Source organism: Amycolatopsis sp. NPDC059235 (assembly GCF_042754125.1).
GTDB classification, from domain to species: Bacteria; Actinomycetota; Actinomycetes; order Mycobacteriales; family Pseudonocardiaceae; genus Amycolatopsis; species Amycolatopsis albidoflava.
This window is the reverse complement of record NZ_JBHZAG010000005.1, coordinates 57,278-171,919: the sequence shown is the minus strand read 5'-3', so window position 1 is coordinate 171,919 and position 114,642 is coordinate 57,278. Positions and strand designations below refer to the sequence as shown.

Below are 114,642 nucleotides of genomic sequence, written 5' to 3'. Positions count from 1 at the left end.
GTCGCTTCGACGCCCACGGCCTCGTCGAGCAGGGCTTCCTTCACGTCGGCGACAAGCCGCGACGTGTCGTTGTTCGCGAAAAACTCCGTGTCGACGCCGAACGCCTGCGTGATCCGCAGCAGCACCGGCACGGTCAGCGGGCGCGAGTTGTGCTCGATCTGATTGAGGTAACTGGGTGAGATCTCGAGCACACGGGCGAGATCCGCCTGGCTCATCGACCGGCTTTCGCGCAGATGCCGCAGCCGCGCCCCGGCGAAAGTTTTGTCCATGAGTGCTCCGTCCGGCCGGAAGGTTTCCGGGCCTGAACGATTACGTGAACGATCAAGCCCGCGAATTTTCGCTGCGGTTGCGAACGGCAGATTCGCAACCTTTGCAACATGCTAGGCAATCTTCGCAGAAATTGGCAAATTGGAGCCGTAGACCGAGTTTTCCCGCTCGTGTCAGGGTCGTGACCAGGCAAGGCGAGCAATCGCAAACTTCGCAACACGGGAGAGTCCGATGACCGAGCAGGCCAATCAGCTCGAGCAGGCGGCGGCCGAGCTGGCCGAGCAGTGGAAGACCGACCCCCGCTGGGCGGGTGTCCAGCGGACCTACTCCGCCGCCGACGTGGTGAAGCTTCGCGGTTCGGTCGTCGAAGAGCACACCCTCGCCCGCCGCGGCGCGGAGAAGCTGTGGGAGCTGCTGCACAGCGAGGACTACGTCCACGCGCTGGGCGCGCTCACCGGCAACCAGGCCGTGCAGCAGGTGCGCGCCGGCCTGAAGGCCATCTACCTGTCCGGCTGGCAGGTCGCCGCCGACGCCAACCTCGCCGGCCAGACCTACCCGGACCAGAGCCTCTACCCGGCCAACTCGGTCCCGGCCGTCGTCCGCCGCATCAACAACGCGCTGGGCCGCGCCGACCAGATCAACTGGGCCGAGGGCAACGGCGACATCGACTGGTTCGCCCCGATCGTCGCCGACGCCGAGGCGGGCTTCGGCGGTCCGCTGAACGCGTTCGAGCTGATGAAGGGCATGATCGCGGCCGGAGCCGCGGGCGTGCACTGGGAAGACCAGCTCGCTTCCGAGAAGAAGTGCGGCCACCTCGGCGGCAAGGTCCTCATCCCGACCAAGCAGCACGAGCGCACCCTGAACGCCGCCCGGCTCGCCGCCGACGTGCTGAACGTGCCGTCCCTGGTCGTCGCCCGCACCGACGCGCAGGCCGCGACCCTGCTGACCAGCGATGTCGACGAGCGCGACCGCAAGTACCTCACCGGCGGCCGTACCTCCGAGGGCTTCTACGAGGTCAACAACGGCATCGAGCCGTGCATCGACCGAGGCCTGGCCTACGCGCAGTACGCCGACCTGCTGTGGATGGAGACCTCCACGCCGGACCTCGAGGTCGCCCGCAAGTACGCCGAGGCGATCAAGGCGCAGTACCCGGACCAGATGCTGGCCTACAACTGCTCGCCGTCGTTCAACTGGAAGAAGCACCTCGACGACGACACCATCGCGCGGTTCCAGCGCGAACTCGGCGCCATGGGCTACAAGTTCCAGTTCATCACGCTGGCCGGCTTCCACGCGCTGAACTACTCGATGTTCGACCTGGCGCACGGCTACGCCCGCGAAGGCATGAGCGCCTACGTCGACCTGCAGGAGCGCGAGTTCGCTTCGGAGGAGCGCGGCTACACCGCGACGAAGCACCAGCGCGAGGTCGGCACCGGCTGGTTCGACCTGGTGTCCACCGCGCTGAACCCGGAGAGCTCGACCACCGCGCTCAAGGGTTCGACCGAAGAAGACCAGTTCCACTGACGCACCCCGCGGGCCGGCGATTCCGGTCGCCGGCCCGCCCCTTCCCTTTCCCCCTTCGCGGAGGTACGAGATGGCTGACACGTTGAACACCCGCATCGAGGTCACCGGGCCCGCCGATGGCCGCTTCGCCGAGATCCTCACCCCGGCAGCACTGGACTTCGTAGCCAAACTCGACAACACCTTCGCCGGACGCCGCCGCGAACTCCTCGACGAGCGCCGCCGCCGTCGCGAGCGTCTGCAGTCGGGGGAGGAGCAGCTGGACTTCCTGCCCGAGACGCGGTCCATCCGGGCGGACGAGAGCTGGCACATCGCCCCCACCGCACCTGGTCTCGAAGACCGGCGGGTGGAGATCACTGGCCCGACCGATCGGAAGATGACGGTCAACGCGCTCAACTCCGGGGCGAAGGTGTGGCTGGCGGACTTCGAGGACGCGACCTCGCCGACCTGGCACAACGTTGTCGACGGCCAGCTCAACCTGTTCGACGCCATCCGCCGCAACATCGACTTCACCACCGAGGCGGGCAAGCGCTACACGATCGGCGACGACCCGGCGACGATCGTCGCCCGTCCCCGCGGCTGGCACCTGGTCGAGAAGCACATCCGCATCGACGGCCGCCCGGTTTCGGCGAGCCTCGTGGACTTCGGCCTGTACTTCTTCCACAACGCCCGGCAGCTCCTGGCGCGCGGCAGCGGCCCGTACTTCTACCTGCCGAAGCTGGAAAGCCACCAGGAAGCGCGGCTGTGGAACGACGTGTTCCTGCTGGCGCAGAAGGAACTCGGCATCCCGCGCGGCACGATCCGCGCGACCGTGCTGATCGAGACGATCACCGCGGCCTTCGAGATGGACGAGATCCTCTATGAACTGCGCGAGCACGCGGCGGGTCTGAACGCCGGTCGCTGGGACTACATCTTCAGCGTCATCAAGAACTTCTCCGCGCACGGTGCCGACTTCGTGCTGCCGGACCGCGCCCAGGTGACGATGACGGTCCCCTTCATGCGTGCCTACACCGAACTGCTCGTCAGCACCTGCCACCGTCGCGGAGCGCACGCGATCGGCGGGATGGCGGCCTTCATCCCGAGCAAGGACCCGGTCACCAACGAGAACGCGCTCGAGAAGGTCCGCCAGGACAAGGAACGCGAGGCAGGCGACGGCTTCGACGGCTCGTGGGTCGCGCACCCCGGCCTGGTCCCGGTGTGCCGCGAGGTCTTCGACCGCGTGCTCGGCGGCTGGCCGAACCAGCTCGGCAAGCTGCGCGAAGACGTCACGGTCGACGCTTCGGACCTGCTCGACGTCGCGAGCGCCGGCGGCGAGGTCACTGAAGCGGGTGTGCGAGCGAACATCAACGTCGCCCTCCGCTACATCGACTCTTGGCTGCGCGGCACCGGTGCGGCGGCGATCCACAACCTCATGGAGGACGCCGCGACGGCCGAAATCGCGCGGTGCCAGGTGTGGCAGTGGATCCGCAACGGCACGAAGCTCGAGGACGGCACGGCGCTGACCCACGAGCTGGCCGGCGAATTCCTGGACGACGAACTGGCGAAGGTCCGCGCGGACCTCGGCCAGTCCGCCCGCCTCGACGACGCCCGCGCGATCTTCACCGAAACCGCTCTCGGCGAGAAGCTGCCGAGCTTCCTCACGACGGTCGCTTACGCCCGCTACCTGACCGAGCGGTGACAAGCTCCGGTCGCCAGTGACCTGACCACCGGCGACCGGTTACCCCGCACCGCATTTTGGGATGGTGCTGGGAACGGGTCCGGTGGCGGAGGCTCCCCGCCACCGGACCCGGGTCTTTCCGGACCCGCGCCCTTTCGCCGCTGATTGGCGAGGGCGCGGGTTTTCGGTTTCGGGGAGTCTTCTTGCGGTCTGGGGTCGGGTCTTCGCTTCGAGGCCTGTCTTGTGTTTTCGTTCCGGGGGCGTTCGCTGTCAGCTCGTTCCGCTCCGTCTGACGTGGCCCAGCCGAGTGGTCGCATGCGGACCATTGCTCGATTTAGGAACTAGCAGGCGGAGGTAATCGCTCGCTCGCGGGTGCTGCTGGTCCCGCCCGCGTTCCTCCCTGTTCATGCTGCTCAGCTCGGACGCTTCAGAATCGGATCCACGTTGCCGCAGTAGCTCGGCAACGGATCCTGCAACGGCAGCAGGACTCTGTTGCCGACGGTCCTCGTCCGGCCCGCCCGACCGTCGCATCCGGCTCACACGATCCACTCGCACTATCCACTCGCGCTATCCAGTTCGGACGTGCCCAGCCGCCCGATCCAGCCGCCCGATCCAGCCGCCCAATCCATCCGCCCAATCCATCCGGCCGGGCCCGCCCCATCGAACAGCCGCGTTCCGCGAGGATCTTTGCCGAGCCGACCGTCCGATTCGCTCCACCGGTGTCCGAGCCTCGACCGCCAAGCCACACGCGCTCCAGCCGGACGATCCGACCGAAAGCCCGACACCTCGCCCCGACCGACCCGCGATCCGAACGGTGCGCGCAGAACCCCTCTGCCCCCGGCCCCAGCCGCCCGAACTGCCGTTGCCGCTCGGTGGCGAATACCTGGTCAACGCCACTTTCCGAGCAATCATCGCCCCGCCGTCCACCGCAGCTCGTTCCATCGGCAGCAACTCCGGCGTCTCTCCGTCCACCTGCCGAGCACCCCTTGCCTATTTGATTAGACATACATATATTGCACATGTAACTACCTGGGGGAGCGTCGCCGGCGAGGGTGCCGGGCAGCTTCCGATCTCACTCTCACCCGGAGAAACCATGCACTGGCTCTACCTCGGCATCGCTGTCTTCTTCGAGATCGCCTTCGCGCTCGGAGCCAACGCGACCGACGGGTTCACCAAGCTGTGGCCGTCGGTGTTCACGCTGGTCATGGCGGCCGGCGGCATCTTCTTCCTCAGCCGCGCCTTGCTGACCATGGACGTCGGCGTCGGCTACGCGATCTGGACCGGTCTCGGCTCGGTCGGCATCGTGCTGCTGGGCGCGCTGATCTTCAAAGAGAAGCTCAACTGGCGCAAGCTCATCGGCTTCGGCCTGGTGGTCTGCGGCATCATCGGCCTTCAGCTGACCGGTGCCTGACCCTCTTCGTCCTGCCCTCGAAAGGATTTCCGCTGTGTCCGTTCAGCCAGAAGCAGCACCAGTCATCGCACCGGAAAAGACGCAGACCGCTCGCCGGGCGTGGGGCATTCTCCTCTTCGCCGGGGTCTGCGAAATCGCGTTCGCCGTCAGCACGGACGGCAGCCGCGGCTTCACCAACCTGCCGTGGTCGATCGCCACCGTGATCACCGCCGCCGCAACGATTTTCACCCTCAGCCTGGCGTTGCGCACCATCGACGTCGGCGTCGGCTACGCGGTCTGGACCGGCATCGGCGCGAGCGGAGCCGCGATCTTCGGCGCGATCATCTTCGGCGAAAGCCTGGGACCGCTGCGCATTCTGTTCCTCGCCGTGATCATCGCCGGAGTCATCTGCCTCAAACTCGCCGGCGGCTCAACCGATCCGGCGAAAACCGGCGACTGACCGTATCCAGCCCGGCGTCGAACTGACTTTCGCCAGCCGACACTGAATCTGCCGAGATCTGGCCGCAGGCAGCGTGATCGCCACTACGCTGCACCGGCGCGGCACCACTGTTTTCGACGAACCTGGAGGCCGGTCGAATGCCCACAGCGACCGTCAACGACCGTCCGATCTTCTTCGCCGACACCGGGGGAGACGGACCGGCTTTGTTGCTGGGGCACGGCTACTTCCTGGACCACTCAACCTTCTCGCCGCAAGCAGCGATGCTCGCGCCGGAGCAGCGAGTGATCACCTGGGACGCCCGCGGCCACGGGCAAACCCCGGACGACGACCCCGGCACGTCATACACCTATTGGGACCAGGCCGAGGACGCGCTCGGCCTGCTGAACCACCTGGGCATCGAACGCGCCGTCGTAGGCGGGTTGTCGCAAGGCGGCTTCACCGCGCTACGGATTGCCTTGCTGGCACCCGAACGTGTCGCGGGGCTGGTGCTGTGGGACACCGAAGCAACACCGTGCGATCCAGCCGACAAAGCTGCCTACGACGGCATGTTCGCCGCCTTGCGCGAATACGGACCAATTGATGACTTGATCATACCCCTCTCGACACAACTGCTCGGAGAATCAGACCTGCGTGACGAGTTGCGCGCACGATGGCGCGCCGCACCCGCGCTGCCGCTGGGCCCGGCCGCGCACTGCCTGCTGGAGCGAGACGACGTTTCGGGCCGCCTGAACGAGATCACCTGCCCGACGTTGCTGATGTGGGGCGAGCAGGACGTTTCCCTCCCACGCGACCGCATGGACCTGCTGAGCGAACGCCTCCCCAGCGCCGGCGACGTGCAGGTCATCCGCGGCGCGGCCCACACGCCGACCTTGACTCATCCAGAGCAGGTCAACCCGTTGCTGAAACAGTTCCTGCGGACGCAAGCCTGACCAGTTCCGCCCAAACAATCCAGGCCGGACTAACCCAAGCAATCCAGGCCGGACTAAAACTGCGCAGCCCGACGATTCGTCCAGGCTTCCTGCTCGACCAGAGTGCCTAGCTCCAGCCCAACACGGCGAACCTCGACGGTCGCCCGAGGGCGTGAGGCTCGACGAGCACTCAATTGCATGCACGCACATGTGCTATACAAGAGGTCTCGGCACCGCTTCTCGATGCTGGGCAAGGTTTTGCCGGAGAGGTCGTTCCCGTGGTCACCACACCTTCCCCTGGACGCAAGTCGGCAGGGGCGAAACTCACCACCCTCGGCGCGATGTGGCCCCGCATGATGGCGCTTCGCAGTCGCGTCGACCACGAGGTCGAGCAAGCCTTGCAACGGCAGTTGCACTTGGGCTTCTCGGAATTCGTCGCCCTGATGTCGCTGGCCGACCGCCCCGACGGCGAGCTCCGCATGCAGGAACTGGCTGACGCGACGTCGCTCAACCAGAGCTCCGCGACCCGCCTCGTAGGCCGCCTTGAGCGTACCGGCCTCACCGAACGACGTCTCTGCGAATACGACCGCCGCGGCGTCTACACCGGAATCACCGACGCCGGACGTGCCACCTTGCGCAAAGCCGTCCCGGTCTACGAAACCGCACTGGCGAGCGCTTTCGACCGAGTGGCGGCGGACCCCGATTACCGAGACCTGATCGCCGCCGTCGACCCCCGCTGACAAGTGCCCTGACCAGGCATTCGCCACTGAACGGCGAATCTCGCGAACCCCGTCGGCCAGCGCGCGCTACACCTCGAACGCGTTGCCAGTCGCGATCTTCGGCCGCCCCAATTCCACCGGCTCGCCGACACGCGCCCGCCGGTAGACCTCGACGGTCGCCTCCGCGATCCGCCCCCAATCGAAGTCAGCGCCGAGTCGAGCCTGCGCCGCCCGCGCACGTCGGGTCGCGGCCGGAACGTCGCTCAGGACAGTCGCCACGGACGAGGCGAGCCCGGCGACGTCGCCCGGCGCGAAAGCCAGACCGGTCTCCCCGTCGATGACAACCTCGCCGAGCCCGCCGGCGGTCGAAGCCACCAGCGGCGCCTTCGCAGCCGCGGCCTCCAGCGCGACGATCCCGAACGGCTCGTACCGGCTCGGCAACACAACCGCATCGGCCGCGGCCAGGAGAGCGCGCAGGTCGCGGTCGGAGAGATGGCCGACGAAATCCACCGACCGGCGAATCCGCAGCTTTCGAGCCTGAGCGACAAGCTCGTCGTGATGTCGCCCTTTTCCGGCGACAACCACTCGCGTCCCCGGGAACTGACGGCGGATCCGGGGCAACGCGGCCAGCAGGTCTTGCACGCCCTTTTCCCACTCCAGCCGGCCGAAGAACAGCAGGAACGGAGCACCGTCCGGACTGTGCCGCGCCCGCATCTTCGCGACTTCGCCGGACGACACGCGCCAGCTGCGTCCCTCGATGCCGTTGTGGATCACCGCGACGTCGGCCGGGTCGATCTCGAAGAGGTGCGCGACCTCCTTGCGCATGGCCTGCGAACAGGTGATCACCGCGTCGGCGCGATTGGCCAGCCACCATTCGACCGAATGCACCTGCTGGTTGAGCGGATGCGACAGCCAACCCGAATGCCGGCCCGCTTCGGTCGCGTGGATCGTCCCGACGAGCGGCACCCGAGCCGCCTCGGCGACAGCGATCGCCGGATGGGTGACCAGCCAGTCGTGGGCGTGGACGACGTCGGGTTGCCACGTGCGGAGCAAATCCTGCGCCGCCCGGATCATGGCGTGGCCCATGGCGAGCGTCCACGCGACGAGGTCCCGCTCGAAGGTCAGGTGCATCGGATCTTCGGCCACGCGGACGACCCGGACCCCCTCGATGACCCGATCGCTGCGCGGATGCGTCGACGCGTCGGTGCCCGCGGTGTGCCGGCAGAGCACGACTACCTCGTGGCCCTGCTGCGCGAGATGTCGCGCCAGCGCGTGAACGTGCCGGGCTAGCCCGCCGATGACCACCGGCGGGTACTCCCAGGACAACATCAGCACGCGCATGGCCCGAGGTTACTCGCCAGTCGCTTACCCTGGGGCGGCCGCCCGAAGGACCGCCGGAACGCCTCTCCGGCGCCTGGCCGAAAAGTGTCTGGGAGCGGAAGAATCCGCTGGCCAGAGCGTTTCGCCAAAAAACGGCAACAGCTCCACCTGGTTCGGCCCGCCGACCCGTGAAGACAGCATCCGCGCAGCTCAGCACTGCTATCCCGGCCCAGCAGCGACTGTCAGACTGATTGCGCGAGTTCCGGCGGCCGTCACCTGTCGAGATTGCCAGCTTCGCCCGATGCAGCCGCCCGCGCTCCCGGCGCTGAAGTCGGCTTGCGAGCGGCTGACCAGCTGTTAGCCACTGAGCGGCGAAACGGTCGTCGACACCTGCTCCGCTACATCACCGCAGGAGGTCCCACCGAAGACCAGCCATCAGTCGCCGACCGTCAGCAACCGACATTGACCCATCGAGCAGGATCGGTTCACCGGCTGTCCGAGCAGCCCTCAAGCCATCCCGCGGATCGCGATTCTCTGCCACCATGATCGGTGATGACTCCGACAGAGCCCGAATGGCAGCGCGCGGATCCGCCGCTGACCACACCGTGGACCGACCGAGTCGACCCGGCCGCGGTGTTGCCCGAGTACCCGCGCCCCCAGCTCCGCCGGCCGGAATGGCTGAGCCTCAACGGCATCTGGGAGTACGCAGGATGGCCTGCTTCGCCCGAGGCACCGCGACCCGTCGGCTACAGCGAGCGCATCCTGGTTCCCTTCGCGCCGGAATCGGCGCTCTCCGGAATCGGCCGACGCGACGAAGTGCTGTGGTACCGGCGGTTGTTCGAGATCCCAGAAAGCTGGAGCGGGCAGCGGGTGTTGCTGCATTTCGGTGCAGTCGACCAGAAAGCCGAAGTACGGGTCAACAACCAGACGGTGGTCACCCATGAGGGCGGGTACACGTCGTTCTCAGCGGACATCACGAACGCGCTCCGTGAATCGGGCCCGCAGGAAATCACCGTTCGCGCAGAGGACCGTACGGATATCGAGCCGTACCCGATCGGCAAGCAGCGCAACGAACCTGGCGGTATCTGCTACACGCCGACGTCAGGAATTTGGCAGACTGTGTGGGTCGAGCCGGTGCCGAACGAGCGCATTTCCGGCCTCGACGTCGCCTCGGACCTGTCTGGCGTGTCGGTGTTCCCGCAGGTCACTGGCGGTACTCAAGTGGAGTTGATCGTTTCGCCGCAAAACGGCGACGAGGCAGCGCGCGTTCGCGGCACCGCCGGCGCGCGGCTGCGGGCCAACCTCCCAGAACCCCATCTGTGGTCTCCGGACGATCCGTTTCTCTACGACATCACCGTCCGGCTTCTGGATGCGCACGGTGATGTCCTGGACGAGGTCGCCAGCTATTGCGGCCTGCGAACGGCAGAGATCGTCCCGGATGTCGACGGACAGCCACGGATCGCGTTGAACGGTCGGATCACCTTCCTCCACGGTCCACTCGACCAGGGCTACTGGCCGGACGGCGGTTACACGGCTCCGACCGACGAGGCGCTCAGGTTCGATCTCGAGAAGACGAAGGAACTCGGGTTCAACCTGGTCCGCAAGCACGTCAAGGTCGAGCCCGCGCGCTGGTACTACTGGGCGGACCGGCTGGGCCTGGCTGTCTGGCAGGACATGCCGTCGCTCGTCGTGTCGTTCGCGGGCCCGCCCGGGCACGCGCCGGATCCGTTGCCCGAAGGACAGCAGCGATTCGAGGTCGAGCTGCGCGAAATGATCGCCCAGCTGCGCAGTATCACGTCGATCGTCGCCTGGGTGCCGTTCAACGAAGGCTGGGGAGAATTCGATACTGCCCGGATAGCCGCGCTCGTGAAGGAACTCGACCCCACCCGGCTGGTGATCGCCAACAGCGGCGTGAACTGCTGCTTCTCCCGCCCGGACACTGGCGCCGGTGACATCTACGACGATCACACCTACGTCGGGCCGGGGGAGCCGCACGAGGGGGACCATCGCGCACTGGTGGACGGCGAATACGGCGGCCTGGGCTTAGTCCTCGAAGACCACGTCTGGCCAGGCCCGCCAAACGCCTACGAAATGACGACCGATTCGGCGCACCTCACTCGCCGGTACGCGGAGGTCAGCGAACGCCTCGAAGGGTTGGTTTCCGAGCTGGGGTTGTCCGCCGCGATCTACACTCAAACCACTGATGTAGAGAACGAAGTGAACGGCCTCCTCACCTACGACCGCCGAGTGCAGAAGCTCGACTTCGCGGACGCCTCGCACCACAACCGAGCGGTGATCGCACGCGGTTCGTACCCCGAGGTGAAGACCGCCGCCGAACTAGCCGACGAGGTTCAGGACAGCCGTTGACCTGCGATTCGCCACTGAGCGGCAACGCCAGGTCTGCCCTCCCGCACAGGGTTGCGGCCTGGGGACGAACCCAGCTGACTTGCGATTCGCCGCCCAGTGGCGACGAGCTGGTCAACGGCGCTTCGACGCCTGCGCGGTGCCGTCCAACCCGGAGGTACTGCTTCGCCTCGCCGCTCAACGACGAAAGCGGCGAAAGCGGCGCGGCGGCCGGTGGCGTCGAATTTGCCCGCCAACGGCGACGGCAGCTGAGGCGGCCGGTGTCGCGGAGCCGACGCCGCCGCGAGTGGGATCGTCAGCTCATAGCATCCCGCGTCGTTGGTCGGCCGTAGCCGGTGAGAAGCGATAACGCTGTAAGGGAGCAGAGGCGAGGTACACCTGGCTTTTCGCCGCTGAACGGCCATGGCGCGAATCAACCGCCAGCGGTATCCCAACCGGAATCCAGCGGACTCCGCTTTGGCCGCCAGTTGCCGAAAAACGGCAAATGCTCTCCGGCCGCGATAAACGCAGGCCGGAGAGCCGGGCCGAAAACTCAAGCAGGCAAAGCCGCTTCGATCGCCGCGACGATCGTCTCGTCTTCGGGCTCCGTGCGCGGACGGAAGCGACCGAGAACCTCTCCGTCCGGGCTGATCAGGAACTTCTCGAAGTTCCACTGCACATCGCCCGCTTCGCCGTCCGCGTCGGGAGCTTCCGTGATGCTCGCGTAGAGCGGGTGCCGGTCTTCGCCGTTGACGTCGACCTTCTCGAACAACGGGAACGACACTCCGTACGTGGTGGAGCAGAACGTCTGGATTTCCTCCGCGGTGCCCGGCTCCTGGCCGGCGAACTGGTTGCACGGGAACCCGACAACCGAGAAACCCTTGTCGCTGTAGCGTTCCTGCAGGCGTTCCAAACCGGTGTACTGCGGCGTCAACCCGCACTTCGACGCCACGTTCACCACAAGCAGCGTCTTGCCGGCCAGCGGTCCGCCGAGAGTGGCGTCGTCGCCGGACAGGGTCTTGAGCGGCAGGTCGCGGATTCCCATGTAATTCCCTTCGATCGTCACGCGGAAGGACGGCGCAGGGCGCGCGCGTCCAGATGTCCGAACGGGCCGTCGGCCCGGCGGTATTCCTCGGCCAGGGCGAGCGCGCGGGCACGATCTCCGCTGCGGAGCAACCCTGCCAGGGCATCGAATCGTTCGGTGTGCACGCGGGCGCGCCGGCGGGCGTAGTCTGCGGCGGAGTCTTTGGTGACCATGAACGCCCAGTCGCTGGACAGCGCCATCATCGCCTCGGCGACGGCCTGATCGGCAACGACGTCACGAGTGGTCCCATCCTGCTTGTCGACCAAGTCGAGCAGCCGGGTCTGCAGCGCGGTGTTGTCCTGCACCATGTCCGCGACCTGTTCGCCGTCCCAGACTCGCCAGTCCTTGCCCGAACCCCACGAAGACGCGGGCAGCTGGACGGGCTCGCCCAGGTGGCCAGCCTCGAGCGCGCCGCGCAGTGTGGTCACGCGGACGCCTGCCTCGGGCAGTGCCCGCAGGATCCCTTCGAGCCAGGCAGGGCCTTCGTGCCACCAATGCCCGAAGAGTTCCGTGTCGTATGCGGCAACTACCAGCGATTCGCGGCCGTTTTGCTCGCGGAGGGATCGCAGGCGCGCGACGACTGTTTCGACGAAATCCTTGACGTGCGAACCTAAAACGTCCGCGGCGAGAGTCGGGTCGTAGGGGGCTTTGTCCTGCGGCTCCACGGTTTTCCCGGTGACACGCGACGCCTTCAGCCCGACTTCGTGTGCCCAGGTGTGAAAATCCCGGTACGCGGCATGGCCCGGATAGCCGGCTTTCGGCGACCAAACCCGGTACGTGACCTCGAGATCGCGGCCGAAGCAGACGACGTCGGAGTCACCGACGGGATGCGCTGACGAAGTGTCACCATGGAGTGAAGGACCGTCGACAAGGAAGCGTCGAACACCGGCGTCGTGATAATCTTGTTCCATTCCCGGTGCATAACCACATTCAGGTGCCCAAATACCCTCTTGTGCGCGGCCAATGCGCAGCGCGGTGTCCTCTAGTCCAGCCTGGAGGGCGAACCGTCGCACCCGCTGATCCAGCAACGGCTGGAACGGATGCGTCAGCGGTCCGCCGAGCAGCTCGACCGTGTCACTGTCCACAAGCGACCGCAGGATCGGCGAGAAACCGTGTCGCCAGCGCGTTTCCAGCTCCTCGGTGGCGTGCATCGCGGCCTGGTGCTCGGCGGCGGCGAGGTCGCGCAGCAACGGATCGCCGTGCCAGAGCGTCGATGCGTGCTGCGTGCGCAATTGCCAGTGGCCGACCCAGTCGTGGCAGGCGCGGATGGCGTACGGATCGTCAAGCTGCGCGGCGAGGACTGGCGTCATGCCGAGCGTCAAGACGTCGCGTCGCCCCTCAGCGGCGAAACGGCGCAGCAGGTCGACGACCGGCAGGTACGAATGGGTCCACGCCTGGTACAGCCATTCCTCCCCGACCGGCCAGCTGCCATGGTGCGGCAGCCACGGCAGGTGGCTGTGCAGGACGAGGCAGAACGTGCCTTCGGGCGCGGGATTCCGGGCGCTCACGGGCGCACCGCCACGGCCACCAGGTCGAGGCTCGCGTCGAGGTCGTCGTTGTGCACCGCGAAGTCGTTGGCCCGAATCGCCGCGACGTCCGCGAGGAGGTCGGCGGGCCAGATGGCCTGGCCGGGAAGGGAGCCCATGACGACGTCCAGCTGGGCGTCGATGATGGAGCCGCCGTAGCGGGTTTCGGTGGTGCGCAGGGTTTCCGCATGGTGCAGCCCGTTCAGCGCGGCGACGGTGAACCCGGCCGCGCGCAGCAGTCCGTCCAATTCGGACGGTGCCAGTTCGCGCGTGTGGAACGGGTTGAGCGGGGTGTCGCTGTCCGGCGTGAAGGTGAGCCGGTTCGGGGTGGTGACCAGCAGTTTCCCGCCCGGGCGCAGGACGCGGAAGCATTCGGCGAGAAAAGCGTCCTGGTCCCAGAGATGCTCGATCACCTGGAAGTTCGCCACCACGTCGACGGCACCGTCGCGCAGCGGGAGGTACGCCAGGTTCGCCCGTGCGACGGCGACGTCCGGATACCGGCGCGCGACATGCTCGGTGGTCGGCACGTCGTAGTCCAGCGCGAGCACTCGACGGGCGTGCTGGGCGATAAGCCCGGCGCCGTAGCCCTCGCCGCAGCCGGCTTCGAGCACCGTCGCGTCGGCGCAGTGGGGGAGCAGGGCGAGGTAGGCGGCTTCATGGCGGCGGAACCAGTAGTTTTCCTCGGGGATGCCGGGGACGGTCCGTTCGCCGGTGAGGTGCAGTGCCTCAGCCCGGGTGGCTGCGTTGGTCACCTGCGCGACCCTAGCGCCTGTCACGTTTCGCGCAGCCGTCTCGTTCCAGCCGTATGCAACGGACGATCACGCGCATCCTCCTGGTCCTGCTCGGTCTCTACACACTGGTGCAGGGGCTGTGGCCGCTGCTCGACCCGATGGGGTTTTACCAGGACTTTCCCGGTTTCCGGCACGGCTGGGTCTCCATGGACGGGCCCTACAACGAGCACTTCATCATCGATTTCGGCGGACTCAGCCTGGCGCTCGGCGCGATGCTGGTCGGCGCCGCAGTGATGGGCACCACAACGGTCGCGCGGCTGGTCGCGGTCGCGGCGTTGCTGTTCGCCGTGCCGCACCTCGTCTACCACGCGGGTCACGTCGGGCACTATCCGCAGCTCGACCAGGTGCTCATCATCGGCGGGCTCGCGGTGACGGTCCTGCTGCCGCTCGTGGTGCTTGTCGTCCCCGGGCGGCGAATCGAGGTCAGTTCGACGGCGACACCGTGATGCTGAGCGCACCCGGGCCGACGTGAGCTCCTATCACGGTGCTCGCGTCGCCCACCACGATCTCGCCCGCGCCGGGCACTCGCTCCCGCAGCTTTCGGACGACTTCGCTCTCGTCCGAGCCGAATCGGGTCACCGCGAGGTCCACCGGTTGGTCGCCGGCGGCCTTCGCGGCCAGGTCGACGAGCCGGTTCATCGCTCGTTTAGTGCCGGGAACACGGGCGAGCGGGCTCACTTCTCCATTGCGGACGGTGAGCAGCGGCTTGATCGCGAACGCACTTCCGAGCATCGACTGGGCGGCACCGATCCGGCCCGATCGCCGCAAGTACTCAAGAGTGTCCACGTAGATCAGTTCGGTCGAGTTGCGCACTCGCCGTTCCGCGGCGTCCAGGACCCGCTCGAGCTGTCCGCCGGCCCCGGCGACGCGGGCGGCGGACACCGCTGCGTAGCCGAGACTCATGCTGGCCGTCCCGCTGTCGAGGATGTGCACCGGAATCCGGACCTGCTGGGCGGCTTCGCGGGCGGCCTCGACGGTCTGCGAAAGCCGTCCGGAGATGTGCAGGCTCACGATGGCGGACGCGCCGGCGGAGGCCGCGTCCTGGTAGGTCCAGAAAAACGCGCCGGGATCGGGCGGCGAGGTCGTGACCGCCGCGCCGGATTTCATGGTCTGGATGAGCTCGCTCCGGTCGAAGCGGTGCTCGTCGTCCGTCTGGTCTCCGACGTGCAGCTGGACCTGGACGACACTGATTCGCCACTGAGCGGCGAGCTGCTCGGGCAGGCACGAGGTCGAGTCGGTGACTACGGCGATGTGCGCGGACATGGTGCCGGAGCGTAACCCCTAACGGCCTACTGCGAGTAAGTGACCGTTGCTCCGATCGGGCGAGTGGCTCGCTGGACGGGCTAACCGGTCAACTACCGGGACGATGGTCCCAATAGATTGCTCATCCAGGTGAATGCCGTCACCTCGAGGGGTCCGGCCGCGGAATTGCCCCTAATCTACCGCTCAGTAGAGCACTGTCCCGCGGCCGAGAGCCGGCCCCAACCGGGAGGTCGAAGAAGACCCATGACGAACATCGTTGTCCTGGTCAAGCAGGTACCGGACACCTACTCGGAGCGGAAGCTCTCCGGTTCCGACAACACCCTTGACCGCGAATCCGCCGACGCCGTGCTCGACGAGATCAACGAGAAGGCCGTCGAAGAGGCCCTCAAGATCAAGGAAGCCGGCGAGGGCGAGGTCACCGTGATCTCGGTCGGCCCGGACCGCGCCACCGACGCGATCCGCAAGGCGCTCTCCATGGGCGCCGACAAGGCCATCCACGTCTCCGACGAGGCGCTGCACGGCTCCGACGCGATCGCCACCGCGAAGGTCATCGCCGCCGCTGTCGGCAAGGTCGAGGGTTACGACCTGATCCTGGCCGGCAACGAGGCGTCCGACGGCCGCGGCGCCGCCGTGCCCGCGATCCTGGCCGAGCTGCTCGGCGTGCCGCAGCTGACCTACGTGCGCCAGCTGACCGTCGAGGGTTCCGCCGTGAAGGCCGACCGCGAGACGGAAGACGGCATCACCCACCTCGAGGCGAATCTGCCGGCGCTGGTGAGCGTGAGCGAGAAGATCAACGAGCCGCGCTACCCGTCGTTCAAGGGCATCATGGCCGCGAAGAAGAAGCCGGTCGAGACGCTGACCATCGCCGACCTCGGCATCGACGCGGGCGAGGTCGGTCTCGGCAACGCGTGGTCGACGGTCGTCGAGGCCTCGCCGAAGCCGCCGCGCACCGCGGGCGAGAAGGTCGAGGACGAGGGCGACGGCGGCTCGAAGGTCGCTGAGTACCTGGTCGCGCAGAAGCTCATCTGAGACACGGTTTCGAGGAGGATTCCGGAAAATGGCTGAAGTACTCGTCCTCGTCGACCACGTCGACGGTGATGTCAAGAAGGTCACGCTCGAGCTGCTGACCGCTGCGCGCGCCCTCGGCGAGCCCTCCGCCGTCGTGGTGGGCCCGACCGGCACCGCGGCGAAGGCCAAGGAAGCGCTCGCCGGCCACGGCGCGGCGAAGGTATACGTCGCCGAGGGCGACGACGCTGCCGGTTACCTGGTGACCCCGAAGGTCGACGTGCTCGCGAAGCTCGCCGAGCAGGTCTCGCCGGCCGCGGTGCTCGTCGCCGCCAGCGCCGAGGGCAAAGAGGTGGCCGCGCGGGTCGCGCTGCGACTGGGCTCCGGTCTGCTCTACGACGCGGTCGGTGTCAACGCCGACGGCACTGTGGACCAGTCCATCTTCGGTGGCGCGTTCTCCGTGAAGGCCAAGGCTGCCAAGGGTGCGCCGGTCGTGTCGGTGCGTCCGGGCGCGGTCGAGGCGGAAGCCGCCGATGGCGCGGCTGCCGAGGAGACCGTCGAGATTCCGGCGCAGGACCCGGCGAAGGCCGCCAAGATCACCGGCATCGAGCCGGTCGTCGGCGGCGACCGTCCGGAGCTGACCGAGGCGTCGATCGTCGTGTCCGGTGGCCGCGGCGTCGGCTCTGCGGAGAAGTTCGACGTCGTCGAGAAGCTGGCCGACTCGCTCGGCGCGGCTGTCGGAGCGTCCCGTGCCGCTGTCGACTCCGGCTACTACCCGGCGCAGTTCCAGGTCGGCCAGACCGGCAAGACGGTGTCGCCCCAGCTGTACATCGCGCTCGGCATCTCCGGGGCGATCCAGCACCGCGCCGGCATGCAGACGTCGAAGACGATCATCGCGGTCAACAAGGACGCCGAGGCTCCGATCTTCGAGATCGCCGACTTCGGCGTGGTGGGCGACCTGTTCAACGTCGCGCCGCAGCTGACCGAGGCTGTCGACAAGCGCAAGGGCTGACGTTTTCTTTCGCCCGGAAGGCCGTCGCGTGCTCGCCACGCGGCGGCCTTCCGCGTTCTCCGGAACCTTCTCGTCTGTCTGAGAGGAACCTGAGAACCCGCAATTAACTCAACGTGCACTGACCGGTCATCGATTGGCACTCTCCGAGGCCGCTTACCGGCAGGTACACCTTGACCATGACGTCGTCACAGCTCCTCGTCAGTACTGATCAGGCGGGTGCCGACCTTCCCGCAGGCGCGCCGCGGTATTCGCTTCTGGTCGCCAACGGGAACGATGAAGTGCTCGCCGCACAGAAACTGCGATACCGGGTTTTCGCCGAGGAGATGGGGGCGGAACTGCATTCCCCGGAGCCCGGCCGGGATGTCGACTACTTCGACGAATTCTGCGACCACCTCGTGGTCCGCGACGACAACACCGGCGAGATCGTCGGCTGCTACCGCATGCTTCCGCCGGACCGCGCCGCGCAGGCCGGAAAGCTTTACTCCGACAGCGAATTCGACCTGACGACGCTCGCCGCGCTGCGGCCGTCCCTGGTCGAGACCGGACGGTCCTGCGTCCATCCTGACCACCGCAGCGGTGCCGTCGTGAGCCTGGTGTGGGCCGGGATCGCGCGCTACATGCTCCTTTCCGGGCACCGTTATCTCGCGGGTTGCGCTTCGGTCCAGCTGAACGATGGCGGCAGTTATGCGGCAGGCGTCTGGGATGTCTTGCGCACCAAACACCACGCTGACGACTCGTTGCGCGTCTCGCCGTTGCACCCGTGGGACCCGGACGCAATCGCGCGTCCTGACCGGGCCGTGCTTCCGCCGCTGATCAAGGGTTACGTGCGGCTCGGCGCCAAAGTGTGCGGCCCGCCGGCCCTCGACGCCGACTTCGGGGTCGCGGACTTCTTCGTCCTTCTTGATCTGCAGCAGGTCGACGAGCGGTACTTGAAGTTCTTCCTCGGAGCGCAAGGATGAGTCACGCTTGGATGCCGACGTCGCCTTGCGGTGACGGTTGCCTCACCGAAGGCGCGCCGACTGTTGCCTTCCCTTGGCGAATTTTGCGCTTCACCGCAGCGATTTCCGTGGTCTTCACGGCGTTGCTGGTCGCGCCGGCGTTGCTGGTGATTCGCGGCCGGAGCCGGGAACGCTTGCTGCGCCGGATTTTCCGCGCGGTGCTGAGGGCGTTCGGGGTGCGGATGTCTGTCGTGGGCGGTGCGGACTTCCTCGCCGCTCCGGCCGGCCGCGGCGCGCTCGTGGTGAACAACCATATCTCGTGGCTGGACATCATCGCCATCAACGCTCTGCGTCCGATGCGCGCGCTCGCGAAGATCGAAATCGGCTCCTGGCCGATCCTCGGCACCCTCGTGCGTCGCGGCGGAAGTATTTTCCTGGACCGCAACCGTTTGCGCACCTTGCCGGGCACCATGTCCGAACTGGCCGACAGCCTTCGCTCCGGCGCGCTTGTGAACGTCACCCCCGAGGGCACCACCTGGTGCGGCCTGGCCTCCGGCCGCTTCACGACGGCCACCTTCCAAGCCGCGATCGACGGCGGTGTCCCGGTCCGGCCGATCGCCCTTCGCTACCGCCTCGCCGACGGCCGCGAAACCAGCCAGCCGGCGTTCATCGGGCCGGAGTCGCTCATCGCCTCCCTGCGCCGGGTCGCCGCGCTGCGCGGCCTGGTCCTGGAAGTGCATGTTTGCCCGGAGATCGCTCCCGGCCGCGCCGAGGACCGCCGTTCGCTGGCTGCTCTTGCCGAAGCCTCTGTCCACTCGGCCCTCGGCACCGTCCGCATCCCGCCACAGCGTCGCCGGGTCCTGGTCGGCCGTCGCGCGCCCTCCCAGCCGGTTGTGCACTGACGAACACCCTGGTCACGGTGCCGCGGAGGGGTTTTGCCGTTTTTTGGCGACGCCCCTCCGCAACTCTCCGACCCCTGCATGCTGGTCTCTCCACCGGCCACAGTCAGCCCATTCGCCACCCAATGGCAACAGCCACCTAGCTCACCTCGCCGCTGGACGGCTACGACTGCCCGTCCCACCGCCGGTGCCCGCGGCCCGCCATCCGTTGCCGCCGAATGGCGACGAATCGCTCGCGTCGGCGCACCTGGTCTCCGCGCTCCGCGTCTATCGCCGTTGAGCGGCGACAGTCGCTTGCTTCGGCGCGGCCCGCCCGTCGAGTTCAGTCTTTCGCCACTAGGCGGCAACGGCTGCTCGCCGCGGTTGGCGCAAGTCGCCGACACTAACGATCACCTGCAGGTGCGCCATCGTCGATCCTAGCCGACAATCGTGGTCAGGAAACGGCAATAGTCAGCTTCCCGCCTGGGTGCCCATTCCGGCTCTCCTCCTGTGCGGCTGCGGCTTCCTCTAACGGAAAAGTCTTCCCCTGCGCAATCCGCAGTCCATTGTGTACATACCCGAGGATCTCGTTCAGTACCTCCGGCGTCTGCCCGTCCTGGCCTCCGGACGAGAAAAGCAGGCCGAGTTCGAACGCCGCTCCATCTGCGATGGTGACGACGCGATCCTTCGACCCTCGCATCTCGACCGATTCTGGCAAAACGCCATGCCCGGACGCGTCGAACACCGCGTCCACCGGACGGTCCGCCACTTCACGGACCCTCTCCAGCCACCCGTCGCCGTAACGCACCGGAATCGCGCCCAGCGCTTTCACCTCATCGAGATTGCGCTGTCCAGCCGTTCCGATCACCGTCGCGCCCAACGCGACCGCGATCTGTGTCGCGAACCGGCCGACAGCGCCACTCGCTCCGTGGACAACCAACAGTTCGCCGGCTTTGACATCCAGCAGACGCAACACGCGCAACGCGGTTTCGCCAGCAACCGGCAACGCCGCGGCGTCGTCCCAGGAGAGGCCAGCCGGCTTGCGAACGATCGCTCCGCCGAGCGCGAACTCCGCGTACCCACCGGTTGCCGACCAGCCGAACACCTCGTCTCCGATGCCGAATTCAGCGCCGTCCCCCACCGCGTCGACTACACCCGCGATCTCCAGCCCCGGTATCCGCGGGCCTTCAAGCGCCGCGCCGCCGGCCATCGCCCCAGAACGAATCTTCCAATCGATCGGGTTGATCCCCGCGCGCCGGACGGCGACCCGGACCTGCCCCGGACCGGGCTCCGGCGTCGGGACATCCTTCAGTTGCAGCACTTCGGGCCCGCCGTACTCGGCGAATGTGATGGCTCGCATCTCGGTTCGCACTCTCCTTCGGTCGCCGTACGTCCTACTTAAAGCCAACCAGCATCCGGCGCATTCCGAACCGCACGCTCGATTCGCCGGTAAACGGCAACACCCCCGCCCTGTCGCGCTCGCTCACCTTCGCCTGTCCCGGAGTCGTGACGCAGACAATGCCCAACGGTGGCGCCCAAGAAGCCTGATTCATCGGTCTAGGGGACCAGTACAACGTCAGCAGCTACCCGGCGTCATCGACTTCCTGCGCCGAACGCCCCTCGACTGCCCGGACGCGGCATGCGCAGGGATCCCGCAGGTCCGGCTTCCCCAGCTTGAACCGCGAAACCCCACCTCCTGACGCTTCGAATCCCCTCCCGCCGCGATGTGCCCCACCACGCACCCCGAAAGGCCGGCGGACAGCTTGACCTCCAGAGCGCTGGAGGTTGCAAGCTCACGATCATGAGCCAGACCGTCGGAGTACAGCCCCGAAAAAGCGTCCTTTGGAGTCGCGAACACCGTCTTGTCACCGTCGGCCTGCTGCTTGTGGTCACGCTGGTGGCCTTCGAAAACATGGGCGTCGCCACTGCGATGCCGACGCTGGTCGCCGAACTGAACGGGTTCGCCCTCTACTCCTGGCCGTTCACCACCTTCTTGGTAGCCAGCGTCGTCGCCACCGTTTTGTCCGGACGGCTAGGCGACCGCAGGGGACCAGCGCCAGCTCTCCTGGTGGGGCCGGTGCTATTCGCCGCAGGACTAGCCGTCGCAGGCGTCGCCACCACGATGCCGACGCTGCTAGTCGGCCGTGCGCTGCAGGGCTTCGGCTCGGGATTTCTACTGGTGTCCGTCTCGCTGTTGATCGCCCTGACGTTCACCGACCGCGAACGCCCCATCATCTATGCCGCCAATGCTGCGGCTTGGGTCCTCCCTGCGATGATCGGCCCGTCCGTTGCCGGTTTGGTGACTGTGACCGTCGGCTGGCGATGGGTCTTCCTCGGCCTGCTACCGCTGGTCGGGATCGGAGTTGTCCTCCTTTACAAGATCACCCGCGGTTTGCCCGCCCATGTGCCCCTCCCAGCCGGACGTCGTGCAGGCGTCATCTCCGCTGTTGTAGCTGCGCTCGGAGTCGCCGCCCTGAGCTGGGCCGCGCAACACCCATCGCCTGCCGCGCTTGCCTATGGAGCCGTAGGTCTTGTCGCGCTAGCTGTCGCTCTGCGCAAACTCCTGCCCGCCGGAACTATGACCTCTCGTCCCGGATTGCCAACGGTGGTCGCCTCTCGCGCCCTGCTCGCTGGCGCGTATGCGGGCATGGAGGCGTATCTCCCGCTGACCATGACCGCTGTCCACGGCTATAGCCCCGCTCTCGCCGGCCTGCCGCTGACCATCACCGCGCTTGGCTGGTCCGCCGCGTCGGCACTCCAAGGCCGGTTCCTCGACTGGTCGCGAGAGGCATCGCTGCGCACCGGCTTCGTGCTCGTCGCTGTGGGTCTGGTCGGCTTCGGGTTTGTCGCCCAACCGTGGTTCCCCGCCTGGGTGGCCTTCGCTGTCTGCGCAGTCGGCGGAGCAGGGATGGGAATCGCGATGCCCGCCGTCTCGGTCCTTCTGTTGCGCTACTCGCCGGAAGGCGAGCGGGGGTTCAACACCTCCGCAATGCAGCTGGCCGACTGGGTTGGATCAGCGCTGCTCATTGGCCTCGGCGGGGTGCTCCTGGCCGCCGTCGCCTCCGCCGCGCAGCCTTCTGCCGCGATGGGACTGCTCAGTGTCGCCCTCGTCCTGCTCGCTCTGCTCGGCATCCGACTCACGAGCAGGTGGCCGAAACAGGTGTGACGTGCCACTCTGCGGCCTGGGGCGAGCTTCGTCACAGGCCGCATCGGTCTACCCTGATAGGGCGATGACCTATCTCGACCACGCGGCAACCACTCCGATGCTGCCCGAAGCCATTGCGGCGATGACTGAGGCTTTGTCCACCGTGGGCAACGCCTCCGCGCTGCATTCTTCGGGACGGCGTGCTCGGCGAGCCGTCGAGGAAGCACGCGAAGTGATCGCCGCCGCTTTGGGCGCGCGACCGTCGGAGGTCATCTTCACCGGCGGCGGTACGGAGAGTGACAACCTCGCGGTCAAGGGCATCTTCTGGGCCCGCAGCGGGGAGGACTCGGCTCGGCGTCGCATCCTGTGCAGCACGGTCGAGCATCACGCGGTCCTCGACACGGTCGAGTGGCTGGAGCAGCACGCCGGTGCCGAGATCACCTGGCTGGAAGTAGACGACCACGGCCGGGTATCGCCGGAAACGCTCCGCGCCGCGATTGATTCGGCCCCTGAGACGGTTGCCCTCGCGACGGTGATGTGGGCGAACAACGAGGTCGGCACCGTCAATCCGGTCGCCGCTCTCGCTGAGGTCTGCAACGAACACGCGATCCCCCTGCACACCGATGCCGTCCAGGCGGTCGGTGCAGTTCCCGTCGACTTCACCGCATCCGGCGCGGCCGCGCTCACACTGACCGGCCACAAGCTCGGCGGCCCGTACGGTGTCGGCGCGCTTCTCCTCGACCGTGACACCTCGTGTGTCCCCGTTCTCCACGGCGGTGGCCAGGAACGCAGCGTTCGCTCAGGCACTCTCGACGTTCCGGCGATCGCTGGCTTCGCCGCTGCGGTGCAAGCGGCGATCAGCGGTCGCGCGGAGTACGCCACCCGGGTCGAGAAGCTGCGTGACGAGCTCGTCGCCGGGGTCCTGCGCGAAGTCCCGGACGCGATTCTCAACGGCCGCGACGGTGAGCGTTTGCCGAGCCACGCTCACTTCACTTTCCCCGGCTGTGCGGGCGACAGCCTGCTGATGCTCTTGGACGCCAAGGGCATCGAGTGCTCCACCGGTTCGGCGTGCACCGCCGGTGTCGCGCAACCAAGTCACGTTCTCCTGGCAATGGGGGCAGACGCAGCCGCAGCCCGCGGCTCGCTTCGATTTTCGCTTGGCCACACGTCGACGCTGGAGGACGTGCATACCCTGGCCCGCGAGATCGGTGGCGTCGTCACCCGCGCCCGACAGGCCGGTCTCGCCGGCATGCGCAAGCAAACGCAGAAGCAAGAGGTGTAACCAATGCGGGTATTGGCCGCAATGAGCGGAGGAGTCGACTCGGCCGTCGCCGCTGCGCGTGCAGTCGACGCCGGCCACGACGTCGTCGGAGTGCACCTGGCGCTTTCGGCTCAACCTGGCACGCTGCGGACTGGTTCCCGCGGCTGCTGCACCATCGAAGACTCCCATGACGCCCGCCGGGCCGCGGACATCCTCGGTATCCCGTTCTACATCTGGGATTTCGCCGAGCGCTTCACCGAAGAGGTCGTTGAGACATTCGTCGGCGAGTACGCGGCAGGCCGCACGCCGAATCCTTGCGTGACTTGCAACGAGAAGATCAAGTTCGAAGCGCTGCTTGAGAAGGCGCTCGCTCTTGGCTTCGACGCTGTTGCGACCGGCCACTATGCGCGGCTGGCGACCGTCGACGGCGAGCTGGAACTTCGCCGGAGCGCGGACGAAGGCAAGGACCAGTCGTACGTGCTGGCTTCACTGCAGCCAGACCAGCTTCGCCATGCGATGTTTCCGCTGGGCGACTCCTGGAAGTCGGACGTGCGGGCTGAGGCGGAGCAGCGTGGGCTTTCCGTGGCACGGAAGCCAGACAGCCATGACATTTGCTTCATCCCGGACGGCGACACCAAGAACTTCTTGGAGAAGCGGCTCGGCGAGCGTCCCGGCGAACTGGTCGATGCGGAGACGGGTGCGGTGCTCGGGCGTCACACTGGCGTGCACGGATTCACCGTGGGCCAGCGGAAGGGTCTCGGTATCGACGCGCCGGCCGCTGATGGGCGACCTCGTTATGTCCTTTCGCTCGAACCTGTTTCGGGCACGGTAAAGGTCGGGTCGTCGGCAGACCTCGATGTCCAAGCCATCGACGCGGACCGGGCGATCTGGCCGAGTGGACGAACTTTGGACGGACCGACTGAATGCACCGTCCAGGTTCGCGCACATGGCGGCATCGCCGAAGCGGTCGCCGAAGTGGGTGAAGACGGGCAGGTCGCGATCCAGCTGCGCGAGCCGTTGCGTGGGGTGGCACCGGGCCAGGTCGTTGTCCTTTATCGGCGAGACGACCAGGCCGGCGACCTCGTCCTCGGGAGCGCCAAGATCTCTGGCACGCACTGACCTCCTTATGCGCCTAGGCGTTCCTCTCCAGGCTGTTCTGGCGTGAGCTGGGGATCGTGCAGCGGCGGAGGCGCGCTTTCAGCTTTCTCGCCGGTCGGTGTCGTGATGATGAGCTTTCCGTCCTGCAGGACCTCGTAGGTCCAGTCGGCACGATTCTTAAGACGGCGGTGCCGTAGGCAGTAGCTCAACGTCGAGTCTGCGTCCGCGGAATCTGGCCCTGTTGGTTCCGTCAAGCAGTTCTGCGCGGGCCGCGGGCAGCCGGGCTGTCGGCATTCACGGTCGCGGACCCGCACGAACTCGTCCACATCGATGCTCGGCCGATACCGGAACTTGCCGACTTCGATCACTTGTCCGGTCAGCGGGTCAGTGATGACTCGGCGGACGACCGTGTCGGGGCCGGTTGCGATGTGGCGCGCGAGTTCGGCCGGGATGTGACCGTGGCTGGCCAGCTCAGCGGGATTGTCGTTGAGCCCCAGGTAGGTCTGCAGATCGACATAGAGATACACCTCGGTCTGCTCGGGAACGCCGCCCTTGCCGCTAAGTAAGAGATCGATCGCGACGTCAGCACGCAGTTGGTCGAGGGTTCGCTTCTCGTCGCCCGTCTTGAGCGATCGAGCGATCTTGTCGACGCGGAGGTAGGCCGCTGTCGCTTTGTCGGTCGAGGCGTTGTCGACCGAGATCCGCGAGATGCCTTCGCTCTGGTGCTGCAGGATGACGCGCCGCTCGGCTTTCCGCCGAGCCAGTCGGTCCATTGCACCGTCCGGGTCGATTTTCGTTGCGGCGTAAGCGGTTGCCTTGCGGACCTGGGTCGGGTTCTTGTCCTCTAGCCGGTGTTCAAGCAGGTAGTCGACCATTCGTGCGTGGCGGTCGGACAGCTGGCTCGTGCCGTCGGTGACCTTCATGGCGCGATAGAGGTCGAACTTGCCCTCATCCATCAGCCGGAACGTTCGAGGCAGACGCTGGGCCAGCGCTTCGGCGGCGGCGATCATCGCTCCGGCTCGGGTATCGGTGATGTGCAAGGCAAGCGCGAACTCGCACGCCAGCTCATGCGGGTCTGATCTTCGTCTTCGCATGCCTGCCATGCAATGCAGCTGCAGGGCCTGCAAGCGGGCGATCTGGCGGTTCGCGTCCTTCACCGCTGCCATCAACTGATCTGTCTGCAGGCGATTGAAGAGGTCGAGGTTCGCGTGCATGGTGCGAAGCAGGAAGGCGAGGTCTGCGGTTTCGGTGGTCTTGTTGGCCTGATCGGCGTGGTTCGCCGGTGTAGTCGACTGGCTCATGATCGTCACGATACGCATCTATTCGGGCACAGTCAGCTAAATTGTGCGAAGGGACCCATCGTGCAATCGCTTGGCTTTTGCGTGACAACTCTGGCACGGTGAAAGTCGGGTGATCGCGCGAGCATGGCTAGAGCTGTGCAGAGGAGGTGATCAGAGATGCAGCTTGAAACCGGTGTGACTCGCGACGAAGCCCAATCTTTCGTAGAAGCGGTGCGCTGCCGTCCTCGTTGTGTCGGAGGTGAGCTGGACTAGGTTGCAGCCACGTCGCCGCGATTCGTCGATAGCCCACTCGACGAGTTGCGCGCCCAAGCCTGAGCTGCGGTGGTCGCGGTGTACGCGTACAGCTTCGATTTGTCCGCGAAAGGCCCCGCGTCGTGCGAGGCCGGGGATGATCGTGAGCTGAAGTGTGGCTATCGGTCGGTCATTTGATGTTGCGACGACCAGCAGCTGATTTGGGTCTGCAGCAATGGCTTTGAACGCTCGCAGGTAGGGCTCAAGGTCGGTTGGCGAGTCGCGGGTTGCTCCGAGTTGGTCGTCCGCAAGCATCTGGACGATGGCTTCGACGTCCTCGGAGCGAGCTCGTCTCACAGTGATAGGAGGCACGGAGGATCAGTATTCCACTGGGCGGGTGATGGACGGCTGTCCGCTACGTGGTCTTGTAGCGGCGAATGCCATCGACGTCTTTGGCTGCGAGCTTGTTCTGCGAGACCAGGAGATCCAGGTGCGCGCCAGTCTCGAGGACGGCGAGCATTTGATTGAAGGCGTCCATTTCGGACAGTTTGCGGCCACGGCGGGTCCAGCCGAGGCGGTTGGCAGCTTCAAAAGCGGTCGTGGCCCCGGCTTCGATTTGAGCGGCCATCGTTTCGAGGCGTTGCCGGTGATGTTCGAGAAGCTCGTCGATCCGGGCATGCACGCTGTCGGTGACTGGCCCATGAGCCGGCAGCATGCGCCGGTCCGGCATGCCGCGAACCAAGCGGAGGGAGTCGAGATAGTCGTTCAGCGGCAACTCGGCCGGAACCGGCTGGAATCCGATCGACGGAGTGATGTGCGGGAGCACGTGGTCGCCGGTGAACAAGAGATTGGCCGCGCCGTCTACGAAAACCACATGCCCGTTGGTGTGTCCTGGGGTATGGACCACGTCGAATTCGCGGTCGGGCAGCACTGCGCGCCGGCCGGGCGTCAGCCATTCGTCCGGGTCTTCCCAAAGATTCGCCTCGGTGTGGCGAGGTTCCGAACCGAACAGCTTGCTGAGTGCGGTGATGACCTCTTGTCCGTCGCTGAGGCGGAGGAGGTCGAGTTGGGCTTGCATGGGGAACTGGTTCGGGTTTGCGCTCGCGTCGAGCGAAGGCTGTTCGAGCTTGCCGAGGGCGATCCGGTTGCCGAACTCGCGCCGAAGCGCGACTGCCTGCGTGTAGTGGTCACGGTGGACGTGGGTGATGAGGAACTCTCGAACATCGCCGAGTTCGGCATCGATAGCCTTGAGTGCGTCGGCCAATAACCGGCGAGATTCGGTGAGTGCCCAACCCGAGTCGACGAGTACGAGATTCGTGCCATCGGTGACGGCGTAGACGTTGACCGCCCGCAAGGCGTCGTTCGGCAGCGGCAAGGGGATCCGGTAGACGCCGGCGGCCACTTCGTAGACCCCGGGATCCGCCCAGTTCGAGTTACTGCCTTCGGGCAACGGCTCCACGGCGACCTCCGTCCAGGCGGGACCTCGGCGTCCCGGACTTTCCTTACATTGGGCCGTATTCCGGTCGCTGTCCACCTGGCGGCGCTGAGACACCGGTCACGTGGTCAGCTGGGTTGCGCGGTGAGTGCGATGTCGATGGTCAACGTTGTCGCGACGAGCATGCTGGCCAGGGGCTCCGGAACCTGCAGCGGGATCTCTACGAGACAGGCGTTGCCGCTGATCGGCGAAAGCTCGGGTGACGGGTGTCCGACGTGGGCGACTTCGGTGCCGGCCGGGTCCTCGACGGTGACCTCCCACCGTCGCCGGCCACGGGCGACGACTTTGGCGATTGCTTTGCCTTCGGCACGCAGGGTGAAACGGACGCCGTCTGCTTTGGCTGGGATGATTTCGCCGATCGGCGTCCCGTCCGCGCGGGTGACCACGAAGCGGGCCAGCGGGTCCTTCGTCGGTTTCTCGACCTTGAGGACAGTGCTCTGGTTCGCGTCGCGGACCTCGAACCTGCGACTGACGTACTGATCAGATTTCCACAGGAGCTGAATCAATTTGCGCAGGAAACTGGGGGTGGTGACAGCAACTCCGCCAATGTGGAGGCCCTGGCGGTCGAACACGCCGTACTCCTCGCCGGCGGCAGTCGGCTTTGCCTCCCGGCTGACGTAAAGGACCGGCTCCGTGAAGAGAGTCCGCTCAAAGGAGCGGCTTGACGCCCGGCGGTACGGTGCTCCGGGCATAGTTCCCCGCCGCGGCTCCCGGGCGGATGCGTCACCGGGTGTTTTGCCGGGCGGTGGCGGGGCGGGGCTGGTCATGACGATCCAGACTAACGCGGTGACCGCGAATTCGGTGCAGGCAAAGGGATATGCGGCGAATGTCCGGCTATTGCCGCGCGGTCGGGTGAAGCTTGTCCCGAGGGGCGGTGCGGACCGCGGGCGTCCGTTCCGCGACAATCCGGCCTGTGAGTGAACGACCTTGGCCCGCGGGCGCGGCGACGGGAATCGGGTCCATGCCGGGAACCGATCCCGTCGAGGCCGCTGCTGTCGTGTTCGGCGAGCTTCCCGGCTTCCCGTATGTGCCCGAGTTGCCGGCTCGCGGCGTCGGCGCCGACCTGCTCGGCCGGACCGCGGCGTTGCTCGTAGACCTCGCCGTCGAGGTCATGCCCAGCGGTTACCGCGTCGCCGGGCGGCCGGGTCACGACCATCGGCGTGGGCGTGACCTGCTCCAGTGGGACCTCGACGCCGTCCAAGCCGCCCGCGAGAACGCTGGTGCGCCATCAGTCCTCAAGACACAGATCGCCGGACCCTGGACGCTAGGCGCGGGGATCGAGCTCGCCCGCGGACATCGGGTGCTCACTGACCGCGGGGCGTTGCGGGACTTCACCTCGTCGCTGCTCGACGGGCTTTCCCAGCACGTCGCGGAGCTGACCGCGAGGACCGGCGCGCCGGTGGTCGTGCAGCTCGACGAGCCGTCGCTGCCTGCTGTTCTCGCCGGAAAACTGGCTACTCCGTCGGGATACGGCAACGTGCCCGCAGTGCCTGAACCCGAGGTTCGGGAGCTGCTGGCGACGACGATCGAAAGGATCGGAGCGATGACTGGGCAGCCGGTGGTCGTCCACTGCTGCGCTCCGCGTCCGCCGATCGCGCTCTTCCGCGCCGCGGGTGCTGGGGCTGTCGCGTTCGACGTCAGCATGCTCGCCGGGGCGACCGCCGCGCTTCTGGACGAGATCGGCGAGGCTTGGGACAGCGGTATTTCGTTCTTCCTGGGCCTCGTGCCGGCCACGGACCCGGTGACGGCTCCGGGGTTGAAGGAAGTCGCGTCGCCGGCGCTCAGGCTCGTGGACCGGCTGGGTTTCAACCGTTCGATCCTGGCTGAGCGCGCTGTTCCGACGCCTGCGTGCGGTCTGGCCGGTGCCACGAACGAGTGGATGCGCCGTGCGCTCGCTCTTAGCCGCGACCTGGGCAAAGGTTTCGTGGAGCCGCCCGAAAACTGGTGATTTCGCGGACGCGCCGCTGCCGTGACGCGTACCGTGGCTGGTGAAGAGAAACAACCGGGGGAAATTCCGAATCATGCGTTTGTTCCGTCGCCGCCGCTCGGAAGCCGACACCGAAGCCGCGCCGCCAGATCCCCGTACGCCGTGGCCTGAGCAGCAGGTGCCGTCCGACGCTGGTGCCGCGGCGGCCGCGTTCTGGGAAGGGTGGTACGACCTCCTGCCCGAGGTCAGTGCCGCACTGGGCGAGGGCGAGCCGCATCGCGTCGAGCACGATCTGTGCGTGCTGGTCGAGACGCTGCACCCTCGGCTGCACTTCTCGCTGGAGCGCGGCCGGATGGCGATCTACGCGCTGGTCGTCAGCGGGCAGGAAGACCCGGAGCTGCGTCCGTACACCGATGCGTGGAAAGCGGCCGGACCGCCCGACGACGCGATCTGGGAGTACCACGATTCGGTGCCTCCGGTCCCGGATCCGACCGAGGTGACGGTGAACCTGGGCGAGCATCGCATCTCGCTCGCTGACGTCCGGGTTGTCGCGCAGGTGGACGACGGCGTGGTTGACGTCGCAGTGCATCACCCCGCGTTCGCTGACCTGGACGAGGCTTCGCGCACCACGATGACGTTCCTGCCGCTCGACGCGACGCTGGGCGAGCGTTTGGCCGCCGAGAGGCTGCGCCGGGTCGAGACCGCCGAGGCCGCGCCGGAAGGCACGATCGATCTTCTGGAGTTCCGGGAGCTGGTCCGCGGGCTGACGGAGCAACCGGACGAAAGTGTCGGTGCCTCCGGCTAGGCTCACCACCCGTGAGCAGCACCGACCTTCCCCAAGACCAGGTGGCCGTGGAGGCCGCCCAGGACGTGACCGACGTGCCGGCCGACGTGCGCGAGCGGCACGGCGCGCTTGCCGAGGAGATCCGCGGCCATCAGTTCCGGTACTACGTGCTGGATTCGCCGATCGTCTCCGACGGCCAGTTCGACGCGCTCCTCGGCGACCTCCAGGAGATCGAGGACGAGTATCCGGCGCTGGTCACGCCTGATTCGCCGACCCAGAACGTCGGCGGCACGTTCTCCACCGAGTTCACCGCGCACGACCACCTCGAGCGCATGCTGAGCCTGGACAACGTGTTCGACACCGACGAGTTCCTCGCCTGGGTCGAGCGTGTCGAGAAGGAAATCGGGTCCACGGAATACCTGGCCGAGCTGAAGATCGACGGCCTGGCCATCAATCTGCTCTACGAAAACGGCAAGCTCACCCGGGGGCTTACCCGCGGCGACGGGCGGACGGGCGAGGACGTCACGCTCAACATCCGCACCCTCGACCAGGTACCGGACGAGCTCACCGGCACCGACGAGTTCCCCGTGCCGAAGCTCGTCGAGGTGCGCGGCGAGGTCTACTTTCGCGTCGAGGACTTCCTTGAACTCAACGCGAAAATGGTCGAGGCGGGCAAACTGCCGTACGCGAACCCGCGCAATACGGCTGCCGGGTCGCTGCGGCAGAAGGATCCGAAGATCACGAGGGAGCGCCGGCTCCGGCTGATCTGTCACGGTCTCGGCAAGCGGGACGGCTTCGAGCCGGTTACGCAGTCGCATGCCTACGACGCATTGGCGGCCTGGGGGTTGCCGGTGTCGCCGCACACGCGAGTGCTGCGGACCAGCAAGGAACTCACCGATCACATCGCCTATTGGGGTGAACATCGGCACGACGCCGAGCACGAGATCGACGGCGTGGTGATCAAGGTCGACCAGGTCGCGTTGCAGCGCCGACTTGGCACTACGTCGCGTGCGCCACGGTGGGCGATCGCTTACAAGTACCCGCCGGAAGAAGCGATCACGACGCTGCTCGACATCCAGGTCGGCGTGGGGCGTACGGGTCGGGTCACTCCGTTCGCCGTCACCGAGCCGGTCAAGGTCGCGGGCTCGACGGTCGCGCGCGCGACGCTGCACAACCAGGAAGAGGTCAAGCGCAAGGGTGTGCTGATCGGCGACCGGATCGTGATCCGCAAGGCCGGCGACGTGATTCCCGAGGTGCTCGGTCCCGTCGTCGACGCGCGGACCGGTGACGAGCGTGAATTCGTGATGCCGACCGAATGCCCGGAATGCGGCACGGAACTCGCCTACCAAAAGGAAGGCGACAAGGACATCCGGTGTCCGAATACCCGGTTCTGTCCCGCGCAGCTGAGGGAACGGCTGTTCCATCTCGCTGGGCGCGGTGCGTTCGACATCGAGGTGCTCGGGTACGAGGCGGCTGTCGCGTTGCTTGACGCGAGGGTGGTCGCCGACGAGGGCGACGTGTTCGACCTCAGCGAGGAATCGCTCGCCGAGGTGGAGTTGTTCCGTACCAAGGCAGGCGACCTGTCGGCGAACGCGCGGAAGCTCCTGATAAACCTCGATTCGGCAAAGGACCGTCCGCTGTGGAAGGTGATTGTCGCGCTGTCGATCCGGCATGTCGGGCCGACCGCGGCGCAGGCCCTCGCACGGGAATTCGGTTCGCTGCAACGGATTGAAGACGCAAGCGAGGAGGAACTCGCGGACGTCGACGGTGTCGGCCCGACCATCGCGCACGCGGTGCAGGAATGGTTCGAGGTCGGCTGGCACCGGGAAATCGTCGAAAAATGGCGACGGTCCGGGGTTCGGATGGAGGAGGAGCGCGACGAGTCCATCCCTCGGAATCTCGAGGGCCTGTCGATCGTGGTGACCGGTTCGCTTGACGGGTTTTCCCGTGATGAGGCGAAAGAGGTCATCATGGCGCGCGGCGGCAAGGCTGCGGGATCGGTGTCGAAGAAGACGGCGTTCGTCGTGGTGGGCGACGCGCCGGGGTCGAAGTACGAGAAGGCTGTGCAGTTGAAGGTGCCGGTGCTGGACGAGAACGGGTTCCGCGCGTTGCTGGAGCGCGGTCCGGAGGCGGCTGCGGAACTGGCGCTCGACACTGGTGCGGACGAGGAAGCTGAGGGCGGCGATGAGTGACGTGGAGATCCGCCCGGCGCGGCGCGAAGAGTTCGATGCGCTCGGCGAGGTGACCGTCGAGGCTTACCGGATCGAGGGGTTCTTCGATACAGATGCCGCGTACGAGGCGAAGCTTCGGGACGTCTCGGGGCGGGCGCAGCACGCCGAGTTGCTGGTCGCGGTCGATCCGGACGGGCAGGTCGTGGGGTCGGTCGCGATTGTCCAGCCGGGGAGCGAACTGTCCGAGATTTCCCAGCCGGGGGAGTTGGAGTTCCGCATGCTGGCGGTCTCGTCGGCGGCGCGCGGTCGAGGGGTCGGGGAGGCGCTCACCCAGGCGGTGCTGGCCCGTGGCCGAGAACTCGGGGTCGACCGGGTGGTGCTGAGCAGCCTCGACGTCATGCGGAAGGCGCACCGGCTCTACGAACGAATCGGGTTCCGGCGATTGCCGGGGCGGGACTGGCATCCGCATCCGGGGGTCAACCTGATCGCGTACGAATACGGCTTCTGAGGTCCCATTCTTGCAGGTCAGAGGCTTTTGCCGTTTTTTGGCGAAAGCGTTGGGCGGGGTTCACCGGTGGTATTCGCCGTTGAGTGGCGACGGTTTGGCGGACCTCGCCCCAGTCTCTCGCCTAGTGCTGTCGAGTGGGTGGCGCGCCTGGCTGTGAGCGTTGGTCCGGCTCGGTCGGTCTCGGCCGTCGCTGGTGGACGGCAGTGTTGCGCGTCTGATTAGCGAGCTTCAACCGGCTATGGGTTGTAACGTGTAGATGTCTGGCTTCGACTCAAGCTGTCACGCGTGAAGTACCGACTCGTATCGAGGAAGCGTGATCATGGCGAAGTTCGTTCAAGCCGCTGTTCCGGTCGTTGGCGTTGCGGCGTTTCTTGCCGTCGCGTGTAACGCAGCACCGCAACCAGGTGGCACTTCAACGACGACGGTCACGGCGGCGACCGTGACCGCGACGGCAACCGAGCCCGCGACGGCGACCGTGAGCGCGCCGTTTAGTGCCGCGCAGCCGGCGACGATCAAAGTCCCTGACGTGTCCGGCATGAATCATCAGGACGCGCAGGACGCCATGCAGGCTGCCGGGCTGTACAACTTGAGAGAGGTCGATTCGTCCGGGAAGAAGCGGATGATGATCATCGACCGGAACTGGTGCCAGACCGGGCAGGATCCCAAGCCCGGTGCTGTGGTTTCCGCTGGCACGGTCGTCACGCTCTATGCCGACAAGTGCTGATTGCCGCCGTCTGGCACGCCCGAGGACCCGTTGCTGGACAGGTTCCCCTTCTCGGGGGAGATTGTCCGCACTTGATGACAGCGGATCGCGAGTAAACCCGCATGCGATGAACTGCCTCGCGTTGCTTCCGGAGACGGCCTGAACAGGCGGGTGCCAGGGTCCGAAACGTCCGGCCAAACGCGTCCAGTTCAGCTGCCCGAACCATTTAGGACAGCCGACCCAGCGCTTGGATCAGCCGTCCAGAACCACCGCGACGATCCCGGCGAAGTGCGCCAGCCGAGCGACCTCCGCGGCACGGAAGTTAGGCCCGCCAGGCCGCGCGACGAGCATCGCCTTTCCCGGCTTGCCGAGCGGAGTAGCGGCCAGCTCGGTGCCGAGTTCCTTCCACGTCTCCGGAACCCAGGAGTCCTCGCCGTCCAGGACAGTCGCGCGCTCCAGCGGCAGCCAAGGCAAGTCCGTGAACGGGTTCTCCGGCGCCGCGCTCGACGAAGCCAGGCGTCGCGGTCCCGATTCCGCGTGCTCGACGATTACCGCCCACCCGGCCCGGATGATCTTCGGCACACCTTCGGCGAGCAAGTCCAGACCGGCTTTCGGCTGGGCGGCGATCTCCTCGACCAGCTCCAGTTCGCGATGCGTGTCGAGAATGCCCGCGTACGGCCGCACCGCGTCGACCTCGACGCCTTCCACGCTCTCGGCCGCGGTGATCAGCGCGTCCGGGAGCCGGCCCGACGGGAGTTCGACCACCAGGTCGTCGATCGCGAGCCCGCCGCCGCGTTCCACCACGTCCACGCTCAGGATGTCGGCCCCGACTGTGCCGAGCGCGGTCGCGACCGCGCCGAGCGTGCCGGGGGAGTCCGGTAGCTGGACCCGGATCAGGAACGACACCACGCGCCCCTCTCGCCTCAGGCGTCCCAGCCCTGTCGTGGGACGCGCTTGCCGGGCGCCGATTGTGACAGACCGGGTACCCGCGGGGGCCCGCTGTCCGGCAAGCGGGACGCCCTGCCCGGCGCCCGCGGCCCGATAACCCGGTCGAACCGTCCGACGCCGTCACCATAGACTTGCAGCTTCCGAGAGCACCCGCACAGCACACCCCGGGAGTCACCCGCGTGCCCAACATTTCCCGAGACGAGGTCGCACACCTCGCCAGGCTGGCCAGGCTGGCCGTGACCGACGACGAGCTGGACGTTTTCGCCGGCCAGCTCGACCAGATCCTCGACTCGGTGGCGAAGGTCAGCGAAGTCGCCGCGGAGGACGTCCCGCCGACCTCGCACGCCGTGCCGCTGACGAACGTCTTCCGCGAGGACACCGTCCGGCCCAGCCTCGAGCAGCAGGACGCGCTGGCCGCCGCGCCGGCCGCCGAGGACGGCCGGTTCCGGGTGCCGCGGATCCTGGGAGAAGAACAGTGAGCGAACTCGTCAAGCTGACCGCCGCCGAGCTGGCGGCGAAGATCCACACGCGTGAGGTGTCCGCGGTCGAGGTCGCGCAGGCGCACCTGGACCGCATCGCCGCGGTGGACGACCACGTGCACGCGTTCCTGCACGTCGACACCGAAGGCGCGCTCGGCGCGGCCAAGGCTGTCGACGAGCAGTTGGCCGCGGGGGATCAGCCGGCATCGCCGCTGGCGGGCGTCCCGCTGGCGCTGAAGGACGTGCTGACCACGAAGGGCGTGCCGACGACCTGCGGGTCCCGCACGCTCGAGGGCTGGCTGCCGCCGTACGACGCGACTGTCACGCGCAAGCTGCGCGAAGCCGGCGTCGTGATCCTCGGCAAGACGAACATGGACGAGTTCGCGATGGGCTCGTCCACGGAGAACTCGGCGTACGGTCCGACGCACAACCCGTGGGACCACGCGCGCATCCCGGGCGGTTCGGGCGGTGGCTCCTCGGCGGCGATTTCGGCGTTCGAGGCGGCTCTCGCGATCGGTACGGACACTGGCGGCTCGATCCGTCAGCCCGGCTCTGTCACGGGCACTGTGGGCGTGAAGCCGACGTACGGCGGAGTGTCGCGCTACGGGCTCGTGGCGTTCTCGTCTTCGCTCGACCAGGCTGGCCCGTGCGCGCGTACGGTGCTTGACGCCGCGCTGTTGCACGAAGCGATCGCTGGCTACGACCCGATGGACTCGACGTCCATCAACGCGCCGGTGCCGCCGGTTGTCGCTGCGGCGCGCGAAGGCGCGAAGGGCGACCTGACCGGCGTACGCGTCGGCGTCGTGAAGGAGTTCGGCGGCGACGGTTACCAGCCGGGCGTGCTGCGGTCGTTCGAGGCAGCTGTGGAGCAGCTTCGCGCTCTCGGTGCCGAAGTGGTCGAGGTGTCGTGCCCGCACTTCACGTACGCGCTGCCTGCGTACTACCTGATCGCGCCGAGCGAAGCGTCGTCGAACCTCGCGCGTTTCGACGCGATGCGGTACGGCCTGCGCGTCTCGGACGACGGCGAGCACAGTGCCGAAGAAGTCATGTCGCTGACGCGCGAAAAGGGCTTCGGCGCTGAAGTGAAGCGACGCATCATGCTCGGCACGTACGCGCTTTCGTCCGGCTACTACGACGCGTACTACGGCTCCGCGCAGAAGGTGCGCACGCTCATCACGCGCGACTTCACGCAGGCTTTCGAGAAGGTCGACGTGCTCGTGTCGCCGACAACGCCGACCACGGCGTTTAAGCTCGGCGAGCGCGTGGACGACCCGATGGCGATGTACCTCGCCGACCTGTGCACCATCCCGTCGAACCTCGCGGGCAACGCCGCCATGAGCGTCCCGAGCGGACTGTCGGACGAGGACGGGATGCCGGTCGGCCTGCAGATCATGGCCCCGGCGCTCGCCGACGACCGGCTGTACCGCGTCGGCGCCGCGTACGAGGCCGCGCGCGACGCCGCTGCCGGCGGCTCGCTCGTGCACCAGGCTCCGGAGTTGGGAGGAACGAAGTGACTGCCGTGGCCGAGTTGATGGACTACGCCGAGGTCCTCGAGCGGTTCGACCCCGTGCTCGGGCTCGAAGTCCACGTTGAGCTCAGCACGAACACCAAGATGTTCTGCGGCTGCGTCAACGAGTTCGGCGGCGAGCCGAACACCAAGACGTGTCCGACCTGCCTCGGCCTGCCCGGTTCGCTGCCCGCGGTGAACGGCAAGGCGGTCGAGGGCGCGATCCGGATCGGTCTCGCGCTCAACTGCGAGATCGCGGAGTGGTGCCGGTTCGCCCGGAAGAACTACTTCTATCCGGACATGCCGAAGAACTTCCAGACCTCGCAGTACGACGAGCCGATCGCGTTCAACGGCTACCTCGACGTGACGCTGGACGACGGCGAGGTCGTGCGCGTCGAGATCGAGCGCGCGCACATGGAGGAGGACACCGGCAAGTCGCTGCACATCGGCGGCGCTACCGGCCGGATCCACGGTGCCGAGCACTCGCTGCTCGACTACAACCGCGCTGGCGTGCCGCTGATCGAGATCGTCACCAAGCCGATCACCGGCACCGGTGAGCGGGCGCCCGAGGTGGCGCGCGCGTACGTCACCGCGCTGCGCGACCTGCTGCGGGCGCTCGACGTGTCCGACGTCCGCATGGACCAGGGCTCGCTGCGCTGCGACGCGAACGTGTCGCTGATGGCCAAGGACGCCACGGAGTTCGGCACGCGCACGGAGACGAAGAACGTCAACTCGCTGCGCAGCGTCGAGCGCGCGGTGCGGTACGAGATGACGCGCCAGGCGGCGATTCTCGCCGAGGGCGGGTCGATCCGGCAGGAGACGCGGCACTTCCAGGAGGCCGACGGCACCACGTCGTCCGGGCGCGCCAAGGAAACCGCGGAGGACTACCGATACTTCCCGGAGCCCGACCTCGTGCCGATCGCGCCGTCGCGCGAATGGGTCGAGGAACTGCGCGCGACGCTGCCGGAGATGCCGTGGGAGCGACGCAAGCGGATCCAGGACGAGTGGAAGCTCTCCGACGAAGCGCTGCGCGACCTGCTGAATGTCGGTGCCGTAGACCTCGTCGCGGCGACGGTCGAGGCCGGTGCGAAGCCGGACGAGGCGCGCGGCTGGTGGGTCAACACGCTGGCGCAGGAAGCGAACACGCGTGAACTCGAACTGACCGAACTGGCGATCACGCCGGCACAGGTCGCCGAGGTGATCGGGCTAGTGTCCTCCGGTGAGCTGACAAACAAGCTCGCCAAGGAGGTCGTGCAGGGCGTTCTCGCGGGCGAGGGTTCGCCGCGCGAGGTCGTCGAGAAGCGCGGTCTGAAGGTCGTCTCCGACGATTCGGCGCTGCTCACCGCTGTCGACGAAGCGTTGGCCGCGCAGCCGGACATCGCCGACAAGATCCGCGGCGGCAAGGTCGCCGCGGCAGGGGCGATCGTCGGCGCGGTCATGAAGGCGACCAAGGGCCAGGCCGACGCCAAGCGCGTGCGCGAGCTGATCATCGAGCGCGTCGGTTCCTGAGTGGGTTTCTCGCTCCGACGCGTCACCTGGCGCGAGTGGCTCGGCCTGGCGGCCGGGCTGCTCGCGGTCGGGTCGACGCCGCTGCCCTGGACTGTGCTGTCGGCCGATACCGCGACGTCGGATGTCCGCGACGCGTTCGGGACGTTGCCGCACAGCGACGTCGTGCGCACGGCGTGGCATTCAGATCTCTTCTCGTGGGGTCCGCCGCTGCTGCTTGCCGTGGTCGGGCTTGCGGTGGTGTTGTTCGGGCAGGTCAGCAAGGCGCGCGTGAGCGGGTTGCCGCAGCTGTGGCTGGTCGGCGGACTGGCGACGGTTTTGCTGATGGTGATCGGCTGGACGACGCTGGACTGGGTGTTCGACACCGATCAGCGTGCGTTCCTGGACGCTGCCGGGGTGTCGATCTCTGGCGGGATCGGGCGGTATCTGGGGATGGTTTTCGCGGTCGGGTCGGTTGTGGTCGCGATCGTGGACATCCGGGCGGCTCGGGCGGAGAGCCGGGCTTCGCGTCGTCGCCGCTGAACGGCGACACGGTGGTGCCTGGCTTAGGGAGCTTCTCGCCGATTCGCCGCTAGATGGCGACGGAGCATGGCTCCTGGTTGACGTGGGCTTTGGCGGATTCGCCGTTGTGTGGCGACGGGTGCTCCGGGTCGTGAGGCAGCGTTTCGCCGATTCGCCGTTAAGGGGCGACGAGACACTCTCGGCTGAGTCGGCGCTTCTGGCGGGGTTGCCTTCGGACAGCCGTTAGGTGCGCTCGGCTGCCCAGGCGGTTGAGGGATTCGCCGTTGAGTGGCGACGGGGTGCTCTTGGTTGAGAGGCAGTTCTTCGCGGACTTCCTTCCGACTGGTTGGGCGCTCGGAGTGCGCTGCCGTTGCTACCGCGTTTTGCCGTTGGGCGGGGAAGCGGGCAGCGAGGTGCTCGGAGGGTGCCGCCGTCGCTGCGGGTTTCGCCATTGGTTGGAGAAAGGGACAGCGGCGGATCTCGCGAGGCGGCCGTTGGATGGCGACGACGATGGATCGATGCCGACGTTGGTGGTGATGTCGGGGCGACGTCGATCTGGGCCGGTGCCGTCAGCGTCGATGGCAGGCCGGTGATCGTCGTCGTTAAGTGGCGACTCCGGCCAGAACCGATTACTGGGAGCGCCCGGCAGGGCAGACGGGAGGCTTGCGTCAGGCCGAACGCCGCTGGCCGGGGCGACCGGATCGACTGTCGCCACTAAACGGCTAACCGCAGGTCAACCGGCCGACCAGCCCCGGAAAGCGCTCAACCAGTCGCGCCCGGAGTCAGTCCTTGCCCGGACCGCCGCCCGTGTCGCTCACCACGATCAGGACCACGCGGTCATCGCTGGAGACCGGCTTTCCGCCGTCCTTGTTGACGGTCCCGGCGACGGCCAGCTGGGGGTTGATCATGCTCATGGAGGAGAGCCGGCCGTACGTCGTGGCGGCCTTGCTTTTTCCGTCGAGGGTGACCGTCGGCTTGCCGGTGACCGCTCCGTCCTTGTTGACCGGCACGTTCTGCATGCCGGTGGACGAAGCGATGCCGAGGATGCCGTTCGCGTCGACGAAATCGACACAGCCGCCGAGGGAGGGCTTGTCCTGCCAAGTCCACACGGGCGTGCTGAGCGGCTGTCCGGACTGGAGCCGGTACACGGCGTCCGGACCGCTGGCCGGGTGGTCGGTGACCCAGGTGCGCTTCCCGTCGGACGAACGGCAGATGCCGCCGGGGGAGTGCAGGCCCGAGGCGTAGACGGCGGACCCGGACGTCGGATTTCCGGTCGCCGGTTTTCCGGACACGTCGATGCGCAGCACCTTGCCCGCCAGGGAATTCGGGTCCGCGGCTGCGGCAGGATTGCCCGCGTCGCCCGTCGCGACCAGCAGCGCGCCGCTTCCGTCGCTGGCCAGCGCGCCGCGGTTGCCGGTCGATCCCTTCGGGATTCCGGTCAGCACCGGCTTCGGGGCCTGGCCCTTGGCGAAGCGCACGACTCGGTTGTCCGACGCCGTGGTCACGTACGCGAAAACCAGCTGGTCCTCGACGTAGCTGGGCGACAGCGCCAGGCTGGTGAGCCCGCCGTCGCCGTCGGCTTGGACGTCCAGTTGCGCGAACGACGTCGCGTCGTGTCCGGAGCTGGCCAGCATGACCCGGCCGGTTTTCCGTTCGCCGGCGAGAGCGGCGGGCGCGGATCCCTCGCCGGGGAGTCCCGCGACGGCGGCGACTGTGTCCAGGCAAGTGGCGATGACCGCCTTGTCGAAGTCCTTGCAGCCCTGCGGAGGCGGAACCGGCGAGGGCGGCGCTTGCGCGGGCCCGGTGCGCGGACCGTTGCCGGAGCCGTCGCCGTGCTCCTGGACCTGCGGCGGAGATTCCGGGCTCGGCACCGGCGCGGGGGTGAATGTCTGGCCGGCGGCGGTGTCGTCGAACCGGGCGCAGCCGGAGAGCACGAGGCCGCCGCAGGCGAGGAGGGCCAGCGGCGCCGACCACCGGTACCGGGTACGCATGATGCCCCAGCCTAGGTGGCGCGGCGTGAGCCACTGGTAAGTGGCTACCGTGGTGATCATGACAGTCACCGTGCTGATCCCGGACGACGAGGGCGTCGCCGTGCTGTCCGAAATCCCCCTTGTTAACGCGGTGCGCTACGAATGGGGCCGCCCGCTGCCGCCGGAGGCCGCGAAAGCTGAGGTGCTCATCCCGGCCATGGACTCGGCGGGCGACGACATCTGGAGAGATCTGCCGAACCTCAAGCTGGTTCAGCTGCTGACTGCGGGAGCGGAAGACTGGGTCGGCCGCGTCCCGGATGGCGTCCTGTTGTCCACCTGCCGCGGTGCGCACGGCGGGAGCATGGCGGAGTGGGTGGTCGGCGTGCTGCTGTCGATGTACCGGAATCTGGACGTTTACGCGGCGGCGCAGCGAGCCAGGCGTTGGGAGCAGTTGCCGTCGGACACCCTGCAGGGCCAGCGTGTGTTGATCGTCGGGGCTGGGGACGTCGGGCGGCAGTTGCGGCGGCGGTTGGAGCCGTTCGACGTGCGCTGCACGATGGTCGGAATGTCGGCGCGCGAAGGCGTGCATGGTGTCGACGAGTTGCCGGAACTGCTGCCGTACCACGATGTGGTGGTCATGATGGTGCCGCTTACTTCGCGGACACGGGGCATGGTCGACGCCGACTTCCTCGCGGCGATGCGTGATGACGCGGTGCTGATCAATGCTGCTCAGGGGCCTGTTGTGGTCACTGACGCGCTTGCTGCGGAACTCGCCGCGGGAAGGCTTCGCGCCGCGCTCGATGTGACTGATCCGGAGCCGTTGCCATCGGACCATCCGCTGTGGACAGCACCCGGTTTCGTGCTGACGCCGCACGTGGCGGGCGCGGTGCGGGGCGTCCGGCGGCGCGCTTATTTGGTGGCCGCGGCGGAAATCGCCCGGTACGCTGGCGGCGAGCTACCTGGCAATCTCGTGCGCGGCGAATACTGATCATTTCCCGGATGTCGGCCCGGCACTCAGGGTGAACCCTGAAAGAGCCCCTGACCTCGGCGTGCTCGCTCGCGGGTCACGGCTGAATCCCCTAATCTTCGCCGCGTGACCACTCAAGGGGACGACTACCAGACCAGCGTGCTGTCCGGTGTCGAGGACTCTGCCGGCAACGACTACGACGAACCGCGGCAGGGCGGTCTCGGCTTCGGCCTGCTCGTCTTGCGCCTGGGGCTCGGCGTGATCATGGGTGCGCACGGCCTACAGCATTTGTTCGGCGCTTTCGGCGGACCGGGCGTTGGCGGGTTCGCGCACGTGCTCGAGATGTTCGGGTACCACAAACAGACGACGCTGCTGTCCTGGATCACCGGCATCACCGAGGTCGCGGGCAGTGCGCTGCTGATCGTCGGCCTGTTCACGCCGCTCGCCGCGGCAGGGCTGCTGGGCGTGGCCGCGAACATCGTCTACGCGAAGTTCCACGGCGGCTTCTTCGAGGGCAACGGTCAGGGCTGGGAGTACGAGCTGCTGCTGGGTCTCTGTGCGCTGACGCTGATCTTCACCGGCGCGGGGACCATCTCGCTGGAGCGGAACACGCCGTGGCGGAAGCGGCCGTTGCCTCTGGGGCTTATTTCGCTGTTGTTGGCAGCGGCTGCGTCTGTGGTGGTCATCGTTTTGACTCGCTGACAGGTGCGGGGGCAGCGTTACTTACGCGCCCGGTGCCGAGGTTGCTGACTGGCCGGACGTACGTCGCTGACACGTCGGCGACGTCCGGAGGCAGCGCCAGAGTCGGTGGGTCGTTTCGCCGCTTGACGGGCCGTGGGTGTGTTGCCGTTTAGTGGCGAATGCCTGGTCAGGGGCAGAATTCAGACGGTGGCAGGTTGTTCGTCGCCGACAGGATTGGCTCGTGAGCGGCGAAGGCGTTGGCGGCTGGAGGCTAAGCCGCGGCCACTGCAGTCTGGGGTGAACAGATCCAGCGGTGTGCTGGTGAGGGTTCGGCGGAGCTTGATGGCAGCGGGCTCGATAGCAGTGGGCTCGGGTGGCGCGGGAACCGTGCGTGCGGGCGGGGCCGGCTCGACAGGCGGCTCTTGCACGCGGAGCGTGCGGAGGGCTCGTCGCTGGTGGAAAGGTTCTCCAGATAGGGCGGTGGCCTTGCCTCGGGGCGCACGTGAGACGGCGGTCGGAGCCTCGGGCCTCGGGTCCGGGCACAGCCAGGGACCGTTAGCCGTTTAGTGGCGAATCGCGTTGACCAGGGTTCCAACAGCAGCGGACCCGAGATTTCATGGGTTGAAGCCGTCTAGCCGAGACGAGGGAAGGGGCCCGCGCACCACGCGCGAGCCCCTTCCCTCGAAAGCAAACCGGAACAGCAGGATCAGCGGTTCGGGTCCCGGACCGCGCCGGTGTCGGCCGACGTGGCCATCCGGGCGTAGGCCCGCAGTGCCGCGGTGATCGGGCGCTGCCGGTCCTTCGGCTGCCACGGATTTTCCGAAGCGTCCATCTTCGCCCGTCGTTCGGCCAGGACCTCGGGTTCGACCAGCAGCTCAAGCCGGCGCTCGTGGACGTCCAGGACGATCTGGTCGCCGTTCTCCACCAGGCCGATCAGTCCGCCCGCGGCGGCTTCCGGGGAGATGTGGCCGACCGAGATGCCCGAGGAGCCGCCGGAGAACCGGCCGTCGGTGATCAGGGCGCATTTCTTGCCGAGGCCGGAGCCCTTGAGGAACGCCGTCGGGTGCAGCATTTCCTGCATGCCGGGACCGCCTGCCGGGCCCTCGTAGCGGATGACCAGCACCTCGCCCGGCTGGATCTCCTTCTTGAGGATCGCCGAGACGGCCTCCTCCTGGCTTTCCAACACCCGCGCCGGGCCCTGGAAGTGCCACAGGTCCTCGTCGATTCCCGCGGACTTGATCACGGCGCCGTTCTCGGCCAGGTTGCCGCGCAGGATCGCGAGGCCGCCGTCCTTCGTGTAGGCGTGTTCGACGTCGCGGATGCAGCCGCCCGCAGCGTCGGTGTCCAGGGACGACCAGCGGTTTTCCGTCGAGAACGCCTTCGTGGTCCGGACCCCGCCCGGCGCGGCGTGGAACAGCTCCACCGCCCTCTCCGACGGAGACTCGGCGCGCACGTCCCACTCGTTCAGCCACGTGGCGATGTCCGGCGCGTGGACCGCGTGCACATCGGTGTTCAGCAGCCCGCCGCGGTACAGCTCGCCCAGGATGGCGGGGATTCCGCCGGCCCGGTGGACGTCTTCCATGTGGTAATCGGAGTTCGGCGCGACCTTCGACAGGCACGGCACCCGCCGCCCGATGGCGTCGATGTCGCTGATCGTGAAGTCGACCTCGCCCTCCTGCGCGGCGGCGAGGATGTGCAGCACGGTGTTCGTCGACCCGCCCATGGCCATGTCGAGCGCCATCGCGTTCTCGAACGCCTCCTTCGTGGCGATCGAACGCGGCAACGCCGACTCGTCGTCATCGCCGTACCAGCGCTTGCACAGCTCAACCACCGTGCGTCCGGCGTTGGAGAACAGGTCTCGCCGGGCGGCGTGCGTCGCGAGCGTGGAACCGTTGCCCGGCAACGACAAACCCAGCGCTTCGGTGAGGCAGTTCATCGAGTTCGCGGTGAACATGCCGGAGCACGAACCGCAGGTCGGGCAGGCGGAGCGTTCGACTTCGGACAGTCCGGCCTCGTCGATCGCCGAGTTCGCCGACGCCGCGATGGTGGTGATCAGGTCGGTCGGAGCGTGCGCGACGCCTTCGACGACCACCGCCTTGCCTGCCTCCATCGGACCGCCGGAGACGAACACGGTCGGGATGTTGAGCCGCATCGCGGCGTTGAGCATGCCCGGCGTGATCTTGTCACAGTTGGAGATGCACACCAGCGCGTCGGCCTGGTGCGCGTTGACCATGTACTCCACCGAGTCGGCGATGATCTCGCGCGAGGGCAGCGAGTAGAGCATGCCCGAGTGGCCCATCGCGATGCCGTCGTCGACCGCGATCGTGTGGAACTCGCGCGCGATGCCGCCGGCTTCGGCGACCGCCTCGGCGACGATCTCGCCGAGGTCCTTGAGGTGCACGTGGCCGGGCACGAACTGGGTGTAGGAGTTGGCGATCGCGACGATCGGCTTGCCGAAATCGCTGTCGGTCATTCCGGTCGCACGCCACAGCGAGCGTGCGCCCGCCGCGTTGCGACCGTGGGTGGTGGTCCGGGAACGGAGGTGCGGCACGGCATTCTCCCAGGTCAGAAGGCTGAGCCAGGCGGAGGGGAACTACGGCTCCGCAAACTGGTCCTACCAATTCTACTCGGCTGGTTTGCCGTTGCCTCCGCCGGTCCGTTCCGCGTCGGCGGCGGGCTCCGGTTCGACGGGCTCCGGAGCGGCTTCCGGAGCGGCTTCCGGAACAGGTTCCGGAACAGATTCGGAAGCGGGCTCCGGGGCGGGTTCGGGAGAGGCCTCCGACGACGTCTCAGCGGCCGGTTTCCGCCCGGTGAGCTCCTCGTCGCTCAGCACGCCCGACGGGTCCTTGATCTTGCCCTCGCTGACCAGTGCCAGTACCGGAAGATGCCGCGTCCGCACCGTGGGAAGGCCGACCTGGGTGTCGTCGCCGAGAACCGCGCGCACGCGGGCCTTGTTCGTGATCGCCAGGCCCTTCAGCGACGACCACGGCAGGTCGCGCTGTCCGAAAACCGTCCGGATCTGCAGGCCTTCGCGCGTCGCGACGGTGCGCGTGCGCGCGACGAACACGAGCAGCGCGAGCGGGAAGACATACAGCCACTGGAATCCGCCGATCTCGCCCAGTGCGATGGGTGTCACACAGACGGTCAGCAGACCGATCGCGAGATACGCCGTGGTCGGGATCCGGAACACGGCCTTCCGGCCCTCGTCCGCACGCTGGTCCTGCTGTTTCTTGGCCACGCAGGAATGGTGCACCGGTGCCGGGAGTGACCTGCGTCCGGGTCGTGCGGGAGCAGTACTGGCCGTCCACGATGCGGAATCGCCGTCCCGCAGAGTTGACACTCGCCCGGGCGCGCGACTAACGTCGGGGCCGTGATTACGCAGACCGGTCTCGTACTTCCTCAGCGCGCCGACGCTTAGGAAGAGTCCTCTGCGTCGACGCGCGACCCTCGTGCGACCTTACGGTCGGCGGGGGTTTTTTGTTGCGTGAAACCGGTTCCCCGACCGGAAGTACGGCCCAGACAACCCGAACGAGTGACACCGAGAACCCACGAGGCAGAACCGATGACCAGTGCCACGTCGCGCAGCGACGCGAAGCCCGGGCCGACCGCGCCCGGTGTCCCAGGAGCACGTCCGAAGCCCGCCCCGCCGGCGGGTACGCCGGTGCGCGTCACCGGCGCGCAGTCGCTCGTCCGCTCTCTCGAGGCGGTCGGCGCGGAGGTCGTGTTCGGCATTCCGGGTGGCACCATCCTTCCCGCCTACGACCCGTTGCTCGACTCGACGAAGGTCCGGCACGTTCTCGTCCGCCACGAACAGGGCGCCGGGCACGCCGCCACCGGCTACGCGCAGGCGACCGGCAAGGTCGGCGTGTGCATGGCGACCTCGGGTCCCGGCGCCACGAACCTCGTCACCCCGCTGGCCGACGCCAACATGGACTCTGTTCCGGTCGTCGCCATCACCGGGCAGCAGTCGCGCGGCCTGATCGGCACCGACGCGTTCCAGGAAGCCGACATCTGCGGCATCACCATGCCGATCACCAAGCACAACTTCCTCGTCACCGACCCGGCGGAGATCCCGCGGGCGATCGCCGAGGCGTTCCACCTGGCCGCGACCGGACGACCCGGCCCGGTGCTGGTGGACATCCCCAAGGACGTGCTGCAGGAGATGACCTCGTTCTCCTGGCCGCCCGAACTGCGTCTGCCCGGCTACCGCCCGACGCTGCGGCCGCACGGCAAGCAGGTCCGCGAAGCCGCGAAGCTGATCGCGCAGGCGCAGCGGCCGGTGCTGTACGTCGGCGGCGGCGTGATCAAGGCCGAGGCATCCGAGCAGCTGCTCGAGCTGGCCGAGCTGACCGGCATTCCGGTCGCGACCACGCTGATGGCGCGCGGCGCGTTCCCCGACTCGCACCGTCAGCACGTCGGCATGCCCGGCATGCACGGGTCGGTCGCCGCGGTCGCTTCGATGCAGCGCGCCGATCTGCTGGTCGCGCTCGGCGCCCGGTTCGACGACCGGGTCACCGGGCAGCTGTCGTCGTTCGCGCCGGACGCGAAGATCGTCCACGCGGACATCGACCCGGCTGAGATCTCCAAGAACCGCAAGGCGGATGTGCCGATCGTCGGCGACTGCAAGGAGATCATCGGCGAGCTGATCGACGCGGTGAAGACCGAGTTCGAGCGTGACCGTCCCGACCTGAGCGACTGGTGGACCCAGGTCGACTCGTGGCGCGACGACTACCCGTCGGGCTACGAATGGCCCGACGACGGTTCGCTGTCGCCGCAGTACGTCATCGAGCGGATCGGCGAGCTGGTCGGCCCGGACGCGGTGTACGCCGCGGGCGTCGGGCAGCACCAGATGTGGGCCGCGCAGTTCGTGAAGTACGAGAAGCCGCGTACCTGGATCAACTCCGGCGGCCTCGGCACCATGGGCTTCGCCGTCCCGGCCGCGATGGGCGCGCAGTTCGGCCTGCCGGACACGCAGGTGTGGGCGATCGACGGCGACGGCTGCTTCCAGATGACCAATCAGGAGCTCGCCACGTGCGCCATCGAGGGCGCGCCGATCAAGGTCGCTGTGATCAACAACGGCAACCTGGGCATGGTCCGCCAGTGGCAGAACCTGTTCTACTCCGAGCGGTACTCCAACACCGACCTCGGCACGCACAAGCACCGCATCCCGGATTTCACGCTGCTGGCCGAGGCGCTCGGCTGCGCGGGCCTGCGCTGCGAGGCCAAGGAGGACGTCGACGCGACGATCCGGCGCGCGATGGAGATCAACGACCGCCCCGTCGTGATCGATTTCGTCGTGGGGAAGGATGCCCAGGTGTGGCCGATGGTCGCCGCGGGCACCGGGAACGACGAGATCATGGCCGTGCGCGGCATCCGGCCGCTGTTCGACGACGACGAGGTTTCGCAGGAAGCCGCCGAGGCCGCTGAGGCCGCTGCCGCGGAGGGAGAGCAAGCATGACTGTCCACACGCTGAGCGTGCTGGTCGAGAACAAGCCCGGTGTGCTCGCCCGGGTCTCCGGACTGTTCTCCCGCCGCGGCTTCAACATCGAGTCCCTTGCTGTCGGGCCCACGGAGAACCCCGAGGTGTCCCGGATGACGATCGTGGTCGCCGTTGAGGAGCTACCGCTCGAACAGGTGACCAAACAGCTCAACAAGCTGGTGAATGTGATCAAGATCGTCGAGCTGGAAGCAGGCAGCGCGGTGCAGCGCGAACTGCTCCTCGTCAAGGTCAGGGCCGACGCCACCGTGCGCAGCCAGGTCCTCGAGACCGTCCAGCTCTTCCGCGCCAAGGTGGTGGACGTCTCGCCGGAGGCGCTCACCGTCGAGGCGACCGGGACGTCGGACAAGATCGGCGCGCTGCTGCGGATGCTGGAGCCGTACGGCATCCGCGAACTCGTCCAGTCCGGCATGGTCGCGGTGGGCCGCGGGGCCCGCTCGATCACCGCCGCTTCTCCCCGCTGAACCAAAGATTTCGTGCAAGTACGGAAGGAAGTAGTACCCCCCATGGCAGTGGAAATCTTCTACGACGACGACGCCGACCTGTCGATCATCCAGGGTCGCAAGGTCGCCGTGATCGGCTACGGCAGCCAGGGCCACGCGCACTCGCTCAGCCTGCGCGACTCGGGCGTCGACGTCCGCATCGGCCTGCAGGAGGGGTCCAAGTCCCGGGCGAAGGCCGAGGAGCAGGGCCTGCGCGTGCTGTCGGTCGCCGAGGCGGCCGCCGAGGCCGACGTGATCATGATCCTCGCGCCGGACACGAAGCAGCGCTTCATCTACGACGAGCACATCGCGCCGAACCTCAAGGACGGCGACGCGCTCTTCTTCGGCCACGGCTTCAACATCCGGTACGACCTGATCAAGCCGCCGGGAGGCGTCGACGTCGCGATGGTCGCCCCGAAGGGCCCTGGTCACCTGGTCCGCCGCCAGTTCGTGGACGGCAAGGGCGTGCCCTGCCTGATCGCGGTCGAGCAGGACGCTTCGGGCAACGCCCAGGCGCTCGCGCTGTCCTACGCCGCGGCGATCGGCGGCGCGCGGGCCGGCGTCATCAAGACGACCTTCACCGAGGAGACCGAGACCGACCTCTTCGGCGAGCAGGCCGTGCTGTGCGGCGGCGCGTCCGCGCTGGTGCAGACCGGTTTCGAGGTGCTCACCGAGGCCGGCTACGCCCCGGAGATCGCCTACTTCGAGGTGCTGCACGAGCTGAAGCTGATCGTCGACCTCATGTACGAGGGCGGCATCGCGCGCCAGCGCTACTCCATCTCCGACACCGCCGAGTACGGCGACCTCACCCGCGGCCCGCGTGTCATCTCGCCGGCCGTCAAGGAGGAGATGAAGAAGATCCTGGGCGAGATCCAGGACGGCACCTTCGCCCGCGAGTGGGTCGCCGAGGACGAGGCCGGCCGGCCGAACTTCACGAAGCTCGAGGAGCAGGGCAACCAGCACCCGATCGAGACGACCGGCAAGAAGCTGCGCGACCTGATGTCGTGGGTGGACCGGCCGATCACCGAGACCGCCTGACCCGGTATCTCAGGAGGAGGCCCCGTCGTCCGTTCGCCGGACGGCGGGGCCTCTTTTTCGTTCCGAGGCGGTGCCGCCGAACGGCGGATACGCTGTGCCGATGAGCCGCCCGACCGACGACAAGGCGCACATCAGGCACGAACTCGACCTGACCGGCGCGACCTGGATCCGCGCCGAACCGGCGGGCGTGACCCTGGAGCATTGCGCGGAGTACGCGTTCGTCCCGCATTCGGACGGGGTGACCTACGTGGCCATCCGGCAGCCGACGGATCCGGACGGGGCGGTGCTGGTGTTCACGCCTTCGGAATGGGACGCGTTCACGCGCGGGGTTCGGGACGGCGAGTTCGAGTTGCCGGGGGAGTCGTAGGTCTTCGCTTTTGCTGGGGCTTTCTGACTGGCGTATCGGCCTGATTTGCTGGTGGACGGCTGTTGCCGTTTAGTGGCGAATCCGAGGTCCGCGGTGTGATTGCCCAGGTCAGAGGCTTGGTTTGAACGCATCTTCGCGGGCGAGCGTGGACGGGTCCGGCCGGCCAGGATCAGACGGCTCCGAGCGTCGCGATGAGTTCGATGACCTGGTAGGCCGTGGGGAAATCCGGTGCCTGGTAGCGCAGGGTGCAGCCGTCGGCGAGTTCCATTCCCGGCACCAGCAGCGCGTGTTCGGTCATGCGAGGCCGATGTACCTGGACTTCCAGCTGGACCAGACCGTCAAAGCGCAGCGGCCGGACGTCCTCGCGACCGGCCAGCGCCTCGGGCACGGCGTGCTCGATACGGTCGCAGGCCTCGTCGGGATGCAGCATCGCCGCCGAGAGAGCACCCAGCGCGCGTTTGACCACTACTGAGCGGATGCCCGGCGCTACCTCGGCCGCCTCGGTCGCGACGGTGTCATCGCCGCTTACCAGCACGGGCGGTGCGCCGTAGTGCGCCGCGAGCGCGGTGTTCAAGCCGAGTTCGCCCAAGGAGCGGCCGTTGCAGCGCACGTCCGCGACGGTCCCGCCGGAGATGGTGTGCGCCATGACCGAACGGGGCGTGCCGGCTTTGCCGTGATAGCCGATGAACAGCACAGCGTCCGTCTCTTCGGCCAATCCCGCCATCATCCCGCCGGGCTTGGGCGTGCCGCGGAGCAACTCGACACGTCGGTCCAGCAGTTCGGGCAGGAGGTTCCGGAAGCTCGCGTGCGCCTCGGTGACCTGTACCTGTGCGGCGGCGTCGAAGGCGTAGATCCCTCGGACTGCGGCGTTGGCCTCCGCGGTGAGCAGCTTGCGGTTGCGCTCGTACTCGCTGTGCCCGGGAATGACCTCTTCGCCGTGGACCACCCCGGCGATTCCCTCCATGTCGACCGAGACGAGCACCCGCATCTCCATCACACCTTCCTCGGTGCCACCCGGCCAGAGATGCCACCTTATCGAGCGATTGGAGTGATCAGTTTGTCTCGCCGGGGTGGGTTCTCGCGCCCGTGAATCCGGGGTTGACCAGGGATTAGCCGATTCGCGGCGAATCTGCCTCTGCCGGTCCAGAGCGTGTCCCGGCGGATTCGCCACCAGGAGGCAACGCGGCCGCTGCCGGTCTGTCCGGGCAGACCAGGCTGGCCGGGCTGGCTGTCAGGACGGCAGGAAGATCGCCGCTGCCGCGTCCGCGAGTGCTTCAGGACTCGGCGAATCCGACTCGGTTTGAGCCAGGTGCTGTAGCCCGAGAATGGCCGCATAAGCGACTCGCGCCCGGTTCGCCGCTTGGTCCGGCGGGAGGCCAAGCTCGCGGTAAGTGCTGGTCAGAAAGTTGAGCCGAGCTTGGTTGACGCGGCTGACCGCTTCCTTGACCCGAGGGTCGTTGCGGTCGCCGAGCAGGCTCAGGTGCACCGACGGCGCTAGCGGTTGGACGGAGCGCACGACGGCAGTGAGCAGTTCGCGCAGCCGTTGCCCCGGATCGGCGATCGCGGCGTATTCGGCGAGTCCCGCTTCGCCGTGGTTTCGCCACCAATCGGCGAGAGCCGCGGTGATGAGCTCATCCCGGTTGCGGAAGTGCGCGTAAAAGCTGCCCTTGGTCACGCCGAGCGTCCGCGCGAGCGGCTCGACTCCGACCGCGGCCAGCCCGCCGTCCGCGATCGCCTTCAGCGCGGCCCGCGTCCAGTCCTGGGCGGACAGCCGGGGCGAGTCGTTCACCATGCGCGGAGGATACGCCACCGTATTGACGGCTCGCGCTGCGCTGGATACGGTGGAGTATCAATACGCACCCGTATCCATACGCTGCCGTACTGAGGGGCGATCGAAATGGCACACCCGAAGGTTCGCCGAGTAGTCACCGGACACGACTCCGACGGCAAGTCCCGCGTGGTCGCCGACGGTTCCGTCGAACCGATCACTTCCGATCTGATGCCCGGCTGCGCGGTCTACCGGCTATGGGGCCGGGACGAACGGCCGGTGTTTCCGGACGACGGCTCGCCGCTTCGCGCCGAGGCGTACTACCCGCCGCGAGACGGTTCGCGGTTCATGATCAACACCATCGCGCCCGGCGAGCTGACACCGTCGCCGGATGCCGACCTGACTGCCGCCTGGGAAAAGCTGGAGTCCCAAGCACCGGGCGCAGCCGCCGCGATGGAACCCGAGGCGCCGGGCATGCACACCACCGACAGCCTCGATTACGTCCTGATCGTCTCGGGCGAGGTCACGGTGGAACTGGACGACGGAGACCAGACGGTTTTGCGGGCAGGCGATGTCCTCGTTCAGAACGGCACGCGGCACGCCTGGCGAAACCACGGTGCCGAACCGTGCACGATCGTCGGCGTCGCTGTCGGCGCGGATCGGGCTGAGACCGGGTTTCGCCGCTGAGCGGCGACGGCCCACTTCGCCGATCTTTTGCCCGCCGGGTTTGACATTGACATCGTGACAAGGTCTTCACTGGTCGACGGAGGTGATCCCGATGAACTCGACACAGATGAATTCCCAGCTCACGCGGCTGATCGAGGCGTTGGGCGCCGGGGACTCGTCGACGCGGCTGCAAGTTGCGCTGAAGATCGGAACGCACCCGGACGGCCCTGGTCTCGTCGAGGCGCTCGTCGCACGGTGCTCGATCGAGCCGGACTTTTTCGTGCGCGACATGCTCACCTGGGCGTTGACCCGGTTCCCGGCGGAGGACACGGTGCCGCGGCTTCTCGACGAACTGCGGTCCCCGGTCGCGCAGGCCCGGAGCCAGTCGCTGCACACGTTGTCCAAGATCGGCGACCGGAACGTGTGGCCAGCGATCACCCGATCGTTGCTGCGCGACGCCGACGACGAGGTCGCGAGAAGCGCCTGGCGGGCGGCTGTCGTCCTCGTGCCCGACGAGGACAAGGCCGGACTGGCCGCGGAACTGACGACACAACTCGGCCGCGGCGACCGGACACTGCAGCTCAGCCTCAGCCGGGCGCTGGTCGCGCTCGGCACCGTGATCGAGCCGGCATTGGAGGCCGCGTTGAAGAGCACCGACCAGGCCGTTCGGGCACACGCCGTCGCCACTGAGCGGCTGCTTCGTGACCCGGACACCGGTTTCGACCAGGCCGTGGACGAGGCGAAACGGATCGTCGCGCTCGGTCCGGAGCGGGCTCGGGAAACCGCGTGCTGATCGGCGAGGTCGCCCGCCGCTCGGGGGTGAGTACCCGGATGCTCCGGCACTACGACGCCCTCGGGCTGGTGCGGCCGACCGGCCGCACCGTGGGCGGCTATCGCGAATACTCCGCGGACGACATTCGCCGGATCTTCCACGTGGAGAGCCTCCGGTCGCTCGGGATGTCGCTGCGGCAGATCGGCCGGGCGCTGGAGGATCCCGCATTCGTGCCGGCGGAGCTGGTCGGCGACCTGATCCGGCGGACCGAAGACCGGCTCAAGCGGGAGCAGGAACTGCTCGACCGGCTCCGTGCGGTCGATGCCTCGGCACCCTCCGGGTGGGAGGGTGCCTTGCGCATCGTCGAGCTGCTGCGCGGGCTCAATTCACCTGGTGCCGCTCGCCGGCAGCAGACCGTTTTGGCTCCCGCCGACGACGTGCCGGTCCCCGCCGAGGTTCTGGCCAGAGCAGTTCTCGCCGAATCCGATCCGAACGTCGCCGGTGCCTTGCGATGGGCTCTTGCTCGGACCGGTGGCGACATAGTGGCGAATGTGGCGTCCGGTCTTCGCTCGGAGAACGCCGAGATCCGCCGGCGCGCGATCCTGGCGCTCATCGAGTTGCCCGGCGACGAGGCGACTGCGGTGTTGATGGACGCGCTCGCTGGCTCGGATGCTGTGGTCCGTCGGCATGCGGCGCTCGCTTTGGGAGCGCGTGGTGCCGAGGAGGCTGTGCCGACGCTTGTCGAAATGGTCGTTGAGGGGCGAAACGACGTCGAGGCGGCTGAGGTTCTGGGCGCGCTGGCGGATGGGGGTGTGGATGGCATTGTCGGCGCGTTGGCCGATGCGGCAGCGAAGCATCCTGCGGATTCCGCGGTGCGGATCCGGTTGACGCAGGCGCTTGCGGAGATGCCGGGGACTCTTGCGCTGGGGGCGTTGCGGTTGTTGGCGGGGGATGGGGATCCGGCGGTGGCGTTGGTGGCTTCGGCGCTTGTGAAGGTTGTTGAGGAGCGAGGTGGCGCTGGTGAGGCCTTCGGAAGCACCTAGGCCTTTGCTCGCGCTTGGCTTGCGGAGTTTCGGGCGTCGGTGCTGTTCAGAGGCATTTGCCGTTTAATGGCGAAAGCTGTTGCCGGGCGCGTTGTCGTTCAGCGGCGACTGGGCGTGGCCGGGTTGGGCGGTGGCTTGCGGGATGAATTGCCGTTGGTTGGCGAAAGCCGCCGGGATGGGTTGCCGCCAGGCAACGGGGGCGGGGATTCGCCGTCTAGCGGCGAGAGTTGTGGGGACGCGGCTGAGTAGCGAGAGCTGCGATGGCGGGCGTTGCCGCTTCGCGGCGAGGGTTGGGCTGAGTTCTTCCTGCGCCTTAGCCGGGAGCCGGTGATGGATGATGCCGCTGAATGGCGACGGTGGTTTCCGCGGTCGGTTGGCAATTGCCCTGCGATGTGAAGCCGAGCGGCGGTTAAAAGGTGAGGCTGTGTTGAACCACCGCTGTGCGATTGCGGTGTCCCGGCGCTGGTGAGGATGTTGCCGTTCAGCGGCGACTGGGGTGCTGGAGTGGCCAGGGCGTCTGGCATTGGCCGAGGCGTTGCCGTTGAACGGCGACACCGTGGAGGAGTTGCCGCTATCCGGCGACGCGGGCGATCAGTTCCGGTAGACGGCCGGTTGCTGCGGCCAGGGCGAGGTGGTCGCCGTAGTCGCGGGATTCGACGATCTGGCCGTCGCGGACGCGCATGGCGAAGATGTTGTTCACCTCGAACGCCGCCCTGGCGCTGGTTTCGCCTACGTAGGTCGACTCGCCGATGATGACTTCTGGGTCGGTGCTCAGGTGGAGTACCAAGTCAGTCACTTCGATGTGAAGGGCTAGCGCGGCGCCGGCGGCGAAGTGGGCGCGCAGGTCGTCTCGGGTGCGGAGGGTGGGCGCGCCTGGCAGGAACGGGTGTCGGATATCGGTTTTTGCCGCATAGAGGTCGGGGAGTTCGGACCAGCGTCCGTCGGCGACTCCGAAGACGACTCGTTGGAATACGCCTTCGCGGCTGTCCGGGGAGAAAAGTTCAGCCGGGCGCGGTGCGAGGGGGCGAGGTTCGTAAGCGGGCGCTTGGGCATACGCCTCGGCCAGGCCGGTGGTCGCGTTTTGGATGGCGGCCAGGCGTAGGTAGTCGTGATAGTCGCGGGTGTGGGTGAGGAGTCCGTCGCGGGCGCGGAGGACTTGGATGTTGGCCGTTTCGGTCGTCTGGCCGGTTTTCCTCGACTCTGCGGTGTACTGGTATTCGGCGACGATGACCTCGGGGTCGGCGGTCTCGTGGATGGTCACGTCGTGGCGTTTCAGACGGAGGGTTTGGCCAAGGCCGCTGACGAAACGGTCGTGTAGGGCGGCGCGGCCTTCCAGCCGACCGGGCCTGGGTACCGCGGTGGGGTGTTCTACGAGGGTGTCTTCGGCGTAGAGCTGGGCGAGGTCGGCGAAGCGGCCGTCGGTGATTCCGGTGGAGAGCTCGTCGAACAGGTCGCGTGGGGTGCGCATGAGGGCCTCCGCGGGGCGTTGAGTTAACCGGAGCCTGCAGTCCGTTACGATACGGACTGCAGACTCCGGTTGTCCAGCGCGGCGGAGTCGCCGATTAGTGGCGACGGAGGCGGTGCAGCAGTTCTTGGGCGGCGGGGCTGTCGCAGGCTTCCGCCCAGCCTTCGGGGGTGCTGTCCCAGAGGGCGTCGCGGGCGGTGAGGTCGGCGCCGGCGTTCGCGAGGATTTCGATGACATCCAGTCGGTTGCTCTGGGCGGCCAGGTGCAGTGCCGTGACGCCGACGCCGTGGCGTGGGCCGCCGAAGGTGGCGACGTGGTTGACGTTCGCGCCGAGCGACAGCAGGGTCTCAGTTGCCGCTGAGTGGCCACATGCCGCTGCCCACGTGAGGGCGGTGCCGCGGTAGACGTCGGCGTCCAGGTTCGCGCCGCGTGAGGTCAGGGTGCGTAGTGCGGCTACTTGGTTGCTGCGGGCGGCCCAGGACAGCGACTCATCGAGGATTTCTGTCGGGTCGTTTGTTGGCTGCCAGAAGGGAAAACCGCTGTGTGGGCGGTAGAACTCACGGTGCGCGCCGGCGGCTGGGGAAAGAGTCCCCTGTGGACTGACGAGTTCATCCAGCAGTGCGTCGTCGCCGAGACCGGCTGCGACGCGAAGGTTGTGAGGGGACCGTTCGTGCGTTGCCAGTTTTTCGGCAACAGCGCGATTTCCCCAAAATAGGGCCACAATGAGCGGGGTTCCGCCGTCGCCGCGGCCTGAAACGGCCAAGGGTGCGCCAGCGTTGATCAAGAGGTCGGCGATCAGTGGTAAATTGCTGTAGGCGGCTTGGTGGAGGGCAGTCCATCCATGTGCGTTGGCTCGCGCGGGGTCGGCGCCGTGAGCGAGAAGGATGCGGACGAGGCGTTCGTCGTGGGTCGCGGACGCCATGCCGAGGAGATCGTTTCCGTTGGTGCCTCGGGCGTGAGCCAGGTGCGGTGCTTCGGCGAGCAGCGTTGACAAGCCGTCCAGGTCTCGGGCTTCTACCAGTTGATAGGCCCGGGCGAACGGTTCGCCGTTTTTCGGCAAATCCTCGACATGGGCCTTTAACGCCCGCCAGGTTGGGAAGCCGTGCTCCTGGGCGATGACGGTGAGTGCGCCGGTGCGGGTCAGCGGTTGGTCGTGGCGGTCGAAGGCGGCGCGGGCGGCTGGGGTGCCGTCTTCGGCTGAGGCGAGGAGGCCGAGGGCGCGGCCTCGGTAGTACTCGACGTCCTGGTGGTACGCGTGCTGGATGTCCGGGCCGTGCTCGGCGATTCGGCGGACGTACGCCTGAAGCTGCGGCCAACTGGGGAATCCGTAGCGGCGAGCGAGCCGGAACTGCGCTTCCGACAGTGCGACCGAGTCGGCGCGGGCGAGTTCCTTTGCCTGTTTGCGGAGTTGGCCGAGGTCAGGGTTGGCGGGCAAGGCCGTCATCAGGGAGTCCTTCCTTCCCTTGCGCGCCCCGTGGTCCGCCGGCACCGGGCAGGGAAGTAAGGAAAGCTCGGCAACTCGTAGTACGGGGGTGGGCTCGGCCCTTTCCGCGGACAGGACGCGGCCCCTGCCGCGCGAGAACCACTGTAACTCAAAAGGGTCAATGTCCGCCGGTGATGACGCTGACCGCGATGCCGAGTGTGGCCGTGTTGTACATGAACGACAGCACGCTGTGCGCGAGCACCAGAGAACGGATCGACGTCGTCCGCGTTTCGACGTCCGAAACCGCGAAGCTCGTTCCGATGGTGAACGCGAAGTAGGTGAAATCGGCGAGTGTGGGGCGTTCGGTTTCGGGGAAGCGGAAGTGCTGCGTCGGGAGGCTGTCGTAGTAGGTCTGTGCGTAGCGTTCCGCGTAGCCGAAGTGCAGAATCGCCCAGGCCAGCAAGACCGCCGGGACGCCGACGATTTTCGCGTCGGTCGGGTCGATGCCGGTCGTTTCCGGCAGCACGATCGACAGTCCGCCGGTGACTCCGACGAGGCTGGTCAACAGAGTGAACAGCAATCCGAGCCGCCGGCCGAGCACGCCTTTCAGCCATCGGGCGTCGGTGTGGTCGATTTTCCGGCTACGGGACACTCGCGCGATGCGGATGCCGAGGTAGATCAGCGCGAGCAAATCCCAGGAGAGAAGGGGGAGGACGTTGTCGTCCTTGACGAGGGTGACGATCCCCAGTGCCAGCAGGACGAGTTCGACCATCCGGGACGCGGCGAGGGCGAGTTTCGTGAACACCGGCGGCTCCCGGGGCGAACGCGGGCGAGGCGTCTGGCGAAGATAACAGCGGGGTTGTGGCCGCTGGGCGGCGAAACGGTGCTCGCGAGGTCGCCTGTTCAGGGGAAGTTCCGTGTTCGCGGGGGATGTCTCCGGTAAAGATGGCGGGGATAGCTCCGGTAAAGGCGGAGATGTCGGTACGGCGGAGGTGGGCGGTTTCGCCGCTCAGTGGCGAATCGGTGGTGAACTGGGTTTTTCCGCGGTTGGCGGTCCGGCGTCGGCAACGGCGGGGCGGTCCGTTGCCGAATTTTGGCGAGACGCCGGCGGGCAGGCCGGGGTCGGGGTGGGGCTTTCGGGAAAACCTCTCGAAAGCCCCACCGGGAATCAGGGCACCAGCGACGCGAGGCGACGCCAGCCGTCGAGCGGAATCTCCGGTCCGGCACCGAGGACCTGGACGCAGACGTGGTCCGCGCCGGCGTCGAGGTGCGCGCGGATTCGATCGGCGACGTCCTGCGCGCCGCGGTGGGCCACGATCGCGTCGACGAGGCGGTCGCTGCCGCCGTCGGCCAGGTCTTCCTCGGGGTAGCCGAGGCGGCGCAGATTCGCTCGTTGGTGTGGGGCCAGCCGCACGTAGGTCGCGACGTGTTCGCGGGCGATTCGCCGTGCCCGCACGGGATCCGGGTCGAGGACGACGGCTTGTTCGGCGGCTAGGTAGGCGTCGGGTCCCATCGTCTCCCGGGCGGACGCTGTGTGCTCCGGAGGGATGAAATACGTGTGGGCGCCGTCGGCCTGGGTGGCCGCTAGTTTCAGCATTTTCGGTCCGAGGGCGGCCAGCAGCCGACGCGGCCGAGTATTAGAGGCGCCATCGGCGGGGAAGTCCAGGTCTGCCGCGTCCATGGCGTCGAGGTAGTCCTGCATCGCACTGCCTCCGCCGCCAGGCCGATGTCCGCCGAGCCCGAGCGTGAACCGACCCGGATACGCCTCGGCCAACGTGCGTCCAGCAGCTTCTGCGGCCGCTGCCGATCGTTCGGAGAAGCGCGCGATTCCGGTTGCCACAGGCAACGTTGTCGTCGCCTCGAGCAGCAACGCCGCCTGGGTGAACGCCTCCCGGCCGCGGTACTCGCCGAACCACAGCGCGGCGAAACCCAGCGACTCGATCTCACCTGCAGCTGCGCGTACTTCGCCGATTTCCTTGCCGTCAAAGGTGAACGTCCAGATCCCTACGGTCATCGCGTCCGGCCTTCCACGCTGGTGGTCGGCTTTGCGAATACATCCACAACAGACTCCAAGAAGTTCCTGGCCGCGCAAGCGCGGCGTCGATCCCGGCGCAGCCGGCTGGTCGTCCACTGAGGACGCACCACACAACCAGAGGCTGCCTCCGGTTACTATACGGAGGAACCCTCCGATTTGTCACGGGATAAGCTCGGGCCCGAGATGACCGACGCCAAGCCGATGCGCGCGGACGCCCGCCGCAACTACGAACGCCTGCTGACCGAAGCGAGGCGCGCCTTCGCCGAACGCGGCGTCGACGCCTCGCTGGAGGACGTCGCCCGCAGCGCCGGCGTCGGGATCGGCACCCTCTACCGCCACTTCCCGACCAGGGAAGACCTGGTCGAGACGCTGCTGCGGGAGCGGTTCGACACTCAAGCGGAAAAAGCGCGCGAACTGCTCCTCGCCGAAGATCCGCTCAAAGCTCTGTACGCGTGGCTCGTCGGCTTCGGCGAAACCTCCGCCGTTTACCGTGGGCTTACCGAAATGCTGGCCGACGCCTTCGACGATCCCGAGTCGCGGCTGCACGCCTCCTGCGCCGCGATGCGCGACGCGGCGTCCCAACTAGTGGACAGGGCGCAGGCGGCCGGCGTTTTCCGCAATGACGTGACCGTCCAAGAGCTGCTTTTGCTGCTGCACGGCGCTTCCTGGGCCGGATCCCACCTGCCGGGCGAAGGCGGTACAGAGCGCCTGATGGCGCTTGTCTTCACCGGATTACAAACAAGTGAACAGCGGGGGCAGCGGGCTGTCAGCGCACCGCGTTAAACTCCCGCGAGTCCGGGCACAACGACGTGCGCCGCGAGAGAGCGTCCTCGATTTCGTGACCAGATAGTGGGAGCCGCATCGTGACCAAGCCCAGCAAACCCGTAGTCCTCATCGCGGAGAAGCTCGCGCCCTCCGTGCTGAGTGTGTTCGGTGAAGAGGTAGAGGTCCGGCACGTGGACGGCACCGACCGTCCCGCTCTGCTCGAGGCGGTGAAGAGCGCCGACGCGCTCTTGGTCCGATCCGCCACCAAGGTCGACGCCGAGGTGCTCGGGGCGACCACTCAGCTGAAGGTCGTCGCCCGCGCGGGCGTCGGCCTGGACAACGTCGAGGTCCCGGCGGCCACCGAGCGCGGCGTGCTCGTGGTGAACGCGCCGACGTCGAACATCGTCTCCGCCGCCGAGCACGCGGTCGCGCTGCTGCTCGCGGTCGCCCGCCGCGTTCCCGCCGCCGACCAGAGCCTGCGCGGCGGCGAGTGGAAGCGCAGCTCGTTCTCCGGCGTCGAGATCAACGGCAAGACGGTCGGCGTCGTCGGGCTCGGCAAGATCGGCCAGCTGTTCGCCCAGCGCCTCGCCGCGTTCGGGGCCAAGCTCATCGCGTACGACCCCTACGTGTCGGCCGCGCGCGCCGCGCAGCTGGGCATCGAGCTGGTCACCCTCGACGAGCTGCTGGAGCGCGCCGACGCGATCTCCATCCACCTGCCGAAGACGCCGGAGACCAAGGGCCTCATCGACGCCGAGGCGCTCAAGAAGACCAAGCCCGGCGTGATCATCGTCAACGCCGCCCGCGGCGGTCTCATCGTCGAGGAGGCGCTGGCCGATTCGGTGCGCAGCGGCCACGTCGGCGGCGCGGGCATCGACGTGTTCGTCACCGAGCCGACCACCGAGAGCCCGCTGTTCAACCTGCCGAACGTCGTCGTCACGCCGCACCTCGGCGCGTCCACCGCCGAGGCGCAGGACCGCGCGGGCACGGACGTGGCGCGTTCGGTGCTGCTGGCGCTGCGCGGCGACTTCGTGCCGGACGCGGTCAACGTGTCCGGCGGCGGCGCGGTCGGCGAGCACGTGCGGCCGTACCTGTCGCTCACCCAGAAGCTCGGCCAGGTGCTGACCGCGCTGAACCCGAAGGCCCCGACCTCGCTGACCGTCGAGGTCAAGGGCGAGATCTCCAGCGAGGACACCGCGGTGCTGAAGCTGGCGGCGCTGCGCGGGCTGTTCGCGGGCGTGGTCGAGGACCAGGTCACCTTCGTGAACGCGCCGCGGCTGGCCGAGGAGCTCGGCGTGCAGGCGGAGCTGGTTTCCGAGTCGGAGAGCCCGAAGTTCCGCAGCCTGGTCACCCTTCGCGCGGTGCACGGCGACGGCGCGACGCTCACCGTGTCCGGTTCGGTCACCGGCAAGGACGAGGTCGAGAAGATCGTCGAGGTCAAGGGCCGTCACTTCGACCTCCGCGCCGAGGGCGACGTCCTGGTCATCGAGTACCCGGACCGTCCCGGCGTCATGGGCCGCGTCGGCACGCTGCTCGGCGAGGCGGGCATCAACATCGAGGCCGCGCAGATCAGCCAGAGCACCGACGGTTCGGACTCGATCATGCTGCTGCGCGTCGACCGGCACGTGGACGCCAACGTGCTCGAGCCGATCGGTGCCACCGTCGGCGCGCACACCATCCGCGCCGTCGACTTCAGCTAGTCCCGATTCCGCGCAACGGCCCCTTTCCCGGACTCCGGGAGAGGGGCCGTTCCGTATGTTCGGCCGGACCGGCAACATTCGGGTAACGGAGCTTTTTCCGCACGAAAGTAGGGGTTTCGGACAGCTAGGTTCTTGCCGCGAGGCTGAACCACGCGCCGTGAGAGCACGGTGCGGCGCCGGTGCTCACCGTCGGGGGTGCGAATGGGGAGCGCGGGCAGGTTCGTGATCCGGGCCTCGAGAAGGGGTTACTCACATGAGCAGAACCCGGTTGCCCGGGTGGGCTGCCCGCTCGGTGGTCGTGGGTTCCGCGGTGGTGCTGGCGGCGGCCGTCGCCATTCCCGCCGCGTCCGCGCAGAGCGCGCCGCTGGCCGAGCCGGTCGCTCCGGCGAAGGTCGACGCGAGCAAGGTCCAGGGCAAGCTTTCGCCCCGGCTGAGCGCGGCGCAGGGGCAGATCACCGCGTTTGTCGAGCTGGCCAAGAAACCCGCGGTGGACGCGTTCAAGGAGGAGCAGGGCAAGGGCAAGGAGAAGGCCAAGCAGGCGGCGAAGGCGGCTAAGGCCGACGTCGCCGCGGCAGTCAGCTCCGTCGTGGGACAGTTGCGGGCCGCGGACGCGGGCACGAAGCTGGTCACGCAGACGGCCAACGCGGTGCCTGGCGCGGTCGTCACCGCTGACGCGGCCAAGATCCGCGAGCTCGCGGAACGGCCGGACGTCGTCTCGGTGCGCACGGTCGTGCCGAAGAACCGGGCCAACGCCAGCGCCGAACAGCTCACCAACACGCTTGCCAGCTGGCAGAAAACCGGCAAGTTCGGCGACAACATCCGCGTCGGCGTGATCGACGACGGCATCGACTACACCCACGCCGACTTCGGCGGCCCCGGCACGCCCGAGGCGTACAAGGCGGTCGACCGGGCGAAGCCGTCGCCGTTGTTCCCGAGCGCCAAGGTGGTCGGCGGCACCGACCTCGTCGGCGACGACTACGACTCGGCGGGCAAGACCGGATCGCCGACGCCGAAACCGGACCCCAACCCGATCGCGTGCGGCGAGCACGGCACGCACGTCGCGGGCACGATCGGCGGCTTCGGCGTGAACGCCGACGGCAGCACGTTCACCGGCGACTACAAGAAGCTGAACAAGAAGACGCTCGACGCCATGCGGATCGGGCCGGGCACCGCGCCGAAGGCGTTGCTGTACGCGATCAAGGTGTTCGGCTGCAAGGGTTCCACGAACGTCACGTCGCAGGCGCTGGACTGGGCGCTCGACCCGGACGGCGACGGCGACTTCACCGACCACCTCGACGTCGTGAACCTGTCGCTGGGCAGCGATTTCGGCGCGCCGGACGACCCGGACTCGCTGTTCGTGCGCAAGCTCGCGCAGAACAACGTGCTGCCGGTGATCTCGGCGGGCAACGGCGGCGACATCAACGACATCGCCGGTTCGCCGGGCAACACGCCGGAAGCGCTCACCGTGGCCAGCAGCCGCGACGCGGGCGAACTGCGGGACGCGATCGAGGTCAAGACGCCGACCGCCGGACAGCAGCCGGGCCAGTACAGCCAGGAATACACCGGCTACGACACGCTCGACCTCACCGCGCCGGTGGTGCCGATTTCGGCGGGCAACAACGCCGGTTGCGCCGCCTATTCGGCTGAGGACAAGGCAAAGGTCGCGGGCAAGATCGCCTGGCTGGAGTGGGACGACAACGACGCGACGCGTCCGTGCGGTTCCGCGGCGCGGGCCAACAACGCGCAGGCCGCGGGTGCCAAGGGCGTGCTGCTTTCGTCCACTGTGGAGCATTTCGGCGCGGGTATCGCGGGCAACGCGGCGGTTCCGATGTTCCAGCTCACCGGCAAGGCCACCCAGGCCGCGCGGGCGGGCTTGACCGCGGGCACGCTCACCGTTCGGCTCTACGGCGCCGGGCGGACGACGCTGCAGACCTACGACCAGTCCATCGTGGACACTCCCAGCTCGTTCACCTCGCGCGGCGGACGCGGTCCGTCGGTGAAGCCGGACCTCGCCGCGCCTGGCGACACGATCACGTCGGCGTTCCGCGGCAGCGGCAACGAGCGTCTGGTCATCTCGGGCACGTCGATGGCCGCGCCGCACACGTCGGGCATCACGGCGCTGGTCCGCCAGGCGCATCCGGACTGGAGTGTCGAAGAGGTCAAGGCCGACGTCGTGGGCACCGCGGTGCACGACATCACCGACGGAGCCGGCCACACGTACGGCCCGCAGCGCGTCGGCGCCGGCCGGATCGACGCGAAAGCCGCGCTGGACAACCAGGTTCTCGCGTACGTGCAGGACGACCCGGGCGCGGTCAGCGTCACGTTCGGCACGGTCGAGGCGGCTGGCCCGGTCACCTTGAGCAAGACGATCAAGGTGGTCAACAAGGGCGTCAAGGCGGCTGAGTATTCGGTGGGCTACGAGGCGGTCAACAACCTGCCCGGTGTCGAGTACACAGTGGACAAGAGCTCGGTGAAGCTGAACCCACGCGGCGTCGCGACGGTGAAGGTGACGCTGAAGATCACCGACCCGAAGGCGCTGCGCAAGGTTCTCGACCCGACCATGGCGGCTTCGCAGGCCGGGCTCGCCCGGCAGTTCGTGGCCGACGCTTCGGGCCGGGTCGCGTTCACCCCGAAGAACGGCGCGACCGTTCCGCTGCGGGTGGCCGTGTACTCGTCGCCGAAGCCGGTTTCGGCGATCACCACCCCGGGCGGCGTCCGCTTCGGCGCGAACGCTGACCAGGCGGTGCTGAACCTCGCGGGCAAGGGCATCGACCAGGGCAGCGGTTCCCAGCGGTACCGCTCGCTGATCAGCGTGCTCGAACTGCAGGCCGAATCGCCGCAGCTGCCGGAATGCGACTCGCACGTCACGTCCGACTGCACCCTCAACCGCACCGCGAAGGGCGGCGACCTGCGCTACATCGGCGCGGCGTCGACGGCCCCGCTCGCCAAGGCGCAGGGGGAGCCGCAGAACGCGACGCTGGCGTTCGGGATCACGACCTGGAGCGATTTCGCGAACCTCGGCAGCAACACGGTGCCGTTCGTGGACATCGACACCAACGGCGACGGCAAGCCGGACTTCGAAACCTTCGTGACGAAGGCGACGGGGTCGGACGTGCTGCTCGTCAACACGGTGTCGCTGACCAAGCCGGGCAACCCGTCGGTGGACCTGCAGGCGATCAACGGGCAGCTCGGCGACGTCGACACCAACGTGTTCGACTCGAACGTGATGGTGCTGCCGGTCCGCATCGCCGCGCTCGGCATCGACCCGAACGAGGCGTCACACAGGATCAGCTACACGGTCGGCACCGCCGGGTACTACGTCGCGCCGGGTACCTCGAACGGGTTGATCGACCAGGTCAGCACTCCGCTGTCGTTCGACGCGCTCGCGCCGGCGTACTCGGTCCAGGGCGGCGGCGACGCGGCGCTGGGCTATGTCGCCAAACCGGGCACGGCTCTGGTGGTCAACCGCAACAAGGACTCCGTCGCCGGGGACAAGGCGAAGGGCCTGCTGGCGATCGAGCACCACAACGAGACCGGGCAGCGCGCCTCGGTCGTGCGGATCGAATCGGAGCTGCCTCGCGGCTGACCTGGTTCACCCTTTGAGGGGAACTTGAGGTGAGGCGCGGAAGCGGCCGCATCGCGGGACGCGGGGGCTTGCCAAGGCTGTCCGGCCTGGGCAAGCCCCCGTTTCCGTTCGCCCGAACGGGTGTCTCACCCTGTGGGAGGATGCGGCATAAGGGTGGTGCGGCTACGGCACCTTGTCTACGGCCGGTAACCTTCCGCTGCTGGCGTTTTTGTGCGAATGGGCCATCGGTGCGCCCGGTGGCCTGGGCTACGGAGGTGTGTGGATGCGGCTCGCGGTGATCCCAGGGGACGGGATCGGGCCCGAGGTGGTCTCCGAGGCGCTCAAGGTGCTCGGTGAGGTAGCACCGGCGGCGGAGATCACGAACTACGACCTCGGCGCCTCGCGGTGGCACGCCACCGGGGAGCTGCTCCCGGAGTCGGTGCTGGGCGAACTGCGCCAGCACGACGCGATCCTGCTCGGCGCGGTCGGCGACCCGACAGTGCCCAGCGGAATCCTCGAGCGCGGCCTGCTGCTGCGGCTGCGGTTCGAACTCGACCACCACGTGAACCTGCGCCCGGCGCGGCTGTACCCCGGGGTGCGCGGCCCGCTGGCCGACGCCGGGGACGTCGACATGGTCGTGGTGCGCGAAGGCACCGAAGGCCCGTACGCGGGCAACGGCGGTCTGCTGCGCAAGGACACCGAGCACGAGATCGCCACCGAGGTCAGCGTCAACACGGCCTTCGGCGTGCGGCGCGTGGTCGCGGACGCGTTCAACCGCGCCGAAGAGCGTCCGCGCAAGCACCTCACGCTCGTCCACAAGACCAACGTGCTGGAGCACGCCGGTTCGTTGTGGTCGCGGATCGTCGAAGAGGTTTCGCTCGAGCACCCGGACGTCACCGTCGCGTACTCGCACGTGGACGCCGCCACGATCCACCTGGTCACCGACCCGTCGCGGTTCGACGTGATGGTCACCGACAACCTCTTCGGCGACATCATCACCGACCTCGCGGCCGCGGTGACCGGCGGCATCGGCCTCGCGGCCAGCGGGAACCTCGACATCACACGCCGGAACCCGAGCATGTTCGAGCCGGTGCACGGCAGCGCGCCGGACATCGCCGGCCAGGGTCTCGCCGACCCGACCGCCGCGGTGCTGTCGGTGTCGCTCCTACTGGACCACCTTGGCCAGAAGGAAGCGGCTCGGCGCATCGAGGCTTCGGTGGCCTTCGATCTCGCCACGCGCGACCAGTCGTCGCCCGGCGCGACCCAGGCGATCGGCGACCGCCTCGCGGCGCTGGTCTCGTCGAACGCCCGTCAGGCCGGCTAGACCCCGTCCTGAGTTTTTCGGACCCCCGCCGCGGAAGCCGGTCGAAATCCGGCGCTGACCCGCAACGGTAGGCCTTCGGCTCCTGTTTTTCAGGAGCCGAAGGCGAGCCCGATACCGGCGGAGGTTCCTCGAACCTCGTCCCCTCCCGTCGTGGTCTGCGGGAGACGACACTCCCGCCGCCGGCGGCTGCCGTCTTTTGCGGGCCCAATGTCTCGATTGGGTCGTCGCCGGTGGTGTCTTCTTCTTCGCCTTCGCCTGATGAACGTTCAGCTGGTCCTGGTCCTGTGCTTGGTGGGGCTGGGGATTCGCCAGTTTGTGGCGACGGTGGTTCTGGTGGGGTTTCGCCGCCTGCCGCCGGTGGGGATTCTTCAGCGGTTTTCGAGGGTGGCCCTCTTTCGCCGTTGAGCGGCGAGGGTGTTTCGGTTCCGTCTGGCGATGGTCCGCCGACGGATGCTTCCAATGGTTCAGGCTCTTCTCCCGGTGGTGGGGAGGACGCTTTCGGCCGTTCGCCATCTCGCGGCGACGGCGTTCCGGATGTTTTGCCGCTGAACGGCGACGGTGCGTCGGCTCGTTCGAGTTCGCGTGACGGCGATGCCGCGGATCATTCGCTGTCTAGCGGTGATAGCTGGTCGGCCAGGTCCGGTTCGCGGGCTGGTAGCGCGTCGAGTGTTTCGCCGCCTCGTGGCGACGGTGCGTCGGATGATTCGAGTTCAAGCGGTGGCGGCACGGATGGTTCTCCGTCTGGCGGCGACGGTGCCTTGGACGGTTCAGGTCCGCGCGGTGACGGTGCCGCAGACGTTTCGCCGCTGAACGGCGAAAGTGGTTCAAGCGTTTCGCCATCCAGCGGCAATGGCGGTGCGTCCGACCTAAGCCGAGCTGACGGCGCGGCGGCAGGGGAGGATTCGCCATTTCGCGGCAACGCGGCGCACCGCAGCGGCGAAGTGCCGATCGACCAGCCGCGGGTCGACGATTCGGTCGGGTCTGGGCCGACGGGTTCCGGCGCTCGCGTCATCTCGCCGCTGAACGACCAAGCCGCGCGTGAAAGTACCGTTTCGCCGCGGGTCGGCAAATCCAGCAGTCAGCGGGTCGCGTCGCCATTGAGTGGCGAATCCCAGGTCGGGGCAGTTGCCCTTCAACGGCGACGGCCGTTGACGCCGGTGCTTCTCGGGCTCGGCGTGGTGTTGCTCGGGTCGATTGTCATCGCTGTCGGGATCGGGACGGTGACGGTGCCGGTCACGCATACGTGGGCCTTTCTCCGCGCGGGGTTGTTCGGCGGGACGATCAGTCCGGACGAGGTCGGGCAGTACCGGATCATCTGGGATCTTCGGCTTCCTCGCGTTCTGCTCGCGGTGGTCGTCGGCGCTGGGTTGTCGACGGTCGGCGTCGCGATTCAAGCCATGGTGCGCAACGCGCTCGCCGAGCCGTATGTGCTGGGGATTTCCTCTGGTGCCTCCGTCGGGGCGACAGCGGTGACGTTGTTCGGAGTTTTCGCGTCACTCGGGATCTATGCGTTGTCGGTCGGGGCGTTCGTGGCAGCGCTCGCCGCGACTTTGATCGTCTATCTCGTCGCCCGTACGCGGCAAGGGCTCACCCCGCTGCGTCTGGTGCTCACCGGAACGACGTTGTCCTACGGGTTTTTCGCGATCACCACGGTGATCGTCTTCCAAGCGCCGAACGGAGAGGCGGCGCGGTCGGCGCTGTTCTGGCTTCTCGGCAGTCTCGCCGGCGCGAACTGGGGCACCTTGCCGATCGCCGCGATCGTGGTGGTCGGCGGGGTTTTGTTGCTGCTGGCGCTGGCCGGTCGGCTCAACGCACTCGCGATGGGCGACGAAGCGGCGACGACGCTCGGCGTCGACGTCGGGAAGCTGCGGATCCTCCTGTTCATCGTTTGCGCTGCCATGACTGGGGTTTTGGTCGCGGTGAGCGGAGCGATCGGATTTGTCGGCCTGATCCTTCCGCACCTGGTGCGGCTGGTCGTCGGCGCTGATCATCGTCGGGTCCTCGCGGTCGCGCCGCTCGCCGGTGCGGTTTTCCTGGTGTGGGTGGACGTCGCGGCGCGGGTGCTCGCCGCACCCGAGGAGTTGCCGATCGGGGTGCTTACCGCGGCGGTCGGGGTACCGGCATTCCTGCTCTTGATGCGCCGTCGCGCATACGTGTTCGGAGGCGCGTGAATGGACCTCTCGCTCAATGGCGTCAGCGTGACCGCGGCTGGTCGCAAGCTGGTCGACGACGTGACCCTCGAAGCTCGGCAAGGCCACTTCGTCGGACTGCTCGGTCCGAACGGCAGCGGAAAGTCGACGACTCTGCGGGCCGTCTGCCAAGTGCTCAAGCCGTCCGCCGGAGCGGTCCTTGTCGACGGCCAGCCGGTGGACGGCATGGCACCCCGAAAGCGCGCACGCGCGATCGCCGCGGTCGCGCAGGAATCGCACGCGGAGTTCGACTTCACCGTCGCCGAAGTGGTGGCGATGGGGCGCATGCCGCATCACGGCCTGCTCGACCGCATGAGCGCGGCCGACCATCAGCTGTGCGCCGCCGCGCTGGATCAGGTCGGCTTGGCGGACCTGGCCGACCGCGGCGTGCTCACCTTGTCCGGCGGCGAACGGCAACGCGTGCTGATCGCGCGCGCCCTCGCACAGCAGCCACGGCTCCTGGTGCTCGACGAGCCGACCAACCATCTCGACATCCGGCACCAGCTCGAGGTCCTGGCACTCGCTCGTGCCAGCGGGCCGACCGTGCTGGCCGCGCTCCACGACTTGAACCTGGCCGCAGCTATGTGCGACGTGGTGCACGTGCTGAACCACGGCCGCCTCGTCGCGAGCGGAACCCCGGCCGAGGTGCTCACGCCTGCTTTGCTCGCCGACGTGTTCGGGGTGCGCGGCCATGTGGTGCCACATCCCGCTACGGGGCGTCCGCAGTTGTTGTTCGACCGGCTCGAGTCCCAGGAGGACAGTCATGCGTAGGACAGTCGCGGTGATCGTGACGGTCGCCCTCGTCGCCACCGGGTGCGGCGCTCAAGTGTCCGAAGGGGGCGGTGGCGCGCCCCCGGCCGGGTTTCCCGTGACGGTGACCAACTGCGGTTCGTCGTTGACCGTGTCCAAACCTCCTTCTCGGGTCGTGACGAATGACATCGGCATCACCGAGCTGATGTTCGCGCTCGGCCTGGGCGACCGGATGGCCGGCTACGTGGTCGACAAAGGACAGTCCAGCGGGGTGGCATCGTCGCCCTGGAAAGCCGATTTCGCCAAGGTGCCCAAGCTCGCCGAGAAGATCAACCGCGAGGTGGTGCAGGGCGCGGGAGCGGACCTCGTGTTCGCGGGCTGGAACTACGGCTTCTCGGAAGCAACCGGGTTCACCCCGGATTCCCTGGGGAAGCTGGGCATCTCCAGCTACTTGCTCACCGAGTCCTGCCGCAACGGCAATGGCAAGCAGCGAGGCATCATGCGACCGCTCGACGCGCTGTACACAGATGTGCGCAATGTGGGGAAAATGTTCGGAATCAGTGATCGTGCAGAACGTTTGATCGAAGAGTACCGCGCTCGGGTCGCCGCTGTCACGAACGCGGTGCCGGCCGGACGGCCGAAGCCCAAGGTTTTCCTCTACGACGACGGCCGTGACCAGCCATTCACCTCCGGGCGAAACGCGGGCCCGGACGAAATCATCACCAAATCGGGTGGTGCCAACATCTTCGCGGACCTCAACGACAGCTGGATGAGCGTCAGCTGGGAAGCCGTGATCCAGCGTGCGCCGGACGTCATCCTCATCAACGACTACGGCGGCGAGGTCGGCAGCGTGGCCGACAAGGAGAACTTCCTCCGTTCGCGCCCCGGCCTGCGCGACATCCCGGCGGTCAAGGAAGGGCGCTTCTTCGCGCTGCCGTACGCGGCTTTGGTGGAGGGGCCGCGAAATGCGGCCGCCGTCGAAGAATTCGGTCGCTACCTGGCGAAGCTGCCTGGCTGACGGCTCTCAGAAGGTGGGAAGCTTCGCCCGGCGTTTGGAAGCCGGGCGAAGCTGTGGCATGATGGCCGACATGACCGCCCTCTCCATCATTATTGCCTTGCGCGCCGGATAGACGCTCCACAAGAGCTACCGGCGCGCAACCTCTCGCACCCATGCGGGAGGTTTTTTTGTTGCCTGGACCAGGTTCTGCCCCGCCACAAGGAGAACACCGTGACCCGCACGGAACCCGCCGGCACGCCGCTCGGCGATGCCTTCCACCTCTACGACACCACCTTGCGCGACGGTGCTCAGCGCGAGGGAATCACCTACTCCGTCACGGACAAGCTGGCCGTTGCGCGGCTGTTGGACGAGCTGGGTGTCGGGTTCATCGAGGGCGGCTGGCCGGGTGCGCTGCCGAAGGACACGGAGTTCTTTTCCCGTGCGACAAAGGGAGAATTGCCGCTCAAGCACGCTGCGCTCGTCGCGTTCGGATCCACGCGCAAGGCGGGAACGACGGCCGACAAAGACCCGCAGGTCCGTGCGCTTCTGGATTCGGAGGCTCCGGTCATCACATTGGTGGCTAAATCGGACCTTCGGCACATCGAGCGGGCGCTGCGAGTCGACGTCGACGAGGCGTGTGCGATGGTGCGGGACACGGTCGCGTTCCTCGTCGGCGAAGGACGTCGAGTTTTCCTTGACGCGGAACACTTTTTCGACGGCTACGCCTTCTCTCCCGAAACTTCGCTGCGGGTGCTCGACGCGGCGGCGCACGCGGGCGCGGACGTTCTCGTGCTGTGCGACACCAACGGCGGCCAGCTGCCGTTAGGACTTGCTGAAACCGTAGGCAAGATCAGGGAAAAGACCGGATTCCGGCTCGGAATCCATTGCCAGGATGACACTTCCTGTGCTGTGGCGAACTCCGTCGCCGCGGTACAGGCCGGCGCGACGCACGTGCAGTGCACCGCGAACGGCTACGGCGAACGGGCAGGCAACGCCGACCTGTTCGCCGTAACGGGAAACCTCGTGACCAAGCTCGGAATGGAGGTCCTCCCGACCGGAGGCGCCGCCGAGCTCACTCGCGTCTCCCATGCTTTGGCCGAAATCGCCAACCTCGCACCCGACACCCACCAGGCCTACGTCGGGTCGTCCGCTTTCGCCCACAAGGCGGGGCTGCACGCGAGCGCGATCAAGGTGGATCCGTTGTTGTACAACCACATCGATCCGTCTTCTGTCGGCAACGGCATGCGAGTACTGGTCACGGAGATGGCCGGCAGGGCCAGTCTCGAGCTCAAGGGACGTGAACTCGGGGTCGACCTTGCCGGCCGGCCTGACGCACTCACGAACGCGGTGCGGAAGGTGAAGGCGCTCGAATCGGAAGGCTGGTCGTTCGAGGCGGCCGACGCTTCGCTGGGGTTGTTGCTGCGCCGCGAGGTCGAGGAGGTTTCCGGCGAGAAGTCGGATCCGCCGCCGTTCGAGCTGGAGTCGTATCGGGTGGTGCTGGACCACCGTCCGGACGGCGAGGTTGTTTCCGAGGCGACGGTGAAGGTGCACGTCGCGGGCGAGCGGGTGATCGCCACGGCGGAAGGGAACGGCCCGGTGCATGCGCTCGACGCGGCGCTGCGCCAGGCGTTGAGTCCGTATCTGTCCTGGTTGGACAGCATGGAGCTGGCCGATTACAAGGTGCGGATCCTGCCGTCGAACCCCGGTACGGACGCTGTCACGCGGGTGCTTCTTGAAACTAGTGACCGCGAACACGAATGGACGACGGTGGGGGTGCACGGCAGCATCGTCGAGGCGAGCTGGCTGGCGTTGTGCGACGCGTTGGTGCACAAGAGCCTGACGGTCGCGTCGGGGCGGGAGCAGGCGGCGGCTGAGCTGGGGGTGGCCGCTGTGGGCGGGTGAATCTGGCCTGCGGGTCTCGCTGGGACCCTTTGCGCACTTGGTGTCCTTCGTGTGGTGGGTATTGCGGCTCACAGTTGGGTCTATTGGCGACCGTTCGTGGTGGTGCCGCGAGGAGTGGTCGTTTCTCGCTGGAGTGAAGGGTCCTTTCACACCAGTGCGGTCACGACCGGTTAGCCGGTGGGAGGGGCCGCTCGCGCGAAGGGGACTGTCGCGGATGCTCGGGGTGCGCGACAGTCGGTGGGTATACGTAGACTGGTGTGGTGCGTCTAGCTCGTATTGCTCATCCCAGTGGTGTCGCGTTCGCTTCGATCGAGGGGGACGGCGACGATGCCCAGGTCCTGGAGATCGCGGAACATCCGTTCGGCCAGCCGAACTTCACCGGCAAGCGCTGGCCGCTCGCCGACGTCCGGCTGCTCGCGCCGATCCTGCCGTCGAAGGTGATCGCCGTCGGCCGGAACTACGCGAAGCACGCGGCGGAGCTCGGCAACGAGGTGCCGTCCGCGCCGATGCTGTTCATCAAGCCGTCCACGACGGTGGTCGGGCCGAACGCTCCGATCCGGCGTCCGTCGGACGTCGGCCGCGTCGACTTCGAGGGCGAACTCGCGGTCGTCATCGGACAGCCGGTCAAGAACGTGCCCGCGGCCCGCGCGGCCAGTGCGATCCTCGGCTACACGGTCGCGAACGACGTGAGCGCGCGCGACCTGCAGAAGTCCGACGGCCAGTGGGGCCGGGCGAAGGGGTTCGACACCTTCTGCCCGCTCGGTCCGTGGATCGACACGTCGATCGACCCGTCCGATCTGGCGCTCCGCAGCGAGGTCGACGGAGAGCTGAAGCAGGACGGCCGGACTTCGGATCTCGTGCACAAGGTGCCCGAGCTGGTGGAGTTCGTGTCGCGGGTGATGACGCTCCTTCCCGGCGACGTGATCCTCACCGGCACGCCGGAGGGAGTCGGCCCGATCGTCGATGGGCAGTCGGTGTCCATCACGATCGACGGACTCGGGACTCTGACGAACCCGGTGCAGGACCTCTGAGCTGGCTGTCGCCGTTTTTCGGCGACAGGGTTCAGCGGGTGGTTTCGGGTGTTGCCGTTTAGTGGCGAATCCCTGGTCGGGGCTGGTTTTCTGGCTGCTGGGGAGGGAACGGGCGGTGGCTCCGGCGCTTGCCTCTCAACGACGAGGCGGGTGGCTGATGCCGGGGTTGGCGGGGAGACGGTGCCGTTGCCGCTGAGTGGCGAATGGCGGTGGCGCTCCGGTTGGTGAGCGATTGGGGCTGTCGTCGTTGAGTGGCGTGAGGTGAGTTGGTGCTCGCGTTGGCGAGGCAGCGGGTGCCGTTGCCGTTGAGTGGCGACAGATCTGTGCGGCGCTTGGTTGCCGAGCGGTGGGAGCTTTTGCCGCTCAGCGGCTAGGGAGGTCAGCTGCTGAATGCGTGACCTGCGGTTGCCGCTTGATGGCGAGGGCGTCTGGGCCGGGTGGGCGGTGTCGTTGTTGCCGCGTGGTGGCGAGACGAGTTGCCGTTGGTTGGCCATGGCCTGGCCCACCGGCTGGTGCTTGCCGGTGGGTGGCGGGTGGCATGTCGGCGGGCAAGAGGCGTTTGCCGTTTGGTGGCGAATCGGTGGTTGGGCTAGCGGCGTGCCGGTTCTGCCGGGCGGCGGGCGAAGGCTGGTGCGGATTCCCGGCGGATGCCTACACCGATGAGGAATGCCGGGACTCGGGCGAGTTTCGGGAAGCGCTTGAGCAGCGCGATCAATTGCGGCGGGGGTCCGTCAGCGCGGCCGGTCATCACGGGGCCCATCACGCGGCGGTGGAGAAGGCGTTGCATGCCCTGGACGGCTACGGTCGGCAGGAGGCGACGGCTCCGGACAGCGGCGAGATCCTTTTCGGTCGGCTTGCCTCGCAGGAGCGGGTCGGCCAGTAGCCTCGCGGCGGCGACAGCGTCTTGCACCGCCAGGTTGATTCCGACTCCGCCTATCGGTGACATCGCGTGGGCGGCGTCGCCGATGCAGAGCAGGCCGTCGACGTGCCAGCGGTTGAGGCGGTCGAGGCGGACGTTGAGGAACTTGACGTCGTCCATGGACTTCAGCTCGTGCACCCGGTCAGCGAATTCCGGGCAGACCTCGGCTACGTCGCGGCGGAAGCTTTCGATGCCTGCCTCGTTCAGGTCTTTGCCCTTCGGCGCGAGGTAGGCGACCTGGTAGTAGCCCTTGCGCGGCAACGGCACTGCGAAGTGGCGCTTGCTCATCCTCGGCATCAACGTGGCTTCCCGCTCTTCGGCCTTGCGGGAAAGGCGGAACCACCAGGCGTCGAACGGGGTGAAGTACTCCCGCGGGGTGAGGCCGGCTGAGCGGCGGGCCAATGACCAGCGGCCGTCGGCGGCGATTACCAGGTTGGCCGTCAGTTCGCCTTCGGCGCCGTCGGCGGTGCGGTAGCGGACGCCGGTGACTCGGCGGCCGGGCCGGAGGAGGCCGGTCATTTCGGTTTCCAGGCGCAGGGTGAAGGTCGGTTCCTTCTGCGCTGTCTCGGCGAGCAGGTCGAGAAAATCCCATTGGGGGACCATCGCGACGTACGGCCGGGGGACCTTCAGCAGCGACATGTCGGCGAGGGTCAGCGGGTCGCCGTCGGGGGTCGGGAGTCCGACGGTGGTCACTTTGGTGTGGGGCAGAGCTTCGAACTTTTCGCCGAGGCCCAGTTCGTCCAGGAGCGCGAGGGTGGACGGATGGACGGTGTCGCCGCGGAAATCGCGGAGGAAATCCGCGTGCTTCTCCAGCACCGTGACTTCGATGCCGGCTCGGGCCAGGAGCAAGCCCGCGACCATGCCGGCCGGTCCGCCGCCGACGATGACGCACCCCGTGTGTTCGGTCATCTTCCTCAGCTCCCCTCTTATTCATCGTCTGTTGAATAACTTGAGGATGCACCTTGGGCGGATGGTGCGTCAAGTCGGCCGATGGGGTGTGTTCGTGGCTGCGGAGGGCCGGGTGCGCGTGGGTGCCGCGGTCGAGGCCGGGGCGGCGAAGGGGCAAGGGGCGGGCTGGTGCGTGTGTCCCAAGGGTCGCGGCTGCGGGTGCGGAGCCGGAGGTGGTTGCGGCGGTCGGGCGCGGTGGGCGAGGGCGGTTGGTGGCGTGCGGGCGGCGAAGTCGTGAAGCGGGAGTTGGAGAAGGGGCCGTGGGAGTTGGAGACGGGGCGCCGCCGAGGGGCGCTGTCGAGGGGCGGGGTCGCGGAGGCGGGGTCGCGGAGGCGGTAAGTGCGACTGGTCGGTGTTCGCGGAGGAGTTGATGTTGCCGCGCGGGGGCCGGAATGTGGGGAGTTTGCGTAATGGTGTGTGGTTCGCGTATGTGGATCTCGGGAGAGTCCGGATCGGAAAGAGCGGAGTACCGATATTTTCCGGGAAAAGATTTCGGGCGGTTAGTTCGGCGGCGGAACTTATGCGTGGTTGGCGTCGCTTTGGGTGCGGCGGTGTCCAGAAAGGTGCGTTCGGTGGCGGGAAAGGGTTGGGGTGACAGGGTTTTCAGGCGGGAGCGCGAGCGGGGGCGGGTGTGAGCGGCTGAGGAGATCGTTCGGAATTTGTCAGTTCTCGGGGAGCATGGAGTAAGCGTCTTTCACCCGCTCGGCCCCTTGGGGTGGTGGTGAACGTCACCGGGCGGACACTTTGTGCACCGGCAGTAGAGCCGGTCAGCGGCAACAGCACCGGGGTAATCACCTTTTTGGCCGCGTTGCGAACGCGGCGAGTGCCCTAGCCTCACGGGGTGGATTTCGCCCCGGCCGCTCTGTCGCGTGCTCGTACTGCCCCGCCGGCCGCTGCCGGTCGCGAACCGTGGGCGCCTCCTGAGCTGAGTCTGGTTTGCCTCGACATCGATGACACGTTGATCGATTGCACCGCCGCGATCCGCCGTACGCTGCACGCGCTCACAGGGCGCGACGACCTCTGGCCGTTGTGGGACTTGATCACCGAGGAGCATGTCGCGCTCGTTGTCGCCGGGAAGCTCGGCTACGACGTGATGCATCACCGGCGCACCGAATGTTTCCTCGCCGAGTTGGGGATCTTCGGGGACTCCGCGCAAGTGAGCGCGTTCGAGGCGCGCCGGCGGGAGATTTTGGCGCGGTCTTGGCGGCTATTCGATGATGTTGTTCCCTGCCTTGAATGGCTGCGCGCCGCGGGGCTGCAACTCGCGGCCGTGACGAACGCCTCAGGGGTTCATCAGCGGCAGAAAATCGCGGAACTCGGGCTCGCGCCGTTTTTCGACCATGTCGCGATTGCGGGGGAGGTCGGGGTCGCGAAACCCGATCCGGTGATGTTCCACTCGGTGTGCTTGGCGCTGGACTGCCCGCCGGAACGCACGGTGCACGTCGGGGACAAGCTCGACACCGACGCGATCGGCGCGTTCGACGCCGGGCTCGGCGCGGTCTGGCTCGATCGCGACGGGACCAGCCGCACTGGCGAGCGCGCGCCGGAGGGAGTACACACGGTGACCGGCCTCGACGAGCTGCCTGAGCTGCTGGTTTCGGAGTACGCGACGGTCGGCGTCCCCGCCCCGCGGGCGGCGGGGACCCCCGCTGCGACGGTCCGCGGCGGGATGTTCTAGTATTTCTTCTCGTGCGGCACTGACCTGGGCAACCGGGAAAGTACCTCACTGGGGTATGGTGTAATTGGCAGCACGACTGGTTCTGGTCCAGTTAGTCTAGGTTCGAGTCCTGGTACCCCAGCTGCAGAGAGGACCCCCTCTCGGAAGTGCGAAATCGCTTCTGGTAAGTTCTCTCTCGCAAGAAAAGCCCCGGAAACGGGGAAGTTCCTAAGCCCCCGTCGTCTAGCGGCCTAGGACGCCGGCCTCTCACGCCGGTAGCGTGGGTTCGAATCCCATCGGGGGTACAACCAGCCCGGTTGATCAATTGATCAACCGGGCTTTGTTGCGTTTAGGGGAAAGCCCGGGGCTCGTGGGGTGGGTGGGGCTGGTGGGGATTTGAGCCGAGTGCGGCGCGGGTTGCGGTGCGTGACGCGGGTTGCTGGGTGCGAGTGGTGTTCAGGCTGCGGGGGGAGTGGACCTGGGTGTGTGGGGGCTGCGGCGGGGTCGGTGGCCGTCGGCGGGCTGAGGGAACTGTGGGCTGGCAGGCAAGGCTTGGGTGCCGTGGGCGGGTGTTGGAACTGTGGGCGGGCAGACAGGGCTTGGGCGCTGCGGGTGGGCGAAGGTGCTGGTAACCGCGGGCGGCAGATAGGGCTTGGGTGCCGCCGGCGGGCGAGGGTGTTGGAATTGCGGGCTGGCACACGGGCCTTGGGTGCCGTGGGTGGGTGAAGGTGTTGGAACTGCGGGCTGGCAGGCAGGGCTTGGGTGCCGTTGGTGGGCGAAGGTATTGGAACTGCGGGCTGGCAGATAGGGCTTGGGTGCCGCTGGCGGGAGAAGGTGCTTGCAGCTGTGGGCTGGCCAGACAGACCTTGGGCACTGCGGATGGGCAACGGTGATGGAACTGCGGGCGGGCAGACAGAGCTTCGGCACCGCCAGCGGGCGAAAGTGCTTGCAGCTGTGGGTTGGCAAAGGCGAGCTGCCCATGAGGGGCTGAGGGCAAGCGCAATGAGCGGGAACTGCGTGACGAGCTCGGGGAAGTCGGGATTGCGTGCCAGCACGGGGGAGAGCTGGGGGATGAGGATGTTGCGCCCGTGCGGGCCGAGAGCTGCGGGCGGGGTACGGCGGCCACCGGGGCGAGGGGAGCCACTGGAGAGGAATGGTGGCGGGCGGGGTGATCGGGAACTGCGGGTGGGCATTGAGCAGGCCGCGCGGAAGCTGCAAGACGGGGTACTGCGGCCAGCTCGATGAGGGGAACCGCAGGCGAAAAGGGCTGTGGGCCAGCAAAAGCCGAGAGTTGCGGGCCAGCGACTGACGGGGGACGGCGGGCGCAAATGAAGCGGTCAAAGAAACCCGCAAAGGAAGCGGTCAAAGAAACCACCGGCCGTGCATAGGAAAGCTCAGCCCTCGCCGCCGAACATTGCGGCTGTGGAGCGGCCGTTGGCCTGGTTTTCGGTGACATAGGGGCGGAGTTCGGCCTCGTACCGGGCGAAAGCCTCGGGGTGATCCGCGGCCGTCAAGTGGCGGGCCAGTGAGCGGGCGCCGAGCAGGGCTTGGGAGGTGCCCATGCCTGCGGCGGGCGCGGCGCAGTATCCGGCGTCTCCCAGCAGGGCGATTCGGCCCGTTGACCAGCTGTCCAAATGTACCTGTGCGTTCGAGCTGAAGTAGAAGTCCGAAGCCTCCGACATCGCTTCCAGCAACAAGGGGGTGTGCCAGGTGTCACCGGCGAAAGCGGCGCGCGTCGCGGCTTCCTGGTCGGCTCTGGGGAGGCGGTCCAGGGCTCCGGAAGGGGTTCCGAAGGAAAGGCTCACGGTCAGGCGATCCGGATCCCCTGAGTTGAACAGGTAGACCGCGGTGCCATCTACCGCGCGGAGGAGTCCGTTGTGGTTCAGGCCCAGGAAGTTGGGCATGGTGAAGCCCGCGCCGGAGAGGCCTAGGTGTCGCAGGGCCGCGGAGTGCGGGGCGAAGGCCAGTTGGCGGACTTTCGAGTACACGCCGTCGGCGCCGAAGACCAGGTCGTAGGTCTCCACAGAGCCATCGGTCAGTTCGGCGGTTACGCCGGTCTCAGTTTGCGCCAGCGACGTGATCGAGGTGCCGAAGCGGTACTCGACATGATCGACAGTCAAGGCGTACAGCAGCTCGTTCAGGACGTGTTTCGGGACCTCCAGCTCACCGGCGAAAGCCTCGGCGGGGAGTTGGTCTACCTGCGCGCCGTCGCGGTCGACGATGGTGGTTCCGGTCATTTTGGTGTCGTGGCGGCGGACTGCATCGAGGATGCCCAGCTCGGACAGGACATCGAAGGCGGCGCCGCGGAAATCCACGGCGTAGCCGGTGTGCCGGAGGGCGGGGGCGCGTTCGACGAGGGTCACTCGGTGGCCGGCGCGGGTGAGGAACTCGGCGAGGGTCGTGCCAGCTACGCCGGCGCCGGAGATGAGGACGTTCGAGGAGGTCATGGCAGAAACGTAGCGCGGTCTTGTCCATTTGGTCAAACCATTTGGATAAACCAGGTGGGCAAGATAGGGTGTTCCCATGGGTAATCGCGAGGATCTGCTGGCCGGGGCGAAGCGGTGCTTGATCGAGCGGGGCTGGGGCAACACGACGGTGCGCGACATCGCGGCCGCGGCGGGGGTCAGTCACGCGGCGATCGGGTATCACTTCGGGTCGCGGGACGCGTTGCTGACGCAGGCGCTCGTGGCGGCGGTCGACGAGCTCGGCGGGGAAGTCGCGGATTCGTCGTTCGACCTGTCCGAGCAGGGGCTGAAGCGGATGATCGGCAGCTTCGGCGAGGATCGGGCGTTGTGGGTCGCGCAGCTTGAGGCGCTCGTGCAGGCCGAGCGGTCGCCGGAGGTGCGCGAGCATCTCGTGCAGGGGCTGCGGGAGGCTCGCCAAGGGGTCGGCGGGGCGGTGCAGAGCGCGTTGGTGATCGGGCTGATGGTGCAGTGGCTGCTTGACCCGGAGGAGGCGCCGTCGGCGAAAGAGGTGGCCGACGGGATTCGCGCGGTGGCGGCGGAAATCTAGACCCAGACCGCGTCGGCGGGGTTTCCGGCCGGGGGTTCGCCGCCGGCTTCGGCGAAGGCGGTCAGGGCGTCGACCAGGCCGCGGCGGGCCGAGTCGGGCATTTTTTCCACGATGGCGGCGATTTCGCGACGTCGCCGATGAGTGACGACGCGGACGATCCGGTCGCCCTCCTGGGTGAGTTCGATGACGACCTCGCGCCGGGACGACGGATTGCCCAGTCTGGCGACCAGCGCGACCGCGACCAGTCGGTCGATCATCCGGCTCGCGGTGGAAGGCGTGACGCCGAGATGTTCGGCGAGCGCGGCCTGTTTCAGCGGGCCGCGGGAATGCAGCACCACCAGCAGCCGGAATTGCGGCACCGTGATGAGATCGCCCGCCGACGCGATGGACCGCGCGGACACGGCGACGAGCAGGCGGGAAGCGGTGAGCACGGCTTCGGTGACCGCGTCGACGTCGTCGGGTACGTCGGTGCGGGCAGGAATCGGCGCGCGAGACATGCGACCAGTGTGCCGTATCGCGCGGCGGATTCCGCTCGATAACGGGGCTGGGCAACGAATCAGGGGGAATCGGGCCTCATCAACTGCCCCGCGCGGTTGAAAAAGAAACGACCCCGCCGTCCCGGAGAACGGGAGGCGGGGTCGTCCAGAGCTGGCTCAGAGACCGGCGAAAGCCTGGTCCACGAACTGCTTGTGCTGATCCGCCCACTGCTTGGCGGCGGTCTTTTCCTGGCCCTTCGGGGCCTTCTGGATCGCGTCCTCGAGCGAACCGAGGTCCTCGTCCGACATCTTCAGCTTCTTGGCCACGCCGGCGAGCGCCGGGAAGTCCTTGTCGAAGCCCTTGCGGCCCAGCGCGTGGATCTGCTCGCCCTTGCCCATGGCGCCCTTCGGGTCCTTGAGATCCTTGAGCTGGTAGCGCGAGTACGCCCAGTGCGGGTGCCACAGCGTCACGACGATCGGCTTCTTCGCCTTGATCGAGCTGTCGAGCGCGGCCAGCATCGCGGTGGTCGACGAGTTCTGCAGGGTCATCGCGCCGTCGAGGCCGTACTGCGGGATCGCGTCCTTCTGCACGATGCCGGTCTCGCCCGCGCTCGCCTCGATGCCGGTGATCTTGCCGCCGAACATGCTCGCCTTGTCCTTGAGGTCGGCGATGCTGTTGACGTCGTTCACGTAGTCCGGCACCGCGAGGTTGAGGGTCGCGTTGTCGTACCAGACGCCGAGGTCTTCGAGCTTGTCCTTGTACTGGTCCCAGTACTGCTTGTGCGTCGCGGGCAGCCACGAGTCGAGGAACAGGTCGACGTCGCCCTTCGCGAGGCCCGCGTAGATCGGGCCGACGTCGAGCATCTGCGTCTTGACCTTGTAGCCCTTTTCCTCCAGCACCGCCTGGTACAGGTTGGTGAGGGCGACGTCCTCGTCCCAGTTGATGTAGCCGATGGTGACGCTCTTGGCTTCCTGGCTGTTGCCCGACTGGGACTCCCGGCCGCCGCACGCCGCGGTGAGGCCGACCAGGGCCGTCACGGCGGCGCCCACGGCGAAGATCCGGCTGAGCCGTTTCGAAGTGCGCACTCGTTCGTCCTTTCTCGTTGCGGTGGAGGTGGATCAGGCCGCGTCGGCCCGGCGAAGGGCGCGGCCCACCGCGGAGCGCGCCCCCAGCGAGGAAGTGAGCCGGTCGAGGTAGATGGCCAGCACGACGACGCCGAGACCGGCGTTGAAACCCAGGTCCAGCTTCAGGCTCGTGACCGCCGCGTACACCTCGGCGCCGAGCCCGGGCGCGCCGACCATGCCGGAGATCACGACCATGGACAGCGACAGCATGATGATCTGGTTGATGCCCGCCATGATCGACGGCATCGCGAGCGGGATCTGGATCTCCCGCAGGATCCGCCGCGGCGGCGAGCCGAACGCCTCGCCCGCCTCGACCATTTCCGGGTCGACCTGGCGGATGCCGAGTTCGGTCAGCCGCACGCCCGGCGGCAGCGAGAACACGACGGTCGCCACCACGCCCGGCACCGGGCCGATCGAGAAGAAGAAAATGACCGGGATCAGGTAGACGAACGCGGGCAGCGTCTGCATGAAGTCCAGGATCGGCTTCACGATCCGGCTCACCGTTTCGTTGCGCGCGGCCGCGATCCCGACCGGCACCGCGATCGCCACCGCGACCACGCCGGAAATCAGCACCTGCGACAGCGTCTGCATCGCGGACGGGAATTCGCGCAGGCTGTCGATGAGCGCGAACCCGATCGCCGAGCCGAGGCCGAACTTCCAGCCGCGCAGCCACCAGCCGAGCCCGGCGAACACCACGACCAGCACCGGCCACGGAAGCCAGGTCAGCCCGGAGGCGAGCCCGGTGACCGCGCCGTTGACGATTTTGTCGACGAAATCGAAGAACGGGCCGATGTTGCCCTGCAGCCAGTCGATGATCGCCTTGAACCAGGTGCCGACGGGAATCTGCGGCAGGTCGCCGACGAGGACGTTGTCAGACACGGGCGTTCACCTCCTGGTCGTCGTTTTCTCCTGTGCTCAGCGCGTTCAGCAGCGCCTCGCGGGTCACCATGCCGAGCAGCGCGCCCTCGGCGTCGACGACCGCGAGCGGCGCGGGCGCGGACGCGGCGTGGCCGAACAGGTCGGCCATCTGCGTTTCCGGAGCGGTGCGCGCGGCGGAACGGTCGACGATTCCGGCGATCGTTTCCGTGCCCTGGTCCGCGGCTTCGCTCACCGCGCGCCGGTCGACCGCGCCGGCGAACTTGCCGTCCTCGGTCACCAGCACGCCGGCGAGTTCGTTCCGGCGCATCGTTTCCAGCGCTTCGGCGGGCGTTGTCGCCGGGGTGAACGAGATTTCCGCGGGCCGCATCACCGCGGCCGCGGTGAGCACCCGGCTGCGGTCGACGTCGCGCACGAACTTCGCGACGTAGTCGTCGGCCGGTTCGGTGAGCATTTCCTGCGCGGTCGACACCTGCACGATCCGGCCGTCGCGCATCATCGCGATCCGGTCGCCGAGGCGCATCGCCTCGTTGAGGTCGTGCGTGATGAACACGATCGTCTTGCCCAGCTGCCGCTGCAGGATCAGGAGCTGGTCCTGCATCTCCTTGCGGATCAACGGGTCCAGCGCGCTGAACGCCTCGTCCATCAGCAGGATCTCGGTGTCCGCGGCCAGCGCGCGGGCGAGGCCGACGCGCTGGCGCATCCCGCCGGACAGCTGACCGGGCAACCGGTCCTCCCATCCGGTGAGCCCGACCATCTCGAGCGCTTCGGCGGTGCGTTCGCGCTGCCGCTCGCGGGGCGCGTTCTGCACGCTCAGCCCGTAGGCGACGTTCTCCGCCACCGTGCGGTGCGGGAACAGCGCGAAGTGCTGGAACACCATGCTCATCCGCCGCTGGCGCAGTTCGCGCACCTCCGCGGCGGACTTGTCGGTGAGGTCGATGTCGTCCACCAGAACCCGGCCGGAAGTGGCCGGGAGCAATCCGTTCAGCGTGCGCAGCAGGGTCGACTTGCCCGAACCGGACAGTCCCATCACCACGAAAATCTCGCCGCGCTCCACGGTGAAGGAGGCGTCGATCACCGCCGCGGTCACGCCGGGCAGCTCCAATTCGGCGCGATCGGCGCCGTTCTCCAGCTTGCCGACCGCCTCTTCCGCCCGGCGGCCGAACACTTTGTACAGCTTCTCCACACGAACTATCGGCACAGTCGTCTCATGTTCTCGCATTCGGGGTCCTTTGCCGGGCGACATGATTGCATAGACCAACACTGATCGGAGCCGATCGCGCGACCGGTTCACCGATGACGGCCGGTTTTCGTGGCCCGGCACCCACTTTCGCCGGCGCGGCGCGCCCGCCGGCGAGACACCGCCGCGGCAGCGGGGAAAAGACGGTGTGCGCTGGCGAAACCAGTCCGGATTCGCCCGTTCGCCCGACTGGATTACGGGTTGCCACAGCGTGTGGTTGTCACGTTCGCATAACAACCCGAAAGTCTGTTGTGGACCTTGCGTGGCCTGGGTGATCGCGGACACCCGACGGCCACGCTTGGTGGCGAACCAAGCACAGCAAGGAAACCCCGGAGACCGCCTCGAGCGGACGTTCGCAGTTGCTTGGGGGAACAGGTGATCGACTGGAGGCGCGCGCGAGATGGCCGGTGTGATCGGGAAAACGCCGCGGGCTTTTCTCGTTTTCCTTCGCGCTGCGCGGATCTGGTCCGGCGGGGACAATGCCCGCGGCCGGGACAGCGGAGGGGGCTTCAGGCCCGGCTCAAGGTACTGAGTGCGGCTTCGCGACCCGGACGGGCAAGCGTGCCAACGGATCTTGAGAGCGGCCGCCGCAACGCTCTTCTGCCGCTTCGAAACCGGCGGCGCTCACGCGTGCGGGCGGCCGGGTTCGGCGACCCGGCTGCCGGGAGTGCCTTCAGGGCGGGAAAAAAGGGCAGAGACGCGACAAACCCCGCCCGGGGAGAAGCCGGGCGGGGCTTGTCGTCTGCTTCCGGAAAGCCGGAGTTACTTCTTCTTCGCGGCCGAGGTGCGCTTGGCCGGAGCCTTCTTCGCGGTCGCCGTGGTCTTCTTGGCGGCCGGCTTGGCGGCGGCCTTCGCCCGCGTGGTGGTGGCCTTCGGAGCCGCCTTGGCCGCGGTGGCCTTGGTGGCGGTCGCCTTGGCGCGGGTGGTGGTGGCCTTCGCGGCGGTGGCCTTGGCGGGAGCCTTGGCCGCGGTGGCGCGGGTGCGGGTGGCGGCCGGCTTGGCGGCGGCGGCCTTGGCGCGAGTGGTGGTCGTCGCCGTGGCGCGGGTCGCGGTCGCCTTCGCGGTGCTGGCGGTCGCACGCTTCACGGCAGTCGCCTTCGGCAGCTTCTTCGAGCCGGAGATGACGTCCTTGAACGTGGTGCCCGCGCGGAACGCCGGAACGTTGGTCTTCTTGACCCGCACGGCTTCGCCGGTGCGCGGGTTGCGAGCGGTGCGGGCGGCACGCGCGCGCTTCTCGAAGACACCGAAGCCGGTGATGGTGACCTTTTCGCCCTTGTGGACGGTGCGGATGATGATGTCGACGAGACCGTCGACGGCTTCCGCGGCTGCCTTCTTGTCGCCGATGCGCTCCGACAGAGCTTCGATCAGCTGGGCCTTGTTGGCCATTCCAGTTCCTCCAACCAGAACTTGTTTTATACGGCCATACAGGCCGAACGCAGTCATTATCACCCATAGACTTCGCAAGTCCAATCGGGACCTGCCTTTTTCGTTGCCGCGTCCGGATTGCCGGCGACCCTCGCGAGGCTCGCGGGTCCGGATTCTTTCACTGGCCGGAAGACCCGCGAGAGTGCTTGCGGCGTCGGCAAAGTCGCATGTAGACACCCGCTGTCCTGCGGTTTTGTCTTTTCTTGGGCTGCGACGGCGGAGTCGCGCGCGGCCGCTCGGACGACCCGCGAAGCGGCCGGACGGTCTACTGAGGACGATCGAAAACCGCGCGAAAAAGACTGCCCCCCACGGGCGTGGCGGAGACGCGGACCGGGGTTGGGGCGTGACGGGAGCGGGGCGTTGGGGCTTCGCGGAGCGGGTCGGCGGGCAGCGGGCGGCCGCCGATCGCGCGCCGGGTTTGCGGCGGATGGGTTCGATCGGGCCGGCGGCTAAAGGCGTCGGCGGGTGTGCCGGGGAATCGCGTGCCGGGGGCGGAAACGTGCGCGGTGCCGGGTTCGGCGGCGTTGCGGGGGACGGCGGTGGCGTGTTTCGGGCGGAGCGGGTTCGCCGTGTCGGGTGAGGATCGTTTGTGCGAAAGGATCGCCTCCCGCCGGGGTGGTGATTAGGCCGGGGCGTCGGAGGCGTTGCTGGACCGCGTCGGCGGCGAGGAGGTCGGGTGCCTGGTTTGCGGCCGGTGCTTTTGATCGGCCGGAGGCCAAGAGTGCGCCGGGGGAATCGCGCACGGGGAGCGGAAACGTTCGCGACACCGCGTTCGGCGGTGCTTGGGAGACGACCGGGGTGTGCGTCGGGCGGAGTGCGTTCGCCGCGTCGAGTGCGGATCGCGGTGCGAAAAAAGGCCGCCTCCCGCCGGGACGGCGGAGAGGCGGCCTGAGGTTGGGCGCGGTGGGAGCGGGGCGTCAGAGGCGTTCCTGAAGCGCGTCGGCGGCGGCGAGGAGGTCGGCCGCCCACCGGGCGCCGGGCTTACGCCCTATGCGTTCGATCGGTCCGGAGACCGACACCGCGGCCACGACGGTGCCGGAGGAATCGCGCACCGGGGCCGAAACGCTCGCGACGCCCGGCTCGCGTTCGGCGACGCTTTGCGCCCAGCCGCGGCGGCGTACTTCGAGCAGAGTGCGTTCGCCGTAAACCGCGTCGGCGAGGATGGTCCGCTGCGTGTGCGGATCCGACCACGCGGCAAGGACCTTCGCGCCCGAGCCCGCCGTCATCGGCAGGCGCGAACCGATCGGAACCGTGTCGCGCAAACCGCTCGGCGGTTCCGCGGTCGAAACGCACACGCGCTGCACGCCGTCGCGCCGGTAAAGCTGAACGCTTTCGCCGGTGATGTCGCGAAGCTTCGGCAGCACCGAACTCGCCGCGTCGAGCAACGGGTCGGTCGACCCGCCCGCGAGTTCGGCGAGCGCCGTGCCCGGCCGCCAGCGCCCGTCCGGCCCTCGCCGCAACAGGCGATGCACTTCGAGCCCGACCGCGAGCCGGTGCGCGGTCGCGCGAGGAAGCCCGGTGCGCGTGCAGAGTTCCGCCAGCCCGCACGGGTCCTCGGCGACCGCCTGCAGCACGGCCACGGCTTTGTCCAGTACTCCGATACCGCTATGCTGTCCCACGACGCGATACTATCTTCCCGCACTGTGGGAAGTCCAGAATCTGGGAAAAACGAAACCCGGAGCCGCGGACAGCCGCGGCTGCCCCCTCCTCACCGGCACCGTCCGGGTTCCGTGCTCCCGGCCGATCCCGAGGAAGGAGCCGGAGATGACCAGCCCCACCGGCAAGGCTCGTACGCTGGCGGAGAAGGTGTGGGACAGCCACCTCGTGCGCCGAGGCGAAGGCGCCGAACCGGATCTGCTCTACATCGACCTCCACCTGGTGCACGAAGTGACCAGCCCGCAGGCGTTCGACGGACTGCGGCTGGCCGGGCGGCCGGTGCGCCGCCCCGACCTCACCATCGCCACCGAGGACCACAACGTCCCCACGGTGGACATCGACCTCCCGATCGCCGACCCGGTGTCCCGCACCCAGGTCGACACGCTTCGCCGCAACTGCAAGGAGTTCGGCGTCCGGCTGCACCCGATGGGCGACGCCGAACAGGGCATCGTGCACGTGATCGGGCCGCAGCTCGGGCTGACCCAGCCCGGCACCACGGTGGTGTGCGGCGACAGTCACACCTCGACGCACGGCGCGTTCGGCGCGATGGCGTTCGGCATCGGCACTTCCGAGGTCGAGCACGTGCTCGCCACTCAGACGCTGCCGCTGCGGCCGTTCAAGACGATGGCGATCAACGTCGACGGCTCGCTGCAGCCGGGCGTCACCGCGAAGGACGTGATCCTCGCGGTGATCGCCAAAATCGGCACCGGCGGCGGTCAGGGCTACGTCCTGGAGTACCGCGGCAAGGCCATCGAAGAGCTGTCGATGGAAGCCCGGATGACCATCTGCAACATGTCGATCGAGGCGGGCGCGCGCGCCGGCATGATCGCGCCGGACGAAACGACCTTCGCCTACCTGAAGGGCCGTCCGCACGCGCCGAAGGGCGAGGACTGGGACGCCGCCGTCGCGAACTGGCGCGAGCTGCGCACCGACGAGGGCGCGGAATTCGACGCCGAAGTCCACCTCGACGCGGACCAGCTGACGCCGTTCGTGACGTGGGGCACCAACCCCGGACAGGGCCTGCCGCTGGGCGATTCGGTGCCGGACCCGGCCGCGATCGCCGACGAGAACGCGCGCTTCGCCGCCGAGAAGGCGCTGTCCTATATGGATCTGGAGCCGGGCACCCCGCTGCGCGAGATCGCGGTGGACACGGTCTTCCTCGGCTCCTGCACCAACGGCCGGATCGAGGACCTGCGCGCCGCGGCGGAGGTGCTGCGCGGGCGGAAGGTGGCCGATTCGGTCCGGATGCTCGTGGTGCCCGGTTCGATGCGGGTGCGCAAGACCGCCGAGGAGGAAGGCCTGGACAAGATCTTCTCCGAGGCGGGAGCCGAATGGCGGCAGGCGGGCTGCTCCATGTGTCTCGGGATGAACCCGGACCAGCTCGCCCCCGGCGAGCGCAGCGCGTCCACCTCCAACCGCAACTTCGAGGGACGGCAGGGCAAGGGCGGGCGCACGCACCTCGTCTCGCCGCTCGTGGCCGCCGCCACCGCCGTGCGCGGGACGCTGTCCTCGCCCGCCGACCTGCCCGCCTGACTTCCCCGAGAGGAGCTCCCACCATGGAACCGTTCACCCAGCACACCGGGATCGGGGTCCCGCTGCGCAGGTCCAACGTGGACACTGACCAGATCATCCCGGCCGTCTACCTCAAGCGCGTGACCCGCACCGGATTCGAGGACGGGCTGTTCGCCGCCTGGCGCGCCCAGGACGACTTCATCCTCAATCAGGAACCGTTCTCCGGCGGGTCCGTGCTCGTCGCGGGACCGGACTTCGGCACCGGTTCGTCGCGCGAGCACGCCGTGTGGGCGTTGATGGACTACGGCTTCCGGGTCGTCATCTCGTCCCGCTTCGCCGACATCTTCCGCGGCAACTCCGGCAAGGGCGGCCTCGTCGCCGCGCAGTGCGAGCAGTCGGATGTCGAACTGCTCTGGAAGCTGCTGGAGAACGAGCCCGGCACCGAGGTGTCGGTGGACCTCGAAGCCAAGACCGTGCGGGCCAAGGACTTCACCGCGCCGTTCCAGATCGACGACTACGTCCGCTGGCGGCTGCTCGAAGGACTCGACGACATCGCCCTGACTCTGCGCCACGCGGGGGACATCGACGCGTTCGAGTCCCAGCGGCCTTCCTGGAAGCCCGCGACGCTTCCCGCCGCCACCTCCTGATCCGCTCCGCCGGGGCCGGATTCCCTGCTCAGAAAGGGAATCCGGCCCCGGCGGACCCGCTCTTCGCCCGCGCCAAACGGCACCTCCCAAGACCGGAATCGGGTCCTTCGGGAGGGCGGAACCGTTCCCGCCGCAAGGGAAAATTTCGCGTGCCGTTTGGAATTTGTGCTGTCTTGGTAATACCGTGTGCGTTAGTCGGCCGACCTGGCCGTGGACGAAGAGTTCTTCTTGGAGGGACTGGAATGGCCAACAAGGCCCAGCTGATCGAGGCGCTGTCGGAGCGTCTGGGCGACAAAAAGGTTGCTTCGGAGGCCGTCGACGGTCTCGTCGACATCATCATCCGGACGGTCAACAAGGGCGAAAAGGTGAACATCACCGGCTTCGGGGTGTTCGAGAAGCGCGCTCGGGCCGCCCGCACCGCGCGGAACCCGCGCACCGGCGAAACCGTGCGAGTGAAGAAGACGAACGTTCCGGCGTTCCGCGCGGGCACCACGTTCAAGGACGTCATTTCCGGTTCGAAGAAGCTGCCGAAGGCCACGGCTGCGAAGCGCGCCACCGGCACCACCGCGCGCGCCACGACCACCCGTGCCGCGTCGACGACCGCCACGCGCAGCACCCGTGCCACGGCGGCGAAGCCCGCCGCCACGCGCACCCGCGCCACCGCGGCCAAGGCTCCCGCCAAGGCCGCCGCCGCCAAGACGACGACGCGCGCGACGGCCGCGAAGTCGACCACGACGCGGGCGAAGGCGGCCCCGAAGGCCACCACCACGCGGGCGAAGGCAGCCGCCAAGCCGGCCGCGAAGACCACCGCGGCGGCGAAGACCACGGCCGCGGCCAAGAAGGCCCCGGCGAAGCGGACTTCGGCGGCCAAGAAGAAGTAGCCTCGGTATTCGTTGCTTCGCGGCAGGGCCCCGACCTCGGGTGAGGTCGGGGCCCTGCCGCGTTTTCGGGGGCTGGCGGGGCTTGATCGGGTGAAACGGTGTGGCGGGAAGGGCTTCGCGGGGGAGTTGCGAGGAGGAGGCGGGGGCGGCTGAGGTGTTGTGGGGCTGGGGTTTCGGGGACCCGGTCGGGGTGCGGCGGCTCGGGGTTGGCGGGCGGGGGAGCAGGCGGAGCCAGCGGGGCGCGGAGCTGTCGCGGCTGCCGGATTGCCCGGCTGGGCAAGCGTGCGGAGACCCGAGAATTCGCTGTACCGCAGGGGGTGGCGCGGCAGTGGGGACCGATGCCGTTGCGGCAGCGGAAAGACAGCGTTTCCCGAGGTCGGAGAGCTGCGAAGCCCGTGAAAAGAACCCGTCGGATTGCTGATAAGACAACAGTTCCACGCGGTCCCGGCCGCTGCCGAACCAGGCGGGAAGGCAATCGGATTGGCTAATCCGACGCCCGGAGATAAATCCCCGCCGGGGGTAATTAAACCCCTCGGCGGCTGTCTCGGACGTCGCTTATGCCGGGACCGGGGATAAGTCCTGAGCGTCGCTCAGCAATACGGTCTCTATAGAATCCGCGGCCCGGCGAATGGCGGGCGGTCGCGCTTACGAGAAGGGCCCGGCGCGGCCGAAGCGACGCCGGGCCCGCGAAAAGATCAGCTCGCCGAAGGCACCGGAGCGGGAAGAGGACTCGGGTAATAATCCGCGCCCACCAGAACCGGTCCGTCGTCGCCGGGATGGAACGACAGGACCCACAGCGAGCCCTTCTTGCTCGGCACCACTCCGTCGCGGGCGGCGGGCAGCTCCAGGCCGTCCCGGTCCGCCAGAGCGCTCACCAGGTCCGGGATCACGCCGCCCTGGCTGCTGATGACGGGAGTGCCTCCCTCGGCCGCGATCGCCAGCAGGCGGCGGATTCCCAGCAGCGGGTCGGGCCAGTAGCCCTCCTCCGACAGCAGCGGCTCGTGCGCCACCTCGACGCCGAGTGCGTCCGCGACTCCGCCGACGGTCTGCACGCACCGCAGCCGCGGCGCGGAGAACACCCGGTCGGGGCCGAACAGCGGCAGCAGGTCCCGCAGCGCGGCCGCTTGGCGCTGGCCGGCTTCCGACAGCGGGCGGAGGTCGTCGTCGCCGGTCCAGTCCTCGCGTTTGCCGGCCTTGGCGTGGCGCACCAGCAACACCGTCGTCGGCGCGGGCGGGAGGGCGCAGAACTCGCGCAGCACCCGGACATCCGCCGGTCGCGTGAGCAACTGCTCGGCGGTGACCGGGTCCAGCCAGCGCAGTTCGTCGACCTCTTCGTTGGGCTCGAAGGCCCCGGAAACGGCTTCGCCGCTGAAGTAGTCGACGCTCTTGCGCAGCAGCCGTCCGTTGTTCTTCGCGGGGACCTCGTACCTCGTCTGCGCGACGTAGCGGCCCAGCACCGCGCGGAATCCGGTCTCCTCGGCGATCTCGCGCACCGCGGTGGCCGCGATCGTCTCGCCGGGGTCGACCTTTCCCTTCGGCAGCGACCAATCGTCGTAGCGGGGCCGGTGCACGAGGGCGACCTCGAACCCGCCCTCGGCGCGGCGCCAGAGCACCGCGCCGGCGGCCCGGACGTCCACGCTCATCCGACGGCCCCGTGCCGCTTCGCGAGTTCGAGCTGGTGATCGCGCACCTGCGAACCGGCGGCCGGGAACGGCTGCCATTCGCCCGAGGAACTGAGCACCCAGCAGCGCGTGTGCGGGTCGAGCGCCGAATCGAACACGTCGTCCAGCTGCCGCGTCAGCCGCGGGTCCTTGACCCGCACCAGCGCCTCGATCCGGCGGTCGAGGTTGCGGTGCATCATGTCCGCGCTGCCGATCCAGTGCGTGCCGCCCGCGCGGAAGTTGAACACCCGCGAGTGTTCCAGGAACCGGCCGAGGATCGAGCGGACGCGGATGTTCTCGCTCAAGCCTTCGACGCCCGGCTTCAGCGAGCAGATCCCGCGCACCACCACGTCGACCGGAACCCCGGCCTGTGACGCGTGGTACAGCGCGTCGATCACCTGCTCGTCCACGAGCGAGTTGCACTTGATCCGGATGCCCGCGTCGAGCCCGGCGCGCGCGAGTTCGATCTCCTCGCCGATCGCGCGCACGATGCCGCGCCGGATGCCGTGCGGCGACGTGAGGATCGTGCGGTAGGTGTCCTGGCGCGAGTAGCCGGTGAGGACGTTGAACAGGTCCGTGATGTCCGCGCCGATGCTCGGGTCCGCGGTGAGCAGGCCGAGGTCTTCGTACAGCCGCGCGGTCTTCGGGTTGTAGTTGCCGGTGCCGATGTGGCAGTAGCGGCGGATGGTCGAACCCTCCTGCCGCACCACCATCGACACCTTGCAGTGCGTTTTGAGGCCCACCAAGCCGTACACCACGTGCACGCCCGCGCGTTCCAGCGTGCGCGCCCAGGTGATGTTGGCCTGCTCGTCGAACCGCGCCTTGATCTCCACCAGCGCCACGACCTGCTTGCCCGCCTCGGCGGCGTCGATCAGCGCGTCCACGATCGGCGAATCGCCGGACGTCCGGTACAGCGTCTGCTTGATCGCCAGCACCTTCGAATCGGCCGCGGCCTGTTCGATGAACCGCTGCACGCTCGTGGAGAACGAATCGTACGGGTGGTGCACCAGGACGTCGCCCTCGCGCAGCGTCGCGAAAACGCTCTTGGGCGTCTCGCGTTCGCCGAACGCCGGATGCGTCGCGGGCACGAACGGCCGGTCCTTCAACTCCTTGCGATCGACCGCGGACAGCTGGAACAGGCAGGTGAGGTCGAGCAGCCCGGGCACCTCGACGACGTCCTCGGGGTCGACTTCCAGCTCGCGCAGCAGCAGTTCGAGCATGTGCTCGCTCATGTCCTGCGCGACTTCGAGCCGCACCGGCGGGCCGAACCGGCGCTGCGCCAGCTCGCGTTCCAGCGCCTGCAAGAGGTCCTCGTCGCGGTCTTCCTCGACCTCGAAGTCGGCGTTGCGGGTGACGCGGAAGACGTGGTGCTCGGTCACCTCCATGCCGGTGAACAGATCGCTCAGGTGCGCGGAGATCAGTTCCTCGAGCGGCAGGAAGGTCGCGGTCCGGCTGCCGCGTTCGGTTTCCACGCGCATCAGCCGCGGCACGTTGCTCGGCACCTTCACCCGCGCGAACCGTTCGAGCCCGCCTTGCGGATCCCGCACCGTGACGGCGAGGTTGAGCGACAGCCCCGAGATGTACGGGAACGGGTGGGCCGGGTCGACCGCGAGCGGCGTGAGCACCGGGAAGATCTGCTCGGAGAAGTAGCTCGACAGCCGGAGCTGCTCGGCCCCGGACAGGTCGGCCCAGCCGACGATCCGGATGTCCTGCTCGGCCAGTTGCGGGCGCAGGTGCTCCTTGAACGCGGCGGTGTGCCGCTCGACCAGGTCCTGGTTGCGCTTGGCGATGTAGTCCAGCTGTTCGCGCGGCGTGAGCCCGTCCGCGCTGCGCACCGACAGGCCGGTGCCGTCGCGCCGTTTCAGCCCGGCGACCCGGACCATGTAGAACTCGTCCAAATTGGACGCGAAAATGGCGAGGAACTTCGCTCGTTCGAGCAGCGGCTGCGATTCGTCCTCGGCCAGCGCGAGCACGCGGGCGTTGAAGTCGAGCCAGGACAGCTCGCGGTTGAAATAACGGTCGTCGGGAAGCGACTCGACGGCGGTGGGCGCGGACGTGACGGCGGGCGGGGCCGACGGAACGGAGCGGAATTCCTCGCCGCTCTCGGTCGTGGTCCGGCGCGGCCGCACGGCGGCCTTGGAGACGGCGGGCGGCGCGGAGGGCTTCTTCGCCGTGGTGCGCAGCGCGCTCGACGCGGCGGTCTTGCGCTTGGCCGGTTTGGCGGTGTCTTCCGCCGGAGCCGCCTTGGGTTTCGCCTGACGGGCTGCGGCGGAGTCGGCGTTCCCGCGCGAGGTCGTCTTCCTGCCCGCGGAGCGCGGTGCCGGGGACGAGGGGGTCGCGCTGCTGCCGCTTTTCACGCGCCGCCGGGCCGGAGTGCTGCCGTCTTCTGTGCTCACGCTGCCCATTGTTCACTACGAAGCCGCGGTTTGCGCAGGCCGCGATGAAGGTCGAGTGAACACGTCAGCGCAATTGCGCCCGTTCGGCCGGGAGCAATGCTGCCGTGCGCTTCCCGAGACCCAGCTTCGCGGCGTGGCGGAGATCATCTTCGGTGTCGACGTCGCTGCGCAGCGAAGGCAGCGCTTGGGTGAGCGGAATCGCACCGGACGCGCGATGCAGTTGCGCGGAGCCGGCGCCGAACCGCGGGTCGAGAGGTTTCCCCGGAGCGGACAGCAACAGCGTGGTCCCGGTGCCCTGCCGGTCGAACACCACCGCGCGGCGGCCGGCGGCTTCGGTCAGCGCCTGCTCCAGATCCACCGCGCGCAACGCCGGAAGATCCGCTTGGAGCGCGCCGACTACTCCGTCCGGCGCGTCCGCGCGCAGCAGCTCCGCACCATGGCGCAGCGCTTCGTTGAGCCCGCCGCCCGCGGGCTCGGCGACCAGTTCGACGCCGAGACCGGCCAATTCGGACAGCGCGGCCGGATCGGCGGTGACGACGAGCACGCGCCGGACCCCGGCGACCGACGTGACCGCGGCCAGGGTGTCGCAGGCCAGCGCCAGCACCAGCTCCGAGTGCCGGTGCTCGGCGACCGCCCCGCGCAGCCGGGACTTGCCCGTGCGCGGCGGTTTCAGCGGCATGACCAGGTCTGCGTCCACCTGTCCATCTTTACCCGAAACCCGCCGGACGCGTGCATGAGCGCACCCTCCCTGGACTGCGCGAACCGGCGGGCGGCAGGATCACCCGGAGCAGAGGCGACCCGAGGAGGAGAACTGTGGCACGGCGTGAGAAGGGCGGATTCTGGGTGGGGCTGGCCGCCGCCGCGTTCTACCCGCTGACCGCGATCGGCAAGCGGGTGTACCTCGGCGCGGAGAAAATCCCCCGGCAAGGGCCCGCGATCCTGGTGATGAACCACATCTCGCACCTGGACCCGGCGGTCGACGCGGTGTTCGTGCACCGGCAGAAGCGGGTGCCGCGGTTTTTCCTCAAGGCGAGCCTGAAGGACGTGCCGGTCTTCGGCCGGATCGTGACCGGGTCCGGGCAGATCCCGGTGGCGCGCGGGTCGAGCGCGGCCGGCGACAGCCTCAAGGCCGCGCACCAGGCGCTCGAGGAGGGCAAGGTCATCGTGATCTACCCCGAGGGCACCATCACGAAGGACCCGCTGGGCTGGCCGAAGGAGGCCTACAGCGGCGCGGCGCGGCTGGCGCTGCAGAACGACGTGCCGGTGATCCCGATCGCGCGCTGGGGCACGAACAAGATCTTCAACGGCTACACCAAGAAGTTCACGCCGTTTCCGCGCAAGACGGTGACGCACCTGGTCGGCGACCCGATCGACCTGTCCGCGTACCGGGGCGGGAACCCGCGCAGCGCCTCGATGCTGCGCGAGGTCACCGCGGTGCTGATGGACGAGGTGACCCGCCTGCTGGTGGAGATCCGGCAGGAGGAACCGCCGGTGAAGAAGCCGGAAACGGACGCTGTTTCGGAAACCAAGGCGGAGACCGAGAAGCCGGAGGGCGGTGCCTGATGGCGGGTTTCGCCGCCGACGTGCAACGGGTCACCGTGCTCGGCGCGGGTTCGTGGGGCACCGCGTTCGCGAAGGTGCTCGGCGACGCGGGCCGGGACGTGACGATGTGGGCGCGCCGGGAAAGCGTCGCGGAGGAGATCCGGGAGCGGCACACCAACGAGTCGTATCTGCCGGGAACGTCGTTGCCGGAGCGGATAACCGCGACTGCCGACGCCGCCGCGGCTTTGGACGGCGCGCAGGCGGTGATGGTCGGGGTGCCGAGCCAGAGCCTGCGCGCGAACCTCACCGGCTGGCAGCCGCTGCTGCCGCCGGAAGCGATCCTGGTCAGCCTGGCCAAGGGCGTGGAACTGGGCACGCTCAAGCGGATGAGCGAGGTGATCGCCGAACTCGCGCGCGTCGATCCGGGCGAGATCGTGGTGGTGTCCGGGCCGAACCTGGCTCGCGAGATCGCCGACGGGCAGCCTGCCGCCGCGGTGGTCGCGTGCGCCGATCACGAGCGGGCGAAAGCGGTGCAGCAGGCGACGTCGAACCAGTATTTCCGGCCCTACACCAACACCGACGTGGTGGGCTGCGAGCTGGGCGGCGCGTGCAAGAACGTGATCGCGCTCAGCTGCGGGATGGCCGCCGGAATGGGCCTCGGCGCGAACACGACGGCGACGCTCATCACGCGCGGTCTCGCCGAAATGGCGCGGCTCGGCGCGAAACTCGGCGCGGACCCGCTGACCTTCGCCGGGCTCGCCGGGCTCGGCGACCTGGTGGCGACGTGCTCGTCGCCGTTGTCGCGCAACCGCACCTTCGGCGAACGGCTCGGCCGCGGCGAGACGCTGGCCGAAGCTCAGGCGGCGGCCGGCGGGCAGGTCGCGGAGGGTGTCGCGTCGTGCTCGTCGATCCGCGAACTAGCCCAGCGGGCCGGGGTCGACATGCCGATCACGGACGCGATGTTCCGGGTGTGCCACGAGGGCGTCGACCCGCGGCAGGCGGGCGCGGAGCTGCTCGGGCGGTCGCGGAAGCCGGAGTGGAGCTGAGCCTCGTGAGTGCTCGCGCCGGTGAGAACCGGCGTCGCCACTCACGAGGTCCGAGGTGTGAACCCGCCCTCACCAGGCGCGGTCCAGGGGGTGAGACGGGTTGACCGGGCGGTCCGGGGCTGGTTCTCTGTGCGGCATGCTGACGTGCCAGATGACGATGCGGCCGGGGTCTGCCGACCTCCGCCCCGTCATGGGCATGTCGTGTCGCTGTTGTCGGTGAACCCAGCCCGGCCCAGCTCGACACCCGCTCTTTCTTCCCGTGAGGACTTTCTTTCATGTTCGCCGTTCCGGACAACACCCTGCTGCGTCCCGAGAACCCCGCCCTGCGCCACCCGGTCCGCGTCGCCGTCGACGTGGCCGCCGACCGGGAACGCTGGGGCAGCCTGCTGCGCTACGACCCCGACGAGCGGTTCTCCGCGCTGGTCGAACGCACTGAGGACCAGGAGATCTGGCTGCTCAGCTGGCTTCCCGGCCAGTACACCGACCTGCACGACCACGCCTTCGCGACCGGCGCGTTCACCGTCGTGTCCGGGCGGCTGACCGAAACCGTCGCGCGGCGTGCCCCGGGCGGGCGCGCGGTGACCGAGGTGCACGGATTGAGCGCCGGGCAGTCGCGGGTGTTCGGGCCGGGCTACGTGCACGAGGTGCGCAACGACGGCCCGGACCCGGCGATCAGCGTGCACGTCTACCGCCAGGGCGGCCGGCAGATGCGGTCGTACCAGGCGAATCCGGTGGACGGCCCGTCCCGGGCGTGATCAGCGGTCGAGGTCTCCGCGCAGCCTGAACTGCCGTTCGATCTCCTCCCGGCCGACGCCCGCGGCCAGCAGAACCTGCAGCAGGATCCGCGATTTCCGCGGGCACAGCCAGCCTGCCATCGTCGCGCCCATCCGGATCAGGCTCGATTCGGACCCGTGAAACCCGTACGTGCTGCGGAAAGTCGGGCCCGCGCCGGTCCTGGACGCGACGACGACCGGCACTTCCGCCGCCGCGATCACGTCCGCCGTCGAGGTCGACACATGTCCGACGCCGTTGGCGGCGACCACCACGCCGCGCGCGCCTCCCTTGAGCACCAGCGAAAGCAGTTCGCCCGAATCGTCGAGACCTGATTCCAGCAGCGGAACGAGATCGACATGCTCGGCTCCCGGCAGCACCGGCAGGCGCGGCGGCGACGGGTGGAAGTAGTGCACCGCTCCCTCGGCGACCATGCCGAGCGGGCCCGCGGGCCGCGACGAGAACGTTTCGACGTGGCTGGAATGCGTCTTCCGCACCCACCGCGCCGCGTGCACGTCGTCGTTGAACGCGACCAGCGCGCCCCGGCCGCGGCTGCGCGGATCGGCGGCGACGGTGAGCGCGGCGAGGATGTTGGCCTGTCCGTCCGGGCTGGGCAGGCTCGGATTCCGCATCGCGCCGGTGATCACCACCGGCGCGTCGGACGGCCACGTGAGGTCGAACAGGTACGCCGTTTCCTCCAGCGTGTCCGTGCCCTGCACCACCACGAGACCGTCCGCGCCCGCCTCGATCTGCTCGATGCCCCACTGCCGCGTCCGGGCGAGCGTCGCGTAGTCCATCGACGAACTCGAGACCCCGGCGAGCGTCGCGGCGGTGACCTCCATCGGCAGCCGGGAACCGAGGTCTCCCAGCAGGTCCTCGGCGCTCAGTCGCGGCACGACGCCGTCTTCGATCGAACGTCCGGGAGCCATCGAGATGGTGCCGCCGAGCGCGGCGACGGCGATGCGAGTCATGCCCCGCACTCTATGCGGGACGTCGCGCCTGCAGGGTGTAGCTCGCGGCGATCCGGCGCGGGTTGTCGCGCAGCCGCCATTCGCCGCCCCCGGCCTCTTCCATCTCGTTCGGCAGCGCGTTCCACGCCGCGGTGTCGTGCTCGGTCAGCCCGGTCAGGATCAGGCCCTGGTCGAGCAGCGCGGTGACGATCTCGCCGAGCGAATGGTTCCAGCTGTGCGTGGTCGTTTCGCGCACCGGTTCGTCCGTGTCGACGTAAGTGGTGTCGTCGCTGAACACGAGCGGCTCTTCGTGCTCGAAGTAGTCGTATTTCGGCCACGCGCGTTCGGATTCCTCGTCGAGCGTCCACAGCATCGGGTGACCTTCGCGCAGGAAAAGCCGTCCGCCCGGCCGCAGCAAGCGCGCGACGACCTCCGCCCACGGCGCGATCTTCGGCAGCCAGCAGAGCGCGCCGATTCCGGTGTACACCAGGTCGAACGCGTTCTCGCCGAACACTTTCACCGCGTCGTAGACGTTCGCCTCGTGGTAGTCGATGTCCGCGCCGGTGGCGTCCGCGAGCTTGCGCGCCTCGGCGAGCGACGCCGGGGAAAGGTCCAGACCAGAGACCTTGGCGCCGAGCCGGTGCAGCGACAGCGTGTCCGTGCCGATGTGGCACTGCAGGTGCACGGCGCGCAGCCCGGAAACGTCGCCTAGGCGCGGCTGGTCGAAGAGCACGATCTGGCTCAGGTGCGCGGGATCGGCCTTGAACTTGTCGAACTCGTAGTACGCCGAGCGCGCGTGGATCGGCGCCCGGTCGTCCCAGTTGGCGCGGTTGATCTCGAACGAATCGGTCACGCCTTCTCCGCCGCGCTGCGCAGGACACAGAACTCGTTGCCCTCTGGATCCCGCAGGACAGCCCAGCCGCTGCCGTCCTCGCGACGGTGATCGGAATGCAGCGTCGCGCCCAGCTTGAGCAACCGGTCCACCTCCTCTTCGCGGGGCACGTCCGGCGTCAGGCACAGGTGCAGCCGGTTCTTGGTCGTCTTGGGCTCCGGCACCGCGATGAACAACAGCGTGACGCCGGAGTCCAGCGTGATGCCGATCTCCTCCTCGCCCGGTTTGTCGTCCTCGCCGACCGGGCGGCCGGTCACCTGGGTCCAGAACTGGGCCAGCTTCCACGGGTCGGCGCAGTCAACGGTGATGTTGTCCACTACGGAAGTCATCGGGCTCCTCGGATCGGGGTGGATTCCGGTCCGGAGTCTGCCCGGAATGCCCGATGCGCGCGACAGGTTTCCTGTCGAGTCGCTGTCAGCCGGGCCTTCGGCTCGCGCGCCCGCGCGAACGTCGCGGAGGATGGCGGGGTGGAGAACCCGAACCCGGTGCGGCTGCTCGTCGTGGACGACGAGCCGCACATCGCCGACCTGGTCGCGACCGTCGCCCGTTACGAGGGCTGGCAGGCCGTGACGGCCGGGTGCGGCGCCGACGCGCTCGCGCGCGCCGCGGAGTTCGCTCCCGACATCGTCGTGCTCGACCTCATGCTGCCTGATTTCGACGGGTTCACCGTGCTCGACAAGCTGCGCGAGAAGCACAACGAGGTCCCGGTGGTTTTCCTGACCGCGAAGGACGCGACCGCCGACCGCATCGCCGGCCTCACCCGCGGGGGTGACGATTACCTCGTCAAGCCGTTCTCCGTCGAGGAGCTGATGGCGCGGCTGCGCGCGGTGCTGCGGCGGACGTCCGAAAAGCCGGACACTCGCACGGTCGCGTTGCAGGTGGGCGATCTCACGCTGGACGAGGAAACGCACGAAGTCCGCCGTGGTGGTCAGCTCGCCGAACTGACGCCGACTGAGTACGAACTGTTGCGTTACCTGATGCGGCGCTCGCCGGCGGTGCTCACGAAGGCGCAGATTCTCGATCACGTGTGGGAGTACGACTTCGGCGGGCGGTCCAATGTGGTCGAACTCGCGATCTCGCGGCTGCGGCGCAAGCTCGACGCCGAGGCCGAACCGTTGATCCACACCGTGCGCGGCGTCGGGTATTCCGTGCGACAGGCGGAGCGGTGAACCGGATCGGGCGCTGGGCTCGCCGGTGGTACCGGGCTTGGCGCGCCTCGAGGCTGGGCACGCGGCTGGCGTTCGGGCTGGGTGCGCTGTCGCTGGTGGTGTTCGCGATCGTCGGCGCGCTGACCGTCGAGCTGATGCACGACTATCTCAACCGGCGCCTCGACGAGCAGCTCAAGACCAGCCAGGTCGCGCAGGTGCCGCATCTGCGCGAATCGAAGGACAATCCGGAAGTCGTCTACTCCTGGTATTCGGCGGTTTTCGACGTCCGGGAAGGGCATGCCGTCCCGCAGCCGGGCAGCACGCTGCCGAACGACGTCCGGCCGCTGGCGCAGGTCGCCGAAGAGGCGACCGGCGGCGACCAGTTCCGCACGATCGCCTTGCCGGGCCAGGGTTCTTACCGCGTGCGGGCCTGTCCGGTGGAGACTTCGCAGAACGGGACCGGCACCGTGCTGCTGAGCGCCGCGCCGCAGGCTGACCTCGACAACACCGTGCAGCAGCTGATGTTGATCGAAGTGATCGCGTTCCTGATCGCGCTGGCGATTCTCGTTGTCGCCGGTCGAGTGGTGCTGCGGCGTGGATTGCGGCCGTTGTCCGACATGGCCGGTACCGCGCACGACATCGCTTCGCACGACCTCACCGCGACCGCGGATTTGCCGGTGCGCGCGTCCGGCACTGGCGGTGGCGCGGAGGTGGAGGAGTTGCGGACGGCGTTCAACTTGATGTTGAGCCACATCGAGTCTTCGCTGGCCGCTCGGACGGAGGCGAACGATCGGCTGCGCCGGTTTGTCGCGGATGCTTCGCATGAACTGCGGACGCCGTTGACGTCGATCCGCGGCTATGCCGATCTTTTCCGTTACGCCGCCGCGAATGAGCCGGAGGAGCGCGAGGCGCACCTGGAGAAGATCCGGGCCGAGACCGCGCGGATGAGCGTGCTGGTGGACGATTTGCTGCTGCTCGCCCGTCTTGACGCGCGGGACGCGGAACCGCCGGTGCGTCCGCGGCGAATGGATCTCACCGAGGTCGCCGCGGCGGCCGCGGACGCGTTCCGGGCCGGTCGTCCGGGGTGTCCGCTGACGGTGTCGATTCCGGAGGAACCGGTGGTGCTGCACGCGGATCCGGCGCGGGTGCGGCAGGTTCTGGACAATTTGCTCGCGAACGCGGCCGTGCACACGGGCGAGGGAACTCCGGTGGAGCTGGCGGTGACCGCGGCGGACGGAATGGCGGTCGCCACCGTCACCGATGCCGGGCCGGGGATTTCGCCGGAGGACCAGCAGCGGATTTTCGACCGGTTCTATCGCGTCGACAACTCCAGGACCCGGGCCGCCGGCGGGACCGGGCTGGGGTTGTCGGTGGTGCATTCGCTGGTGGTGGAGCACGGCGGGACGGTTTCGCTGGACAGCCGTCCCGGGCGGACGGTGTTTACCGTGCGGTTGCCGCTGTCTTCGTGACGCGCGCGGCGACGTGGTCGGGCACGGCCCAGCCTGCTGGCAGGTCGGCGGAGGGTTCGGGTTCGCCGAACACAGTGCGCACGGGCAGCACTCCGGCCCAAGCGGCGTTCGCGGTGACGTCCTCAGGCTCGTCGTCCGGCCCTTCGGCGCGGAGCTTCACCGACGCCTCGGCCAGATCGAGCGCGATGACCGAAACCGCCGCGAATTCCTTCTTGTTCACCGCGCGCGCGTGCTCCCACGAGCCGGGGGAGAGGTGGTCGGTGAGCACGTGCAGGCCGCGCATCTTCTCCTCGGGGTCGGTCACCAACCGGGCCTTGCCGAGGATTACCGCGCTTCGGTAGTTGACCGAGTGGTTGTTCACGGAGCGGCAATAGACGATCCCGTCGAGCAGGGTCACCGTCACGCAAACGTCCGTTTCCCCGGCGGCGGCTCGCAGACTGGCCGCGCCCGTGGAACCATGCAAGTACAGGGTGTCGCCGTCGCGGCCGTATCCGGTGGGCAGCACCAGCGGGACGCCGTCGCGGACCACGCCGAGGTGGCAGATCAGCGCCTCGTCGAGCACGGCGTGCAGCGCGGCGCGCTCGCTGGCGGCGCGGTGGCGTTTGCGGCCGAGCGTGGTGCGTTCGGTGGGCGAAAGGCTGCTCATGCGTTCAGTGTGCGGCGGGCAAGTGGCTACGTTGAATGTCCACTTCTTCTACACTTGAGAAGTCCACTTCTCTGTAACGGAGGTCCGTCGTGTCCTACGCCGACACCGCCCTGCTGGTGAGCCTCGACCGCGACGCGGCCACTCCGCTGGCCGTGCAACTGGCCGACGCGCTGCGCGAAGCCGCAGCAGGCGGACACCTCCGCGGCGGAGACCGGCTGCCGTCCACGCGTGCGCTGGCCGAACGGCTCGGTGTCTCGCGCACGGTCACTTCCGCTGCGTACGAGCAACTCCACGCGGAGGGCTGGATCGCCGGACGGCACGGCTCCGGCACCTACGTGACTACTCCGCCGACTCGCGCCGCGGCGTCCGTCACGGTGCCCGGTTCGCTCCTCGCCGAGCCGGAATCGAGCCCGGTGCTCGACCTCACGCCGGGCGCGCCGTGGGCTGGCGGACTTGACCGTGCGGCGTGGCGGCGGGCGTGGCGCGCAGCCGCCGACCCTGAGCCGCTCACGCGCGCGCATCGCGCCGGGCTGCCGGAATATCGCGCGACTGTGTCGGAACACCTGCTGCGCCACCGCGGTCTGGCGGCGGGCTCGGTGCTGGCGACCGGCGGTACCACCGCGGCTGTCGTGGAGCTTGCCGCTGCGGTGTTGCGTCGAGGCGCGGTCGTTGCCTTCGAGGAACCGGGCTATCAGCGTGCGGTGCAAGCGTTCCGGCAGGCCGGGCTCACCGTCGTGGGTGTGCCGGTGGATGAGGAAGGCCTGCGCCCGGATGCGATTCCCGCCGGTGCGCGCGCGGTTTACTGCTCGCCCGCGCATCAGTACCCGATGGGCAGCCGGATGAGCGCGGCCCGGCGCGTACAGCTCGTGGAACGCGCTCGCGCGGAAGGCATGCTGGTCATCGAGGACGACTACGACGGCGAGTTGCGCTTCGACGTCGCCCCGCTCCCGATGCTGGCCGCGCTCGCCCCGGATGTCGTCGTGCACCTCGGGACCACCAGCAAAATCCTCACCCCGACGCTCGGCGCGGGCTGGCTCGTCGCGCCCGCCGCGGTCGCGGACTCCGTTCTGGCGTACCGAGATCTCACCGGCACGCGTCCGTCTCCGGCGGGGCAGCGGGTGCTGGTCGAGCTGGCGCGCACCGGCGATTTGGGACGGCACCTGCGGAAGCTGCGCCGCGAAATGGCCGAACGCCGGACGGTGCTGGTGGCCGCGCTGTCGAACGCCGGGATCCCGTTCGTCGGCGACGACGCCGGCGCGCATCTGGTGGTGCCGACGGAAAGCGCCGAGGCGGAGGCGCAGTTGATCGCCGCGGCGGAAAAGCATTCGGTCCGGCTCGACGGATTGGCGCGCCATTTCGCCGGGACGCCCACGATGCACGGCATCGCGCTGGGGTACGCGGGGTGCTCGCGGGAGGCGTTGATGGCCGCGGTGCCGACCTTGGTCGATCTTCTCCGCTGAGCTGGAGCCGAGTCCGGGGGCCAGCCCTACCTCCGGTCCGCCGGTCAGCTTCATGGTGCCGGATCCGCTGCTCGGCGAGGCTTTTGCCGATCAGTTCGGAGCACGGAGGAGCGCGGGATGACTCGGCGGATTCGGTGGGCGGCGGCAGCGATCGCGGCCGTGACGTTGGCGATGTTCGCCGCACCAGCCTCGGCACAAACACCAGACACGGCAGTAGCGCACCTGCGGGAAGAACTGGCCGGAGGGCCGCCGTCGTCCTACGCGTTGGTCTCCCCGGACGGCACCGTGACGACCGGCGCGGTCGGCTCCGACGTGACCCCGCAGTCGCCGTTTCTCCTTGGCTCGCTGAGCAAATCGTTCACCGCCACGGCCGTCATGCAGCTCGTCGAAGCGGGCAAGGTCGGCCTGGACACCCCGATCACCGCCTACCTGCCGTGGTTCCGCACCGCCGGAGAGAACAACCCGATCACCGTGCGGCAGTTGCTGAACCAGACCAGCGGCCTGCCGACCGATGCGGGCACTGTCGACCTCTACGAGCCGGAAACCACGCTGGAGCAGCGTGTCCGAGCACTCGCCGATGTCGTCCCGGTGTCCCGGCCCGGCACGACTTTCCACTACTGCAACAAGAACTACGCGACGCTGGGCCTGATGGTCGAGCAGGTCTCCGGCCAGAGCTACGCCGACTACCTCAAGGCGCATGTCCTCGCTCCGCTTGGCATGCACCGGACCTTCACCAATCTCGCCGACGCCCGCCGAGAGGGTTTGATCGAGGGCTCGTCGGTGCTGTTCGGGCTGAACGTGCCGATGGAAACGCCGGATTTCACCGGTGCCCGGCCGGACGGCTACCTGGTTTCCACCGCCGAGGACCTCAGCCACTACCTGACCTTCCAGATGACCGGTGCCTACCGCGGTGCCCGGCCGCTGTCCGCCGAAAGCCTGCGGCTCATGCACAGCGCGGCGGTCCCCACCGGTGAAGACCACGCGATCGACGGCATCGACCACTACGGATTCGGCTGGGGCACCGGCACCCTCAACGGCCAGCCGGTCGTCCAGCACGACGGCGACCTGACCCGCTACCACGCCAACCTGGGATATCTGCCGGACCGTCACGTCGGCCTGGCGGTGCTGACCTCGCGCAATCCGGTCCTGCTGGACAACGGCGCGCCGTTCCACCACACGCTCGCGATGCTCGCGGGCGCACCGGCTCCGGAAATCGGCAACGGTTTCCTGCTGACCTACGGCATCATCGACGGCCTCGCCCTCCTGGTCCTCGTCGCGATGGTTTTGGCGACCCGCCGACAGCTCCGGCGCGCCCGGAATCTGCCGGAACTCTTGCGGGACAAGGGTTTCGGCCGGGTAGCGGTGCGCCCCCTGGTCGGACATCTGGTGGCGGCAGCAGCGCTGTACGCGGCGGTGTTCGTCGGTGTCGGCATGCTCAGCTACGGCGGCTGGCTGCCGGTGGACGTGGCGTTCCAGACGCTGCCGGACTTCACCGTCCTCGTGCTGGCCGGGATGGCGTTCCTCGCGGTACGAGGAGTGGTGTGGTTCGCGCTGGCTTCCTCGCGGACTCGCCGACCAGCGGCTCGACCCTCGCGACCAGCGCAGACACCCCCGGCACGCGCTGTTGGCGATGCTCACCCGGTACGGTGACCGGCTATGAGCGCTGAAAAGATCCGGGTCGCGGTCGTGTTCGGTGGCCGCAGCAGCGAGCACACCATCTCGTGCCTGTCCGCGGGCAGTGTGATCTCGAACCTGGATCCGGACCGCTTCGAGGTGCTCCCGGTCGGCGTCACGCCGACCGGCGGCTGGGTGCTCGGCACCGGCGACCCGAACCAGCTCAGCATCCAGGGCCGCGAGCTGCCGACGGTCGAGTCCGGCCGCGCGCTCGTGCTCGCCGGCGACCCGACCAGCCGCGAGCTGCGCACGGTCGACCCGGGCCAGGCCACCGAGGTGCTCGGCACCGTCGACGTCGTCTTCCCGGTGCTGCACGGCGCCTTCGGCGAGGACGGCACCATCCAGGGCCTGCTCGAACTCGCCGACCTCCCGTACGTCGGCCCCGGCGTGCTCGCCAGCGCGGCGGCGATGGACAAGGAATACGCGAAGAAGCTGCTCGCCGCGGAAGGGCTGCCGGTCGGCACCTACGCCGCGCTGCGCCGCGGACAGTCCACTTTGGCCGAACAGGACCGCGAACGCCTTGGCCTGCCGGTGTTCGTGAAGCCCTCGCGCGCCGGTTCGTCGGTCGGCATCTCCCGCGTCGCCGACTGGGCCGACCTGGACGCCGCGATCGACCTGGCCCGGCGCACCGACCCGAAGGTGCTCGTCGAGGCGGCGGTGCGCGGGCGCGAGGTCGAATGCGGCGTGCTGGAATTCCCGGACGGCCGCGTCGAGGCGTCGCTCCCGGCCGAGATCCGGGTGCTCGCCGAGGGCGAGGACGCCTGGTACGACTTCGAAACCAAGTACCTCGGCGAGGACGCCGAGCTGGACATCCCGGCCAAACTGGACGACGCGCTCACCGACCGGCTGCGCGCGATGGCCGTCGAGGCGTTCCGCGCGCTCGACTGCCAGGGCCTCGCCCGCGTCGACTTCTTCGTGACCGAGGAGGGCGACCTGGTGATCAACGAGGTCAACACGATGCCCGGCTTCACCACGAAGTCCGCCTACCCGAAGATGTGGGAGGTGACCGGGGTGGATTATCCGACCTTGCTGTCGACGCTGATCGACACCGCGCTCGCCCGGGGCACCGGCCTGCGCTGAGGTGCGGGGCTAGGTTTTCTCCAGCCGTCCAGTGAGCGGAAGCAACACCAGCGGGAGCACGACAGCCGCGGTGAGCGCGGCTGTCAACGGCACGCGTTCGCCGGGCGTGAGATGGTGCAGCAGCTGGAGATGGATCACCAGATGCGGCGCGGCGAACGTCAGGTACACCGCGAGCGCGGTGCGGGCCAGGCTCCGGCGTGCGGCGAAGAAGCTCACACCCAGCACCACCGAGGTGGCCAGGCTCATCGCGCCGTAGTCCATCATCAGATGCGCGTTGTAGGGCATGCGCATGCCCACCCAGGGAATGTCGAAGAACGAGCGCGGCGACCACAGCGCCCAGTTCCCCACGGCGAACTGCGCCGCCGCGAGGAAGGCCAAGCCCGCGCGCAGCCAGGCACGGGCGTTCATGCGGCGAGGAACTGGTCGAAGGTGATCCGGCCGTCGGCGTGGCCGGGGCTCAGATGGCCCCCTTCGCGGTAGCCGCGGATGGCCGCCCCGGGCATCGGCACCGGCAGCACCGGCCGCCGGAGGGCGCGCGAGCGCGCGTAAGCGCGGGCCAGATCGGCGGCGGGACGCACCTCGGGTCCGCCCAGGTCGGGTGCCCGCCCGGCAGGCGCACCGACCAGCGTGGCCAGGCGGGCGGCCACGTCTGCGGTGTCGACGGGCTGGAAGCTGACCCCGCGGGGCATCACGATCATCGGCAGCCATCGCTGGCTCGTGCACATCCAGGCGACGAGTTCGTGGAACTGCGTCGTCCGCTGGATCGTCCACGGCAGACCGGAGCGTTCCACCAGCTGCTCGCAAGCCAGTTTCGCGCGGTAGTACGACAATTCCACCCGGTCGACGCCGACGATCGACACGTACAGCAGATGCGGCCGCCCGGTTCGCGCCGCCGCTTGGACGAGATTGCGGGTGCCGTCGATGTCCGAACGACCGTTTCCGGTCGCGCAGTGGACGATCGCCTCGACGCCGTCGAGCGCGTCGTCGAGGCCTTCGCCGGTGAGCAGGTCGCCGCGGCGGGTTTGCTCGTCTGCGGGAGCGCGGCGGCTCAGGACGCGGACGGCGTGACCGTCCGCGGCGAGACGCGGAACGAGCGCGCGGCCGAGCCGGCCGGTGCCGCCCGTCACCAGGATCAAGTTCGTCATGAGTCGATTCCTCCGGGGAGAGCGAGTGTCCCCGTTAAGAACCGGACAGGCCTTCCGAACGTGACAACGCCCGGAGTTTGTCCGGATTGGCGACGATGCGAATCCCGGTGACCCGGCTGTCCGACGTCTCGGGCACCAGCACGCCCACCAGCGTCCCGCCCGCACGGGCCAGCAGCCCCGGCGAGCCGTTCACTTCCGCGGCCGACAAGGTCGTCTCCGGACCGGCGAGGCGGAACGATCCCGCCAAGTAGCGCGCCACCTTGTCGATGCCGGAAATGGGCCGCCGGGCCGCGCCGACCTTGCCGCCGCCGTCCACCCACACGGTCACGTCCTCGGCCAGCACCTTCTCCAGCCCTGGCACGTCACCCTGTTCCGCCGCGGCCAGGAACCTCTCCACCAGGTCGCGGCGAGGGGACGTCCGGCGAGCGGAACCGTCGCTGGCCTCGGCCAGGCGCCGGCGCGCTCGGGCGTACAGTTGCCGGGAATTCGCCTCGGTGGAATTGATGACCTCGGCCGTCTCCCGATGGCTGTAGCCGAAAGCTTCGCGCAGGACGAACACCGCGCGTTCCACGGGGTTCAGGTTTTCCAGCAGCACCAGGAAGGCCAGCGAGACGATCTCCCGCTGCTCGACGCGGTCCAGCGGGCCGAGAGCGCCGTTCTCGGTCAGGACTGGCTCCGGCAGCCAGAAACCGACGTAGTTCTCCCGCCGCGCCCGCGCCGACGTCAACCGGTTCACACACAGGTTGGTGGCGACTTTGGCCAGCCACGCCCACGGCGACGCGACCGTGTCGGCCCGGTGCCAGCGCAGGAAGGTGTCCTGGACGACGTCTTCGGCCTCCTCGGCGGAACCCGTCATCCGGTACGCCAGCCCGAACAGTTTCGAACGGTGCCGTTCGAACTCCTCAACCGTCACGCCCGCCAGCCTCTCAGAAGCCGCGCCGCGACCTCGGGCGCGGCGATTTACGATGATCCCCGCACACCCCCGGCCCGGTAAGGAAAACAGCGCGTGCAGATCGCTTCCCGTCTCGACCGGCTCCCGGTCACCCGGCGGCACCGGTACTTCGTGGCAGTGGTCGGCATCGCCACTTTCTTCGACCTCTACGACCTGTTCCTCGCCGCCACCATCAGCACCGTCCTCACCAAGGAATTCGGTGTCACCCCGACGACGCTGAAGTACGTCCTGGCGTCGGCGTTCGTCGGCGCGTTCGTGGGCGCGGTGTTCCTCGGCAGGCTGGCCGACCGCTTCGGCAGGCGGCGCGCGTTCCTGCTCACACTGGGCCTGTACTCGGTGTTCACGCTGCTCGGCGCGTTCAGCACCGACGTGTGGATGCTGGTGATCTGCCGCTTCATCGCCGGGATCGGCATCGGAGCGGAGTTGCCGGTCGCCGACGCTTATCTCGCTGACCTGCTGCCCGCCCGCGCCCGCGGTCGCGCGACAGCCTGGGCTTACACGATCGGTTTCTGCGGTGTTCCCGCCGCTGGCTTCCTCGCCCGCGCGCTCGTCGGCCACGCGCCGCTCGGCGTTGACGGCTGGCGCTGGCTGTTCGTGATCGGCGCCTTGGGCGCGGCGGTCGTGTGGGCGCTGCGATTCACGTTGCCGGAATCACCGCGTTGGCTTGCCGCACAAGGCAGAATCGGCGAAGCGGACGAGATCGTGCGCAAGCTCGAAGCGAGCGCGCCGCAGCCATTGCCCGAACCGGAGCCGGAACCGCCCGCGCCCGAACCGGTGCGCGCGTCGGCGTTGCTGCGTCCGCCGTGGTTCCGCCGCACGGCGATGCTGTACGTGTTCCAGCTGCTGCAGTCGTTCGGCTACTACGGTTTCGGCTCGCTGGTGCCGATTGTGCTGGCGGCCAAGGGTTTCAGTCTCGTCAGCTCGCTGACCTTCGCCGCGCTCACCTTCCTCGGTTATCCGATCGGTTCCGCGCTGTCCATCCCGATCATCGAGCGGCTGGAACGCAAGTGGCTGATCGTCGCGAGCGCGGCGGCGATGGCGGTGTTCGGGCTGGCCTTCGGCTACGCCACCTCCGGCGTGCTGATCGCGGTGTTCGGGTTCTGCTACACCGCCGTCAGCAACGTCTTCTCCAACGCCTTCCACACCTACCAAGGCGAACTGTTCCCGACGTCGCTGCGCGGAACCGCCGCCGGTTCGGCCTACGCGCTGTCCCGGCTGGCGACGGCCGCGATGCCGTTCGTGCTGCTGCCGATCCTGCATTCGGCGGGCGCGACGACGATGTTCGCCGTGGTGGCGGGCGCGATGGTGCTGCTGATGATCGACGTGGCGGTGCTCGGGCCGCGCACCACCGGCGAATCGCTGGAGACGATCGCGGCTAGAACTTCAGGGGCTTGACCGGCAGCTTCGCCGCGACCGCGTCCGAAATGGTCTGCAGCGGACCCGTTCCCGCGCTCTTCGGCACGGTCAGCGCCAGGTAGACCGGCCGGTCGACGGCGTACCAGGTGGCCGAATCGCCCTGCTCGACCTGCAGCCACTGCACCTTGTCGACCACGCGCAGCGGCGAGGTCTGGGTGAGGTCCGGCGGACGTTCGAGGCCGCAGCGCAGCACCACCGGATCCGGTTCGCCCCACGCGACAGTGGCCTTCGGCGCGGGCTCGGCGAGCGTGCGCGGCGACAGTTCCTTGCCGTTCGAGGTGAGCGTGGCCGGGACCCCGGCGATCAGCTTCGCGCAGTCCGGCGACCCGGCCTGCGGCGCGGGAACGGAAACGAGCGCGAGCGGCTGGTTCGGGTCGGGCTGCCCGGAGGAGCTCTTCGTCAGCGCGACGACCGCGACCGCGACCGCCAAAGCGGCCACGAGCAACGACGCGGTGACGAGGACGACCTTCGGCGGAGCCCCGGTGTCGGTGTCTGCCACCGCATCAGTGGACCACGCGTCAGAGGTGGACGACCGGGCAGGTCAGCGTGCGCGTGATCCCTTCCACGTTCTGCACGCGGGCGACGACGAGCTGGCCGAGCTGGTCCACTGTGTCCGCGGCGGCGCGCACGATCACGTCGTACGGGCCGGTGACGTCCTCGGAGCTGGTCACGCCCGGGACCCCGGCGATCTCCGCAGCCACCGCGGCCGCTTTGCCGACCTCGGTCTGGATGAGGATGTATGCGTGGACCACGGCGTGCCCTTTCGTCGGTGGCGGTCGAGTCGAGGTAGGAACGGTGTAGACGGTGTAGGGAACGTAGCGCCAGCCCTGGGAAAAACCTAGGGGATCCGATTGTCGGTGGCCGATCCGACACAGGCGAGGGAAACAGGAGGTGACCGGTGTCACCGGACGAGCACTCGGTGGCCGCGACAGGCGAGTTCGGCCTGATCCGGCGGGTCACCGAAGGACGCGAGCAGCCCGCGTCGACATTGCTGGGCCCCGGCGACGACGCGGCGGTTCTCGCCGCGCCGGACGGCCGCGTGGTCGTGACGACCGACGTCCTGGTGCACGGCGTGCATTTCCGGCTCGACTGGTCGAGCCCGGAGCAGGCCGGGCGCAAGGCGGTCGCGGTGAATCTGTCCGACATCGCGGCGATGGGAGCGAAGCCCACGTCGGTGGTCGTCGGGCTCGCCTGTCCGGCGGACACCCCGGCGCAGGTCGTGACCGAGATCATGGACGGGATGTGGGCCGAGGCGAAGACGGCGGGCATCGGGGTGTCCGGCGGCGATCTCGTGAGCGCGGATCAGCTCGTGATCAGCGTCACCGCATTGGGCGACCTCGAAGACCGCGAACCGGTGACCCGCTCCGGCGCGCGCCCCGGCGACGTGCTCGCGGTGTGCGGCCGGCTCGGCTGGGCCGCGGCCGGGCTCGCGGTCCTGCGGCGCGGATTCCGGTCGCCGGTCGGCGTGGTGAACGCGCAGCGCTGCCCGGAACCGCCGTACGCGGCCGGTCCGCAGGCCGCGCTCGCCGGCGCGACGGCGATGATGGACGTCTCCGACGGCCTGCTCGCCGATCTCGCGCATCTGGCCGCGGCTTCCGAGGTCGGGCTCGACGTGCAGACCGCGTTGCTCGAGGTGTCGACGCGGCTGAAGGAGGTCGGCAGCGCGCTGGGCGCGGACCCGCTGCAGTGGGTGCTGACCGGCGGCGAGGACCACGCGCTGGTCGCGACGTTCCCGCCGTTCGACGACCTTCCCGAGGGCTGGCGAAAGATCGGCGTGGTCACCATGCCCGGCTCCGGGGTCACCGTGGACGGCAAGGAGTACGACCAGCAAGGCGGCTGGGAGCACTGGCAGCAGTGATCCTTCATTAGGCTGATCGCGTGGACATCCGTGTCGTCGCCTTCGACCATCCCGACGCCGCCAAGCTGATGGCCGAGGTGCAGCTGGAGTACGTGCGCCGCTACGGCTCCGAGGACGAGACCCCGATGGACCCCGCGGAGTTCGCGCCGCCGCGGGGCCTGTTTCTGGTCGGATACCTCGACAACGCGCCGGTGGCGTCCGGCGCGTGGCGCGCGCACGACGGTCCCGCGCCGACGTTCCGGCCCGGCGATGTCGAGATCAAGCGGATGTACGTGGTCGAATCGGCACGAGGACGCGGTTTCGCCCGCGCGATGCTCGCCGAACTGGAACGCACCGCGGTGGCCGCCGGACGTCGCCGCGTCGTGCTGGAGACGGGCACCGAGCAGCCGGAGGCGATCGCCCTCTACCGTTCGTCGGGTTACGTCGAGATCCCGGCTTTCGGCTATTACGGCGACATGCCCGAAAGCCGGTACTACGGCAAGGATCTCGCGCACGACTGACCACTCTGATTCGGAGGCGGCTTTGGCCATCTACGCGCTCGGCGACCTGGTCCCGACCATCCACCCGGACGCCTACGTCCATCCCGACGCCACGGTGATCGGCGATGTCCGGATCGGACCGCGCGCGTCGGTCTGGCCGCAGACGGTGCTGCGCGGCGACCACGGGTACATCGAGATCGGCGAACGCTCGAACGTGCAGGACGGCTGCGTCGTCCACTGCACCGCGCGGCATCCGACGATCATCGGCCCGTCGTCGGCGGTCGGGCACGCGGTGCACATCGAGGGCGCGACGATCGGCACCGGCTGCCTGATCGCGTCGGGCTCGGTGGTGCTGAACGGAAGCGTGATCGAGGACGGCGGCATGGTCGGCGCGGGCGCGGTGCTGTCCTACGAATCGACGGTCGGCACCGGCGAGATCGCGCTGGGAGTTCCGGCGAAAACGCGGCCGAACAAGTCGTTTTCCGAAGACCAGATCGCCGCGGTGGTGGATTCCTATGTCCGGCGCGGAGCCCGGTTCCGCGCCGAGTTGCGCAGGCTGGACCCGCCACAGTGACCTCGGGCACGTGCCGCTAGGCTCGCGGGCCGTGACTGGACGACCGCTGGACGAAATCGTCGAAGCCGGCTGGGCGAAAGCCCTTGAACCAGTGGCCCCGCAGGTAGCCGCGATGGGGGAATTCCTCCGCGCCGAGATCGCCGCGGGCCGCACCTATCTTCCCGCGGGCGAGCACGTGCTGCGCGCGTTCAAGCAGCCGTTCGACGACGTCCGCGTGCTGATCGTGGGCCAGGACCCGTATCCGACGCCCGGGCACGCGGTCGGCCTGAGCTTCTCGGTGGCTCCCGACGTGCGGCCGATCCCGAAGAGCCTGATCAACATCTACCAGGAGTACTGCGAGGACCTGGGCCATCCGACGCCCGCCAACGGCGACCTGACTCCGTGGGCGGAGCAGGGCGTGCTGCTGCTGAACCGGTCGCTCACCGTGCAGCCGCACAAGTCCAACTCGCACCAGGGCAAGGGCTGGGAACAGGTCACCGAACAGGCGATCAAGGCGCTCGCCGCGCGCGGCGGTCCGCTGGTGGCGATCCTGTGGGGCCGCAACGCGCGGAACCTGCGGCCGATGCTCGGCGACGTCCCGTGCATCGAATCGGCGCACCCGAGCCCGCTCTCGGCGCGCAACGGCTTCTTCGGGTCGCGTCCGTTCAGCCGGGCGAACCAGCTGCTGACCCAGCAGGGCGCGCAACCGCTCGACTGGAAACTTCCCTGACGCGGCGTGTCCAGTTCCGGCGTCCGGCGCCGACCACCAGGGTAAGGAACGACTGAAACCCTGGAGGAACGCCATGACCGCCACCGTCACGTCCGCCGACGGCACCCCGATCGCCTTCGACACCTACGGCTCGGGTTCGCCGGTGCTGCTGGTCGGCGGCGCGGTGAACGACCGGACGACCGTCGCCGCGCTGGCCGCGGTGCTCGCCGACGCGGGATTCACCGCGGTCGCCTACGACCGGAGAGGCCGCGGCGACAGCGGCGACGCCCAGGTCTACGCGGTCGAGCGCGAGATCGACGACCTCGAGGTGCTGATCGAGGCCGTCGGCGGGTCGGCCGCGGTGTTCGGCCACTCGTCCGGCGCGATCCTGGCCCTGGAAGCGGCGGCGCGCGGCCTGCCGATCACGAAGGTCGCGGTGTACGAACCGCCGTTCATCGGCGACGACCGCCCGCGTCCCGCCGAAGACCTGGTCGACCGGGTGAGTGCCAGCCTTGCCGACGGCGACCGGGACACCGCGGTCGAGTTGTTCCTGGTCGAGGGGACCGGGACCCCGGCCGCGATGGTGGACTCGATGAAGGCCGCGCCGGTGTGGGGCTGGTTCGTCGGCCTGGCGCACACGCTGCCCTACGACCTGGCCGTCTGCGGCCGCGGCAACCACCTGCCAGCCGACCGGCTGGCCGCGATCACGGTGCCGGTGCTGTCGCTGTCGGGCGGCGCGGGGGAGGCGTGGATGACGTCGTCTACCAAGGCGGTCGCCGCAGCTGTCGCGCACGGGCGGTACGAGGAGGTCCCGGGGCAGGATCACGGGGTGCTGAACGCGCCGGAGTCTTTGCGGAAGGTTCTGGCGGACTTCTTGCGGTGACGAAAAAGGGGCGGGTGCCGAAGCACTCGCCCCTTTCCTGCAGCTATCGACTTCAGCCGCGAACGACCTTGCCGGCCTTGATGCACGAGGTGCAGGCGTTCAGGCGCTTGCGCTGGGACACGCCGACCTTCGCGTGCACAACCTGGATGTTCGGGTTCCACCGGCGGTTGGTACGCCGGTGGGAGTGCGAGACCGACTTGCCGAAGCCGGGTCCCTTGCCACAGACGTCGCACACGGCAGCCACGTCGAACTCCTCTGGATATGGGACAAAGAATGCGCGCCTGAACTTGCCAGGCAACTCGACCATAGTAACGAGTGGTCTCGGGGGCCTTGCCGCGGGGTCGTTACCCTCGCGGGGACCGGCTAGGAGGTTACGGGGTGCGGGTGCTGGACGCGGCGGCGGTGTCGGGCTGGGCGGCGGCCTCTGTGCGCAGCTTGGACAGGCTGCGCACGGCCATCGACGGCATCAACGTCTACCCGGTCGCGGACTCCGACACCGG

At 68.2% G+C, this 114,642-nt stretch carries 104 protein-coding genes, 2 tRNA genes and 1 riboswitch (2 of these 107 only partly in view); of the genes, 64 read left to right on the top strand and 42 right to left on the bottom strand.

Translation table 11 applies throughout. The features are described from left to right. On the bottom strand, positions 1–269 hold the 5' end (the start) of the coding sequence (locus ACFXI3_RS05490; protein ID WP_344285467.1) for a short-chain fatty acyl-CoA regulator family protein. 1,156 nt of this gene lie to the left of the window's left edge; 269 of the gene's 1,425 nt are visible here — the first part of the coding sequence; it begins with the start codon at positions 267–269; its stop codon lies beyond the left edge, outside the window. Positions 270–498: 229 nt separating this feature from the next. Here ACFXI3_RS05490 and aceA point away from each other — a divergent pair, with 229 nt between their 5' ends. From aceA to ACFXI3_RS05460, 6 genes are all read left to right on the top strand, one after another. Further along, the gene (gene aceA, locus ACFXI3_RS05485; protein WP_116198817.1) at positions 499–1,788 is read left to right on the top strand and encodes an isocitrate lyase; all 1,290 of its coding nucleotides are present in this window, start codon (positions 499–501) and stop codon (positions 1,786–1,788) included. 70 nt (positions 1,789–1,858) lie between these two features. Next, complete coding sequence (gene aceB / locus ACFXI3_RS05480) at positions 1,859–3,463, top strand: malate synthase A (RefSeq protein ID WP_378398212.1); 1,605 nt, start codon at positions 1,859–1,861, stop codon at positions 3,461–3,463. A 1,072-nt stretch (positions 3,464–4,535) separates the two neighbouring features. Beyond that, entirely contained in the window at positions 4,536–4,853 is a 318-nt protein-coding gene (locus tag ACFXI3_RS05475) for a multidrug efflux SMR transporter (RefSeq protein WP_354739163.1), read from the top strand. A 34-nt stretch (positions 4,854–4,887) separates the two neighbouring features. Beyond that, positions 4,888–5,292, top strand: coding sequence for a DMT family transporter (locus tag ACFXI3_RS05470; protein WP_378398210.1), 405 nt, complete (start codon positions 4,888–4,890; stop codon positions 5,290–5,292). 137 nt (positions 5,293–5,429) lie between these two features. After that, complete coding sequence (locus tag ACFXI3_RS05465) at positions 5,430–6,221, top strand: alpha/beta fold hydrolase (RefSeq protein WP_378398209.1); 792 nt, start codon at positions 5,430–5,432, stop codon at positions 6,219–6,221. Positions 6,222–6,478: 257 nt separating this feature from the next. After that, complete coding sequence (locus ACFXI3_RS05460) at positions 6,479–6,940, top strand: MarR family transcriptional regulator (RefSeq protein WP_344285485.1); 462 nt, start codon at positions 6,479–6,481, stop codon at positions 6,938–6,940. 66 nt (positions 6,941–7,006) lie between these two features. On the opposite strand, the gene ACFXI3_RS05455 is transcribed toward ACFXI3_RS05460, so the two are convergent. Then, entirely contained in the window at positions 7,007–8,260 is a 1,254-nt protein-coding gene (locus ACFXI3_RS05455) for a glycosyltransferase family 4 protein (RefSeq protein WP_378398208.1), read from the bottom strand. 531 nt (positions 8,261–8,791) lie between these two features. Here ACFXI3_RS05455 and ACFXI3_RS05450 point away from each other — a divergent pair. Beyond that, on the top strand, positions 8,792–10,606 hold the full coding sequence (locus ACFXI3_RS05450) for a glycoside hydrolase family 2 protein (RefSeq protein ID WP_378398207.1): 1,815 nt from the start codon (positions 8,792–8,794) through the stop codon (positions 10,604–10,606). Positions 10,607–11,135: 529 nt separating this feature from the next. Here the strand turns inward: ACFXI3_RS05450 and ACFXI3_RS05445 are convergent. The 3 genes from ACFXI3_RS05445 to ACFXI3_RS05435 are packed head-to-tail and all read right to left on the bottom strand — an operon-like array spanning position 11,136 to position 13,944. Next, positions 11,136–11,627: a glutathione peroxidase gene (locus ACFXI3_RS05445; protein WP_344286101.1), complete on the bottom strand. Its 492-nt coding sequence runs from the start codon at positions 11,625–11,627 to the stop codon at positions 11,136–11,138. A gap of 17 nt (positions 11,628–11,644) precedes the next feature. After that, entirely contained in the window at positions 11,645–13,174 is a 1,530-nt protein-coding gene (locus tag ACFXI3_RS05440) for a 1,4-alpha-glucan branching protein domain-containing protein (protein WP_378398206.1), read from the bottom strand. Beyond that, positions 13,171–13,944 (bottom strand): methyltransferase domain-containing protein, encoded by a 774-nt coding sequence (locus tag ACFXI3_RS05435; RefSeq protein WP_378398205.1) that lies wholly within the window; start codon positions 13,942–13,944, stop codon positions 13,171–13,173. The genes ACFXI3_RS05440 and ACFXI3_RS05435 overlap by 4 nt, the downstream gene beginning before the upstream one ends. 53 nt (positions 13,945–13,997) lie before the next feature. On the opposite strand from ACFXI3_RS05435, the gene ACFXI3_RS05430 reads away from it, so the two are divergent. Beyond that, positions 13,998–14,429: a hypothetical protein gene (locus ACFXI3_RS05430; protein WP_378398204.1), complete on the top strand. Its 432-nt coding sequence runs from the start codon at positions 13,998–14,000 to the stop codon at positions 14,427–14,429. Here the strand turns inward: ACFXI3_RS05430 and ACFXI3_RS05425 are convergent. Beyond that, a complete protein-coding gene (locus ACFXI3_RS05425; protein WP_344285504.1) occupies positions 14,407–15,246 on the bottom strand; it encodes a DegV family protein in 840 nt (279 codons plus the stop codon). The two genes, ACFXI3_RS05430 and ACFXI3_RS05425, sit on opposite strands and share 23 nt — an antisense overlap. Before the next feature lie 243 nt (positions 15,247–15,489). Here ACFXI3_RS05425 and ACFXI3_RS05420 point away from each other — a divergent pair, with 243 nt between their 5' ends. The 4 genes from ACFXI3_RS05420 (at position 15,490) to ACFXI3_RS05405 (ending at position 19,103) form a co-directional block, all read left to right on the top strand. After that, positions 15,490–16,275, top strand: a complete 786-nt coding sequence (locus tag ACFXI3_RS05420) for an electron transfer flavoprotein subunit beta/FixA family protein (RefSeq protein ID WP_116198805.1) — start codon at positions 15,490–15,492, stop codon at positions 16,273–16,275. 28 nt (positions 16,276–16,303) lie between these two features. Further along, positions 16,304–17,263: an electron transfer flavoprotein subunit alpha/FixB family protein gene (locus ACFXI3_RS05415; RefSeq protein WP_116198804.1), complete on the top strand. Its 960-nt coding sequence runs from the start codon at positions 16,304–16,306 to the stop codon at positions 17,261–17,263. Positions 17,264–17,439: 176 nt separating this feature from the next. Next, positions 17,440–18,222, top strand: a complete 783-nt coding sequence (locus ACFXI3_RS05410; protein WP_344285513.1) for a GNAT family N-acyltransferase — start codon at positions 17,440–17,442, stop codon at positions 18,220–18,222. After that, on the top strand, positions 18,219–19,103 hold the full coding sequence (locus ACFXI3_RS05405) for a lysophospholipid acyltransferase family protein (RefSeq protein ID WP_378398202.1): 885 nt from the start codon (positions 18,219–18,221) through the stop codon (positions 19,101–19,103). Before ACFXI3_RS05410 ends, ACFXI3_RS05405 begins: the two co-directional genes overlap by 4 nt. 430 nt (positions 19,104–19,533) lie before the next feature. Here the strand turns inward: ACFXI3_RS05405 and ACFXI3_RS05400 are convergent, their stop codons facing one another. Beyond that, positions 19,534–20,439: an NADP-dependent oxidoreductase gene (locus ACFXI3_RS05400; protein ID WP_378398263.1), complete on the bottom strand. Its 906-nt coding sequence runs from the start codon at positions 20,437–20,439 to the stop codon at positions 19,534–19,536. 441 nt (positions 20,440–20,880) lie between these two features. On the opposite strand from ACFXI3_RS05400, the gene ACFXI3_RS05395 reads away from it, so the two are divergent. The 3 genes from ACFXI3_RS05395 to mnmA all read left to right on the top strand — a co-directional run bounded on the left by ACFXI3_RS05395 (position 20,881) and on the right by mnmA (position 24,604). After that, positions 20,881–22,245 carry an MFS transporter gene (locus ACFXI3_RS05395; RefSeq protein WP_378398201.1) on the top strand — a complete coding sequence of 455 codons (1,365 nt, stop codon included), beginning with the start codon at positions 20,881–20,883 and terminating at the stop codon, positions 22,243–22,245. 64 nt (positions 22,246–22,309) lie between these two features. Further along, positions 22,310–23,506, top strand: a complete 1,197-nt coding sequence (locus ACFXI3_RS05390) for a cysteine desulfurase family protein (protein WP_378398199.1) — start codon at positions 22,310–22,312, stop codon at positions 23,504–23,506. 3 nt (positions 23,507–23,509) lie between these two features. Next, positions 23,510–24,604, top strand: coding sequence for a tRNA 2-thiouridine(34) synthase MnmA (gene mnmA / locus ACFXI3_RS05385; protein ID WP_378398198.1), 1,095 nt, complete (start codon positions 23,510–23,512; stop codon positions 24,602–24,604). A 5-nt stretch (positions 24,605–24,609) separates the two neighbouring features. Here the strand turns inward: mnmA and ACFXI3_RS05380 are convergent, their stop codons facing one another. The 4 genes from ACFXI3_RS05380 to ACFXI3_RS05365 all read right to left on the bottom strand — a co-directional run bounded on the left by ACFXI3_RS05380 (position 24,610) and on the right by ACFXI3_RS05365 (position 28,182). Continuing rightward, positions 24,610–25,884 (bottom strand): DUF222 domain-containing protein, encoded by a 1,275-nt coding sequence (locus ACFXI3_RS05380; RefSeq protein WP_378398197.1) that lies wholly within the window; start codon positions 25,882–25,884, stop codon positions 24,610–24,612. A 150-nt stretch (positions 25,885–26,034) separates the two neighbouring features. Then, positions 26,035–26,478, bottom strand: coding sequence for a GNAT family N-acetyltransferase (locus ACFXI3_RS05375; RefSeq protein WP_378398261.1), 444 nt, complete (start codon positions 26,476–26,478; stop codon positions 26,035–26,037). 52 nt (positions 26,479–26,530) lie between these two features. Continuing rightward, on the bottom strand, positions 26,531–27,574 hold the full coding sequence (locus ACFXI3_RS05370; protein ID WP_378398196.1) for an MBL fold metallo-hydrolase: 1,044 nt from the start codon (positions 27,572–27,574) through the stop codon (positions 26,531–26,533). Positions 27,575–27,678: 104 nt separating this feature from the next. After that, entirely contained in the window at positions 27,679–28,182 is a 504-nt protein-coding gene (locus ACFXI3_RS05365; protein ID WP_378398195.1) for a hypothetical protein, read from the bottom strand. A gap of 341 nt (positions 28,183–28,523) precedes the next feature. Between ACFXI3_RS05365 and ACFXI3_RS05360 the strand changes: the two genes are divergently transcribed. The 5 genes from ACFXI3_RS05360 (at position 28,524) to ACFXI3_RS05340 (ending at position 33,724) form a co-directional block, all read left to right on the top strand. Then, positions 28,524–29,558: a methionine synthase gene (locus ACFXI3_RS05360; protein WP_378398194.1), complete on the top strand. Its 1,035-nt coding sequence runs from the start codon at positions 28,524–28,526 to the stop codon at positions 29,556–29,558. Between the two features lie 73 nt (positions 29,559–29,631). Beyond that, entirely contained in the window at positions 29,632–30,342 is a 711-nt protein-coding gene (locus ACFXI3_RS05355; RefSeq protein ID WP_378398193.1) for a hypothetical protein, read from the top strand. Between the two features lie 11 nt (positions 30,343–30,353). After that, the gene (ligA, locus tag ACFXI3_RS05350; protein ID WP_344285536.1) at positions 30,354–32,513 is read left to right on the top strand and encodes an NAD-dependent DNA ligase LigA; all 2,160 of its coding nucleotides are present in this window, start codon (positions 30,354–30,356) and stop codon (positions 32,511–32,513) included. Next, the gene (locus tag ACFXI3_RS05345) at positions 32,506–33,000 is read left to right on the top strand and encodes a GNAT family N-acetyltransferase (RefSeq protein WP_344285539.1); all 495 of its coding nucleotides are present in this window, start codon (positions 32,506–32,508) and stop codon (positions 32,998–33,000) included. Before ligA ends, ACFXI3_RS05345 begins: the two co-directional genes overlap by 8 nt. A 319-nt stretch (positions 33,001–33,319) precedes the next feature. Further along, positions 33,320–33,724: a PASTA domain-containing protein gene (locus tag ACFXI3_RS05340; protein ID WP_378398192.1), complete on the top strand. Its 405-nt coding sequence runs from the start codon at positions 33,320–33,322 to the stop codon at positions 33,722–33,724. A 231-nt stretch (positions 33,725–33,955) separates the two neighbouring features. On the opposite strand, the gene ACFXI3_RS05335 is transcribed toward ACFXI3_RS05340, so the two are convergent. Next, positions 33,956–34,609, bottom strand: a complete 654-nt coding sequence (locus tag ACFXI3_RS05335; RefSeq protein WP_037716711.1) for an amino acid-binding protein — start codon at positions 34,607–34,609, stop codon at positions 33,956–33,958. Positions 34,610–34,830: 221 nt separating this feature from the next. On the opposite strand from ACFXI3_RS05335, the gene gatC reads away from it, so the two are divergent. From gatC to ACFXI3_RS05315, 4 genes are read left to right on the top strand one after another with little or no spacing between them, the layout of a single operon-like run. Then, positions 34,831–35,130 (top strand): Asp-tRNA(Asn)/Glu-tRNA(Gln) amidotransferase subunit GatC, encoded by a 300-nt coding sequence (gatC, locus tag ACFXI3_RS05330; RefSeq protein WP_009073996.1) that lies wholly within the window; start codon positions 34,831–34,833, stop codon positions 35,128–35,130. Then, entirely contained in the window at positions 35,127–36,644 is a 1,518-nt protein-coding gene (gene gatA / locus ACFXI3_RS05325) for an Asp-tRNA(Asn)/Glu-tRNA(Gln) amidotransferase subunit GatA (protein WP_378398191.1), read from the top strand. Before gatC ends, gatA begins: the two co-directional genes overlap by 4 nt. Continuing rightward, a complete protein-coding gene (gene gatB / locus ACFXI3_RS05320; protein ID WP_378398190.1) occupies positions 36,641–38,146 on the top strand; it encodes an Asp-tRNA(Asn)/Glu-tRNA(Gln) amidotransferase subunit GatB in 1,506 nt (501 codons plus the stop codon). Before gatA ends, gatB begins: the two co-directional genes overlap by 4 nt. Next, the gene (locus ACFXI3_RS05315; protein ID WP_344285559.1) at positions 38,147–38,665 is read left to right on the top strand and encodes a hypothetical protein; all 519 of its coding nucleotides are present in this window, start codon (positions 38,147–38,149) and stop codon (positions 38,663–38,665) included. Between the two features lie 761 nt (positions 38,666–39,426). Here the strand turns inward: ACFXI3_RS05315 and ACFXI3_RS05310 are convergent. After that, positions 39,427–40,635, bottom strand: a complete 1,209-nt coding sequence (locus ACFXI3_RS05310; RefSeq protein WP_378398260.1) for a PQQ-dependent sugar dehydrogenase — start codon at positions 40,633–40,635, stop codon at positions 39,427–39,429. Between the two features lie 58 nt (positions 40,636–40,693). Between ACFXI3_RS05310 and ACFXI3_RS05305 the strand changes: the two genes are divergently transcribed. Further along, entirely contained in the window at positions 40,694–41,602 is a 909-nt protein-coding gene (locus ACFXI3_RS05305) for a 2-hydroxyacid dehydrogenase (RefSeq protein WP_378398189.1), read from the top strand. A gap of 105 nt (positions 41,603–41,707) precedes the next feature. Further along, positions 41,708–42,283 carry a DoxX family membrane protein gene (locus ACFXI3_RS05300; RefSeq protein ID WP_344285563.1) on the top strand — a complete coding sequence of 192 codons (576 nt, stop codon included), beginning with the start codon at positions 41,708–41,710 and terminating at the stop codon, positions 42,281–42,283. Between the two features lie 685 nt (positions 42,284–42,968). On the opposite strand, the gene ilvD is transcribed toward ACFXI3_RS05300, so the two are convergent. Together ilvD and ACFXI3_RS05290 are read right to left on the bottom strand one after the other, a co-directional pair. Continuing rightward, positions 42,969–44,813 carry a dihydroxy-acid dehydratase gene (ilvD, locus tag ACFXI3_RS05295; RefSeq protein WP_378398188.1) on the bottom strand — a complete coding sequence of 615 codons (1,845 nt, stop codon included), beginning with the start codon at positions 44,811–44,813 and terminating at the stop codon, positions 42,969–42,971. Between the two features lie 72 nt (positions 44,814–44,885). Continuing rightward, positions 44,886–45,500 (bottom strand): PH domain-containing protein, encoded by a 615-nt coding sequence (locus tag ACFXI3_RS05290; protein ID WP_378398186.1) that lies wholly within the window; start codon positions 45,498–45,500, stop codon positions 44,886–44,888. Positions 45,501–45,824: 324 nt separating this feature from the next. Here ACFXI3_RS05290 and ACFXI3_RS05285 point away from each other — a divergent pair, with 324 nt between their 5' ends. The 4 genes from ACFXI3_RS05285 to ACFXI3_RS05270 all read left to right on the top strand — a co-directional run bounded on the left by ACFXI3_RS05285 (position 45,825) and on the right by ACFXI3_RS05270 (position 49,646). Next, positions 45,825–47,720 (top strand): acetolactate synthase large subunit, encoded by a 1,896-nt coding sequence (locus ACFXI3_RS05285; RefSeq protein WP_370939660.1) that lies wholly within the window; start codon positions 45,825–45,827, stop codon positions 47,718–47,720. Beyond that, complete coding sequence (gene ilvN, locus ACFXI3_RS05280) at positions 47,717–48,223, top strand: acetolactate synthase small subunit (protein WP_009074017.1); 507 nt, start codon at positions 47,717–47,719, stop codon at positions 48,221–48,223. Before ACFXI3_RS05285 ends, ilvN begins: the two co-directional genes overlap by 4 nt. Before the next feature lie 42 nt (positions 48,224–48,265). After that, the gene (ilvC, locus tag ACFXI3_RS05275; protein ID WP_344285574.1) at positions 48,266–49,279 is read left to right on the top strand and encodes a ketol-acid reductoisomerase; all 1,014 of its coding nucleotides are present in this window, start codon (positions 48,266–48,268) and stop codon (positions 49,277–49,279) included. 100 nt (positions 49,280–49,379) lie between these two features. Next, positions 49,380–49,646 carry a DUF397 domain-containing protein gene (locus ACFXI3_RS05270; protein ID WP_009074021.1) on the top strand — a complete coding sequence of 89 codons (267 nt, stop codon included), beginning with the start codon at positions 49,380–49,382 and terminating at the stop codon, positions 49,644–49,646. 169 nt (positions 49,647–49,815) lie between these two features. Here ACFXI3_RS05270 and ACFXI3_RS05265 read toward each other — a convergent pair whose 3' ends face one another. Further along, a complete protein-coding gene (locus tag ACFXI3_RS05265) occupies positions 49,816–50,640 on the bottom strand; it encodes a M55 family metallopeptidase (protein ID WP_378398183.1) in 825 nt (274 codons plus the stop codon). Positions 50,641–50,877: 237 nt separating this feature from the next. Next, positions 50,878–51,438, bottom strand: coding sequence for a TetR/AcrR family transcriptional regulator (locus ACFXI3_RS05260; protein WP_344285580.1), 561 nt, complete (start codon positions 51,436–51,438; stop codon positions 50,878–50,880). A gap of 105 nt (positions 51,439–51,543) precedes the next feature. Between ACFXI3_RS05260 and ACFXI3_RS05255 the strand changes: the two genes are divergently transcribed. From ACFXI3_RS05255 to ACFXI3_RS05245, 3 genes are all read left to right on the top strand, one after another. After that, positions 51,544–52,101 (top strand): cupin domain-containing protein, encoded by a 558-nt coding sequence (locus ACFXI3_RS05255; protein WP_378398182.1) that lies wholly within the window; start codon positions 51,544–51,546, stop codon positions 52,099–52,101. A 91-nt stretch (positions 52,102–52,192) separates the two neighbouring features. Then, positions 52,193–52,873, top strand: coding sequence for a HEAT repeat domain-containing protein (locus tag ACFXI3_RS05250; RefSeq protein ID WP_378398180.1), 681 nt, complete (start codon positions 52,193–52,195; stop codon positions 52,871–52,873). Continuing rightward, entirely contained in the window at positions 52,867–53,895 is a 1,029-nt protein-coding gene (locus ACFXI3_RS05245; protein WP_378398178.1) for a HEAT repeat domain-containing protein, read from the top strand. The genes ACFXI3_RS05250 and ACFXI3_RS05245 overlap by 7 nt, the downstream gene beginning before the upstream one ends. Before the next feature lie 571 nt (positions 53,896–54,466). Here the strand turns inward: ACFXI3_RS05245 and ACFXI3_RS05240 are convergent. From ACFXI3_RS05240 to ACFXI3_RS05225, 4 genes are all read right to left on the bottom strand, one after another. Next, the gene (locus tag ACFXI3_RS05240) at positions 54,467–55,363 is read right to left on the bottom strand and encodes a nuclear transport factor 2 family protein (RefSeq protein ID WP_378398176.1); all 897 of its coding nucleotides are present in this window, start codon (positions 55,361–55,363) and stop codon (positions 54,467–54,469) included. A gap of 94 nt (positions 55,364–55,457) precedes the next feature. Beyond that, positions 55,458–56,804, bottom strand: coding sequence for an ankyrin repeat domain-containing protein (locus tag ACFXI3_RS05235; protein WP_378398175.1), 1,347 nt, complete (start codon positions 56,802–56,804; stop codon positions 55,458–55,460). A gap of 157 nt (positions 56,805–56,961) precedes the next feature. Continuing rightward, positions 56,962–57,588 carry a DUF1345 domain-containing protein gene (locus ACFXI3_RS05230; RefSeq protein ID WP_378398173.1) on the bottom strand — a complete coding sequence of 209 codons (627 nt, stop codon included), beginning with the start codon at positions 57,586–57,588 and terminating at the stop codon, positions 56,962–56,964. Positions 57,589–57,951: 363 nt separating this feature from the next. Further along, a complete protein-coding gene (locus ACFXI3_RS05225; RefSeq protein WP_378398172.1) occupies positions 57,952–58,797 on the bottom strand; it encodes a TIGR03620 family F420-dependent LLM class oxidoreductase in 846 nt (281 codons plus the stop codon). A gap of 204 nt (positions 58,798–59,001) precedes the next feature. Here ACFXI3_RS05225 and ACFXI3_RS05220 point away from each other — a divergent pair, with 204 nt between their 5' ends. The 9 genes from ACFXI3_RS05220 (at position 59,002) to ACFXI3_RS05180 (ending at position 73,038) form a co-directional block, all read left to right on the top strand. Then, positions 59,002–59,601 carry a TetR/AcrR family transcriptional regulator gene (locus tag ACFXI3_RS05220; RefSeq protein WP_378398171.1) on the top strand — a complete coding sequence of 200 codons (600 nt, stop codon included), beginning with the start codon at positions 59,002–59,004 and terminating at the stop codon, positions 59,599–59,601. 80 nt (positions 59,602–59,681) lie between these two features. Further along, positions 59,682–61,280 (top strand): phosphoglycerate dehydrogenase, encoded by a 1,599-nt coding sequence (gene serA / locus ACFXI3_RS05215; RefSeq protein ID WP_344285605.1) that lies wholly within the window; start codon positions 59,682–59,684, stop codon positions 61,278–61,280. A gap of 253 nt (positions 61,281–61,533) precedes the next feature. Next, a complete protein-coding gene (locus ACFXI3_RS05210; RefSeq protein WP_378398170.1) occupies positions 61,534–64,866 on the top strand; it encodes a S8 family serine peptidase in 3,333 nt (1,110 codons plus the stop codon). 262 nt (positions 64,867–65,128) lie between these two features. Then, positions 65,129–66,169 (top strand): 3-isopropylmalate dehydrogenase, encoded by a 1,041-nt coding sequence (locus ACFXI3_RS05205; RefSeq protein ID WP_037811756.1) that lies wholly within the window; start codon positions 65,129–65,131, stop codon positions 66,167–66,169. Next, positions 66,156–66,307, top strand: a riboswitch (cobalamin riboswitch). (Overlaps the previous gene by 14 nt.) Positions 66,308–67,317: 1,010 nt before the next feature. After that, positions 67,318–68,340 carry a FecCD family ABC transporter permease gene (locus ACFXI3_RS05200; RefSeq protein ID WP_378398169.1) on the top strand — a complete coding sequence of 341 codons (1,023 nt, stop codon included), beginning with the start codon at positions 67,318–67,320 and terminating at the stop codon, positions 68,338–68,340. Next, positions 68,341–69,129: an ABC transporter ATP-binding protein gene (locus ACFXI3_RS05195; RefSeq protein WP_378398168.1), complete on the top strand. Its 789-nt coding sequence runs from the start codon at positions 68,341–68,343 to the stop codon at positions 69,127–69,129. Next, a complete protein-coding gene (locus ACFXI3_RS05190; RefSeq protein WP_378398167.1) occupies positions 69,122–70,126 on the top strand; it encodes an ABC transporter substrate-binding protein in 1,005 nt (334 codons plus the stop codon). The genes ACFXI3_RS05195 and ACFXI3_RS05190 overlap by 8 nt, the downstream gene beginning before the upstream one ends. A 210-nt stretch (positions 70,127–70,336) precedes the next feature. Then, entirely contained in the window at positions 70,337–72,007 is a 1,671-nt protein-coding gene (gene cimA / locus ACFXI3_RS05185; RefSeq protein WP_378398166.1) for a citramalate synthase, read from the top strand. A 260-nt stretch (positions 72,008–72,267) separates the two neighbouring features. After that, positions 72,268–73,038 carry a fumarylacetoacetate hydrolase family protein gene (locus tag ACFXI3_RS05180; RefSeq protein WP_344285626.1) on the top strand — a complete coding sequence of 257 codons (771 nt, stop codon included), beginning with the start codon at positions 72,268–72,270 and terminating at the stop codon, positions 73,036–73,038. Between the two features lie 589 nt (positions 73,039–73,627). Here ACFXI3_RS05180 and ACFXI3_RS05175 read toward each other — a convergent pair. Then, positions 73,628–74,866, bottom strand: a complete 1,239-nt coding sequence (locus ACFXI3_RS05175; RefSeq protein WP_378398165.1) for an FAD-dependent oxidoreductase — start codon at positions 74,864–74,866, stop codon at positions 73,628–73,630. An 880-nt stretch (positions 74,867–75,746) separates the two neighbouring features. On the opposite strand from ACFXI3_RS05175, the gene ACFXI3_RS05170 reads away from it, so the two are divergent. From ACFXI3_RS05170 to ACFXI3_RS05160, 3 genes are all read left to right on the top strand, one after another. Next, positions 75,747–76,583: an HAD family hydrolase gene (locus ACFXI3_RS05170; protein WP_378398163.1), complete on the top strand. Its 837-nt coding sequence runs from the start codon at positions 75,747–75,749 to the stop codon at positions 76,581–76,583. Between the two features lie 49 nt (positions 76,584–76,632). Beyond that, positions 76,633–76,704, top strand: a tRNA-Gln gene (locus ACFXI3_RS05165). Between the two features lie 90 nt (positions 76,705–76,794). Further along, positions 76,795–76,867 (top strand) — tRNA-Glu (locus ACFXI3_RS05160). A 1,089-nt stretch (positions 76,868–77,956) separates the two neighbouring features. On the opposite strand, the gene ACFXI3_RS05155 is transcribed toward ACFXI3_RS05160, so the two are convergent. Beyond that, a complete protein-coding gene (locus ACFXI3_RS05155; protein ID WP_378398162.1) occupies positions 77,957–79,009 on the bottom strand; it encodes an FAD-dependent monooxygenase in 1,053 nt (350 codons plus the stop codon). A 76-nt stretch (positions 79,010–79,085) separates the two neighbouring features. On the opposite strand from ACFXI3_RS05155, the gene ACFXI3_RS05150 reads away from it, so the two are divergent. Then, positions 79,086–79,574 (top strand): helix-turn-helix domain-containing protein, encoded by a 489-nt coding sequence (locus tag ACFXI3_RS05150; protein ID WP_344285637.1) that lies wholly within the window; start codon positions 79,086–79,088, stop codon positions 79,572–79,574. On the opposite strand, the gene ACFXI3_RS05145 is transcribed toward ACFXI3_RS05150, so the two are convergent. From ACFXI3_RS05145 to ACFXI3_RS05120, 6 genes are all read right to left on the bottom strand, one after another. After that, on the bottom strand, positions 79,571–80,071 hold the full coding sequence (locus tag ACFXI3_RS05145; protein WP_344285640.1) for a MarR family transcriptional regulator: 501 nt from the start codon (positions 80,069–80,071) through the stop codon (positions 79,571–79,573). The two genes, ACFXI3_RS05150 and ACFXI3_RS05145, sit on opposite strands and share 4 nt — an antisense overlap. A gap of 156 nt (positions 80,072–80,227) precedes the next feature. Continuing rightward, entirely contained in the window at positions 80,228–81,136 is a 909-nt protein-coding gene (locus tag ACFXI3_RS05140) for a glycine betaine ABC transporter substrate-binding protein (RefSeq protein WP_344285643.1), read from the bottom strand. Positions 81,137–81,169: 33 nt separating this feature from the next. Next, positions 81,170–82,054, bottom strand: coding sequence for a proline/glycine betaine ABC transporter permease (locus tag ACFXI3_RS05135; RefSeq protein WP_344285646.1), 885 nt, complete (start codon positions 82,052–82,054; stop codon positions 81,170–81,172). Next, positions 82,047–83,273, bottom strand: coding sequence for a glycine betaine/L-proline ABC transporter ATP-binding protein (locus ACFXI3_RS05130; protein WP_378398160.1), 1,227 nt, complete (start codon positions 83,271–83,273; stop codon positions 82,047–82,049). Before ACFXI3_RS05130 ends, ACFXI3_RS05135 begins: the two co-directional genes overlap by 8 nt. Before the next feature lie 780 nt (positions 83,274–84,053). Next, positions 84,054–84,677, bottom strand: a complete 624-nt coding sequence (locus ACFXI3_RS05125) for an HU family DNA-binding protein (RefSeq protein WP_116206583.1) — start codon at positions 84,675–84,677, stop codon at positions 84,054–84,056. Between the two features lie 956 nt (positions 84,678–85,633). Next, a complete protein-coding gene (locus ACFXI3_RS05120) occupies positions 85,634–86,335 on the bottom strand; it encodes an IclR family transcriptional regulator (protein ID WP_009074079.1) in 702 nt (233 codons plus the stop codon). A gap of 145 nt (positions 86,336–86,480) precedes the next feature. Between ACFXI3_RS05120 and leuC the strand changes: the two genes are divergently transcribed. The 3 genes from leuC to ACFXI3_RS05105 all read left to right on the top strand — a co-directional run bounded on the left by leuC (position 86,481) and on the right by ACFXI3_RS05105 (position 89,412). Continuing rightward, positions 86,481–87,905: a 3-isopropylmalate dehydratase large subunit gene (leuC, locus tag ACFXI3_RS05115; protein ID WP_378398158.1), complete on the top strand. Its 1,425-nt coding sequence runs from the start codon at positions 86,481–86,483 to the stop codon at positions 87,903–87,905. Positions 87,906–87,928: 23 nt separating this feature from the next. After that, positions 87,929–88,531, top strand: coding sequence for a 3-isopropylmalate dehydratase small subunit (gene leuD, locus ACFXI3_RS05110; RefSeq protein ID WP_344285657.1), 603 nt, complete (start codon positions 87,929–87,931; stop codon positions 88,529–88,531). 242 nt (positions 88,532–88,773) lie between these two features. After that, complete coding sequence (locus ACFXI3_RS05105) at positions 88,774–89,412, top strand: HU family DNA-binding protein (protein WP_344285659.1); 639 nt, start codon at positions 88,774–88,776, stop codon at positions 89,410–89,412. A gap of 695 nt (positions 89,413–90,107) precedes the next feature. On the opposite strand, the gene ACFXI3_RS05100 is transcribed toward ACFXI3_RS05105, so the two are convergent. From ACFXI3_RS05100 to cofC, 3 genes are read right to left on the bottom strand one after another with little or no spacing between them, the layout of a single operon-like run. Continuing rightward, on the bottom strand, positions 90,108–91,055 hold the full coding sequence (locus ACFXI3_RS05100; RefSeq protein WP_378398157.1) for an NUDIX domain-containing protein: 948 nt from the start codon (positions 91,053–91,055) through the stop codon (positions 90,108–90,110). After that, positions 91,052–93,478 carry an RNA degradosome polyphosphate kinase gene (locus ACFXI3_RS05095; RefSeq protein ID WP_378398156.1) on the bottom strand — a complete coding sequence of 809 codons (2,427 nt, stop codon included), beginning with the start codon at positions 93,476–93,478 and terminating at the stop codon, positions 91,052–91,054. The genes ACFXI3_RS05100 and ACFXI3_RS05095 overlap by 4 nt, the downstream gene beginning before the upstream one ends. Before the next feature lie 55 nt (positions 93,479–93,533). Then, positions 93,534–94,166, bottom strand: coding sequence for a 2-phospho-L-lactate guanylyltransferase (cofC, locus tag ACFXI3_RS05090; protein ID WP_378398154.1), 633 nt, complete (start codon positions 94,164–94,166; stop codon positions 93,534–93,536). 116 nt (positions 94,167–94,282) lie between these two features. Here cofC and ACFXI3_RS05085 point away from each other — a divergent pair, with 116 nt between their 5' ends. From ACFXI3_RS05085 to ACFXI3_RS05075, 3 genes are all read left to right on the top strand, one after another. Further along, entirely contained in the window at positions 94,283–95,032 is a 750-nt protein-coding gene (locus tag ACFXI3_RS05085; RefSeq protein WP_378398153.1) for a lysophospholipid acyltransferase family protein, read from the top strand. After that, the gene (locus ACFXI3_RS05080; protein ID WP_378398152.1) at positions 95,032–96,057 is read left to right on the top strand and encodes an NAD(P)H-dependent glycerol-3-phosphate dehydrogenase; all 1,026 of its coding nucleotides are present in this window, start codon (positions 95,032–95,034) and stop codon (positions 96,055–96,057) included. Before ACFXI3_RS05085 ends, ACFXI3_RS05080 begins: the two co-directional genes overlap by 1 nt. Positions 96,058–96,332: 275 nt before the next feature. Continuing rightward, on the top strand, positions 96,333–96,812 hold the full coding sequence (locus ACFXI3_RS05075) for a cysteine dioxygenase family protein (protein ID WP_344285676.1): 480 nt from the start codon (positions 96,333–96,335) through the stop codon (positions 96,810–96,812). Here the strand turns inward: ACFXI3_RS05075 and ACFXI3_RS05070 are convergent, their stop codons facing one another. From ACFXI3_RS05070 to ACFXI3_RS05060, 3 genes are read right to left on the bottom strand one after another with little or no spacing between them, the layout of a single operon-like run. Beyond that, positions 96,813–97,799, bottom strand: coding sequence for an asparaginase (locus tag ACFXI3_RS05070; protein WP_344285679.1), 987 nt, complete (start codon positions 97,797–97,799; stop codon positions 96,813–96,815). A 10-nt stretch (positions 97,800–97,809) separates the two neighbouring features. Next, positions 97,810–98,631, bottom strand: coding sequence for a class I SAM-dependent methyltransferase (locus tag ACFXI3_RS05065; RefSeq protein WP_378398151.1), 822 nt, complete (start codon positions 98,629–98,631; stop codon positions 97,810–97,812). After that, complete coding sequence (locus ACFXI3_RS05060; RefSeq protein WP_344285685.1) at positions 98,628–98,999, bottom strand: VOC family protein; 372 nt, start codon at positions 98,997–98,999, stop codon at positions 98,628–98,630. Before ACFXI3_RS05060 ends, ACFXI3_RS05065 begins: the two co-directional genes overlap by 4 nt. Before the next feature lie 138 nt (positions 99,000–99,137). Here ACFXI3_RS05060 and ACFXI3_RS05055 point away from each other — a divergent pair, with 138 nt between their 5' ends. Beyond that, positions 99,138–99,839, top strand: a complete 702-nt coding sequence (locus ACFXI3_RS05055; protein WP_344285687.1) for a response regulator transcription factor — start codon at positions 99,138–99,140, stop codon at positions 99,837–99,839. Beyond that, a complete protein-coding gene (locus ACFXI3_RS05050) occupies positions 99,836–101,287 on the top strand; it encodes a sensor histidine kinase (protein WP_378398150.1) in 1,452 nt (483 codons plus the stop codon). Before ACFXI3_RS05055 ends, ACFXI3_RS05050 begins: the two co-directional genes overlap by 4 nt. Here the strand turns inward: ACFXI3_RS05050 and ACFXI3_RS05045 are convergent. After that, positions 101,259–101,933 carry a pyridoxamine 5'-phosphate oxidase family protein gene (locus ACFXI3_RS05045; RefSeq protein WP_378398149.1) on the bottom strand — a complete coding sequence of 225 codons (675 nt, stop codon included), beginning with the start codon at positions 101,931–101,933 and terminating at the stop codon, positions 101,259–101,261. The genes ACFXI3_RS05050 and ACFXI3_RS05045 overlap by 29 nt on opposite strands. 89 nt (positions 101,934–102,022) lie before the next feature. On the opposite strand from ACFXI3_RS05045, the gene ACFXI3_RS05040 reads away from it, so the two are divergent. From ACFXI3_RS05040 to ACFXI3_RS05030, 3 genes are all read left to right on the top strand, one after another. Next, positions 102,023–103,393, top strand: a complete 1,371-nt coding sequence (locus ACFXI3_RS05040; protein WP_378398148.1) for a PLP-dependent aminotransferase family protein — start codon at positions 102,023–102,025, stop codon at positions 103,391–103,393. Between the two features lie 117 nt (positions 103,394–103,510). After that, on the top strand, positions 103,511–105,043 hold the full coding sequence (locus ACFXI3_RS05035) for a serine hydrolase domain-containing protein (RefSeq protein WP_378398147.1): 1,533 nt from the start codon (positions 103,511–103,513) through the stop codon (positions 105,041–105,043). A 6-nt stretch (positions 105,044–105,049) separates the two neighbouring features. After that, positions 105,050–106,147, top strand: coding sequence for a D-alanine--D-alanine ligase family protein (locus tag ACFXI3_RS05030; RefSeq protein WP_378398146.1), 1,098 nt, complete (start codon positions 105,050–105,052; stop codon positions 106,145–106,147). Positions 106,148–106,156: 9 nt separating this feature from the next. Here ACFXI3_RS05030 and ACFXI3_RS05025 read toward each other — a convergent pair whose 3' ends face one another. From ACFXI3_RS05025 to ACFXI3_RS05015, 3 genes are read right to left on the bottom strand one after another with little or no spacing between them, the layout of a single operon-like run. Further along, positions 106,157–106,555 (bottom strand): hypothetical protein, encoded by a 399-nt coding sequence (locus tag ACFXI3_RS05025; protein ID WP_378398145.1) that lies wholly within the window; start codon positions 106,553–106,555, stop codon positions 106,157–106,159. Further along, the gene (locus ACFXI3_RS05020) at positions 106,552–107,292 is read right to left on the bottom strand and encodes an SDR family oxidoreductase (RefSeq protein ID WP_378398144.1); all 741 of its coding nucleotides are present in this window, start codon (positions 107,290–107,292) and stop codon (positions 106,552–106,554) included. The genes ACFXI3_RS05025 and ACFXI3_RS05020 overlap by 4 nt, the downstream gene beginning before the upstream one ends. Positions 107,293–107,326: 34 nt before the next feature. Continuing rightward, positions 107,327–108,205 (bottom strand): RNA polymerase sigma-70 factor, encoded by an 879-nt coding sequence (locus tag ACFXI3_RS05015; protein ID WP_378398143.1) that lies wholly within the window; start codon positions 108,203–108,205, stop codon positions 107,327–107,329. Positions 108,206–108,298: 93 nt separating this feature from the next. Between ACFXI3_RS05015 and ACFXI3_RS05010 the strand changes: the two genes are divergently transcribed. Beyond that, positions 108,299–109,639, top strand: a complete 1,341-nt coding sequence (locus ACFXI3_RS05010; protein ID WP_378398142.1) for an MFS transporter — start codon at positions 108,299–108,301, stop codon at positions 109,637–109,639. Here ACFXI3_RS05010 and ACFXI3_RS05005 read toward each other — a convergent pair. Then, positions 109,620–110,159: a DUF3515 domain-containing protein gene (locus ACFXI3_RS05005; RefSeq protein WP_378398141.1), complete on the bottom strand. Its 540-nt coding sequence runs from the start codon at positions 110,157–110,159 to the stop codon at positions 109,620–109,622. The two genes, ACFXI3_RS05010 and ACFXI3_RS05005, sit on opposite strands and share 20 nt — an antisense overlap. A gap of 19 nt (positions 110,160–110,178) precedes the next feature. Next, positions 110,179–110,412, bottom strand: coding sequence for an Lrp/AsnC ligand binding domain-containing protein (locus ACFXI3_RS05000; protein WP_009074118.1), 234 nt, complete (start codon positions 110,410–110,412; stop codon positions 110,179–110,181). Positions 110,413–110,558: 146 nt separating this feature from the next. On the opposite strand from ACFXI3_RS05000, the gene ACFXI3_RS04995 reads away from it, so the two are divergent. The 5 genes from ACFXI3_RS04995 to ACFXI3_RS04975 all read left to right on the top strand — a co-directional run bounded on the left by ACFXI3_RS04995 (position 110,559) and on the right by ACFXI3_RS04975 (position 114,142). Beyond that, positions 110,559–111,518, top strand: coding sequence for a thiamine-phosphate kinase (locus ACFXI3_RS04995; protein WP_344285723.1), 960 nt, complete (start codon positions 110,559–110,561; stop codon positions 111,516–111,518). Positions 111,519–111,538: 20 nt separating this feature from the next. Continuing rightward, entirely contained in the window at positions 111,539–112,018 is a 480-nt protein-coding gene (locus ACFXI3_RS04990; RefSeq protein WP_378398140.1) for a GNAT family N-acetyltransferase, read from the top strand. A 22-nt stretch (positions 112,019–112,040) separates the two neighbouring features. Beyond that, complete coding sequence (locus ACFXI3_RS04985) at positions 112,041–112,571, top strand: gamma carbonic anhydrase family protein (RefSeq protein WP_344285727.1); 531 nt, start codon at positions 112,041–112,043, stop codon at positions 112,569–112,571. 31 nt (positions 112,572–112,602) lie between these two features. After that, positions 112,603–113,280 carry a uracil-DNA glycosylase gene (locus ACFXI3_RS04980; RefSeq protein ID WP_378398139.1) on the top strand — a complete coding sequence of 226 codons (678 nt, stop codon included), beginning with the start codon at positions 112,603–112,605 and terminating at the stop codon, positions 113,278–113,280. Positions 113,281–113,353: 73 nt separating this feature from the next. Beyond that, positions 113,354–114,142: an alpha/beta fold hydrolase gene (locus ACFXI3_RS04975; RefSeq protein WP_378398137.1), complete on the top strand. Its 789-nt coding sequence runs from the start codon at positions 113,354–113,356 to the stop codon at positions 114,140–114,142. 52 nt (positions 114,143–114,194) lie between these two features. On the opposite strand, the gene rpmB is transcribed toward ACFXI3_RS04975, so the two are convergent. Further along, on the bottom strand, positions 114,195–114,386 hold the full coding sequence (gene rpmB, locus ACFXI3_RS04970; protein ID WP_009074135.1) for a 50S ribosomal protein L28: 192 nt from the start codon (positions 114,384–114,386) through the stop codon (positions 114,195–114,197). Positions 114,387–114,520: 134 nt separating this feature from the next. On the opposite strand from rpmB, the gene ACFXI3_RS04965 reads away from it, so the two are divergent. Further along, positions 114,521–114,642, top strand: the 5' portion of a protein-coding gene (locus ACFXI3_RS04965) for a DAK2 domain-containing protein (protein ID WP_378398135.1). It continues 1,465 nt past the right edge of the window; the window shows 122 of its 1,587 coding nt (coding positions 1–122); it begins with the start codon at positions 114,521–114,523; its stop codon lies off the right edge, out of view.

Coding starts and splice junctions, on each gene's coding strand:
- aceA (WP_116198817.1), top strand. CDS start 499: ATGACCGAGCAGGCCAATCAGCTCGAGCAGGCGGCGGCCGAGCTGGCC.
- aceB (WP_378398212.1), top strand. CDS start 1,859: ATGGCTGACACGTTGAACACCCGCATCGAGGTCACCGGGCCCGCCGAT.
- ACFXI3_RS05475 (WP_354739163.1), top strand. CDS start 4,536: ATGCACTGGCTCTACCTCGGCATCGCTGTCTTCTTCGAGATCGCCTTC.
- ACFXI3_RS05465 (WP_378398209.1), top strand. CDS start 5,430: ATGCCCACAGCGACCGTCAACGACCGTCCGATCTTCTTCGCCGACACC.
- ACFXI3_RS05455 (WP_378398208.1), bottom strand. CDS start 8,260: ATGCGCGTGCTGATGTTGTCCTGGGAGTACCCGCCGGTGGTCATCGGC.
- ACFXI3_RS05450 (WP_378398207.1), top strand. CDS start 8,792: ATGACTCCGACAGAGCCCGAATGGCAGCGCGCGGATCCGCCGCTGACC.
- ACFXI3_RS05445 (WP_344286101.1), bottom strand. CDS start 11,627: ATGGGAATCCGCGACCTGCCGCTCAAGACCCTGTCCGGCGACGACGCC.
- ACFXI3_RS05430 (WP_378398204.1), top strand. CDS start 13,998: ATGCAACGGACGATCACGCGCATCCTCCTGGTCCTGCTCGGTCTCTAC.
- ACFXI3_RS05425 (WP_344285504.1), bottom strand. CDS start 15,246: ATGTCCGCGCACATCGCCGTAGTCACCGACTCGACCTCGTGCCTGCCC.
- ACFXI3_RS05420 (WP_116198805.1), top strand. CDS start 15,490: ATGACGAACATCGTTGTCCTGGTCAAGCAGGTACCGGACACCTACTCG.
- ACFXI3_RS05415 (WP_116198804.1), top strand. CDS start 16,304: ATGGCTGAAGTACTCGTCCTCGTCGACCACGTCGACGGTGATGTCAAG.
- ACFXI3_RS05410 (WP_344285513.1), top strand. CDS start 17,440: ATGACGTCGTCACAGCTCCTCGTCAGTACTGATCAGGCGGGTGCCGAC.
- ACFXI3_RS05405 (WP_378398202.1), top strand. CDS start 18,219: ATGAGTCACGCTTGGATGCCGACGTCGCCTTGCGGTGACGGTTGCCTC.
- ACFXI3_RS05400 (WP_378398263.1), bottom strand. CDS start 20,439: ATGCGAGCCATCACATTCGCCGAGTACGGCGGGCCCGAAGTGCTGCAA.
- ACFXI3_RS05395 (WP_378398201.1), top strand. CDS start 20,881: ATGAGCCAGACCGTCGGAGTACAGCCCCGAAAAAGCGTCCTTTGGAGT.
- ACFXI3_RS05390 (WP_378398199.1), top strand. CDS start 22,310: ATGACCTATCTCGACCACGCGGCAACCACTCCGATGCTGCCCGAAGCC.
- mnmA (WP_378398198.1), top strand. CDS start 23,510: ATGCGGGTATTGGCCGCAATGAGCGGAGGAGTCGACTCGGCCGTCGCC.
- ACFXI3_RS05380 (WP_378398197.1), bottom strand. CDS start 25,884: ATGAGCCAGTCGACTACACCGGCGAACCACGCCGATCAGGCCAACAAG.
- ACFXI3_RS05355 (WP_378398193.1), top strand. CDS start 29,632: ATGCGTTTGTTCCGTCGCCGCCGCTCGGAAGCCGACACCGAAGCCGCG.
- ACFXI3_RS05345 (WP_344285539.1), top strand. CDS start 32,506: ATGAGTGACGTGGAGATCCGCCCGGCGCGGCGCGAAGAGTTCGATGCG.
- ACFXI3_RS05340 (WP_378398192.1), top strand. CDS start 33,320: ATGGCGAAGTTCGTTCAAGCCGCTGTTCCGGTCGTTGGCGTTGCGGCG.
- ACFXI3_RS05310 (WP_378398260.1), bottom strand. CDS start 40,635: ATGCGTACCCGGTACCGGTGGTCGGCGCCGCTGGCCCTCCTCGCCTGC.
- ACFXI3_RS05305 (WP_378398189.1), top strand. CDS start 40,694: ATGACAGTCACCGTGCTGATCCCGGACGACGAGGGCGTCGCCGTGCTG.
- ACFXI3_RS05285 (WP_370939660.1), top strand. CDS start 45,825: ATGACCAGTGCCACGTCGCGCAGCGACGCGAAGCCCGGGCCGACCGCG.
- ilvN (WP_009074017.1), top strand. CDS start 47,717: ATGACTGTCCACACGCTGAGCGTGCTGGTCGAGAACAAGCCCGGTGTG.
- ilvC (WP_344285574.1), top strand. CDS start 48,266: ATGGCAGTGGAAATCTTCTACGACGACGACGCCGACCTGTCGATCATC.
- ACFXI3_RS05270 (WP_009074021.1), top strand. CDS start 49,380: ATGAGCCGCCCGACCGACGACAAGGCGCACATCAGGCACGAACTCGAC.
- ACFXI3_RS05265 (WP_378398183.1), bottom strand. CDS start 50,640: ATGGAGATGCGGGTGCTCGTCTCGGTCGACATGGAGGGAATCGCCGGG.
- ACFXI3_RS05260 (WP_344285580.1), bottom strand. CDS start 51,438: ATGGTGAACGACTCGCCCCGGCTGTCCGCCCAGGACTGGACGCGGGCC.
- ACFXI3_RS05255 (WP_378398182.1), top strand. CDS start 51,544: ATGGCACACCCGAAGGTTCGCCGAGTAGTCACCGGACACGACTCCGAC.
- ACFXI3_RS05250 (WP_378398180.1), top strand. CDS start 52,193: ATGAACTCGACACAGATGAATTCCCAGCTCACGCGGCTGATCGAGGCG.
- ACFXI3_RS05240 (WP_378398176.1), bottom strand. CDS start 55,363: ATGCGCACCCCACGCGACCTGTTCGACGAGCTCTCCACCGGAATCACC.
- ACFXI3_RS05235 (WP_378398175.1), bottom strand. CDS start 56,804: ATGACGGCCTTGCCCGCCAACCCTGACCTCGGCCAACTCCGCAAACAG.
- ACFXI3_RS05225 (WP_378398172.1), bottom strand. CDS start 58,797: ATGACCGTAGGGATCTGGACGTTCACCTTTGACGGCAAGGAAATCGGC.
- ACFXI3_RS05220 (WP_378398171.1), top strand. CDS start 59,002: ATGACCGACGCCAAGCCGATGCGCGCGGACGCCCGCCGCAACTACGAA.
- ACFXI3_RS05210 (WP_378398170.1), top strand. CDS start 61,534: ATGAGCAGAACCCGGTTGCCCGGGTGGGCTGCCCGCTCGGTGGTCGTG.
- ACFXI3_RS05205 (WP_037811756.1), top strand. CDS start 65,129: ATGCGGCTCGCGGTGATCCCAGGGGACGGGATCGGGCCCGAGGTGGTC.
- ACFXI3_RS05195 (WP_378398168.1), top strand. CDS start 68,341: ATGGACCTCTCGCTCAATGGCGTCAGCGTGACCGCGGCTGGTCGCAAG.
- ACFXI3_RS05190 (WP_378398167.1), top strand. CDS start 69,122: ATGCGTAGGACAGTCGCGGTGATCGTGACGGTCGCCCTCGTCGCCACC.
- ACFXI3_RS05175 (WP_378398165.1), bottom strand. CDS start 74,866: ATGACCGAACACACGGGGTGCGTCATCGTCGGCGGCGGACCGGCCGGC.
- ACFXI3_RS05155 (WP_378398162.1), bottom strand. CDS start 79,009: ATGACCTCCTCGAACGTCCTCATCTCCGGCGCCGGCGTAGCTGGCACG.
- ACFXI3_RS05150 (WP_344285637.1), top strand. CDS start 79,086: ATGGGTAATCGCGAGGATCTGCTGGCCGGGGCGAAGCGGTGCTTGATC.
- ACFXI3_RS05145 (WP_344285640.1), bottom strand. CDS start 80,071: ATGTCTCGCGCGCCGATTCCTGCCCGCACCGACGTACCCGACGACGTC.
- ACFXI3_RS05130 (WP_378398160.1), bottom strand. CDS start 83,273: ATGCGAGAACATGAGACGACTGTGCCGATAGTTCGTGTGGAGAAGCTG.
- ACFXI3_RS05125 (WP_116206583.1), bottom strand. CDS start 84,677: ATGGCCAACAAGGCCCAGCTGATCGAAGCTCTGTCGGAGCGCATCGGC.
- leuC (WP_378398158.1), top strand. CDS start 86,481: ATGACCAGCCCCACCGGCAAGGCTCGTACGCTGGCGGAGAAGGTGTGG.
- leuD (WP_344285657.1), top strand. CDS start 87,929: ATGGAACCGTTCACCCAGCACACCGGGATCGGGGTCCCGCTGCGCAGG.
- ACFXI3_RS05105 (WP_344285659.1), top strand. CDS start 88,774: ATGGCCAACAAGGCCCAGCTGATCGAGGCGCTGTCGGAGCGTCTGGGC.
- ACFXI3_RS05100 (WP_378398157.1), bottom strand. CDS start 91,055: ATGAGCGTGGACGTCCGGGCCGCCGGCGCGGTGCTCTGGCGCCGCGCC.
- ACFXI3_RS05095 (WP_378398156.1), bottom strand. CDS start 93,478: ATGGGCAGCGTGAGCACAGAAGACGGCAGCACTCCGGCCCGGCGGCGC.
- ACFXI3_RS05080 (WP_378398152.1), top strand. CDS start 95,032: ATGGCGGGTTTCGCCGCCGACGTGCAACGGGTCACCGTGCTCGGCGCG.
- ACFXI3_RS05075 (WP_344285676.1), top strand. CDS start 96,333: ATGTTCGCCGTTCCGGACAACACCCTGCTGCGTCCCGAGAACCCCGCC.
- ACFXI3_RS05070 (WP_344285679.1), bottom strand. CDS start 97,799: ATGACTCGCATCGCCGTCGCCGCGCTCGGCGGCACCATCTCGATGGCT.
- ACFXI3_RS05060 (WP_344285685.1), bottom strand. CDS start 98,999: ATGACTTCCGTAGTGGACAACATCACCGTTGACTGCGCCGACCCGTGG.
- ACFXI3_RS05045 (WP_378398149.1), bottom strand. CDS start 101,933: ATGAGCAGCCTTTCGCCCACCGAACGCACCACGCTCGGCCGCAAACGC.
- ACFXI3_RS05035 (WP_378398147.1), top strand. CDS start 103,511: ATGACTCGGCGGATTCGGTGGGCGGCGGCAGCGATCGCGGCCGTGACG.
- ACFXI3_RS05030 (WP_378398146.1), top strand. CDS start 105,050: ATGAGCGCTGAAAAGATCCGGGTCGCGGTCGTGTTCGGTGGCCGCAGC.
- ACFXI3_RS05025 (WP_378398145.1), bottom strand. CDS start 106,555: ATGAACGCCCGTGCCTGGCTGCGCGCGGGCTTGGCCTTCCTCGCGGCG.
- ACFXI3_RS05020 (WP_378398144.1), bottom strand. CDS start 107,292: ATGACGAACTTGATCCTGGTGACGGGCGGCACCGGCCGGCTCGGCCGC.
- ACFXI3_RS04975 (WP_378398137.1), top strand. CDS start 113,354: ATGACCGCCACCGTCACGTCCGCCGACGGCACCCCGATCGCCTTCGAC.